The following is a 115343-nucleotide window of genomic DNA, read 5'->3' as shown; positions in this document are numbered from 1 at the left end:
GCGCATTCTGGACGATTTGCGCGGCGCCGAGTTGGAGATGGCCGAGCTCAAGGGGCTGACCCGGGGCGAAGTGAGGATCGGCATCACCCCGATGATCAGCGCCTACTTTTTTCCCGACATCTTCCGCGATTTCAAGCGGAGCTACCCGCAGTTGAGCATCTCCGTGCTCGGGGAGGGCTCGGGGCGGATCCAGAAGATGATAGGGGAGGGTGAGCTGGACATGGGGGTAGTGGCGGGGGGCGGGAGCGCCGCTTTTCCCCCGACCCTGGAGGTGCGGCGTTTCCTGCGCGAGGAGATCGTGGTCTGCGTGCCGCCGGACCACCCCTTTGCCGGGCGCCAGGCGGTGACGCTGACGGAGTTCATCGGGGAGCCGCTGGTGTTCTACAAGGAGGGGTATTACATCAGGGAGTTTTTCCTGGAGGCGCTCAAGGGGACCGGCAGCGCGCCGAGGATCATCTTCGAGACCAACCTCTTCTCCCTGGTCAAGTCGCTGGTGCGCAACGGCACCGGCATTTCTATCTTCCTGAAGATGGTGGTGGCGGAGGACACCGATCTGGCCGCCGTCTCCTTCGATCCCCCGCTGCACCTCGACCTGCTCATCGCCTGGAAGAAGGACACCTACCTGTCCCTGGCCAACCGCGCCTTCGTCGACTTCCTGTTGGAGCATGCACCGGGCGAGCGGGATGGGGACCCGGGCTAGCCGATGGTCACAGCGGGGCCAGCAGTTCCATCAGCTTGCCGGCGATCTTCTGGGGGGGGAGGACGTAATCGATGGCACCGGTCTGGGCGGCGGCCTTGGGCATGCCATAGATGGTGGAGGACTGCTGGTCCTGGGCGATGGTGATGCCGCCGATGTCGTGGATGTGCTTGATCCCGTCGGCGCCGTCGCGTCCCATGCCGGTGAGCACGATGCCGATCAGCTTCCCTTTGAGCGGCTTGCTCAGCGAGAGCATGGTGACGTCCGCGGCCGGCTGTACGTAGTTGACCCGGGGGCCCTCGCACAGCACCACCCGGTTGTTGCCGGTCAGCTGGAGGTGGAGCCCCCCCGGCGCCATGTAGACGCGGCCGCTCTTCAGGTACTCGCCGTCCTCGGCCAGTTTGACCGGCATCGAGGCGGCCGCGTCCAGTCCCTGGGCGATGCGGTAGTCCATCTCGGGCGTGATGTGCAGCACGATGAGGAATGCGGCATCCAGCGGCGGGAGCTCCCGGAACAATGCCTTCAACGTCAGCGGCCCACCCGTGGAAACGCCTATGACCACCAGGTTCCTAGTCATGGTCCGTCGGCGCGTTGAGCAGGGTGAGGTAGTACTCGATGGAATCCAGCAGCTCTTCCGGGCTGAAGGGCTTGGTCATATAGTCGGACACGTACTCCTGGAGCCCGTCCATCTTGGCATCCGGCTCACCCATGCCGGTCAGCATGACGATGACGTTCCCCGGGTAGAGCCCCCGGTCCACCATCTCCCTGATGGTGTCCCAGCCGTCCATCTCAGGCATCATGATGTCCATCAGGATGACCCCGCGGAATCCCCCCTCCAGTTGCTCGATGCATTCGGGGCCGCTGGCCGCACTGGCCAGTTCCAGTTGGGCCGATTCGCAGATGATGTCCACCGATGCCCTGACGTACTCGTTGTCGTCTACGATCATTACCCGTCTGTTCATGGCTGTGGTTCCTTATGTTCCGGCGCGGGCGCGCCTTGTTGTGTTTCGAGCAGCCGGGCCATGGTGCGGTGGTCCAGCGGCGGGGGCTCCCCCTGGGGCGGCTTCACATGGTACAGCATCTCGTTGATCCTGGCCATGAATTGCTCCAGGGTGAAGGGCTTGGCCAGGAAGATCGCCTCCTGGCGCAGGTCGGCATCGTGCGGGATCACAGCGTTGCTGTATCCGGAGATGTAGAGGACCGGCAGCGCGGGGTGGCTTTCCTGCAACTTTTCGTACAGTTCCGGACCGGTCATTTCCGGCATGACCACGTCGGTGGCTAGCAGGTCGATGACCTGCTGCTCCGCGTGCACCAGTTCCAGCGCCCGGGACGGGGTCTCCGCAACCAGGACGCGGTATCCGAAGGAGGTGAGCAGGTCGGCGGCAACCTCCCTGATCATCTGGTTGTCCTCCACCAGCAGGATGGTCCGCTCCGTGCTGTCCTGCTCCGGTGGCGCGGCATCGGCGGAGGCACGCATGAGGGGCTCCGCGGCACTCGCGCTGGCGGGGAGATAGATGGAGAACCTGGTGCCCTGCCCGGGGCGGCTCCTGACGTCGATGCAGCCGCCGTGGTGCTTGATGACACCGTAGACGGTGGCCAGGCCGAGACCGGTGCCCCGGCCGCTCTCCTTGGTGGTGAAGAATGGCTCGTACATGTGCCTGAGCGTCTCTTCGCTCATGCCGCAGCCGTCGTCGCTGAAGGCGAGCAGGATGTAGTGGCCCGGCTTGGCAACCGGGTGCTGCCGGTGGAACTCGTCGTCCAGGATCAGGTGCCCGGTCTCGATGCAGATGGAGCCGCTCCCCTCGATGGCATCCTGGGCGTTCAACACGAGGTTCAAAAGCACCTGCTCCAACTGGCCGCGGTCCGCCTGCACCTTGGCGGCACCCGGGGAGAGCAGGAGGTCGATCTCGATGTTGTCCCTGACCGTGGCGCGCATGATCTCCTTGAAGGAGGTGATCACCTCGTTCAGGTCCAGAAGGTTCATGTGCAACACCTGCTTGCGTCCGAAGGAGAGGAGCTTCTGGGTCAGGTCGCTCGCCTTGTGCGCGGCCGAACTCATGGACTGGATCATGCGCGTCTGCGGGCTCCCCTCGGGAGAGACCCTGAGCAGCATATCGGCGTAGACGATGATCGGCGTCAGCAAGTTGTTGAAATCGTGGGCGACGCCGGCGGCCAACTGCCCCACTGCCTCGATCTTCTGGGTCTGGCGCAGCTGCTCTTCCAGGACGTGGCGCCCCTCGTCGGCACGCACCCGGCTGATGGCGATCCCCGCTAGATGGGCCGCCGACTCCAAAAGGTGGAGATCCTCGCTGCTCGGTGCCCGCGGTTCCCGGTGGTAGACGGCCAGGGTGCCCAGGAGGGTGCCGTTACTGGCGAAGACCGGTTCGGACCAGCAGGCCCTGAGGCCGGCATCGCGCGCCGGTTGAAAGTTATGCCAGTAGGGATGCGGCTCCAGGTCCTCGACCACTACCCGCTGCCGCAAAAAGGCCGCGGTGCCGCACGATCCTTTCCCCTTTCCGATCCTGATCCCGTCCACCGCCTGGTTGTACTCGGCCGGCAAGGACGGCGCACAGCCGTGGCGCAGCCTGGTGCCCGACTCGTCCACGAGCAGTATGGAGCAGAGCGATCCCGGCAGGCAATCCTCGACAAACTGCACCACGTCCTTAAGCAGTTCCTCCAGCTCCGCGTCGGTGGCGATCCGCTCCAGGGCCTTGAGCCGGCTGCGCTCCCGCTGTTCGGCAAGTGCCAGTTCCGTCTGCTGTCCTTGCACGATGCGCTGGGCTGCCTCGAGGTGGTCCAGGTGGGAGAACAGGATGCGGGTCAGGATCACGATCACCACGCAGAGCACGAGGATCAGCAGCGGTTGCTGCAACGGCTGGCCCGCCGAAGTCCCGCTTCCGCCCAGGGCGACGATGCCGATCACGGCGGCCATGGTGACGGCGATGGCGATGCCGATGCGCGTTTTCAGTTCTGTAATGGAGAAGTGCCTCATATCTGGTTGCTCTCCGGGGTGGTCTCCTGAGACACGTCGTCCTCCGCGATGGCCGGCGGCTGGTGTCCCACCTGCTTCAGGGTGAAGAACATGGTGGTGCCGCGCCCGGCCCCGGGGCTTTCCGCCCAGAGCCTCCCCTCGTGGTTGGCCACGATCCTGCGGCAGATGGCGAGGCCCAGCCCCTGCGTATTCAGGTCGTGCCGGGCAGGGTCGACCTTGTAGAACTCGTCGAAGACCCGACTCAGCTGCTCGTGGTCCAGCCCGATGCCGTCGTCCTGGACCGACACTTCGATCTCATTGCCCTTCATCTCGGCGCTGATGATCACCTTGCCGTTCTGGGCGGCGTAACGCGCCGCGTTGCTGAGCAGGTTCTTGAACAGGAGCGTGAGCTGCTCCGCCGATCCCAGTACCTGGAGGTCGGCGCGGATCGCGTTGCAGCAGATCACGCCGCGCTGCGCCAGGACCGGCGCCATCTCGTTCAGGGCGCTCTCGACCGCCGCGCACAGGCTCACCGGGATCAGGCGGGGCTGGCTCGACGAGATGCGCACCAGGTCGAACGCCTTGCCGGCCAACCCCTGGATTTGGTTTACGCACTGCTGGCAGATCTCCAACATCCTTTCCACGCCCGGTTCGCTAACTTTGGCCCGGATCATGGGGATCAGGGCAAAGAGCGGGGTAAGCGGCGTGTTCAGGTCGTGGTTCAACTGGATCATCAGGGACTCGATCATGCGCGAGTGGTGCTTCTGGGCCTCGATCCGGCGGCTCTCCTGCTCTACCGTCTTGCGCTCGGTGATGTCCAGGATGACCCCGACCAGGCCCTGGGCCACGCCCTCGTCGTCGCGGAGTGCGGCCTTGTGGAAGATCACGTCACGCAGGCTGCCGTCGGCGTAGTTCACCTGTGACTCATAGATCTGGATACCCGGTGCGTCTATGATCTCCTGGTCCATCTCGTGGTACTTCCGGGCCAGGTCCGGCTGCCACAGGTCGAACACCGAGCGCCCTATCAACTGGTCGCTGCTGAGCCCGACATAGCTTTGGAACGCCTTGTTGCACAGGTTGTAGCGTCCCTGGGCATCCTTGGAAAAGATGGGGCTCGGTATGGTGTCCATGATCTGCTGCTGGAAGTTCAACTGCCTCTTGATCTCGGCCTCGGCGCGCTTGCGGTTCAGGCCCAGGATGACGGCGCACAGTACGAATATCGCCGCCAGGACGCCGTTGATGACGCCGATCTTCACGTTGATGCGGTCGTAGCGGGCCAGGTACTCGCTCTGCTTCACCCCCACGAACAGGGCCCCGATCACCTTGCCGTTCACGTCCCGCACCGGGTCGTAGGCGGTGAAGTACGGGGCGCCCAGGATGTTCGCCTCGCCGCGGTAGCGGATCCCCTCCCGGAACACGGCGTCGTAGGCGGGGCCGGTCAGCTTGGTCCCGATGGCCCTGGTGCCGTCCTCCTTGAGCACGTTGGTGGCGACCCGGGTGTCCCCCATGAAGATGGTGGCCCTGCTTCCGGTGATGCAGAAGATCTTGTCGGGCAGTTCGTTGGCGTCGTTCAGGACGTAGTAGTCGCCCAGGATCATCCTGCCGTTGTCGATGTGGAAGTTGCGCCCGCGACGGTTCATCAGCTCCCAAAAGGCCATCATGCTGTTTTCCTGCTGCCGGTTGGCCTGGCGCACCGCCTCCTCGTGGATCTGGTCCAGCATGAGGTGGTTTCCTACCATCATCACCACTGCCACGGTGACCGCGCTGATGAGCAGGGGGATCGATATCTTGTCGCGTGCCGCATCGAGGAACTTCACGTTCTTCTCCTGCCGGTGGTCTTTCCCGTCTTCACACCCTGAAGCTGCGCTTGCCGTGCGAGGCGAGCCACCCCAGGAGGCGCCCCGCCATTTCCGAGAGCGGGACCACCTCGTCCACCCCGCCCCGCGCGATCGCCTCGCGCGGCATGCCGAACACGACGCAGCTTTCCTCGTCCTGGGCCAGGGTCCGTGCGCCGGCGTTGTGCATCTCCAGCATCCCGGCGGCGCCGTCGTCCCCCATCCCGGTCAGGATGATGCCGAGGCTGTTGTCGGCGGCGCAGTTGGCGGCCGAGCGGAACAGTACGTCCACCGAGGGGCGGTGGCGTGACACCGGCGGGCCGTCGCCCAGGGCGATGGTGTAGTTGGCGCCGCTGCGGGCCAGCATCATGTGCCGGTTGCCGGGCGCGATGTAGGCATGCCCCGGCAGCACCCGTTCGCCGTGCTCCGCTTCCTTGACCGCCAGGGCGCACAGCCCGTCCAGCCGCGCCGCGAAGGTCCGGGTGAAGGTCTCGGGCATGTGCTGGGTGACCAGTATCGCCGGGCAGTCGGCGGGGAGCGCGCTCAAAAAGACCTTGAGGGCCTCGGTGCCGCCGGTCGAGGAGCCGACCGCGACCACCTTTTCCGTGGTCGCGAAGTGCTGGTGCTTGTTGGGGAGCACCGCGTCCGCGGAGAGCTTCGCCTCCACCTGCAGGGGAGGGGCCTTGCCCCCCTTCCTGTGGAAGGCGGTATGGGCACAGCGGATCTTCTCGGCAAGCTCCTGGGAGTACTCCAAAAGCCCGTTGCGGATGTCGATCTTGGGCTTGGTGACGAAGTCGAAGGCGCCCAGCTCCAGCGCCTTCAGCGTCACGGCGGAACTCTTCTCGGTGAGCGAGGAGACCATCACCACCGGCATGGGGCGCAGCCTCATCAGCTTTTCCAGGAAGGCGAGCCCGTCCATCTTGGGCATCTCCACGTCCAGGGTGAGCACGTCCGGGTTCAGTTCCTTGATGCGTTGCCGGGCCGCCAGCGGGTCCGGCGCGGTCCCCACCACCTGGAGATCGGGGGCTTGGTTGATGATCTCGGTCAAAAGGGACCGGATCAGGGCGGAGTCGTCTATTATCAGCACCTTGATGGGCATTCTAGTTTCTTCCTGCGTGCAGGGCGCGGATCCTTTTCACCAGGGCGCGGCCGGTTTTGGGAAAGAACATCACCTTCCTGGGGCAGCACTCCCCGAGGTCCGAGGCGACGATCGGTATCCCCTGTTTCTTCAAGTAGTCGACGGCGAAAGCCGCGTTGTTGCCGCCGATGTCGGTGCTGCTCGCCATGACGTGCCCGGCCCCGAACAGCTTCGCGGCAAGGCGTTTGCGGCTGGCGCCCAACAGCTCGAGCTGTTCCAGCAGGCGGCGCATGGCGCAGCTGCCGTAGCGGGCGCAGCTTTGCGAGTCGTCGTTGCAGACCCCGGAGCAGGGGGTGGCGCCGCCCCCCTGCTGCAACTCCGGCAGCATGAAGTGGTTCATGCCGCCGATGCCCAGCTCCACGTCGTACAGGCAGACCGAGACGCAGGAGCCGAGCACGGTGGTGATGGCCACGGCCTCGTCGGTGGCGTAGAACTCTCCCGCCACGATCTTGACCGCCATGGTTTTGAATTCCGGATCGAAGTAACTGAGCCGCCCATGCCCCGGGTGTCTCGCCCGTTTCCTCCCCGGTTTCCCCCTGTGCGGCACCGTCAGCTCCTCAAGGCGTAGGTCGTGTTGCCGCAGACCCGGAACAGTTCCTGGGCATGGTGCAGGCTCTCGGAATGCCCGACGAATAGAAGGCCGTCCGGATGCAGTACCCGCGAAATCCGCTCCAGGACGGCGAGCTGCGTCGGCCTGTCGAAATAGATCATCACGTTGCGGCAGAAGATGAAGTCGAATTTCCCGCGCATGGGCCACTGCTCGTCCAAAAGGTTCAGCCTCCTGAAGGTCACCACGCGGCGCAGTTCCTCCTTCACCCTGATGAACCCCTCGTGGTTCCCTTCCCCCCTGAGCAGGAAGCGCTTGCGGTACGGCTCCGGGATCTTGGGCAGCTGGTCCACCGGATAGACCCCTTCGCTGCCCCTGGCGAGCACGTTGGTGTCGATGTCGGTGGCCAGTATGCTGAGGTTCGCGTTCGCCGGCAGCGCGTCCAGCGCGGTCATCGCGATGGAATAGGGTTCCTCGCCGGTCGAGGAGGCGCAGCTCCAGATGTTGACCTGCTTGCGCTCCGGGTGCTGGCGCAGGCGCTCGGCAAGGAGCCGGAAGTGGTGCGGCTCCCGGAAAAAGGAGGTCATGTTGGTGGTGAGGGCATTGATGAAGGCCTCCACCTCCTGGAGGTCACCGCTTTCCACGAGGTCCAGGTACTGCGCGAAGCTTTCCACCCCGGTGGCCCGCAGCCGGCGCGCCAGCCGGCTGTAGACCATGTCCATCTTGCCCGGTGCCAGGGAGATCCCCGCGTTGCGGTAGATGAAGCCGCGCACCCGGGCGAAGTCGTCAGGGGTGAAGCGGTACTGGAAGGAGTTCCAGCCCTGATCCGCGGCGCCGGGAGGCACGGCGCCTCCCCCCCCCGTCAGGCGGCGCGCCGGCTCCGTGCGCGTCTCGGTTCTCAGAACTCCTTCCAATCATCGTCCGGCTCGGCGGCCTCGGCGGACCGGGAGGGACGCTCCTGTGCTTTTGCAGCTGCTGCTACCGCTACGGGTTTCGCCTTCCTTTCGGAGGCCTTCGGGCGTGCCGCGGCGTGGGTGAGCTTGCGCTTCTCTGCCGCGGCCGGCGGTGCACTCTTGTTGCCCTGCTCCAGGGTGAAGCGCGCCACCACCGCCACCAACTGCTGGGCCTGGTCTTCGAGCGATTCGGCGGCGGCCGCCGCCTCTTCCACCAGGGCCGCGTTTTGCTGGGTGACGTCGTCCATCTGGGTGATGGCCGTGTTGACCTGCTCGATGCCGCTGGACTGTTCCAAGGACGCCGCTGAGATCTCGGCCATGATGTCGGTCACCCTCTTGATGCTGGTGACGATGTCCTGGGTGGTGCGTCCCGCCTCTTCGACCAGGCGGCTGCCGTCCTGCACCTTGGAGACCGAGTCCTCGATGAGGGCCTTGATCTCCTTGGCCGCCGCGGCGCTTCTCTGGGCGAGGCTCCTCACCTCGGCCGCGACCACCGCGAAACCTCTTCCCTGCTCGCCGGCGCGCGCCGCCTCCACCGCGGCGTTCAGGGCCAGGATGTTGGTCTGGAAGGCGATGCCGTCGATGACGCCGATGATGTCCGAGATCTTCTTGGAGCTGTCGGTGATGCTCTCCATGGTGCGCACCACCCGGTTGATCACGTCGCCCCCCTTGACCGCCACGCCGCTGGCGTTGATGGCGAGCTGATTGGCAGCCTGGGCGTTGTCCGCGTTCTGCTTCACCGTCGAGGTGAGCTCCTCCATGCTGGAGGCGGTCTCCTCCAGGGCGCTGGCCTGCTCCTCGGTGCGCTGGGAGAGGTCGGCGTTGCCTGCCGCGATCTCCTCGGTTGCCGTGGCGATCGATTCGGCGCCGGTTCTCACGTCGCCCACGATGTGCGCGAGCCCCTCGTTCATCTCCTTGAGCGAGGCGAGCAGCTCCCCGGTCTCATCCTTGCTGTCCACGGCGATTTGGGCAGTGAGATCCCCCGAAGCGATACGCTTGGAGGCGGCGATGGCCTGGTCCAGGGGCTCCTTGATCCTGCGCGCCGTGAACCAGGCGAACAGGAAGATGACCACGGCGAGCAGCGCGGTGCCGCCGATGATCTGGTACTTCATCCTGTTCATCTCGGCCTTCACGCTGTCGACGTAGATGCCGCTACCCACGATCCAGCCCCACTCCTTCATCAGCATCACATAGGAGATCTTGGGGACCGGCACCGTGGAGCCGGGCTTGGCCCACATGTAGTCCACCACCCCTTCGCCCTTCTCCTTGCAGACGTTGACGAACTCGACGTAGAGCCTTTTGCCGTTGGGGTCCTTGTTCTCGTACTGGGTCTTGCCCACCAGCTCCGGCTTGATCGGGTGCATGAGCACCTTGGTGTCCAGGTCGTTGACCCAGAAGTACTCGTTGCCCTGGTATCTCATCTCGGAGATCTGCTTGAGCGCATCGGCCTGGGCCTGCGACAGGGTTTTGGTACCGGCCTTCACCGCGTTCTGGTTCGCGGTCAGCACGTCGTAGGCCACGTCGACCACCGACTTGGTGGCCTGGATCTTTTCGTCCATCAGCTTGTTCTGCATGAAGGGAAGCACGTAGAACATCACGCCCAGCACCATCATGACGATGGTGGCCACCGAGATGCTGAGGATCTTGGTCAGGATCTTCCAGTCTTTGAATCGCGAAATTTTCATAGGTTCACCGCCTCTTTCTGAGTATTGTCCACGGTACTGTCAACGATCTGCAGCTCGTCGCTGCCGATCAGCTTTTCGATGTCCACCAGGATCAGCATCTCGTCGTTCAGGGTCCCCAGTCCGGTGATGTAGCGGGTGTCCAGGGACGCCCCGAGCTCCGGGGCCGGCTTGATGCTCTGCGCCGGGAGCGCCACCACGTCGGAAACGCCGTCCACCACGATCCCCACCACCTTGTTCAGCACGTTGATGATGATCACCACGGTGAACTCGTGGTAGGTCGCCTCACCCACGTTGAACTTGATGCGCAGGTCGACGATGGGGACGATCACCCCGCGCAGGTTGATGACCCCCTTGATGAAGGCGGGGGTGTTGGCGATGCGTGTAACGCAGTCGTACCCCCTGATCTCCTGGACCTTGAGGATATCGATGCCGTAGCTTTCGCTCCCCAGGGTGAAGGTGAGGTATTCCGCCCCCCCGTCCGCTGTCAATTGTTCTACCGCACTGCCCTGTGCCGTCTGCATGGTTTATGGTCTCCTTTCTGCTGCTACAGCTTCTTGTGCATCGTGAACAGCTCGGGTAGATCGAGGATCAGTGCCACGCGCCCGTCTCCCAGGATGGTGGCCCCGGCGCTCCCTTCGACCCGGCGGTAGTTGGTTTCGATGCTCTTCACCACCACCTGCTGCTCGTCCAAAAGGGCGTCCACCAGGATGGCCCCTCGTTCCCCGTCCGCCTCCACCAGTACCAGGATCCCCCGTTGCGGCTCGATCACCTCCGCCTCCAGGTTGAAGATCCGGTGCAGCTTGAGGATGGGGAGGTATTCCCCGCGCACCTGGACCACCTCCCGGCCGTTGACGCTCTTCAACTGCTCGGGCTTGGGCTGCAGCGACTCGATCACCACGTTGAGCGGGATGATGAATTTCTCCTCCCCGACCGCGACCGAGAGCCCCTCCAGGATGGCCAGGGTAAGCGGCAGGCTGATGGTGAAGCGCGCCCCTTTCCCCGCCTCCGAGGCGATCTGGACCCGCCCGCCGATGGCCTGCACGTTTTTGATGACCACGTCCATCCCCACGCCGCGGCCGGAGAGGTCGGTCACCTCGCTCGCCGTTGAGAAACCGGGGGCGAAGATGAGCTGCCACACCTCCTCGTCGCTCATGGCCTCGGAGCAGGGGATGCCGCACTCCAGCGCCTTGGCGAGGATCCTTTCCCGGTTCAGCCCGGCGCCGTCGTCGATCACGTCGATGACGATCCTGCCGCCCACTTGGGAGGCGGAAAGCTGCAGGGTCCCCGTCGGGTTCTTGCCGCAGGCGGCCCGCGTCTCCGGCGTTTCCAGCCCGTGGTCCAGCGCGTTGCGCACCAGGTGCCCCAGGGGATCGGCGATCTTTTCGATGAGGCCGCGGTCCAGTTCGGTGCTGTCGCCGGTAGTCTTCAGCTCCACCTGCTTGCCGAGCTTGGCGGCGATATCGCGCACCAGGCGCGGGAACCGGTTGAAGACGATGCTGATCGGCACCAGGCGGATCGACATGACGCTCCCCTGCAGGTCGCGGGTATTGCGTTCCAGTTGGACCAGGCCGCGCTGCAGCGTCTCGTGCAGGATAGGGTCGAGCCCCACCGCGATCTGGCTCAGCATGGCCTGGGTGATCAGGAGCTCGCCGACTTGGTTCACCAGTTGGTCCACTTTGGTGACGTTGACCCGGAACGACGCTTCCGTCTCGTTGCCGCGCCTGCCGAAGGCGCCGGGAGCGGTTTCGTTGCTGTCGTAGGCGCGTCTGCCGGCGGCAGGAACGATGCCCTGCTCGGGCGCCGGTTCGCCCTCCGGCGTGCGCCGATCCACGGGCTCATCCTCCTCGATCTGGAGCTGCTCCTCGTCAGCCACGAACATGAAGACGTCCAGGATCTGCTCCCGGCTCGCACGGGTGAGCATGGTGAATTCCCAGCGGGTCAGGCAGCGTTCCGGGTCGACTTCGGCCAGTTCGGGTACATCCATGAGCCGGGCGCTGCTGTGGAACTCGCCGGGTTCCGCGAGTTCGGCCAGCTCGGAGATGATGCTCTCCATACGGATGCCCCGGGCGAAGATTTCGGGGTCGGGAGTGAAGGCGAGCCGGCAGCGGCGCGGCAACAGCTCCTCCTGCGGGGGCGGTGCCCCTTCTGCATGGTCCGCGGGGAGTCCGGGAGCAGTGGCGCGGCCGCCGGCATCGATGGCCTGCTGCAGCCTGGCCCGCACACCGTCGATGACCTCCTGGTCCACCGCCTTTCCCTCGCGGTGCCCGGCAAGCTGCATGGCGATGGCGTCGCCCGCTTCCAGGAAGAGGTCGATCATCTCCGGGGCGAAGGGGATCTCCTGGTTTCTGAGCCGGTCCAGCAGGGATTCCATGACGTGGGTCACCACGGTCATGTCGTTGAAGCCGAAGATGCCGGCGCCCCCCTTGATGGAGTGGGCCGCCCGGAAGATCGCGTTCATCTGCTCCGGGTCCGGCTCCCGGTCGCCCAGCGAGATCAGGATCTGCTCCATCTCGGCCAGGTTCTCGGCGCATTCCTCGAAGAAGACCTGGTTGAAGCGGTTCAGGTCCACGCTATTGGTTTCCCCACTGGGAGTCGTCATGCCAGTTCCTTTGTTCTGCGTCGTCGCCCGGGTCACGGTTCGGGTTGCAGCGCCAGGAGTTCGCCAAACCCGAGGGTGACGATCCGCTCCCTCACGGCGGGCGGCACTGCGGTGAGCATCGGGGCGGCGCCCCGGCGTTTCAGGTTCTCCAGGAATAGCGCCAGCAACTGGCAGCCGCAGGCATCGATGTCAACGACCCGGCAGAGGTCGATGGCGCCCCCCCCGGCCTGCTCCGGCATCCCGTCCAAACGCTCCACGAGCAACAGGTGCAGCTCCTTGGCGCGCTCTACCGTGAACGGTCCTTCAAGTGTAATGTTTGCTTTATTAACAAAAACTTTTTTACCCACTTTTTGCCGCCCTTTCAGGGAGTTTGATTTTGCGTCAAATCTCTCGTGGGAGTTTTACAACCAGTGTTATACGCGTACTGCTCGTATCGGCAGGGGGGGGGCGTACTTTAGATGTTTTGTGGCTCGGCAGGGTATTTTCTGGTGTAGCGATATTGACGTGAAACGAGGGGGGAGGGGGGCGGGCGTGCTGCTGTTGGGACCAGATGGTGGCGGATGGGCGGATGGACGGATGAAGCGGTTAACGGGGGACCTGCTTTTTCAGGAAGACCTTGGCCACCTTGTCCCGGTAGACCAGCTGCCATTCACTTCTTTGCTCCAGGAACCTGGCGAAACGTGAGTCGGCTTCGAAGATGACCCACCTGATGCCGTAGCGTTGCAGCACCTGGTCCCATCCCGGCCGGAATTCGATCACCTCGTTGTATTCCCGCAGCCGTTGCGCGCCGTACATGTCCAGCCGGCCGTCGATGAAGACCCGGCAGTCGGGATAGCCGCGGTAGATCAGGTAGTCCCCGAACTCGTCGCTGTTGAACACCTTCCCCTTGATCCCCTGGCGCAGCACGAACTGGTAGGCGTCCACCGGCATCAGGTGCCGGTCGAAGGCGTGGCGCACGAGGCCTCCGGCAGCGGCTGCTGTTACCACCGCTATGGCCACGGCTCCCCATACCGGGGGGCGGGCGTGCTCCTCCAGGGGGGCGAGCCGGGCCGAGATCTCCCGCAGTAGGCGCTGCCATCTGCCGCTGCCTTGCAGCACGGCGTTGAGCCGGATTGCCAGCGCGGGCGCCGTGACCAGGCCGAAGAGCGGAATGTAGCGCACCGAGGTGAGGGCCATGTAGCCAAAACCCAGCACCAGCAGCAGCTCCGTCGGTTCCGCCTTTTTCGGGGTTAGGGCGAAGAGCGCGATCAGGAGCAGCAACAGCCAGGTGAAAGGGCCCCAGCCGTGGATGGCGGGGGGAAGAAACTCGGCCACGTGGTCCATCAGGTAGCGGTCGGAGACCAACTTGAGCGGGAACAGCAGGAGGCGCCATCCGTACGGGTTGACCAGGGTCGCGGCCAGGCATGCGGCAGCCACGCGGGACAGGTGTGCCGTCATCCCCCGCGCCGCGCGGCAGGCCTCGGCTGTGGCGCCGATCATTCCGGCGGCCGTGCCGGCCAGATAGGCGCCCAGCAGCAGGAACCCCGCGGCAAACCCGCCATGCAGGTTGGCCCACAGCAGCATCAGAGGCGGCAACAGCCACAGCTTGCCGCCCCCCTTCCTGCGCCAGTTTTCCAGCAGGTAGTGAAAGAGGACCAGGAACAGGAAGCTGAAGAGGTGCGGCCGAGCCAGCCAGTGCAGTTGGGAGCAGACCAGGGCGGCGATGGTGGCGGCGACAGCAGGTAGGACGCCGGTTTGGTAGCCGATCAGGGCCTTGAACAGCTGCCGGAAGGTCAACGCCAGCAGCAGCGCGTACAGCCCGACGACGCCGTTCATCCCCCATGCCTGGTGCAAAAGGGCCATGATCACCTCGGCGAGCCATTCGTGCGCCGTCCAGGGCAGGGGCGGGGTGTGCTGCGAGAATATGTCGAAGCGGGGAACGGTGCGGGTCCTGAGGATTTCTTCCCCGGCGCGGATGTGGTAGCCGGTGTCACCGTCGAGCAGCAAGTAGGAAGGGTTGGTGAAGAACAGCGCGCAGAGCAGTGTGGCCAGGAGCAGATCGGCCATGGAGGGGACCAGGTATCGTGTCAGGCGGTGCTTGTCGCTCATGCAGGTCGGGTAAAGGCCGGCGCATCCGGCCGAAGGGGTGTCCGGACCGCCTTTGCGGCGACCGGAGCATGGGGGAAGGGTGGAGACCCTTGCCGGCGCCCTGCGGGCCGGCAAGGGGAGGTGCGGCTACTTCTTGGCCTGTCGTGCATAGCTCAGGGCCAGTTGTACGGAGATTACCAGCAGGATGAACGTGTTGAAGTCGACTTTCATGGGATCACCTCCTTGGACGTGAAATTTCCTCCGTGGTGCTGCCCGAATGGGGACTACTTGAATACCCTCGCGATCTGTACCACCGCCGGCCCCAGGACCACCACCAGCAGGGCGGGGAAGATGGCGAACACCAGCGGGAAGATGAGCTTCACGGTGGTCTTGGCGGCGGCCTCCTCGGCGGCCTGCCTCCGTTTGGTCCTCAGGTCGTCGGAGAAGGAGCGCAGGGCCTGGCTCAGGCTGGTGCCGAAGCGTTCGGTCTGGGCGAGCATGGCGGTGAAGGAGCGCATGTCGTCGATCATGGTCCGCTCCGCCATGTCCTTCAGCGCATCCACCCGCGGCTTGCCGGCCCTGGTTTCCATGGTGACCTGGCGGATCTCCTGGGCCAGCGGGTTCTGATCCAACTGGGGGACCTCCGAGGCTCGCAACAACGCGGCATCCATGCTGAGCCCCGCCTCGACGCAGAGAGTCACCAGGTCCAGCACGTCGGGCAGGGTGTGGAAGATCACCAGTTGGCGGTTCTTGACCTTGTTGGAAAGCCAGTAACTCGGCAGGAGATAGCCGACGATGGCCAGCATCAGCAGGATCGCCATGCTGACGCTGTCGAAGTAGGCATGCTTGGGTGCGACGGCAAGGAGCAGGTAGGGGAGCGGCAGCGCGACGGCGAGGAGGAGCTTGCTGCCGAGGAACACGTGCACGCTGTCGCGATGGAAACCCGCCGCCACCAGCGCCTTTTTGTAGCGTGAGTGCTCCTGCTGCGGGAGCTTCATCCGCTCGCCGATGCGGCGCAGCTTGTAGGCCCAGGTGCCAGACTCGACTTCCGGCATCAGGTGCACAGCCTTGTTGGCCGGGAAGAAGGCGGCCAGGCGTTCGGCCACCGGGTTCCTCCTCGACAGCAGCACCCGGGACAGGGCCACCGACAGCAACAGCACGGAGCAAAACACCGTGAAAACGATCAGGTAGAGCATGGCGCACCTCAGATCTGGATCCTGATGATCTTCCTGATGATGAACAGGCCGGCAAGCTGCAGCAGCGCGGCAAAGGCGAGGATGTACAGGCCGAGGGGCTCCTTGAGCAGTTCCGTCTCGTACTCGGGGCTGAGCAGGGTGAAGGCGCCGAAGGCGACCAGCGGCAGCGCGCCCAGCACGTAGCCCGACAGGCGCCCCTGGGCCGTGTAGACCCTTACCTGACGGCGGATTTTCAGCCTTTCCTTGATGGTGAGCGCGAGCTTTTCCAGCAGTTCAGAGAGGTTGCCGCCGATGTCCGAGTTGATGGTGATGACCGTCGTGAAGAACCTGAGGTCCATGCTCTCGATCCTCTGGTTCATGGTGGCGAGGGCGTCCACCAGCCGCAGGCCGAGTTGCTGCTGCTCGTAGGCGATCCTGAACAGCGTCCCGGTCGGATCCGGTATTTCCTCCCCCACCAGCTGGATGGCCGTGGTCAGCGATTGGCCGGCCCTGAGGGAGCGTGCGATCATGCTCAGGGCATCCGGGAACAGCTCGGTGAACCTGGTGATCCTGCGCGCGGTCTTCACCCTGATGACCACCTCGGCCGCCAGCAGCGGCAGGAGGGCGGCGGGGAGGGCGGCAAGCAAGGAGCGGGTCTCAAACGCAGTAAAGGCGGCCAGCAGGACCGCCGCGCCAAGGACGGCACTGATCAGCAGCGCCGGGGGGAGGCCGATACCGGCCTGCTCGAGCCTCTTCCCCATCTCGCGCGTCTGCGGGAGGCGGGTCATCAGCTCTCCCGCCTGGCGCGCCTTCCTGCCCAGCGCCTCGCGCAGTTCGGGCTGGGGCTCCCCGCTCCCCCCGCGTGCCATCTGCTGCAGCCTTCTTCTCAGTTCGGTCCTGGCGGAGGCGCTGCGCTGCAGGATGTAGAGGCAGATGGCGGCGCTGGCGCACAGGGCGGTGAGAAAGACTAGTGCCACGATAGGAACAAGCATGCTCGGCTCCTAATCCCGGAACATCATCTCCGGGAGCTCGTGTCCGAAGAGTCTGAAACGCTCGGCGAAGAGCGGCCGCACGCCGGTGGCGCGGAACTGCCCGATCACCCGCCCCTCCGGGTCGATCCCCCGTTGCTGAAAGACCATGATGTCGTGCATGACGATGGTGCCCCCCTCCATGCCGGTGATCTCGGAGAGCTTCACTACTTTACGGGTGCCGTCGGAGAACCTGACCAGTTGCAGCACGATGTTGAGCGCAGAGGCCAGTTGCTCCTTTACGGCCCGTTCCGGAAGGTCCACCCCCGCCATGAGCACCATGGTTTCCAGGCGGGACAGGGCGTCGCGGGTGGTGTTGGCGTGGACCGTGGAGAGGGAGCCGTCGTGGCCGGTGTTCATGGCCTGCAAAAGGTCCAGCGCCTCGGCGCCGCGCACCTCGCCGATGATGATGCGGTCCGGCCTCATCCTGAGCGCGTTGCGCAGCAGGTCGCGTGAGGTGACCTCGCCCCTTCCTTCCAGGTTGGGGAGCCTGGTTTCCAGGCGCACCACGTGATCCTGCTTTAGGTGCAGCTCCGCCGAGTCCTCGATGGTCACCAGGCGCTCGTCGGAGGGGATGAAGGCGGAGAGGACGTTCAAAAGGGTGGTCTTGCCGGTGCCGGTCCCGCCGGAGATCAGGATGTTCAGCCTGGTTTGCACCGCCCCCTCCAAAAGCTCGGCCATCCGCTCGTCGAGGGTCTCCAACTGGATCAGGTCTCTCATGCTGAGCGGGTCGCGACCGAAGCGCCGGATCGATAGCACCGGGCCGTCCAGGGCAAGCGGCGGGATGATGGCGTTGACACGGGAACCGTCGGGAAGCCGGGCGTCGACGTAGGGGGAGGACTCGTCGATGCGACGCCCGACCTTGGAGACGATGCGCTCGATGATCCGCATCAGGTGCGCGTTGTCGCGGAAGCGGACCTCGGTCTTGACCAGTTTCCCCTGCCGCTCGACATAGACGTTGGCGCAGTTGTTGACCAGGATGTCGGAGACCTGGTCGTCCGCCAGGAGCGGCTCCAGGGGGCCCAGGCCGAAGGTCTCGTGCTGGATTTCCACCACCAGCCGGTCCCGCTCTTTCTGGTTCAGGGGGATCCCCTCGCCCACGATCAGGCTTTCGATCACCCCCCTGATTTCCGAGACCACTTCGCTGCTTCTCATCAGGTCCATCTTGGCCAGGTCGATGGTGTCGATCAGGCGCCGGTGGATACGCGACTTCATGTCCCGCAACTGGTCGTCGTCGGGCGTCGGGACTGCTGGTTTCAATCCGTCCTCAAGCAACATGGCTCCCCCCTCGCGGGCACCCCGTGCGACGCTGCGGCCGGCCGGGGCGCGGCGCTCCGGTTACCGTTTGACACGCTCCGCAAGTCCCAGTATGGCCTTGGTCACCGGGGACTTCGGGAGCAGTTGCACTACCGGCATCCCCTTGTTGACCGACGACACCACGTCCGCGTAGTTGTTCGGGATGGCCTGGTATACCGGAACCTCCAGCACCTTTTCCGCGTCCTTGAGCTGGATGTCGGACTTGGGCAGGTACCTGTTGATGACCAGCTTCACCCGGTCCCGGTCGTGCCCGCGGTTGGCCAGGGCCAGCAGGTAGCGTTTGGTGTTCTTCAGCCCGGGGAGGCTGAGCGTGGTGTTGAATAGGATGAGTTCCGCGCTGTCCAGGATGGTCACGTTGCAACCTGCCAGCAGCCCAGCGCAGTCCACCACCACGTAGGTGAACATCTTCTTGAGCAGTTCGAGCATGCGCTGGATCTGGTCCGGCGTGATGGAGACCGCCTCGTCCACTTCCAGCGGTTCGGTCAGGATATAGGGGCCGGAGGCGTGGCGCGTCATCACGCTCATCAGGAAGTCCGCATCGAGCCGGTCGATGTTGGTGGTCACGCTGCTCAGGGTGTAGGCGGGGTTCAGGTTGAGAAATGTGTTGACGTCTCCCGCCTCGAGGTTCAGGTCCACCAGGGCCACCTTGCCCCCTTCGGCCGCGAGTGCGGCGGCAAGGTTGACGGCGACCGTGGTGGTGCCCATGCCGCCCACCGGGTTGTACACCGCCAGGATCTTGCCGGAAGGCGCCGGTTCTTCGGCGGTTGCGGCGAAGAGCAGCCGGCTCACCTTCTGCAGGGAAAGGTTGAGTTCCTCCGGCCCGATGGGGCGCAGCAGGTATTCCACTGCGCCGGCGCGCATGAGGGCCAGGAACCCCTCGACGTTCTTCTCCGAGGAGCAGGCGATCACCGAGGCCCTGGGGAACTGGGCCGTGATGGTCCGGATATCCTTGATGCCCTGCTCAACCCTGGCGACCCCGAGGAACACCACGTTGGGGGTCCCTTTCTGCAGTGACGAGGGGTGGCTGACGTGTTCGATGGAGCCGGCCAGGGTGATGGAGTCGGCGTACGGCTTCAGGGAGGAGAGCAGAGCGTCCCTGGAGGGCTTGTCCTCGTCTATGATGGCGATGGAAAACTGGGAAGTCATCTCACGAGCCCCTTTTACCGGAGGTTTGCCCGGCGTCACGCTGGACGGCAGCCGCCCCCGTCCGCTCTCATTTGGGAAGCTTGGGAATCCAGTCGAACTGTCTCTCCTCGCGGGGGTCCTTCCGGTCGGTCGGCAGCGGGGTGGCGACTCCCGGCGGTGCGGGTTGCACGATCTTCGGGGTGATGAAGAAGACCAGGTCCCTTTCCCGGATCTCCTTGTCCGTGGCGCGGAACAGCGCGCCCAGGATCGGGATGTCCCCGAGGATCGGGATCTTGGACATGTTCTTGATCTGTTCTTCCTGCAGCAGGCCGGCGAGGATCAGGCTTTCCCCTTCGCGCAACTCGACGCTGGTACTGACGTTGCGGCTGTCTATGATGGGGTAGCCGTTGACCGGAAGGGTGCCCGCTATGCTGCTCACCTCGGCGGGGTCGATCTTCAGGCTGATCATGCCGCTGGGGCGCACCTCGGGGTTGAACTTGAGCTTCACGCCCACCGTCTTGTAGACGATGGTGGTGGTAGCCGCGGCGCCGAGGCTCGTGATCACGCTGTAGGGGATCTCGCTCCCTGCCAGGAAGTTCCCTTCGGCACCGCTTTTCACCAGGAGGTTCGGCTCCGCGAGGATCTTGGCGAGCCCTTTGCTGCTCAGCGCCTGGAGCACCGCACCGATGCCGGCGGGGAAGTAGGAAACCCCGGCGGTGAAGCTGTCCAAGGGGTTGAAACTGCCAAGGCCCGGGATACTGCCGGCGATCCCCGTGGCGTGGGTGGAACTGCTCCTGACACCATCGGAACTCGTGACTGTCGAACTGCCGTTGGGGGCGCCGATCAGGTTGTAGAAACCTTCGCCGCTGCGGCCCGTGACCAGGGCGCTCACGCCCAGTTTCTTGAGCGAGGTCCGGTCCACCTGCGCCACCTTGACCTGCAATAGCACCTGGAGGGGCTGGTCCACGGTGATGTGGTTCAGCACCTTGGGGGCATAGGCCTTGGCGATTTCCTCCGCCCTTTTCCCCGTGCTCTCGCAGCCGACCGTCCCCGAGAGGACGAGGGTGTCGTCGGCGTAGTCGACGCTGATGTCGTCGTCGGGGGCGAAATCCCGCAGTTGCGACTCCACGGCCTCCCGGTCCCCAACCACGCGCACGTCGAAGAAGATCGGGGTGTCGCTGTTCTCCTCCCAGACGATCACGTTGGTGGTCCCGATTTTCCTGCCGTTGATCAAGAGCTGGTTGCGCTTGGGCGGGTCGGGGAGATCGACGATGTTCTTGTCCGTGACGGTCACGTAGCGGGCCGGCCGTTTAAGGCTCAACACCACGCCCTTGTTCACGACCACCGTGGTCGGAACGCCTGCCCAGGCGCAACTGGCCCCGAGCATGGCCAGCAGTGCAACCAGCATGACGCCTCTCTTTAAAGGGAGGAGATTCATAGGCCACCTCGTCCTTACTTAGATGTATTTAGCGGCGATGGTCATTCCGGGTACTGTCTCGAGGATTTCTCGGTTCCCCTGACGATTTCCAGGGTGTGCGAGGGGGCCGCCTTGACCACGGCAACCGGTCTCGGGGCTGGGCGCGGTGTCGGCACACGGCGCTCCACGGTCTTCACCCGGACCGGTTCGAAGCCGCCCAGCACCTTGCCGATGGTTGCCCCCCGGGACTCGACATGGGAGGTGTCCGAGATGTTTCTCAATAAAAGCTGCAGGGAGCCCTTGCTTGCCGACAGCACCAGCTTTTCCGCGTCCTCGGGGACCAGGTCTAGGGTCACCGTCGGAACTACGACCGGCTTGCCTTCCTTCTGGTCTGTGATCTGCCCGGTGGCCAGCACCGGCACGTTCTCCAGTACGATCTTGCTGATACTCTCCTTCTCGTTGCTGGGGAGGGACGTGGTCACGATCACGTCGACGCGGTCGCTTGGGGTGAGAAAACCTGCCACACCCGCCACTTCGTTCACTGCAACCGTCACGGCACGGTGCCCCTGAGGCACCACATAGGTCATGAAGCCGCTGCCGGCCGCCCCAGTTTTCGGTTTTAACTTGGGTTCGGTGACGGCATCACCCTTGGTGATGGGGCGGATGGCCACCCTGCTCACCACCGTCTCCGTATCATTGGCGCTGCCGGGGGGGATGCTGTCCTTGGGCCAGGAGGCGATCTTCAGTTGCGATGGCTTGATGGCTGATCCGATGGGGATATCCGCGGCGGCAACTACGATCCTCTGCGGCTGGACGGCCTTGACGCTGTCCATCTCCCTCTGCAGGTATCCGTAGGTCAGCCAGCCGGCAGCCACGGCGAATAGCAGTGAGAAGACCGAGACTACTGCGACTGCGTTGGGGCGGGTCATAGTCCGTTCCTCCTCTTTCGTTCGACCGGAACCGGACCGCAGGCATACTGCAAGCCTCCGGTGCACTCAACGAAGATTGCTGCGGTGGCAGGTGCTGGGGCTGCCGAAGAGCCCGCCCGCGGAAACACCTGCTCCCTCCTGAACGCCAAAGCCACCTGAGGGGAGTGCTGCATCCTCCCCGCAGGTGGCAAGGTCGCGGTTACTTCGTCAGTTCGGTGTTCACGTTCTGGAAGATGGACCGTGTGGTTGTCCCCAGGGTTCTTACTGCGAGTATTACCACGATCGCGATAAGCACCAGTATCAACGCGTACTCGACCAACCCTTGCCCCCGGTTGCTTGTCAGGGCGTCCTTCATTTTCCTTCCGGTTTTTTTCAATTTCTCAAACATGATGACACCTCCTTTGTTGGGCTGAGTTGTACGACCTTCCTGGTAAGGCTACCATGAGGGTTGAATTGTGTTTACTGTGATAGATATTGGTAAAAGTAAAAAAATGCAGTGTTATAGCCTGCGCAATTGTCGGTAAATTTGGCATTTACTACGGGTATTTCGAGAAATATTACATGCAATCGCTGCAGATAAGAGGTTTTAGTTCAGATAACTGTCAATTTTGTTCACAAAAGTGTTAAAAATTAAAAACATTTAAAAATAGTACGACGTCGGAAAAAAACTGCAAGCGATTTTTTTCGGGAGGGGAGTGGGGGGCAGCGATGAGGGGAGTCGGGCCCCTTTTAAAAATGAAGCGCGGTATGCAACTGCAGGCGCATAGGTGCAGCTGCAGTTGCAGGCTGTTTGTATCTTGAAATTGGACTTTTCTAATTTATACTGGGTGCGTTTTGGGCCGGGGCTCGCAGTTGCGGGCTCAAAAGGGGCCACCAAGGTGTTACCCGGGTGGAATATGGCTATGTCGAACAAAAAGGGTCAGGCGTTAGTAGAGTTCGCCCTGCTGCTCTCTGTGGTGGCCTTGCTTGGATTCGCAGTCTGCGACTTGGCCTGGATGTTCTTTGTCAACCTGACCATGCAGCATGCGGTCCGGGCGGGGACCCGGTACGCGATCACAGGGCGGACCGAGCCCGGCCTGGGGCGGAGGGGGGCCTTGATTGAAAAGATTCGGGAGCAATCTATGGGGCTCTACGACCGAAACCTCCACGTTCCCAAGGAGCCGCGGATCAGCGTGGTCGATCCGGCCCAGGTGAACTTTGCCAACTATACGGGAACCCCCACCCAGAACGACCCGGGGGAAAGGAACCAGATCATTGTCGTCAGCCTGACCTACACCTGTCCTCTCTTGACGCCCGCCCTGAAACCGTTCCTGGCCGGCGGGGCCTACACCTTCACGGTCAGGTCGGCGATGGCAAATGAAAACTTTCCTGAGAAGGGTGGGCCATGAAGCTTCGGAGGCACTCAAATAAAGGCAAGGGTCAAGCCCTGGTTGAGTTCGCCCTGCTCCTGCTCGTGTTTGCCGTGCTCATGCTCGCGCTCTACGATTTCGCGTGCGCCATCAGGGTCAGCAACACCATCTCCAACATGAGCCGGGAAGGTGCCAACTTGGCCTGCCGCCCCTCTCCGGGGCTGCAAAATAACCCTCAGGGTGTCATGGATGTACTGGCCGCAACCGCACAACCATTGGACATGACGGGGCGCGGGATGATGTTCATCACCGTCGTGCAAGGCGACCGGATCCTGGTCCAGGATCGCTGGGACAAGGGCAACCCGCAAACAGACATAAGTAGCAGGATCGGAACCCCGACGCCGGCCGAACCCAATCCTGTCACCAACGGCTTGGCTTCCTTGAACTTGCAACCGGAACAGACGGCGTACGTGGTCGAGGTTTTCTACAACTACCGGAGCCTGTTTTCCAACAGCGCCATAGCAGTGGGAAAGCAGTTCTACTCGAGGACAGTCTTCTAACAGCGCGACGGGGAGGGAAGGTATGAGATGCCGTCCACGTGGAGACAACGGTCAGGTCGTAGTCGGCTTCGCCGCAGCGGCGGTTTTTTTACTGGCCATGATCGGGCTCGCCATAGACCTGGGTATGGCCTACCTGGTTAAGACCAAGCTGAGCGCCGCGGTCGATGCCGCGGCATTGGCAGCGGGAAGGGTGGTGGGCCAGGGGGAGAGCGCCGCTAATGCGGAGGCCGCGAAGTTTTTCGCGGTCAACTACCCCGAGGGGTTGCTGGGAGCGTCGGTTGCCATCCCTTCGACCACGTTCCGCTACGACGACAAGGAAAAATCCTGGGAGGTCACCGTCAGAACCACCGCCACGGCTCCAGCGTACTTTGCCAAGGTCGTGGGCAGGAACACTTTCACCGTGGGGGCGTCGGGGACGGTCACGACCGCCCCGGTCGATTTGGTGTTGGTCTTGGACACCTCCGGCACTATGAAAAACCCGAATGTATCAGTCCTGGAATCCTTGAAGAGTGCAGCCAGAAACTTCCTTACTTATTTCAACCCGAACAACGATCGTATCGGGCTGATCCGCTTCGCGAGCGGTGTCGAAGAAGATTTCAAGATCACAGGGAAAAGAGGGTTCAACAGTGAAAAAATGCAGGAACTTCTCGGGAGCAATCAGGTGCAGGCTTCGGGTTACACAACTGCGGAAGAGGCACTAAGGTGCGCGAAGCAGCAACTGGATTCCATTCCGAGAAGTGACCAATCGAGACAACGAATCATTGTATTTTTTACTGACGGAGCACCCAACGGCGTAGCGGCAACGTTTGCGACCAATGCAGGCCCCAAGGTCGGAGTCGTTTCGTCCCAGGGCGACAAGGACCCCGAAGCCGGCGATAAAGTCCGCCTTGAACATCTTTATAGGGCGGATAGGGTGAACTCGGACCTTAAGCCAAACGGCGGGCAGCTGGACGCAACGTCGCTGGCTACCCTTCCTGCTACAGATTGGACCGGCACGGTCAACCTAGCCAGCTACAACAACGCCAGAGACGTATTGCCATATGTGAATCCAGACGACTTGGAAGCGAAAAAGTGCAACGTAAACAGGGCCGCACGCAACATGACGGAGAATATCGCCAACGCCGCCAGGAGTGAATCGGGCGAGCAGGGCAATCCCATAACCATCTTCACCATTGGCCTGGGGGCGAAGCTGACCGATCTGGAACTCCGCTGCCCCGAGTACGGCAGCAGCGAAAATGGTGAAAACATCATGAAAAGGCTGGCCAACGTTCCGGGGGGGGATACCTACAACTCCAGCCAGCCCAGTGGCATATACGCCTTCGCAAGGGACCAGAGCCAGCTGAATGCCGCGTTCCACAGCGTCGTCATGAGGATCTTGCGGCTTTCCAAGTGACAGGCCCCTCATCGTCACGGCAGGGCCTGTTTTAAAACAAGGGACCCATATGGAAACCTCCAGTCACATGAAACTGCTACGAACGATACCTTTGTTCTCGCATCTAAGCGACGGCGATTTCATCGAGGTGCAGCGCAGGATTGTGGAGAAGAAATTCCAAAAAAACCAGATCGTTCTTCTTGAAGAGGACACGGCAAACTTCATGTACGTGGTCTTCAGCGGGAAAGTCAGGGTAGTGCATCTGGGCGGCGAAGGAACGGAGCGTATCTTGGCGATCCACAAGCGCGGGGATGTCTTTGGAGAGATGGCTCTTCTCGATGCCAAGACCGCTCCGGCTACTGTGATATCCATGGAAGACTCCGAAATAGGTCTGATCTCAAAGGAGACGTTTGACGCTTTTTTCCTCATGAACCAAACCGTCCTGGTTCAACTGGTGGCGATTCTGTGCCAGCGGTTGCGGGAGGCTCAGTTGGTGCTCAAGGCGATTACCTTGCCCGATGCCGAACAACGCTTGCGTTCGATCCTCAACCATCTGAGCCTGCTGCACGGGGTCAAGGATTCACGCGGGACGGTGATCGCGCTCAGGCTAACCCACAAGGAACTAGCAGGATATACCTCGGTATCCCGCGAGACGGTGACCAGGTTGTTGCACCGGCTGGTTCAAGAGGGTGATCTGGAGATGCTGCAAAATAGGACCATTCTGCTGAAGCCGAGGTTCAAACATAAGATGCAGTTCCTGTAAACAGAGAAGGCCATGCAGGGAACATGCTGCGCCTTGACATGGCCGTCCCTCTGCCTATACTTTCTTGGTTGGAAAAATTTAATCTTTGTGGGCGGTCGTAAAGGCATGGCTGAGAAAACTCGAGCGGAGTGAGACGATGGGTGAGGTACGTTGGAACAACAAATCGTGGTGGCGCTGCATCACCCTAAGAAAGCGGGCCACGGCCGGTTGGTTCGCCCATGGGTTCTATCCTGAGGCAACGTTTGAGCAAAAACTGGTACAGGAACGGAGGCGCGCTGAAAGGGCCGGGAAACCGTTATTGGTGATGGTCATTGATGCCGGCAGTGTGGCAGAAGATGCGTATTTTGTCCCTTCCCTTGGGAATCTGCTGCGTGGCTCCCTCAGGGATACTGACATCGCTGGAGCCTTGGGTGTAGATGGGATAGGGGTGATTTTAACCGAAGTCGCCGCTGAGAAATTTAGTGATGCCAAGCATGTTGTTGCGGCGAAAGTAAGGTCGATGCTGGAGGCGAAATACGGTGATGCATTGGCAGGGCGTGTCACTATCGGGTTTAGGACCTATCCGGAAACCGGTGGGGATGATGACGCCTTTGACATGCTCTTCTATCCCGACATCACCTCTGAAAGCATCGGCAAGTCCACGGGAACCGTGGTTAAAAGGGTCATTGATCTTGCCGGTGCCACGATATCATTACTGCTGCTGGCCCCCATATTCATCATTATTCCTTTGGCGATAAAGCTCACTTCAAAGGGGCCGATCTTCTTCGTCCAAGAACGATATGGTTTAAACGGCGCCAAGTTCAGACTGTTCAAGTTCAGAAGCATGTTTGTCAATAATGATGATCTTATACATAGGCAGTTCGTAAAGCAGTTGATCGATGGGGCCATAGTTGAAAGTGAAGACACGGTCTACAAAATCACTAGCGACCCTCGCGTTACCGCAGTAGGGAAACTGCTCAGGGCCTACAGTCTTGATGAGTTGCCGCAGCTGTTTAATGTGCTCAGAGGGGAGATGTCCCTAGTAGGGCCAAGGCCTCCGATTCATTACGAGGTTGAAAACTACAGCGGTTGGCAAAGAAACAGGCTCATCGGTAAAAGGCCCGGTATCACAGGGGCTTGGCAGGTGAGTGGTAGAAGTTCAACTACCTTTGACGAGATGGTGAGGCTCGACCTGCACTACCTCAGGAACTGGAGCGTCATACTGGACGTGAAAATCATCCTCCTCACACCTTTGGTGGTACTGAGGTGCAGGGGGGCCTACTAAGGTTCAGCAAAACTAGGGTGGAGCCTATGATCAACGTCGGAATAGTAGGGTTTGGTTATTGGGGGCCCAACGTTGCCAGGAATTTCAGTATTACCCCCGGAGCTAAAGTAGTTGCCATTGGCGATGCGGACGACAAGTCTTTGCAGAGAGCAGCTGTCAGTTATCCTGGTGCAAGGATGGAAAAAGATTGTGAATTAATATTGACAGCCAAAGACATCGATGTTGTTGCGATAGTTACGCCAGTGTCATCTCACTTTAGTATCGCAAAAAAAGCATTGGAAAACGGGAAGCACATATTCATAGAAAAACCTTTCACGGCGTCAGTGGCAGAAGCTGAAAAGCTAATTGCTATTGCAGAAATAAAAAAGCTTAAAATTATGGTTGACCATACATTTCTTTTTACTGGTGCTGTAAAAAAAATTAAAGAATTAATCGATGATGGGATACTTGGTGATTTGTATTATTTCGACTCAATAAGGGTCAATCTGGGGCTGTTCCAAAAAGATGTGAATGTGGTGTGGGATCTCGCTCCACACGACTTGTCCATCATGGATCATATTCTGCACATGGATCCCGTTGCTGTTACCGCAACCGGGGTGGCGCACTTTAGAAATCAATTGGAGGATGTAGCTTACATAACCATATACTTCCCTGGCAACGTCATAGCTCATCTTAACGTTAACTGGCTTTCACCAGTCAAGATCAGGACCACTCTCATAGGTGGCCAAAAGAAGATGCTGGTTTGGAACGATTTGGTGAGCGACGAGAAGATACGAGTTTATGACAAAGGCGTAGAGGGACTGGACAGTCTGGAGATAGAGTCGAAGGAAAAGGCCTACGGCCTGCGGCTTAGCTATCGTAGCGGAGACATGTGGGCGCCAAGGGTGACCCAAGTTGAGGCCTTGCAGGGAGAGACATCCTACTTCATCGATTGCATCAATAACAACATCCCCCCCAAAAATGACGGACATGCTGGTTTGAGGGTGGTCCGGATGCTGGAAGCGATTAAACAGTCGTTGAGCGGGGGGGGAGCACTGGTCCGCTTAGACTAACTGAGGTGGCTGCAGAGACTGATCTGCAACCACAAAAGGAGAAAACGGATGGCTGAAGACTTTGTAGCAGTTTCACCGGACGTCAAATTAGGCCAGCAAGTGAAGCTTGGAAAATTCATCAATCTCTACGGATGTACTATTGGAGACAACACCAAGATAGGCGCTTTCGTAGAAATTCAAAAGAATGCGAACGTTGGTAAAAACTGCAAGATATCGAGTCACACCTTTATCTGTGAAGGGGTGGACATTGAGGACAACGTCTTCATAGGCCACAATGTTACTTTCATAAATGATCTATACCCCAAAGCGACTAATGCATCGGGGGAGTTGAAGGTTGAAGCCGACTGGACCTGTGTCAGGACGACGATTAAAAAAAACGCGTCTATTGGGTCTAGCGTCACCTTACTGTGTGGGGTCACTGTCGGAGAAAATGCCATCGTAGGTGCCGGCAGTGTCGTCACCAAAGATGTTGCCTCCAACAGCATAGTAGCTGGTAATCCGGCAAGGGTATTACGGGTCATCCAAAAGGAGACAAGCGATGAAGGTGCCATTTCTCAATCTCAAAGTACAATATGATTCAATCGCAGAAGAGGTGCAACGCTCGATAGCGGAGGTGCTGTCACGGTGCGCATTTTCTGGCGGTCCCTACGTTGAAGCATTCGAAGAGGAGTTCGCCGCCTTTTGCGGAAGCAAATTTGCCGCGGGTGTGGGCAGTGGTACCGATGCACTCTGGCTGGCCCTCCTTGGGCTAGGAGTTCAACCTGGCGACGAGGTGATAACCGTCCCTAATAGCTTCATTGCGACTGCGGAGGCGATTTCCCTTTGTGGAGCCAGACCTATTTTCGTGGATGTGAAAGAAGACAGCTTTACAATGGATCCGGAGTTGTTGCCGCAGGCTATCACCAAACGGACGAAGGCTATCATACCCGTCCATCTCTATGGCCAAACTGCGGACATGGACCCAATCCTTTCCATAGCCGAACGTCATGGGATTGCAGTTCTTGAGGATGCATGTCAGGCACACGGGGCTGGGTATAAGGGGCGGCGAGCAGGCTCCCTTGGTCATGCGGCATGCTTTAGTTTTTACCCCGGGAAGAATTTAGGTGCCTATGGCGAAGCGGGTTGTGTCGTCACTAAAGACGAAGACTTGGCCAAGAAAATAAAGATGCTCCGGGACCATGGCCAATCTCGTAAGTACTATCATTCCGTCATCGGTATAAACGGCCGTATGGACGGTATACAAGGCGCCGTTCTTAGCCTGAAACTGAAGTACCTGGATTCGTGGAACAAACAACGTCGCGCTAACGCCTTGCTATACAAGAAAAAACTAGCTGGTGTGGCTACAGTCAAGGTGCCAAACGAGATGGAATATGCCCACCACGTCTATCACGTGTTTGCGGTTCGTTCGCAGCGTCGGGAACTGATGCGAAATTCTCTCCAACTGAGCGGAATCGACTGCGGTGTACACTATCCAGTACCAATTCATTTGCAGGAGGCTTATGCAGATCAGAAAGATCAGGCCGGGAAGTTTCCTGTGGCAGAGTTGTGCGCTCGGGAACTGCTTTCGCTTCCAATGTTTCCGGAACTCACCGAAAAAGAGGTCAATTTCATCTGCCAGGAAGTAGAGCATCACTCAAATGTACGGGACAAAGAGTAATCAATTTGTCGAAATAATAGATCCATGTCACCACTCAGGTTATTCAGACTGGATCGTTAGTTGTCGGGAGAGCACGATATTCCATTCTGCGCAGTGGGCGATGTTGCTAAATGAATCGTACGGGTATTGTCCGAAGTATTTCACCTTGAACCGAGGTGGGCAGATCAAAGGGTGTCTGCCGATCATCGAAGTCGATAGCATCATCACCGGGAAACGGGGGGTATCTGTCAGTTTTTCAGACCAATGTCACTCAGTAGTCAGTGATAAAACTGGTTTTAATCTGCTGTTGCAGAGCGTGCTAGACTACGGTCGGTCAAGACGATGGAGATATGTGGAATTCCGGGGTGAGAGCATGCTTCGTGACGAGACCCCTTACAAGAGGTTCGTACAACACACTCTGCCGCTGTTAAAAGATGAAGCCACCTTGCAAGGGCGATTGCGTAAAAGTGCAGCAAGAAACATTCTAAAAGCGTCTAAGGAAGGCGTGCAGGTTGAGATCAGCGATGAGCTAGATGAGGTCTTATCTTTTTATCGCTTGCACTGTCTGACTAGGAGGCGTCAAGGGCAGCCACCCCAGGCAAAGAAGTATTTTGTGCAACTGCATAAACATTTAATAGCCAAGGGGCTTGGATTTACGGCTCTTGCCCGACATGGCGAAAACATCATAGCGGGCCTTATTTGCCTTCATTATGGTAGCAATGCTATTTACAAGTATGGAGCGTCTGACGAGCAGTATCAGAGCCTTCGGGCTAACAATTTGTTGTTTTGGGAGATGATAAAGAAGTGCGCAAATGGGGGCTTCACAAGATTAAGTTTTGGCCGCACAGATTTAGAAAACAATGGGCTGATGATTTTTAAAGATGGATGGGGTGGGGAAAGGTCTGAACTATATTATTATCGGTACGATTTCCACAGTGAGACTTTCCTGCCACAGACAAAAGGGTTACACGGTTACGAGGAGTTATTCAAGAAACTGCCGATCTCGTTATTAAGACTTGTGGGGACTCTGGGGTATCGACATATGGGATAATTGTAGAGGGCGAGGCACTATATGGAATGGTTAAAGACTTTTATTTTGCTAGTTATCTTTGCTGCGTGGGGCTGTACATCGACTACTACCAGTAATAGGTTGCCTTTGCCGGTGGCCACCGCTGGGGCAGAAGTTAAATCCACGTACAGGATACAGCCAGGTGATCTGTTAGATGTCAAATTTTTTTACAACCCGGAATTAAATGAGCAAGTAGTGGTGCGGTCGGATGGGAAAATATCACTGCAACTTATCAATGAAGTAATAGCGGTGGGACTCACTCCGACAGAACTAACGCAGAGTCTGACAGCTGCATACACCAAGGAGATACTAGAACCTAAAGTGACCGTCATAGTTAGAACACCTGTTGCTGATAAAGTGTATGTGGACGGAGAGGTGAATAGAGCCGGAATGGTGACTATCAACGGAACCATTACGGCTGTACAATCGATTGCACAGGCCGGTGGTATGAAGGAAAGTGCAAACCCTAAGACGGTAATGGTTATAAGAAGAGACTCTCGTAATGAAATAAGCACAATATCTTTGAATATAGAAGAAATTAGACGAAACGGCGAGGGTGACGTGTTGCTGCAACCGAATGACATCGTCTACGTTCCGAGGTCTTCGATCTCTGATATCAACACCTGGATAGACTTGTACATAAGGAAAAACGTACCGTTGCCAATCGGCTTGGGCTATAGCATCAGGTAGATGTCGCCAAACTGTGGAAGGTGATAAGAGGGTGAATAGTCATGGAAATGGATAGCCGTCAGGTGCTGGTCAATACGAAGACCGCGGTTCGCTACGTAGGGCTGGTTTTCAAAAATAAGAGGATACTCGTAACCTCATTTATTGTTGTTTTCATGCTCGCAGTGTTTGTGGCACTGCTGATTCAGCCACTTTACGAGGCAAAGTCTACAGTCCTTATAAAGATGGGACGCGAGTATCTTGCGAGGCCTGAAATTGGAGAGAGAATTGCCGCGCCTACAATGGCAATCAACCAAGACGGGCTGATCAGCTCCGAACTCCAAATTCTTTCTAGTAAAGAGCTTAGGGATAAGGTGGTTAAGGAAATCTCTGCATTTAAGCTTTATCCGGATTTGATAACAATGACAGACGTAAATATTGAAGATCTGGCGGAAACTAGACTCGAAAGAACTCTGAAATTAAATAAGGTAAAAAACTCAAATGTCATCGAAATTGCCTACGAACATGCTGACCCCGAAATAGCTGCAAAGGTCGTTAACTCATTCGTCGATTACTTTAGGGATAAACATCTGCAGGTTTTTCGTGAGCCTCAGTCAACCTTCTTGCAGCAACAGCTCGAAATGTACACGGAGAAGTTAAGGACCTCAGAACAAGACCTAGAGGCATTCAAAAGTGAAAACGATGTGTATTCATTAGGAGAACAAAGGACCCTTTTGCTTCAACAGAAACAAGAACTCGACGCTGCCTTGAAAAGTAATGATAACCAAATACGCGAGTTGCAAAAAAAAGTTGCCGTTCTTAAAAGCCAATTGCATACGGTTTACAAAAGCCGTGATTCATATGTCCCACCCGAAAGAAGCCTGGATATTCAGGATGCTAAAGCGAAACTATTGGGTTTGTTGCTCGAAGATCAGCGCTTGTCCAAAAAATATACACCATCGAGCAAATTAATAATCAATTCCAAAAATGAAATTGAGATTGTGAAAAACTATATTAACGAACTTGAAGCAGACGCTAACAATAAGGCAAAAACTGGTAACCAAGTTTACCTTGATCTGTATAAAGATTTTTTGGCTTCAAGTGCCACCCTTCAAGCATCAGTGGCGAAAGGGACGAGTGTTAGGGCTCAGTTGCAGGAGATAAAGAACAGCTTGGCAAGCATCAATAGGGGCGAACAACGGCTTGAAAGTCTTAAAAGAGAAAAGGCAATGAATGAAAAAAACTATCAGAATTACTTAGATCGTGTAGAAGAGTCCCGGATGCTGGAAGAGATGAACAGGCAGAAACTAGCTAACATTAGCGTCATCCAAACCGCAGCTGTTCCAGTCGTCCCTTCTACATCCAGTAGACTAAAAATAATAGCGCTCGGGTTTGTCTCCGGGATCTTTGTAGCCATCGGCGCGGTTTTGCTGAAGGAGAAATCTGATCAGACCTTCTCAACCCCTGAGAAGGTTGAACTGGTCTCAGGACTGCCAGTATTCGTATCGATACCTTACAACTAGAGGCAACGTATGTACTTGAAATACTTTCAATTTAGTAGGGAGCCCTTCAATATAACTCCCGATCCGGAATTTTTTTTCTTGAGCTCTGCTCATAAAGAAGCGCTCGCCTCAATTATCTATGGAGTAGAGCAAAAAAAGGGATTCGTTTTGGTGGTCGGCGAAATCGGAGTCGGAAAGACCACCGTCGTCCGTTCATATCTAAGCCACATAGATCCGTCTAAACTTACCTCTGTGTACGTGTTAAACCCCATGCTTTCTTTCTCCAATCTGCTGAAGCAAATATGCCGGGAGGTTGGTCTGGCATCGAACACGAGAAGCAGCTTTGAGATGCTTGACGAGCTGCATCGCTACTTAGTGGACGAATTTAAGGGAGGACGCAATATAGTTATAATCATTGATGAAGCCCAAAATATGCCCGTGGACACACTTGAGAACTTGAGGATGCTGTCCAACATAGAGACTTCCAGAGAGAAATTGATACAGATCGTTTTCATTGCACAACCCGAGTTCGAGAAGACCTTGAGCCTTCCAGAACTCAAGCAACTTAAACAAAGGATTTCTGTTAAGGCGGTCATTTCACCATTAGACCCTGCTTCGGGTGTCGCTTATATTCGATCGCGACTTGCTAAAGCTGCTGCTTTGGAGTCGGTGCCATTCACAGCGGCTGCGTTGAAAGACATTGTTCGCCTAGCCCAAGGTATTCCGAGGGTAATAAACATATTGTGTGACAACTGCCTGATCAATGCCTATGGGTGCGGCCAGAAGGTCGTCAATTCGGCCATGGTGAGAAGTGTTGCCAGGGAATTTGGTATCAAAGGCTACCAACTTTACAAGTGCTCCATAGCTGCTGCCGTAGCAGTGCTTTTTGCTGTTTGTGGGCTTTCTTTTTACCCCTTTCCACACATGACGAAATCTTCTCGTTTCCTTGCCGTTCCTGAGACTAAAGTTGTCTTGGCAGAGAAACTGGTTTCGTCGCCGGAGCGGCAGGCTTATGTTGTCAGGGTAGTCCAGCGGGGAGACACCTTGGCGAAACTGGTAACGCAGGCCTATGGGCGAGCAGATAAAGGGACGATGCTGCTGGTTAGGAAAGCGAATCCGACAATAACTGATGAAAACGTTATAGTGGAGGGGGCGCGCCTGAGGTTTCCAATATTGAGTGAACCTTGAAACCTGGGGGCAGCGCCAAGGAGACTCCGATGAGCAACATATTCGATGCTCTTGAGCAAGCACGGCGTGAGCGGCATAAGAATGATGCATCGTCAACGGATGTAGTGGAAGGTGTTTCTAACAACTACTCAAACATCGCCAGCTCCTGCTCGGATAGCACAACAGATGCTGAGGTAGCAGAGATGTTCACGCGGTTCCAGGAACAAGCAGATGGTGTAGGGTTGATATTGCAGTTGATCTCATCTCACGCAGGGGAAGGGGTTTCTTCCGTTGCACGGAGGTTCGCCTCCGTGTCCTCAAGGGTGCTAAACAAAGCGGTATTGCTCGTGAAGCTTATAGAAGGCACCGCTGAAACAGATAAGCAACTTTCTTCCCAACCGAAGTGGCAAGAAGTCCTTGATGGAAACGAAGGTCAAGATCTTAAAGCTAAAAACAGGGAGGGGGTAACGGAGGTTCATGTCATCTTCGATCTTTGCTCCAAACAACTGAAACAAGACTCGAGTGTGCTAAGCAAGGCTAGGAGCATGTATGACATAATCCTGTTTGACATGCCGTCTTTTGCTACTCAGCCTTCCGGTGTGGAGCTGACACGCTATGCCGATGTAGTCATAATAGTATTGGAAAGTGAAAAAACCAAAGCATTTGCATTGCAGTCATTGAAAGAAAAGATAAGTCATAACTCAGAGGCTTTAATTGGTGTAGTTTTGAACAAACGGTGCTTCCATATTCCGAATATGCTGTATGCAAAGCTGCATTGAAATATTGACACAAACTTCTAAGAGTAAGGAACGAGGATGGAAACTTATAAAAAGAAGATCTGGATTGATTTGGATAATTCGCCTCATGTCCCCTTTTTCAAGCCGATCGTAGAAGAACTCGAGAAAAGGGGGTACAGCTTTACCATTACTGCAAGGGACTGCTTCCAAGTATGTGGTCTCGCAGATCTGCTGCGATTGCCCTACAATAGGATTGGAAGGCACTATGGTAAGAATAGGGTCATGAAGATTATCGGCTTGGCCATCAGAGCCCTCCAACTCGCCCCAACGGTGCTCAGTGAGAAACCGGTACTGGCCTTGTCACATGGCTCGCGCTCGCAGTTGATCATTGCTCGTTTGCTTGGTGTCCCCTCCACATTGATTTTCGATTATGAGCATGCGCAGTGGCTTCCATTTGCCTATCCTGACACAGTAATTGTGCCAGAGGTGATACCCAATGATGCTATCAAACAGAGGTTCAGTCGTATCGGCAGGTATCCCGGGATAAAGGAGGACGTGTACGTTCCGCGGTTCAAGCCACTGAGTGGGATCTTGGCGGAGTTAGGAATTACCAGTGAGGAGGTTGTGGTAACTATTCGGCCGCCAGCAACCGAGGCACATTACCACCGACCGCAAAGTGATGAGCTTTTTTCTGCAGTCATGCAGCGACTCACGGCGTTGCCCGACACCCGTCTCATCGTGCTGCCGCGTAACGCTGATCAGGAGGCGACCGTCCGGGTCGCATGGAGTAAGCTGATTTCTAATGGTAAAATTATTATTCCTTCAAAGGTCATTGACGGTCTAAATCTGATCTGGCACTCCGACATTGTCATAAGCGGCGGCGGAACAATGAACAGGGAAGCCGCAGCACTCGGAGTCCCTGTATATAGCATCTTCCGCGGCCAAATGGGTATCGTTGACGAATATCTTGCAAGTTGCGGACGTCTGGTGCTGCTACAAAGCATAGACGACATCGAAAACAAGTTGCAGATCTGCAAATGGAACCGCCCCGCGCACCCTGGCAGCGATAGTCCCGAGGCCTTGGGAACGATAATCGATGAACTGGTCAGCATCATGGAACACCGCTAAGATTGTGCCTGCAGTTGAACTGTCTTTGTCGCCCCGTGTCACATCAAGCCCTTGTAGTGCGGTAATCCATCGGGTTATCCTCGGTTGTATCTTATTCTTCTACCTCAAATACAGCACCCCAGATAGAGGTCAGACATGTGGCAACTACGAGGAAGTCTATCCCGAATTCTGGACAAGTACTTGCCGGCGCAGTCGCTGAAAAAGAGACTGGCCATCGGTATGTCCTGGGTTACTGCAGGATCCCTTTTCAGGCAAATAAGCAACTTCCTGGCTGTCATCATAGTGGCACGGGTCATCGGGATGTCCGACTTCGGCAAATTGGCTGTCATCCAAAGCACGGTGTTGATGATCTCGAGTTTTGGACAGGCAGGGATAGGGCTTTCTACTGCGAAGTACATCGCCAGCAACAGGGTATCCGACCCCCAACGAACAGGGCGTATTATTGGCTTCACCCTTGCCTTTGTGGGGGGGGTCTCACTAGCCATAGGCCTGCTTGTCGTAAGTTGCTCACATCTTCTTGCTGACAAGTTGCTCCCCGGGCGCGACATCGCCGGCGATTTGAGTCTCAGCTCAGTTTGGATGATGTTCGAGATCATAAGCCTGATCCAGTTTCGCATGCTCGCTGGTCTCGAATCTTTCCGGAGTTGCGCTACCATTACCTCCTGCCAGGGAGTCCTGTTGCCGATTGTGTGGGTTACCTCCCATTACGGCGGAGTCACCGGGGCCGTTCTTGGCTATTCTGCTGTCAGCATTATCGGCTGCCTGGTCGGTCAGGTCATGCTCCAGAAGGAATGCCAGCGCCTGGGGGTCCCGATCACGTACCGCAAGGCTTGGGGGGAACGGTCGATCCTCAGAATGTCGACCATGGTCTGGCTCAGCGAGATCGCCATGAACGCCACGAATTGGGCAGTGGGCATTCTCCTTGCCCGCCGCCCGGATGGATTGGCGGAGTATGCCATCTTCAACGCTGCCAGCAGATACCAGAACGTGCTGGCTTTCCTTCCAACGCGTATTTTTCATGTCTCTCTACCTGTTTTGGCCAACCTGCAGGCAGAAGGTAACCGGCACGGCTTCACCAGGGCTTTGGTAGGTTTGGGCGTGATAAGCCTGTTGGTCACTGCCGCGGGGGCATCGCTTCTCATGTTGTTCCCTGACATCTTGATGTCCTGGTACGGCAAAGGGTTTGGAGCCGGAAGCGATGTGCTGGGGGTCGTCGCGGTGCTGTGTGTCGCAACTTCGGTCTGGACGGTTGCCAGTGCAGGGCTATGGGCGGCCGAACAGTCCAGACAAATGCTTGGCCTTGACCTGTTACGAGGGAGCATCCTAGTCCTTCTATGCATGGCAGGGGGCGCTACTACTGCCCGGGGACTGGCTCTGGCTCACCTGGTCAGCTATTCCGCTGGAGGAATCCTGCTTGTCTGGGTGTTGTACCGCTATCTGCGACAGCCCTGGTCGGCGGACCAACCGGCTGTCAGGGCCGACCTTTGAGAGGATGCCATGCTTGTCAGAGCCGTTGAACAACGATGTGAAAGGAGACCCTGTTCGGCCGGCAGCCTTGGGTTGGTGCCGTTGTTAAGCGCCGCCGGCCTGTTAGGAGCGTGGGCGGCTTGGGTGGTGACCGCTCAATCCATCGGAACGACCGCTGGTGAGGGGGTCGTCGGCCCCGGAGAGAAATCTGCGCTGTACTACCTTGCCCACGGCCTGGGACTTCTCTGCGTCCTTGCCGCAGGCACCATTGCTGCCGCCAAGGGGCAGTACCGTAGGCTCGATCCAGCCACGAGGTGTATTTTTTGGATTTTGCAGCTTACAGCCATACTCTGGGCGCTGGCTTCCTACGGTGTTGCCGACTACACCAGCTTCAAGGCCTTTGGTGCCACAGGGCCCTTTGTTTGGTTCTCCACCGTCTTAATATTTGCCGGCATGGACAAGAGGGTCTGGCCCATTGTTGATAAGGTCGTCTTTGGAGCCTCAATGGTCAGCGCCTGTCTGGCAACAGTTTCGATAGCCACCACTCATCGTGACATAACCCAGCGCTGGCTTTCTACACCGGTCTATTACATGGTGTTATTGATGTGGTACGGTGGCTGGACCCTGTTCAGCTTTACCCGCTACCAAAAGGTGAACCACTTCTGGCGTTTCATCCCCTACGTAGTTTTCATCTGCCTGGCAGTCTTTACTAAGACCAGATCCTGGTTTCTGATGTCCTTCTTCCTTCTGATGTCCTTTTTTTGGCTGAACAAGCCGGCCGGAGGCAAAGAGAGGAGCTTCTTGGCCCACCGTCTGAAGTCCCTGCTCGTTCTGCTCGTCGCCCTCTCCATGCTGGGATTCTTCCTCCAGGATTTGCTTGTCGGCGCTTTCATGGATTTTCAGGACAGGGCTCTCCAGGACACCCGGTCGGGGCAGTACGTCGACTTCTTCGCAGACGTGCCGCTCTCGGATCTGGTACTGGGGAGGGGCCCTAACGGAACCTGGGACTGGAACGGCAAAGATTACCAATATTTCGATAATGCTGTGTTGTGGATGGCCTTTATCGGTGGGGTACCGACGGCGCTGTCGTACCTAGCATTGATAATTTTGCCGGGTCTGAGGTGCCTTGGGTCGGAATCGCTCGAGATCAATGCTGCGGCGGTCCTGTTACTCTTGTGGGGACTTGCCTGTATCGGTTTCAGCACCTATTCCAACCCCTCGCTTACCCCTTATTCATACCTGTTGTGCCTTCTGGCCGGCCGTTGCCTGGGCTTTTTGGCGGAGCGGCGCGGCAATCCCCATGCCAACACCTCGTAAGACGCAGCCACCCCTGGTACGGAGGGCCTCGACATGGTCGAGATCGTCATCGGCGGTGATGTCTGTCCCATCAACCGCAACGCTGGTACATTTCATGGCGGCGATGCCTCCGGCCTTTTCAGCGACCTACTCACCGAGTTCCGGCGCGCCGATCTTGCCGTCGTCAATCTTGAGTGTCCGTTGATTGAGGGGGGGCGGTCGGTTGCCAAGGTCGGTCCGACGTTACGGGCTGAGCCGGTAGGAATAGTCTCCCTAAGCAAGGCGCACATAGGTGTCGTCAATCTCGCCAATAACCACATCCTCGACTACGGTGCCGCAGGGTTGCTGAGTACTAGATCAGCCTGTGCCCGCGCAGGGATTGCGGTCGTTGGAGTCGGTGCCGATGAGCGGGAGGCCAGGCGGCCCATCATTCGCGAAGTCGGAGGGGTCAGAGTCGGGCTGCTGGCCTATGCCGAAAGCGAGGCCGTCACTGCCGGCGTGCAAACCGGCGGGGTGAGCGTGTTGAACCTAGCAGAGTACGTAAGGTCGCTGCGTCTTCGCCGCAATTGGTTCGACTCCCTGATCGTGTTGCTTCATGCCGGGGTCCAGCACTACCCCTATCCGAGCCCGATGCTGCAGGAGACCTGTCGCTTCATGGTTGAGGAGGGGGCCGACATCGTGGTCTGCCAGCACTCCCATTGTCCGGGAGCGGTGGAAAAGTACCAGAAGGGTCACATTGTCTACGGTCAGGGCAACCTGCTTTTCGACCGCTACCCTCATCGCAGCGGCAGTTTCTACCACGGGTTTTTGGTCCGGGTGCTGCTTGAGGCAGGGCTTCCCGCGAGGGTGGAACTCGTCCCGTACCACCAGTCAGACCAGTTGCCCGGCGCCAGGAGGATGGGGGCGCCTCAGGCCGAGCGGTTTCTGGCCGAGGTCCGGGAGATAAGTGCCCGGGTTCAGGATGTGGAGTTTGTGCGCGAGCAATGGCACCAGCTGTGCGAAAGAAAAAGGTACGACTTGTACAGCACGCTGAACGGCCATGGCAGGGTCGCCAGGTTTCTCAACCGCAGGTTGCGTTTCAGCGACTGGTGCTTTGACAAGACCAGGTTGTTGAACCTGCATCATCTGATCTCCTGCGATTCCCACAGGGAGGCGCTGGAGACTCTTCTTGCCATCGATCTCGAGGTCAGGAGGTGAAAGATGAACCGGTTCTGCCTCCATGTTATGACTTTTTTGAAACAAAATCGAATGCTCCGGCCCTTGCGCCGTTACATCCAGAAACATTTGGACCTTGTGGAGTTAAGGACCTGCAGCAGGATGCTAGAGGTCCAGGAGGAAGAATGTCCTAAGTGCGATTACGAGCCGGCGTACCCCTATACTCTGGGAATCCTCAAGGAGTTCTGGCACGGCCACAGGCACTACGTAAAGGCCTGCCACGAGCTTAAAGTGCGCTACCAGGTGCTCGATATTACGGGGCCGGACTGGCAGGAAGAAATGCAGCAGTCAGGGTGCGACGTTTACCTGGTGCTGCCTTCGGTTAACTTCAGCAACTGGAAGCAGATGTACGACGAGCGGGTGCGGGTCATTTCCGAGGACCTAGGCATGTCGATCTTCCCGTCTTATTCCGCATTGTGGATGTGGGAAAGCAAGAGGCGCACCTTTTATTGGCTTAAGGCTAATAGTATCAGCCACCCCAGGACCTGGGTTTTCTACGATCGCAGTCAGGCGTTGGAGTTCGCCTCCCGTACCAAGTTACCTGTGGTCTTCAAGAGCAACATGGGCTCGGGAGCCTCCGGGGTCATCATCTTCGAACGGCGCAGCCAGCTCTGCAAGCACATCTCTCGCTGCTTCTGCAAGGGGTACACAAATGAGAGGCGCGGCCCCAACGATCGTGAGGTCGGCAGCGTGCTGTTTCAGGAATACCTCCCGAACCTCAGGGAGTGGCGCGTGGTGCGCATCGGCCCGTCTTATTTTGCTTTCGAAAAAGTCCGGTCGGGCCGTTTTCACAGCGGGTCACACCTGCGCTCATACGGCATGCCGCCGGCAGGGTTGCTGGATTTTGCCCGCGCCGTATTCGATGCCGGTGGGTTCACCAGTCTGAGCCTGGATGTCTTCATCACTGAAGACGGCAGGTTTCTGGTCAATGAACTGCATACCTACTTCGGAATTTTGAACAACCACGAGATGTGCATGGTCGACGGGATTCCCGGGCGGATGCTTCATGAACCACCTGCTGGCTGGAGGTTCGAGGCCGGTGACTTCTGTGGCAACTATCTGTACAACCAGCGTGTTCTGTGCGTCCTGGACTCGCTGCACCAAAGGGATCAGGCGGGTGCGTTATGGCCACAATAAGCCGCAAGCCTCAAGTTCTCATCATGTGTCCGCCGCCGGAGCAAAACGGCGGCGTCGCCAACTACTACTCCCTCGTTAGCAGGCACTTCCGCTCCGATGCGCTACAGCTGTCTTTCTTCTACACCGGGAGCCGGTCCGCCGCCAGTGGGGGAGGGCGGCCCTTGCAGCCGCTGGTCGACCTCGCCGCCCTGCGGCGAACGTTGCCGCAGCATGACCTGGTGGTGCTGAACCCGTCCCTTGATCCGAAGTCCCTGATCCGGGACGGCGTCTATCATCTGGCGGCGAGGCTGACGGGAAGAAAAACCATCGTTTTCTTCCGAGGATGGTCGCCTAAGTGGGAAGAGGTCATCGACCGCTACGCGCGGGGGGTGTTCAGGCGCGTCTTTGCCGCAGACCGCCTGGTGGTTCTCTGCAGCCGTTTCGGGGAGAAGTTGGCTCGATGGGGGGTCCCGCCCCAGGCTATCGTGCAGGAGACCACAACCTACGAGCACCACGAATGCGAGCCCGCGAACGATCCACGTTGCATCGTCTACCTCTCCAGGTTTGCCCGCGGCAAGGGAGGGCTCACCGCGATCCAGGTGGTGGAATACCTGCTCCCCCGTTTTCCCGGATTGAAACTTTACATGGTGGGGGACGGGGAGTTGCGTGAGGACCTGGTCGCCTATGTGCAAAGTCGGGGGCTGACGGCTCAGGTGTCATTCACGGGCTGGCTGGCGGGTGAGGAGAAATACCGGTTGCTGTCCCGGTGCGGTATCATGCTCTTTCCCACTGACTACGGCGAGGGAATGCCTAACGCCCTGGTGGAGGGGATGGGGATGGGGATGCCCATCGTGAGCCGGCCTGTCGCGGGTATTGCCGACATCATAGCCGACGGCGAAAACGGCTTCCTGGTCCCCTCGCTTGATCCGGCTGATTTTGCCAATCGGGTCGCACGTTTGCTTGAAGACCGGGAGCTTTGGTTAGAGATGTCGCAGCGCAACAGAGTGATCGGGCGCGAGCGCTTCTCCATAACCAGCGTGGTCGGGAGGCTGGAATCGCTCTACCTCGACCTGCTGCGCCAGGAAAGGGGGGGGCTATGAAGCGCGAGGATGCTGCCGCCAAAAGCTTCGACCATGCCTTCGATAGGCTCTACGGCTATTGCCGTGCCTGCGGCTACCAGGGATGGGACAATTTTGACGGACTCAACTCAGTGCTGTTCCACAACTCCCTGCTGTACCGGTCGCCGTTGCTGCGGCTGGCTTGGACCCAGCTGTTCAAAAGAAGTCCCGTTAACCTCCGGGGGGTGACGGGGGTCCCGAAAGGCTACAACCCCAAGGGCTTGGCCCTTTTCATAACCGGCCTGGTCGCCAAGGATAGGTTTGAGGAGGCCGGGCAGTTGGTGCGGCTGCTGCTGGGTATGACTTGCTCCGGCTATTCCGGGATCTCTTGGGGGTACAACTTCGACTGGCAGTCGCGCAACTTCCTTACCCCGGTGGGGACGCCCAACGCGGTGACGACAGTTTTCGTGTCCAACGCCATGCTTGATTTTCATGCCGCCACCGGCGAGGAGAGCGCGCTCGAGGCGGCCTTAGGAGGGTGTCGTTTTCTGCTCGACCACCTGGTCCTTTTCGAGGACGGCACCACCATGTGCTTTGGGTACATGCCTGGGAACGCCACGCGGGTGCACAATGTCAACATGCTATCCGCCGCGCTCCTGGCGCGGGTCGCGCGCCTGACCGGGAACCGGGTGTACCTGGAGAAGTCACGCAAGGCGATGCGCTACTCGGTGAAGGCGATGCGCCCCGACTACTCCTGGGCCTACGGAGAAAGTCCCTTCCAGCAGTTCATCGACAGTTTTCACACCGGCTTCAATCTCGTTTCGCTGAAAAGGTGGATGCAGTTTGCCGAGGAACAGACCTGGGAAAAGGAACTGCGCAAGGGGTATCAGTACTACCTGGACCACTTCTGGCTGCATGACGGTTGCCCGAAGTACTATCACGACTCTCTCTATCCCATCGACATCCACTGCTCCGCCCAGGGCATCCTCACCTGCCTGGAACTCTCCGCGCACAGCGAAGAGAGCCTCCCCCTGGCGGAACAGATCGCCCGCTGGGCCGTGGAGCATATGCAGGACGGGACGGGATACTTCTACTACCAGAAGTACCGGGCATTCACTAACAAGATCCCCTACATCCGCTGGTCGCAGGCCTGGATGTTCTGCGCATTGTCGCACCTGACCGCTTAGGCCGGCTGCACGCAATGAAAAGAAGGGAGCAGCGGTATCGGCCGCTGCCCCCTTCTTGCGTCGGTTCCGGCTGGAGCCGTACCCGCTAGTTGGTGAACTGCAGGTTGAGCGGCTGGGCCACGACCTGCTGGTACTCGATGGCGCCGATATCGGGCTTGCTCCCTTTGTAGGGCATGCTGACCGCGTCGCCGGTCTTGAAGGTCACGCTCTGGTTCAACGTGATCTGATGGGTGGAGCGGTTGATCGCCGTGATGGTGGCGGTGTAGTTTCCGACCATGATGGTATCGCCCGCGGTGAGCCCCATGCCGTCCGAGAAGTAGCCGTCGTCGGCGACGGTGATTACCGAGCCGCTGCCGCCGGCGCTGGTCACCTTGGTCAGGAAGTCCCCGGCATCGATGCAGGGAGAGCCGATCTGCGGCTTGTAGGTCGAGTCCAGCATCGGCGCGGTCTGCAGGTTGCTCTTGAAGTGAGTGGGGTCGGCCGCCTGGATGTCGGCTACCGTGCCGTATTTACCCTGAACGTTCATGATGGCGCTGGTGCCGGTTTTGAAGAACAGGTTGTTGGAGAAGAAGTTGTCGTAGATGACGCTGTTCTTCTGGATCCACAGCTGATAGGTGTCCAGGTTGTTATAGACCGCATTGTTCTTGAAGTAGTTGTTGTAGGCGGTCGCCCCGCTGTCGCCGTTGGTAGCGATGACGATGGGGTACTTTGTGATGTTGGTGATCGTGTTGTTGTAGACCCGGTTGCCGATGGCGACGTTGGGCGGGTCGGTGTTGTAGGCGTAGACCTCCATGCCCAGACCGCTGGAAGTGCTGGTCGTGTTGTCCCGCAGGATGTTGTAGCGGATGATGTTGTTCTGCGACACCGCCTTGAAGGTGCGGGGGAGGTTGGCATCGTAGCTCGTGCTCTTGCCGCCGTAGACGGTGTTTTTCTCCACCACGTTGTTGCTCGACCCGGACTGCAGCCCCATTGTGGCACCCTGCGGGTTGTAGATTGTGTTCCCTTGAATGAGGTTATAGTTGCAGCTGTAGGTTGGGTAGGTCGAGTCGAACCCTTCCAGGGAGAGCGAGTAGTGGGTAGCCGCACCGATATTGTTGTTCCTGATGATGTTGTAGTTGGCATTCCTTCTCAGGTTGACTGCATCGGACTGTCTGCTGGTGGTCAGGTGTGCGATATTGCAACCGCTGATCTCGTTGTGGTGCGAGTTCAGCAGCATGTACAGCGCCGCCCAGGTCGAGTTACTGGGGTCAGCGATGATGTCGCAGTTCCTGAGCACGATGTGGTGCGAGGTCAGGATGGTGGCGGGGCTGTCCGTACTGCCGTTTCGAAACGCGATGTTCTGAGCGGTAATGTACGACTTGCTGGAGGCGTAAAAACCTCGGATCAACGGCTTGTTACCGGTGCCGTAGGCCCCGTAGCTTACCGGAGAGCCGCTGGTACCCGATGAAGGCTTCAACAGGGTGTCCCAACTCCCCCCGCACTTGAAGAGGATCTGGTCCCCCGGGTAAAAGGACATGCCGTTTACTTTGGTTACCGTTTTCCACGGAGCGGTGCTGCTGCCGGCGTTGCTATCGGAGCCCGCGACGGAGTCGACGTAGTAGGTCGATGCGGAGGCCACTGTGGCGCTAAAACAAAGAATCACTGCTGCCGCTACTGCTATCTTCTTGCCGAATAACGTTACTTTTGACGTCATATACCTTCCTTTGAGTTTTTCTACCTGGTTTTCACGACGATGCCGTTGATCTTCGGGCTGCTGATCTTGGTCACAAATCCTATGTTCAGCACGCCGTCAGCCACGCTGACAGGTATCGTCACATCGTAAGCAGTATTATTGCCAGCCTTGGCATAGATGTCAAAATTCGAAAGAACAGTGGTTCCTTCCATTTTTACGTCGAATACCCTTTGGCCGGTCCCCACGTTGTCCGCAAATTTCAGCACGACCGAATAGTTGCCGTTGGCAACAGGGATATTGTAGGACATGACGCTCCCGGCAGTGGTGCTGCCGTAGCGGTAGCTCTGGTACAGCACATCATCAGTTGTGCCGGCAATGGTCGCGGTGATGGCCTTGGCGGTGCCGCCGGAATAGTAGCTGTCGGCCTTGTAGGCGGTCCCGTCGCTGCCTGTAAAGGCGGCGCCCCCGGCATTGGTGGCGAAGACCGTTATGCCGCTTGCCACGCTGAAGCTCGCCGCGATGGTGTGGTTGGCGGTGACGTTGCTGAAGCTGTAGCTGGCGATGGCTCCCTTGGAGACACCGTCCACCTTGACGTCCGCGATCTTGTAGCCGCTGGCCGCCGCGATGGTGTAGCTCTTGCTGCCGCTCGAGACCGTGGCGGTCCCCGAGGGGGTGATGCTGCCGCCGGTGCCGGCCGTTGCCGTTATGGTGTAGCTGTTGAGCGCGAAGCTCGCGGCGATGGTGTGGTTGGCGCTGACCAGGTTGAAGGTGTAGCTGCCCACTGCGCCCACCGATGCGCCGTCGACGGTGACCGCGGCGATCTTGTAGCCTGTGGCGGGGGTGATGGTGTAGCTCTGGCTCCCGTTAGCGGCGACGGTGGCGGTCCCGGACGGGGTGATGCTGCCGCCGGTGCCGGCGCTGGCGGTGATGCTGTAGCTGTTGAGGGTGAAGCTGGCCGAGATGGTGTGGTTGGCGGTCACGTTGCTGAAGGTGTAGGAGGTGACGGCACCTTTAGTGACGCCGTCCACGGTGACCCCAGCCACCTTGTAGCCTGTGGCGGGGGTGATGCTGAAGGACTGGCTCGCACCGGAGGTGACGGTCACGCTGGTGATGGTGGAGCTGCCGCTGGTCGCCGTGCTCACCTTGGTGTTGCTCAAGGCGGTGACGGTGCCGCCGGCACCGGCCGTCGCGGTGATGGTGTACGTGGTGGGGAGTGCCGGGAAGCTCCTGCTGATCTCGTTGGAGTAGGCGCTCTCGGCCCCCGCCGCGTTGTAAGCGGTGACGGCGAAGTAGTAGGTGCTCCCGTCGCTTAGGCTGCTGCTCGAGTAGCTCGTGGTGCTGCCGACGTCGATGTGCTGCGAGTAGCTGCCGCTGCTCCCGCCGATGTGGACTTTGTAGCCGGTTACCCCGGTGCTGTCGGTCGGAGCGCTCCAGGCGATGTTGGCCTGAGCTGCCGCCGCCGGTGTTGCTGTCAGCGTCGTTGTCGCCATCGCGGTGAAAACCATGACAGCAATGAAGGCCATCCTGGTAAGGACGGCAAGGCTTTTTCGTGTACTGCTTTTGGACATTAGGCTGCTTCCTCCTGTTCTTTGTGCCGGTCCGGCAGGTGGTTTTCCCTGGGGGGCTTGCTGCCCGCCCGCGAGGTTCCTGACTGGCGCCCTGCTTTGCTTCTGGCCGCCGTGGTTGGGGTGCTCATCTAGCCTCCTTTTCCCCTTTGGTCTTAGCTGCAGAGACTCCGGACGCAAAAAAAGCCGGTGCCTTGGTATCCAGTGGATATTTCGGCAACCCGGCTGTCTGCGTGAGACCCTTAGGCTTTCCGTCACTTCCTCGCGGAAGTTTTAGTATTATCGATATCTGGCTGCAGCTGTTTGTTTGAACGAGACAGTAGCAGTTCCCCGCCGGAACGCTTGTGACGGTTGTCACACTAATGAAAGATCAAGCCCCTCCTTCTTTAACCTTCCCCACACTCCCGCCAAAAAAGGCGCTGCGCGTTGCTTCCAAAACTTACATTGGTATAGTTTAATGGTTTTGCGCCGGCCGGAGGGCAGGCAACGCCCTGCCAGGAGGATCAAAGTGTGCGGTATTGCTGGAATAATTAACATGGCAGACCAGCCGCCCCCCACCTTGGAGCAGATGGTGACCATGATCTCGCCGCTGCGTTACCGTGGGCCAGACCAGTCCGGTGTCTACCTCGACCACCGGGTCGCCCTGGGACATCTGCGCTTGAGCATTATCGGCATCGACGGCGGCATCCAGCCCATCTGCAACGAGACCGGGGAACTGTGGATCGTGTATAACGGTGAGGCCTACAACTACCTCGAGTTGAAACGGGAGTTGCTTGCCCGCGGGCACCGGTTCAGCACTCAGACCGATACCGAGGTGCTGCTGCACCTGTATGAGGAGTACGGGCCCGCCTGCCTGGACAGGATCAACGGACAGTTCGCCTTCGCGATCTGGGACAGCACAAAGGGCGAGCTCTTCCTGGCCAGGGACCGGGTCGGAGTGCGGCCGCTGTACTACACCTGGAGTGGCGGTCAACTGCTGTTCGCTTCCGAGATCAAGGCTATCCTCGCCGTTACCGGTCGCAGGGAACTCGACCCGGAGGCGATCGGGCAGCTGTTCGTTTTTTGGAGCACCCTCCCTGGCAGGACCTTCTTCGCGGGGATCGAGGCGCTGCCTCCGGGGCACTACCTGCAGGTCAAAGGTCAGCCCTCCCGTCCCAAGGCCTATTGGCGCATCCCTGCCCTCCCGCCGGAAGAGCACTTCAGGCTCGGGCTGTCCGAGGCTACCGAGCGCTTTGCCGAGCTCTTGGAAGACGCGGTGCGCCTGCGGCTGCGAGCCGACGTCCCTGTCGGGGCCTACCTGAGCGGGGGGCTCGATTCCTCCATCATCGCAACGCTGATCGCGCGCCACTGCAAAAGCCGCCTGAAGACCTTCTCCCTCGGTTTTGCCGATGCGGCCTTCGACGAAAGCCTGGCGCAGGAGGAAATGGTGCGCCACCTGGGGACCGACCACCGGCGCGTGCTGGTGGAAGACCAGCAGATCAGGCGCCTGCTGCCGGAAACGGTGTGGCACTGTGAGCAGGCGACCCTGCGCAGTTCGCCGGTCCCCATGTTCCTGCTGTCGCAACTGGTGCACTCCGAGGGTTACAAGGTGGTCCTCTCGGGAGAGGGGGCGGACGAAATGCTGGGAGGGTATCACATCTTCAAAGAGGCCAAGGTCAGGGACTATTGGGGGAGACGTCCAGGCTCAGCGCGGCGGCCGAGGCTTTTGGAGCGGCTCTACCCCTACATCTTCAATAATCCCTCGCGCGGGCGGTCATTCCTGCAGGAATTTTTCTCCGCCAAGCCGGAGCAACTGCAAGATCCCTTCTTCTCCCATGCCGTGCGCTGGGGGGGGGGGATCCGCAACCTCACCTTCCTCTCAGCGGAATATCGCAGCTGCCTGTCCGGCTATGACCCCCGGGAGGAGCTGGGGCGCTGGCTGCCGGAGGGATTCGCCGGCCGTGACCTCTTCTGTCGCGCGCAGGTGCTGGAAATCGAGTTGTTCCTGGCCGGTTTTCTCCTCTCTTCACAGGGGGACCGGGTCGCCATGGCCCACTCGGTGGAGATGCGCCACCCCTTCCTGGACTACCGGGTCATCGATTTCGCGTTTCGGCTACCGGCCAAGTGGAAGATGAGGGGGCTGCAGGAGAAGTATTTATTGCGCAGGTCCTGCCGCAATCTTTTGCCGCCGCGGATCGCGGACAGGCCGAAACACCCGTACCGGGCGCCGGTAAGTGCACTGTTCACAGCGACCGCGTCTGCGGACTATGTGGACGAGCTGCTGTCCGGACCAAGCCTGAAGGCGAGCGGGTACTTCGATGCGGCCAAGGTGGCGCGTCTCTACCAAAGGGTGCTCGAAGCCCCGTCAGGGACGGTCGGGGAGTTCGCCAATATGGCTCTCATGGGGGTACTCTCCACTGAGATCCTGCACCGGCAGTTTCTGGCTTCCGCCTCCTACAAGGGGGTGCGCAGGGTGAGCCCGGACCTGGTGCGCTACGGTGCTGAGCGGAGGACGGAGGGGCGGGATTGGACATCGGCGACGTCCCCCACTGACGGGAGAGACCATGGAACTGCAGATGGTGCATAGATTCCTGGAATCGAGCGCGGCGACACGCCCGGACAAGGTTGCCCTGGTCCACGACGGGGAGCGGGTTACCTACCGGCAGCTGAACCGATCGGCGAGTCGGTTAGCTGGCTTTCTGGTGCAGCGGGGAGTGCTCCCGGGGGACAGGATCGCGATCTTGTTGAGCAACGGCGTGAAGTACGTGGCGAGCTACTACGGCGTGCTGAAGGCCGGAGCGGTGGCCGTGCCGCTGAATGTGGAGACCGGGCAGGCAACGCTGGGCCGCCTGCTGGACGAACTGCAACCGGCGGGAATCATCCTGGAGCAGGGAGCCGGCCATTTGTTGCAGCAACTCCACCAGGCGCCCCCCTCGGTCCGCTTCCTGGTTGCCGTCGACGCCTCTTTCACAAGAAGCGAGCCGCGCCTGGTATGGGGGTGGGAAGAGGCACTCATGGCGGAGGAGCTCACGGAAGGGACAGGCCGCCTCTCCCCCGAGGCCCTGGCCAGCATCATCTACACCTCGGGGTCCACCGGGAAGCCCAAGGGAGTGATGCTGTCCCACCGCAACATCGTCAGCAACACCCGCTCGATCACGCAGTATCTGTGCCTCACCGAGAACGACATCCAGATGGTGGTGCTCCCGTTCTTTTACGTCATGGGTAAATCGCTACTCAACACCCACATCTCGGTGGGGGGGACGGTGGTGATCAACAACAACTTCGCCTACACCGCGTCGGTGATCAGGCAGATGGCCGAAGAGGGGGTGACGGGTTTTTCCGGTGTGCCCTCGACCTATGCCTACCTGTTGCACCGCTCACCGCTGGCCTCGTTCCGGGACCGGCTCCCGAGCCTGCGCTACTGCACCCAGGCCGGCGGCCATATGCCGCGCGAAATCAAGGAGCGGCTGCTGCAGGTCCTCCCTCCGCACACCAAGCTTTTTATCATGTACGGCGCCACGGAGGCGGCGGCACGGCTCACCTACGTCGAGCCGGAGCGGCTCCAGGAAAAGCTCGGCTCCATCGGCAGGGCCATCCCCGGCGTGACGGTGCGGGTGCTGGATGCGCAGGGGGAGGAGCTTTCCGACGGTGAATGCGGCGAACTGGTTGCGTCGGGGCCCAACATCATGATCGGCTATTGGAACGACCCCGAAGCGACCGCCCGGGTGCTGGACGGCAACGGCTACCATACCGGCGACCTCGGTTACCGCGACGCCGACGGCTACCTCTACGTGACCGGACGGAAGGATCATCTGCTCAAGGTGGGGGGGCACCGTATCGACCCGCAGGAGATCGAGGAGGTGCTCATGTCCAGCGGATCGCTGCTGGAGGTGGTGGTGCTCGGACTGGATGACCCGCTGTTGGGCAAGAAGCTGGTAGCACTGGCGGTTCCCTTGGGAGGGAACCCCAGCGACCGGACTCTGCTTTCTTTTTGCCATGCCCGGCTACCCAGGCACAAGGTCCCGGGGGAGATCAGGCTGGTCGCGGCGCTCCCGAAGTACCCAAGCGGCAAGATTGACCGTTCCTCTTGCCTGAGCCTGTGCGGTTGACGGCAGGGTGTCGAGGCGCAGCACCGCGACCGTAGTTCAACTCATGCTGCACGACCCGTGGCCCAGGGGCGTGAAAGAAGGTGTCTTATGACAACAACGAAAGGATTTACAGCCGAGGTGCTCCGGCTTGACCCGCAACATGAGACCGACCGGATTTGCGCCCGGATCAGGGAGTTGATGCGCAACCAGGTGAAGAGGGGCGGGGTGGTCGTGGCACTGTCCGGCGGGATCGACAGCAGCGTCACTGCCGCGCTGTCGGTGCGGGCGCTGGGCCGGGAGCGGGTGATCGGCCTGGAGATGCCCGAGCGGCATTCGGCGCGGGAGACCCTGGCTTTGAGCGGCAAGGTAGCCGGCGCGCTCGGCATCCCGACCATCGTCGAGGACATCTCCGGCATTCTGCAGTCGGTGGGGTTCTACGAGAAGTACGACAACGCGGTGAGGATGGTGGTGCCGGAATACGGCGACGGCTGGGCCTCCAAGATCGTCATCTCCGGGGTGGCGAACCAGCCCCGCTTCACCTCCTTTTACCTGGTCACCCAAAACGCCCAGCAGGTACAGTCCACAGTGCGCCTCCCGCTGCAGCCCTATCTGGAGATCGTGGCCGCGACCAACTTCAAGCAGCGCATCAGGAAGATGCTTGAGTACTACCATGCCGACCGGCTCAACTACGCCGTTGCCGGCACACCCAACCGCCTGGAATATGACCAGGGCTTCTTCGTGAAGCTCGGTGACGGCGCCGCCGACATCAAGCCGATCGCCCACCTGTACAAGTCCCAGGTGTACCAACTCGCGGAGTTCCTCGGCATTCCCGCCGAGATCCGCAGCAGAAAGCCGACCACGGACACCTACTCCCTGGCGCAGGGGCAGGATGAGTTCTACTTCTCGCTCCCCTACCAGATGATGGACCTCTGTCTCTACGCCCGAAACCACGACATCCCGGCGGAAAGCACAGCCGCCGCCCTGGGGCTCGAGCCGCAACAGGTGCGGATGGTGTTCCGGGACATCGATACCAAGCGAAAGACGACGCGTTACCTGCACCTCCCGCCGCTGCTGGTGGAAGAGGTGGAGTGGGAATAACCGCACAGCAAAGGAGGCGACAGATGAACCTAAAGGATGAGATCAGGAATTTCGTGGTGGAAAATTTCCTCTTCGGTGATGCCGGAGGGCTCACCGACGACAGCTCCTTCATCAGGGAAGGGATCGTCGATTCGACCGGAATCCTGCAGTTGGTGGCCTATCTCCAGGAGCGTTACCAGGTCGCCGTGGCGGACGAGGAACTGATCCCGGAGAACCTCGACTCGGTGCAGCGGGTGGCGGACTTCGTAGAAGGGAAGCGCAGCGGGGCACCCTGCGCCGGCAGTGAAGGGTAGGCGGCGGTGATGCGGCTGAGGATCCTGCAGAGGGTGCTGGGGAGGGTCGCCATGGTCGCCCCCGGGGGGTACACGTTGCGCCCGTGGCTGCAAAGGATGCGCGGGGTCCGGATCGGCAAGAAAGTCTGGATCAGCCAGATGGTCTACCTCGACGAGCAGCACCCGGAGAAGATCGAGATCCGCGACAACGTCACCATTGGGCTGCGTTGTACCATCTTTGCCCACTTCTATCTGGGCGACCAGGCTCCGGACGACGTCAAGGGGGGGGTGGTCATCGAGAAGGATGCCTTCATCGGCCCCAACTGCACCATCCTGCACGGCGTTACCATCGGCGAGGGGGCCGTGGTGGTGGCGGGGAGCGTGGTCACCCGCAACGTCCCCCCCGGTGTCCTCTACGGCCCCCAGGCGGCGGAACCCCTGGCCCGGATTACCTGCCCACTCACGGAAAATGGCCAGGTCCAGTACCAGAAGTTCCTCTTCGGACTCAAGAAACTCTAGTCGTAGCTCTTCTTCATCAGATGAAACAGGATCGCGAGCAGGACCATGAACCCGACCGCGATTCCCCCCCCAAGGCGCCTTTTCTCGTGCGACCGCTCGATCTCCTTGAGGGTCGCATCCAGTTTCCCCAGCTCCTTGTTGATAGCCGCCGACTCCCCCTTGACACGGGCCACGTCAACGTCGTGGAACAGGGTATGGAAGCGGTTTCTCACAGCGAACAGCGACTTGCCCATCTTTTCGGTGTCCACGCCGCTCACCTGGAAGTCGGCAATCCTGCGCGAGATGTTGTCGATATAGGCCTCGGTCTGCTGCATCGCGTCCCGAATGGCGCGCGCCCTGTCGAAGCTGTGGCAGCGGGTGCAGCTTTTCTCGTTGATGAGTGCCAGCGACGCCTTCACCACCTGGTGATTACTGTGGCAGGTCACGCAGGTGGGACCGCCGGCGCCAAGAGCCCTGCCGTGGGCGCTGGAGAGGTAATCCTTGTAGACGCCGGGGTGGCAGCGCCCGCAGAAGGCAGGAATGTCTTTTTCCTTGGGAGCGCCCAGGAAGCCACGTTGCGGGGTCATGGCATTGGCCGCGTCCTTGGGGTCGCCGCCATGGCAGCCGTTGCAGGAGATGCCGTTCTCGGCGTGAATGCTGCTGCGCCACAGGTTGACCGGGGCCCCGAGCCGGTCCGGCAGCGAGCCGTGGCACTGGATGCAGACCGTCTCAGGTTGCTCCACCGGGGCGGCCTGGGCCGGCCGCAGGAAGGCGAGCGAGGCAAGGAGCAGGATGGCCAGGGTGTGTTTGCGAATCATGACAGGTGCCCCCATACGCTAAGAGCGATCCAGAGCAGGATGCCCGCTATCACCAGGGTCAGGAATATCGGCCGCTTCAGGGGATGCCGCTCCGGGGAACGGTCGATGAAAGGGAGCAGCGCCAGGAAGGTCATCGCCGCGGCCTGCACGGAGAGCCCCAAAAGCTCGCTCGGGAAGATCTTCAGGGTCTGATAGTTGGCCAGGAAGTACCATTCCGGCTTGATGTGCGCCGGCGTCTTGAAGGGATCAGCGGGGACGAAGGCGTCCGGGGTGAAAGGCATCCCGGGCCAGAAGAAGACCACCGCCAGGAACACGGCGAAGTAAATGGAGATCGAGGTCAGGTCCTGCAGCACGTAGTTGGGAAAGAAGGGGATCCCCCCCGGGTGCCCCTGGTAGTGGTACTGTTGTGCCTCGAAGGGGTTGGCGGTTCCCTCCCTGCCGAAAGGGGGCGCGGAGATGCCGGTGCGCTTCAACAGGAACAGGTGCGCGCCGATGAAGGCGGCGATCACCACGGGGAGTACCGCTGCGTGCAGGGCGAAGAAGCGCCCCAGTGTGGGCGGGCCGACCAGCTTGCCGCCGCGCAGAAACTCCACCAGGTACGGCCCCACGACCGGGACGGCGCTGGCGCTGTTGGTGGCGACCGTGGTGGCCCAGAAGGAGAGCTGGCTCCAGGGGGCGAGGTAGCCGGTGAGCGAGACTCCCTGCACCAGGGCGAGCAGCGTGAAACCGGTGACCCAGTTCAGCTCGCGCGGCGCCTTGTAGCTCCCCATGAGCAGGGTAGAGAGCATGTGCAGGATGAGCACAGCCACCATCATGTTGGACCCCACCGCGTGGCACAGGCGGATCAGCCAGCCGAACGGAACCTCGTTCATGATGAAGGTGACGCTCTTGAAGGCCTTGTCGGCGTCGGGGACGTAGTAGATCATGAGCAGCATCCCGGTGACCACCTGCAGGGCGAAGATGATCAGGAGCACGCTCCCCAGTGAATACCATTCGTTAATGTTGCGCGGCAGCAGGTAGCCGGTCAGCTCCTTCTCCACGATCTCGCCGACCCCGATGCGCAGGTCGAGCCAGCGGTACAGCCTCTTTAGCATGGGCGTTTGCCTCCCTGGACGGTTAGCCGATGGTGATATTGCCTTCGGTGACGGTGAGCGGGATCTTGGCGAGCGGACGCGGCGGAGGGCCCCCCAGCACGGTGCCGTCGGTGGAGAACTGGCCGCCGTGGCAGGGACATTGGAACTGCTGCTTCTCCTTGACCCACTGCACGATGCAGCCCAGGTGGGTGCAGACCGCGGAGAGGGCGACCAATTCGCCGCTCTTGGTCTTGATCAGGACCGCCGAGGAACCGGCGAACTCGAAAAACTTGGCGTCTCCTTCCTTGAGTTCTCCCGCCGGTATCACCAGCTTGGCTGCCCCCTCCTGGCCCGCCCTGGGCGCCAGGTAGCGGAAAACCGGGTAACCTGCGGCGACCGCAGCGGCGGCCGTGGCACCGGCCACGCAGACCCCGAGAAACCTCCTCCTCCCCTCGTTCTCCATGCATCCTCCCTGCTGTTGTCTGTCGATTCGGCACAAGTATAATGACAGCTTGCACCATTTCAAGCGACTTTTTCATGAAGCTGAGGCGGCTGCCACCACTCACGTGACGGCTGCCCCCCCGCCACCATCAAGGCACGGGCCATTCCGCCCCCGGCGTCTCTGCTTTAATCTAATGAGAGTGGCGGGCTTTCCCTCTTTACCCCCGACGGTCTTTTCGGTATGCTGGCGCACTGCCCACTCAAATGCCTTCAAAGGAGAACAGGATGGAGACCTACTACGACCCGAGAGACCTGGGGAGCTTCGCCGAGATCGGCAAGGACGCGCCGGAACTGGCCGGCAAATTCTTCGACTACTACAACGAGGTCTTCGCCGAAGGCGAACTCACCGAGCGGGAAAAGGCGCTGATCGCCCTCGCCGTCGCCCACACCGTGCAATGCCCCTACTGCATCGACGCCTACACCAGGGCCTGTCTGGAAAAAGGGTCGCACCTGGGCGAGATGACCGAAGCGCTGCACGTGGTGACCGCGATCCGTGGCGGTGCCTCCCTGGTGCACGGCGTGCAGATGCGCAAGATCGCCGAGAAGCTCTCGCTTTAGGAGGCGGGATGGACGAGGCAATTCAGAGGCGGGGGGAGAGTTTCGGTGAGCGGCTGGCGCGCCATGGACTCGCGCTGACCCGGGAGCGGACCACGGCACTGCAGGTGAACGTTGGATTTGCCTGCGACCTCGCCTGCGGCCACTGCCACCTGGAGGCGGGGCCGGCGCGGGGCGAGATGATGCAGCTGGAGGTAATGGCGGAGGTGATCGCCTGTGCCCGCCGCTTCCGGTTCGCCAGCATCGACCTGACCGGGGGCGCCCCCGAACTGGTCCCGGAACTCCCCTACCTGGTGCGGGGGGTGGCGCCGGAGACCCCGAGGCTCATCGTGCGCACCAACCTGGTCTCGCTGGAGGGGGAGCGCGGCGAGGAGTTGTTGCGGCTGTACCGCGAGTTGCAGGTGGTGCTGGTGGCCTCGCTTCCCGCCGGCAACCAATCCCAGACCGAGGCACAGCGCGGCGTCGGGGTGTGGCAGAGGAGCATCCGGGTGCTTGAGAGGCTGAACGCCCTGGGCTACGGCCTGCCGGGAAGTCCCCTCGAGCTCGACCTGGTCAGCAACCCCTCCGGCGCCTTCCTGCCGCCGCAGCAGCTCCAGGCCCAGGAGAAGTTCCGGCGCGACCTTGCCCGCAAGCACGGCGTCAGTTTCCATAACCTCTACACCTTCGCCAACGTTCCCCTGGGGCGGTTCCGGAGCTTCCTGGAGCGCTCCGGGAACCTGGACGGCTACCTGGAAAAGCTCTGGGCGGGCTTCAACCCCTGCGCCGTGGCCGGGCTCATGTGCCGCAGCCAGCTTTCCGTGGACTGGCGCGGGCGGCTCTACGACTGCGATTTCCACCTGGCCCGGGGGCTCGCCCACGGCGGCGCAGCGCGCTTCATCTCCGACCTTGTCGAACTCCCCCCGGCCGGCACCCCTATTGCCGCCGCTGATCACTGTTATGCCTGCACGGTCGGCTCGGGGTTCACCTGAGGCGGCAGCATCGTGGCCTAGTTAGGCCGCTTTCCCGTCGGCTGCACCGGCTCCAGTCCGGGGCGGAACACCCGTCCCCGGTAGCTCCCCTTTTGCTCCCAAAACAGGCGGAACTCCCGGTTGCGCAGTACGCGCATCTGGGTCAGGGTGCGCCTGCCGAGCTCGGGGGGGAGCTTGCCGGGCGGCACCCGGAGCCAGGGGCCGCGCCAGGACTTGGCTCGATACCAGACTCCACCGCTGACCTTGAAATAGCCCGGAGCGAGGTAAAAGAGATCCTCGTGGCGCCCGGCCGCGACCCAGAAGCCGAGTTCCGCCGGAAACAGAAACAGCGGCGCCCGCTGTGCCGAAGAACCGCTCTGCCGCGGGTGCTCTCCCGCCTCCGGCCCGGCAGCGGGGGGAGCCTCCTCCTGCTGCCGGTAGTAGTCGTCGTAGAACTGGTACGGGTAGTAGGTCTCATCGCCCTGTGCGCTCCCCGCCACCGCCGTGAGCGCCAGCAGCACCATGCACAGCTTTTTCATGGCAGCCTCCCTTGGCGCGCCTGGTCTGCAAGCCCGGTCAGTTCCAGGCTCGCCCGCCAAAGGCGCTCCGCTGCGGCTTGGTCGTACGAGGCGGGTGATGAGTCGGTCTCCTGCTCCTCGAAGTAGTAGCCGCCGCTTTTGTCCGCGACGTCGTCGGCACAGGCCAGGTAAAGCACGGTGCGAGCGGCCCGGCGAGGCCCGACCAGCCTGCCGCTTCTCAACGAGCCCGCTATGTGGGACAGCCAACTCCGCAAGCCGTTGTTCAGGGCAAAGCGGGTCAGCACGTTCCCCGGCGCCGCCGCGTTGGCCGAGATCCCGCTCCCCTCCAGGCGCCGGGCCAGTTCGTAGGTGAAGAGCAGGTTGGCCAGCTTGGACTGGACATAGGCTCTTCTGCCGTCGTAATCCCGTTCCAGGTTCAGGTCATCGAAATTCATTCCCGGGCAGGCACGGTGCGCCGCCGAGGCCACGTTCACCACCCGGGCCCGCCCGGCAACGCGCAGCCGCTCGATGAGCAGCAGGGTCAACAGGAAGTAACCCAGGTGGTTCAGGGCGAAGGTCATCTCCATCCCTTCGGCGGTGGTGACACGACGGTCGAACCTCCCCCCGGCGTTGTTCACCAACAGGTCCAGGCGCGGGTGCACCGCGCTCAACCGGCGCGCGATGGCGCGGACCTCCGCCTGGCTGGAGAGATCCGCCTGCCAGAACTCGACCTGGTAGTTACCGCTTTCCCGCACGATGGTCTCGGCGCTCCGCTCGCAGCGTACCCGGTCCCGCCCCACGCCGATCAGCGTCGCTCCCTTCCGGGCCAGTGCGAGCGCAGTGGCTCTGCCGATCCCGGAGGTGGCTCCGGTCACCAGGCAGATCTTGCCGGTCATGTCTCTCCAGCTGCGCATCTCGTCCCCCTTGTGCACCGTTAAGGCAATCTAACGATTCTCCGGTGGCCGGTGCGATTGTCAAGGTTTCCTTGACCCATTTTTCATTGGGAAGTTGGCAGCCATCTGCGCTATAGTGGCCTGTGGTCCCGGCCCCGGGCCGGGCCGACCTCGGATAGAGAAGGGGGAACCGGTGGCAAGAAGACCATGGGTGGACAAGGAACAATGCATCAGCTGTGGCATCTGCATCGCCAACTGCCCGCAGGTGTTCCGCTTCGACAGTCACGGCAAGTCGGAGTGTTTCGATCCCGCCGGCGCTGCGGAGGACGTAATCCAGACGCAGGCGGTCGAGCTCTGCCCGGTGTCGTGCATCGGCTGGGAGGAGCAGTAGCGTGGCGCCCGCCAGCAGGCCTGCCGGTCTCGTCAAAGGGGGCGCCCTGTTCGCCTGCGTGGTGGCGATCAGCCTGTTGCACTACCTGACGCCGCTCAGGCTGGGGATGCTGCACGACATCTTCCAGCGCCTGTACTACATCCCCATCATCCTGGCCGCCTACTGGTTCGGGTTCCGCGGCGGCATCGGCTGCGCCATCCTGGTGACGGTCGCCTACGCCCCGCACATCCTGTTCCAGTGGGGCGGGCACATCGCCATGGAGATGGAGAAGTACCTGGAGGTGATCCTCTACAACGTGGTGGGGGGGATCACCGGGTTTTTGTCGCAGCAGGAGCGCTGCCGGCGCGAGGAGCTGGAGCGGACGGCCCAAGGGCTGGAAGACTCCTACCGGCAGCTCAAGACCCAGTCGGAACTGATCATCAGGATCGAGGAGCAGTTGCGGCGTGCCGAGCGCCTGTCCGCTTTGGGCGAGCTTTCCGCCATCCTGGCCCACGAGATCAGGAACCCGCTCGCCTCCATCCGCGGCACCGCCGAGATCCTGATGGAGCAGGGGGTCCCGGCCGAGCGGCGCGGAGAGTTCCTGGAGATCCTGGTCAAGGAGTCGGACCGGCTCAACCGGGTGGTGGAGGACTTCCTGCGCATGGCGCGTCCGGAGCCTGCCGACAAAAGGGAATGCGACATCAACGAGGAACTGGCCAACATGGTGACCCTGCTCTCGGCCCAGGCCGGCAGCTGCGGGGTGAGCCTCGACCTCTCCTGCGGCACTCTGCCGCGACTGGTGGCGGACCCGGAGAAGCTGCGCCAGGCCTTCCTGAACATCATGCTGAACGCCATCCAGGCCTCCCCGGAAGGGGGGGCTGTCCAGGTGGCGACTTCCTTTGACCGGGAGGCGGGGCTGGTCGAGATCCGCTTCACCGACCAGGGGGGCGGGATTGCCGCCGACGCCATCGCCCAGATCTTCGAGCCCTTCTTCACCACCAAGGGGAACGGCACCGGGTTGGGGCTTCCCATCACCAAGAAGATCGTGGAGGGACACGGCGGCAGCGTGGCCGCGACGAGCGAGCCGGGCAGGGGGGCGACCTTCAAGGTGCTGCTCCCGGTGAACGGATGAGGTTGTGGAAAATCCTACTGCGCCTGCAGGATATTCCACAGGTTTCGCATCCGCCCCGAGCGGGGCGAGGCAGCCGGCGCAGTGATACCTGGTAGTTAGCTCCCTTGGGTGCCGTGGCACACTCCTTGTACAATGAGGAGCGTGCCGGGCCGGCCGGGCGCATCCCGCGCCTGAGGCGCCCGATCGGGAGCAGCCCATGAAAAACAAGATCCTCAACGCCGCCCTCATCGTCATCGTAGTCGCCGTGCTGGCCGTTTTCGCCTGCTACGTGCGGGTCGGGGCTACCGCCGACCAGGTGGTGGTGCTGCGCACCTCCGGTATGACCTGCGGCAGCTGCGTCAAGAAGATAACCGACGCCCTGCAGTCCCAAAAGGGGGTGGCGGCGGCCGAGGTGGACCTGGAGTCGGGCCTGGTAGTGGCGGGGTACGACTCGAAACAGACCGCGCCGGACCAGCTCGCCCAGGCCGTGCGCAAGAGCGGATTTCAGTCCCAAGTGGCCCAGGTGATCACCCCGCAGCAGTTCAAAAGCGTGGTCGGGCGTGACGTCGGGGGCAAGGCCGCCCCCGGCGGATGCTGCGGCCAGCGCGGCTGCGGTGGCGCCCAATAAGACTTTAGCGTCGCCCCCGTGGCACGATCCAGCAACCGCCTGCCCGTCAGGCCCCAAAAGGAGCAACACATGGTTCAGTCGAGCAAAAAAGGATTCCAGACCCTCCTTCTCATCGCCGTCGCCGTGGCGGCCATGGCCAGCGCCGCCTTCGCCTTCAGCCTTCCGGGAATGGGCAAATACGAGACGGTGAAGCCGGCCGCCGGCAGCATCACCATCCCGGTCGCCAAGGTGAGCGACGGCAAGGCACACTTCTACAAGTTCGCCGACGCCGGCAAGGAGATCAACTTTTTCGTGGTCAAGGGGAGCGACGGCAAGTTGCACGTCGCCTTCGACGCCTGCGACGTCTGCTACCACGAGAAGAAGGGGTATGAACAGCAGGGGGATAAGATGAACTGCCTGAACTGCAACCAGAAGTTCGCCATCAACAAGATTGGCGCGGCCTCGGCGGGCGGCTGCAACCCCTCCTACCTTCCCGCCAAGGTTGACGGGGGCAAGGTGACCATTACGGTCAACGATCTCAAGGCCGGCGCCCGCTTCTTCTAGGCCGGCGCCGTCGGGCACCGCAACCATCATAGCTGCATAGACGCCGGGACGCGCCCAAGATGCGCGCCCGGCGTTTTTTCGTACCCCTTTTCCCGCCTGGAGCAGCAGCCGTCGGGGAAGCCGTCGCCCGGCGCCGGTTTTGCTGGTTGACACCCGTCTTGCCGCCGGTGTATTACAGAAGGGCAGGCAGCATCAGGGGGTAACACGTGAGCAAGGACAAGGACGAGCGCAAGAGGTCACACCTCAAGCTCGTGGTAAATAACGCGGAAATCAGGAGCGCCAGGCCTGCGGCCGCCGAGCAGGAGTTCGTTCCTCTCGAGGAATTGATCGCCAACCGGGACCAGTTCCGCCCCGCCTTCTACCGCGGCATGGGCAGGCTGCAGACCAAGGGATACCAGCAGCTGGAACGCTTCCTGGCCAACCGCGGCGCCCCCTACGGCATCGATCCCGTGCACGGCAAAGTGATGGTGCTCCCGGCGGGTAACGTCTCCCCCGAGGCGCTCGAGTACGGCTCGCCGCAGGACGAACTGCTGTTGAGCATCTCCGAGGACGCCGGCGGCTCCGGGCTTTGCTTCTCGCTCGAGATGATCCTCCCCTACTTCAGCGAGGACGACGCGGTCATGGAGGAGGCGCTCCTCTTCGCGCCCGTCCTGCAGTACGGCGCCCTGTTCCTGGAGGAAAACCCCCACGACGGGATGCTGGACCTGATCTACCGCCTGGCCGTACCGCTGTTCCCGCCGGTGCTCACTACCCGCCTGGCCGAACGCATGTTCTCCATCTTTTCCTTCGAGCTGAAGGAGACCTTCCTCGCCCTCTCCGACTACCCGGAGGGTTAAGGCTTCCGCTTCCCCCCCTGCCTCCCGGCCCGTCCCGAGGGGCTCCCCTGCCTTGCTGCCGGCCTTTTCGCGGCCGGTGCGGGCAGATGTTTAATATTGAAAAGTTTTTCTGATAGTGATATTTATCATGGGCCTAACTCCCAGGCCAGGTAGCTATTTAGTACCCGGCTAGCCGTGCGGTCAGGCTGTCCCGTGTTCTGGAGCACTGACGCTTTTTGCGCTTTCCCGCACAGTTAACCGTTCTCTTCACCCCAACCAACCATCCGGACTTAGGAAGCCTTCCATGAAAGTGTTGTCTTTAGTGTCAACTGCACTGGCCGGTCTCGCCCTGTTCTGCACCTGCCCGGCCTTCGCTGCGTCCTGTACGACAACGGAATGTCACGCCCCCCTCGCTGCGGTCAAGTATCCCCACGCTCCGGTTAAAGACGGCGACTGTTCCCCCTGCCATGTCCAGAAGGGAAAGGAGCACCCGGTCAAGGGGGCCAAGAGCTTCGACCTCACCGCCAAGGGGGCGGACCTTTGCAAGGATTGCCACGAGGGCATCGGGAAGAAGAGGCTGGTTCACGCGCCGGTCAAGGAAGGGGAGTGCACCGGCTGCCACAAACCCCACGGTGCTGCGCAGCGCTTCCTGCTCGACGTGGGGGAGGACCGCTCCGCACTCTGTCTGAACTGCCACGACGCCAAGCCGTTCAAGGAGAAGTTCATGCACGGGCCGGCCGCGGTCGGCTCCTGCGGTACCTGCCACGATCCGCACGATTCCGCCGAGAAGGGGCTCATGAAGGGTAAGGTCCGCGACATCTGCCTTTCCTGCCACGCCGACTTCGCCAAGCTCTTGAAACAGGCCACGGTGGTGCACCCGCCGGTGGGAAAGGACTCCTGTACCGCCTGTCACGATCCGCACGGGTCGCCCAACCGCATGTTCATCAAGAACAAGCTTCCCGACCTGTGCACCGGATGCCACAAGAATATCGGCAAGGTGGTCGCCTCGGCCAAGGTGCTGCACAAGCCGATGCTCCAGGAGGGGGGGTGCTCCAACTGCCACTCCTCGCATTACGGCAAGGCCAAGGGGATGCTCTCGGCGGACCAGATGACCGTCTGCCTGGGATGCCACGGCACCGACACACTCGGCACGCCGCCGCTTAAGAACATCAAGAAGCAGATCGAGGGGAAACCCTTCCTGCACGGTCCGTTGAAGAAGGGGGACTGCCGGGCCTGCCACGACCCGCACGGCTCGGACAACTTCCGGATGCTCAAGGGGAACTACCCGGACGACCTGTACCTCCCCTACAAGGAAGGGGCGTACGACGCCTGTCTCAAGTGTCACGAGCGGAACCTGCTCCGGTTCCCCGAGACCACGATCTACACCAAGTTCAGAAACGGCAACCGCAACCTGCACTACGTGCACGTGGTGGCGCGCAAGGGGCGCACCTGCCGCATCTGCCACGAAGCGCATGCCAGCGACGGTGAGAAGCTGATCAACAAGGAGGGGTCGCAGTTCGGGGCGTGGAAGATCCCGCTGAATTTCTCGATCACCTCGACCGGCGGCAGTTGTGCCCCGGGGTGCCACAGGAAATTCAAGTACGACAGGGTTAAGGCCGAAGTCTACAACTAGCGATGGTATTTTCTACACAAGAAGGAGCACGTAAATGAAAGGACAATTTGGTGGCGCCGTGACTGGATGCACTTCCTGGCGGATCAAAAACCTCATGCTCATGATTGCGCTGGTTGCCCTGCTTACCGGGTGCTTCGCAAAATCAAAGGCTCATGAACCGGTTTTCTTCCCGCCGCCACCTGAGGAACCCCACATTCAGTATCTCACCGGGGCCACCAGTTCCCTGGACTTCGGTTCCAACCAGAGTTCGCTGTCCAAGCTCCTCGTCGGGGGGGCCGAGACGGTCACGCGTCTTGCCAAGCCTTATGGCATCGCCGAGCACAAAGGGAAGATCTACGTCTGCGACACGACTGCCGGCCAGATCGTCGTGGTGGACTTCATCAATAAGACCATGAAGAACCTCATCGACGAGCGCGGTGTCGGCAAGCTGAGAAAGCCGGTCAGCGTCGCGGTAGACGACGAGGGGTACGTGTACGTTGCCGACACCGGCCGCAAGGACGTCGCGGTCTACAACCCGGCAGGCAAGTACGTCAAGTCGTACGGCTCCACCTTCGAGCACGTGAGCATGATCGGCGTGGCCGTCCACGGCGACGACCTCTACATCCTGGACAACCGCCTGGGCAAGGTTTTCGTGCTCAACAGGAAAACCGCGGAAGTGCAGACCGTCATCGGCGACAACCCCGACCGCACCAAGAATCTCTCGCTTCCCAACGGGCTCACCGTCGATAGCAAGGGGATGGTGCGCGTGGTGAATGTCGGCAACGGGACGGTGAAGGAGTACGACCGGGACGGCAACATGCTCTCCGTCTTCGGCAGGCTGGGCGACTCGCCGGGCGAGTTCACCCGCCCCCGCGGCGTCGCAGTCGATGACGACCGGCAGGTCTTTGTCGTCGATGGCGGTTACCAGCTGGTCCAGGTCTTCGACGAGAAGCACCGCATCCTCGGTTATTTCGGCGCCCCCGGCCTTCCTGTCGGCTCGCTGAATCTTCCGGCCGGCATCGTGGTAAGCAGGGATAACCTCGACTTCTACCAGAAGTTCGCCGCACCCGGTTTCAAGTTGCGTGAGGTGATTTTCGTCTCCAACCAGTACTCCTCGCCTTTCAACCATGCGCTGGCCGTCTTCGGCCTGGGCGAGATGGAGGGGTGGGAGCAGCGCGCCGCGCAGCGGGCCAAGGAAGACGCGGAAGTGCTGGAGAAGCGCAAGAAACTGTTGCAGCAGATGCGGCAGCAACCGGAGCAGAAGCAACAGCCGCAACAGGGAAAGTAGTTCCTTTTATTACGCCAACTCTCACCTTGCCATGAGGCGGGAGTTGCCACTTTTATTTACGCCCCGGTCTATCCGCGGCTGTGTTATCTGGAGCAGGCATGTCAAAGGTTGCGCACAATCTGTTAAAGGTCATCCTCTGCTTAAGCCTTTTGTGCAGTTGCAACCCTGTGACAGTGCACAAGATCACAACGACTATCTTTGACGGCGTGCCGAGTCTCCCTCCCACGGAGCAACTCTGCCAGGAATACCATGAAGCGAAGGTGACCGAAGAGGCCGCCAAGGCCAACGCCCCTGCCTCGGCCTTGGCGGCACAGGCTAAAAAGGCGGCCATAAAGGGGCATCCCCCCTACATGGAGAAGCGGTGCAACGACTGTCACGACAAGTCCACCGATTCCGGCCTGATCAAACCGAAGGACCAGATCTGTTTCGTCTGCCACCCCACCATCATCAAGAAGTATTACGTCCACGGCCCGGTTTCCGTCGGCGCCTGTCTAGATTGTCATGACCCGCACTCGTCGGGGCAGCCTGCACTGCTCAAAGTGGAAAAGAAGGACCTGTGCGCCGTCTGTCATAAAGAGAAGCGCATAGCCGAGTCGATGCACAAGAAGGTCACTGAATCGGGCATGGCCTGCACGGACTGCCACGACCCACACGATGGCGACGCCAAGTATTTTCTGAGGTAGCTGAGGTATGCGAAGAAAAATAGCCCTGCTGGGGCTCATCGCTGCTACCTGCAACTGCCAAGAGGTCTTTGCGGAGGCGGTCAACGAAGAGGTCGTGTTCCATCGCAGCCTGTTCAGCTTGGGTGACGTTTACCAGTCGGCATCGGTTTCCTACGGCTACACAGGCCACTCGGCCGGCAAGATATCCACCTCGAGCCAGAATCTCGCGGAAAGGTATGGCATCTCCACGGACCTCGCCATACTCGACCCCGATGTCGTCCTGGTCGATCTGTCGGGCGGACTTTCCTACCAGCAGCGCTTGGGCAACAGCAACGCCTCGCTGCTGGATTACAGCTACAGCGTCATGGGGCGCGGCTTCAGGCAGAGTTTTCACCCAATGCAACTCTCCTCGGTCCGTAGCAGTTCCACCATCTCATCAGGCTATCTGCCGAGCTACAGCGTCGACCGCACCTTCAACAAGTTCAGCGCGTCACTGTTGCACCGAAGTTTTCCGGTGTACATGTACCTGACCAACGCCACGGTCACGACCCACGGACTCTCCAGCGACACCACCACCGATACCAACAGTGGTGGACTCAGTGTGCACCATAACGGCGGCTGGTACTTTTCCGACGCATCGGCCAGTTTTTCCACCAGCAGCGCAGTCGGCACCGAGAGCCGGGTTTACACCGTTAATCAAAACAACACCTTCGACCTGGACGCCGCCAAGAAATATCGCCTCAGTACCAAGGCCTCTCTTTCCGATATGGCGTTCCAGTCCACGGCTGAGACCGTGCTGCAGCGGATCGGACTCCTGTCGGGCTCGCTCTCTGGGCAGCTCGGCAAGGCCCTGGCGTCGTCGATCAGCGCCGATTACAACTACAGCTCCACACAGGATTTTCAAGGCAAGAAGCAGACCATTCAAAGCACCAACTTCTCCGCCGGCCTGGCTCACAGCCTGTACCAGAGTCTCAACACGAGTGTCGGCGCCTCCTATGGCAAGACCTACGCCCTCGGGGGAGGGCAGGACGTGATCAACGGGACAGCCACTCTTGCCTATCGCAAACAGCTGCCGGCACAAGGCCAGTTGTCGCTGCGCGGCAGCGTAGCCAAGTCGGTCACCCGCCAGGACTTTGCCGATACCGAGCTTCCTAAAGTGCTGGACGAGTCGCATACCGTGCGGCAGGGGGATACCTTTGGTCCCAACCAGGACGGGAAACTGGTGGCGGGCAGCGTCTCAATTAAAAGCGTCGACGACCTTGGCGTCACCACCGTGTGGCAGAACGAGACAGAGTATCATGTCGACTACGCCGCCAACACCATACAGATTCTTCGCCCCATGGCGCCCGACGCCACCATCACGATCTTGGTAAGCTACAAGGTGGCGGTGAACAAAAACGTCGACTACACCACCGACACGCAAAACTACCAGGCCCTGCTGGCATTTTTAGGCGGGCGCTACTCCTTCGCCGCCAACTACGCCACCAGCAGCGAGCAGAGAATTTCCGGTGTCGCTGCCAATGATGCTCTCAACAGCACCACGTCGGTCCTGCTCACTGGTATCGCGCGCTACGAAACCAGCACCTTTTCCGTCGAGTACGGCAAAGTATCCACCACCAGCGAGGACGTTTCCCACATAGGGGCTGCCTGGACCTATGACTCCTTTATCGGTGGACGCGACCACATCCGTGTCTCCGCCCGGGATACCTACAGCATGCACGGCGCGACCGGCGCGCAAAGCGCGTATGATCAAAACATCTTCTCCGCCAGCGCCACCTATAGTCAGAACCTGTTCCAGCAATTGCGCGCTGCGCTGATGTGCAACGCCAGCGACACTCGTACCGCAAACGCTACAACCGATGTCCTCGGAGTGCGGACCTCTCTCGATGGCAGTTTCAACAGCCTGTCGTTCTCGCTCACCGCCGGGACCAGGTACTATTTCTCGTCCGGTCCCACCACCAGGGATACCGACGTCAATCTCCAGATAACGAGGAACTTCTGATGCGGGTGCTACGCGTGGTGCTGGTTTTGGGCGTCCTGTGCCTTGTTGCCGGGTGCTCGTCTTCCTCGCAGTTTTTACAGACCCAGAAGACGGTAAGCCTGCAATGGCCGGAAAAGCCGTTGTCGCCCCGGGTGGAATGGGTGAAGAGCGTCGTTTCTCCCGAGGACGCCGGCATAGCCAAGGGGTTCTGGAAGCGCACACTGGAGCTGCTGACTGGGGCCAGCACCCAGCGTATCGTCAAGCCCTACGGCGTGCTCTACGATGATGGCCGTCTTTTCATAGCCGATCCCGGCGCCGGGGTCGTGCACGTGATGGACACCAAGCGGTCGTTGTACAGCATGATCCGCAGCCAGGGCGATGCGGTTCTGCGCTCGCCGATCGGCCTGGCGCGCGACAGCGGCAACGGTCTTTACATCACCGATTCGGTGTCCGATGCGGTTTACCGCTACGATGTCGCCAGCGAGACCCTGTCCACCTTCGTGCGTGCCATCGACCGCCCCACCGGTATCGCCTATAACAAGACCAACAACCTGCTTTACATCACCGAGACCGGCGCCAACGATGTGGTGGGGGTCGATATGAAGGGGCTGCAGAAGGTCCGCTTCAGCAACGTGAACCCCGGACGTCAACTGCTGAACCATCCCACCGACCTTGCCGTCGACCCGAAAGGGCAGGTCTTCGTCACTGACCCGCTCAACTACAAGGTCAGGGCCTTTACCCCTGAGGGGGTGCAAGTATACGAAATTGGTGAAATGGGGGACGCCAACTCCGAACTGAGCAAGCCTAAGGGGGTCGCTGTCGACGCGTTGGGGAGAATTTTCCTGTGCGACGCCATGAGCGACATCGTCAAGGTCTTCGATGCTCAAGGCAACTACTTGTTCGGCATAGGTGGCACCGGCACCGCCAATGGCCAGTTCTGGATGCCTTCCGGCATCGCCATCTCGGGCGACTTCCTGTTCGTGGCGGACACCTACAACCGCCGCGTCCAGATGCTGCGGTTGCTTCCCATAGAGGAAGAGGATGAAGACTACGATGATGAACACAGGCTGGGACAGCCGGACGAACTCGGAGGCAAATAGATGAAGTCCATGCTGGTCGGGAAAACCTTTCTCTTCACTCTATTGCTCCTGGTATTGAGCGTGCCGGTGCACGCCAAGCTGAGCGTGTTCGACTCGCCGCACAACCTCTCCATCTACGGGGGGCGCGGCAGGGCCTCCGGCCAGCCGGGAGTAACCGTTGCCGGTGAGCAGAGGGTTTGCGTCTTCTGTCACGTGCCTCACAACGCAACCGCAGGCACCCCTCTGTGGAGCCGTTCCCTCTCGCCCGAAGGAACGCAGTACATCCCCTATCGCTCCTCCACCATGGCGGCAGAGCCCAAGCCGGATCGCCCCACCGGGGCCTCCAAGCTCTGTCTCAGCTGTCACGACGGCACCATCGCGCTGAACCGGTACGCGGGCAGCAAGAACCTCGGCAGCGCGACCATACCGACGGAACAAGGGTTCAACAACCCCAATCTCAGTACAGATCTGTCCGACGATCATCCCATCTCCTTCGGCTACACGCAGGCCCTGGCCATCAAGAGCCACCTGGTTTCGCCCCAGGCGTTGCCTGCCGAGATGAGGCTCGAGGGGGGCGTCAACGTCGAGTGCAACACCTGCCATGACCCGCACGACAACCAGTACGGCAACTTCCTGGTGATGAACAACGGGGATCCCAACCGCCCCAATTTCGTGGCGGGGTCGCCGCTGTGCACCGCCTGCCATCGGCCGGTCAACTGGGACAGCTCAAGTCATAACAGTACCCTCGTCGAGAGCCTTGATACCGGATGTCTCAGTTGCCATGCCGCACACAACGCTCCCTGGGCTGTGCGCCTTCTGCGCGGCACCAGGCAGTCCGACACCTGTCTGGCCAGTTGCCACAACGGCAACGATACCTCTTCACAGAACATGAAGGCCGTCGTGACGGGGAGCCCGTACCGCCATCCGGTGGATGACCTGGTGAGTGATCCGGTGCACGATGAAAACGAGGTGCTTCCCGCCGAAACGTATCACGTTCAATGCGTGGACTGCCACAACCCGCACCAGGTCAGCTCGGCAAATGCGCCCCTCGCGTCACCGCCGCAGATCGACGGCAGGCTCAGGGGGGTAAGGATAGACAGCGTCGGCAACGTGGCCACCGCCGAGTACCAGGTCTGCTTCCGCTGCCACGCCGGCGACAAGGCCTCTCGTTTTGCGGGCATCACCGAGACCATGCCCAACCGCGTCATCGCCGAGCCGAACCAGGAGAACCGGTTCGATCTGCAGAACCCGTCCTTCCACCCGGTTACCGCCGACCGTCGCAGCAACGGCGCGAGCCTGCTGGCCACCTACCAGGCCACCATGACCCGGATCTACTGTAACGACTGCCATGGTTCCAACCAGAGCCGCAAAGCCGGGGGGGCGGGGCCGGACGGGCCGCATGGGTCCCAGTACGAACATATCCTGCTGGCGCAGTATTACATGCCGCGTGTTACCGATCCCAAGATCGCGTACAACGCCAGTCAGTACTCCCTTTGTTTCCGCTGCCACTACGAGCCCTACGTGATGGACACCGGGAGCGCTTTCAGCAATGGCGGTGTCAATGAGCACAGCAAGCATGTGCGCGACCGGGAGATACCCTGCTTTGTCTGCCATGACCCGCACGGGGTTTCCTGGAAGATGCAGGCTACGCCCGCCAACAACGCACACCTCATCAATTTCGACAGAAACTACGCGGCCGGGGCCGTGGTCTCCACTCCGGTTTATGTTTCCGGTGGCACAGGCCAGGGAAGCTGCACCGTGAACTGCCACACCGTGGCCGGCAACCTGCACAACTACTCCCCCAGCGGGAGTGTCGTCCCGAAGCTGCTCCGCCCCAAGCTGCTCACCCGTTAGTCTCCCCGCCGCATCTGAAACGGCCGGACCCAGGTCCGGCCGTTTGCCGTTTGTTCCCCAGCCACTTCGCGTTTTCCTCCGTCATTTAACCGGTCATCACCTCCGCAATACGGCCCGGCGGCCAAAAACCCTTAAGAAATAACAAGATATCGTGGGCTGCACTCACTCCCCCAGCCGTCGCAGCGGCAGATGCACGGTACCTCGGGGGACAGGGGGGCGTGCGCAGTGGGGACAACTAACCGCAATCGGGGAGGGAGTTGCGCAACTGCCAGCCGGGTTCCGGAGCGGTTAAATGGCAAAGAGCACGTCCGTGATATCGCCGGAACACGGAGCGCTGCGACGCGATCCCGAAGGGACGGTGCTGTTTCGGCCGACCGGGGCGGGCGGCTAAAAGCGATGTGATTTCGATCACTTTTTGTTGCCTGTCGAGTCGACTAGGAAAAAAAATCGCAATATTGGCAAAGCGGGTACGCATGTTGCTCTATGAAGATCATCGCTGTCCTAAATTTCTATTGGTAGTAAAACCACAAAAGGAGAGAAGAAATGAAAAAAGTAATCGCTAGTGTAGTTGCTGTTGGGTGTCTGGCTGCTGCAGGTGCAGCATTCGCAGGCTACCAGGCCGGTACCGGTGTCAACGGCTCCCTGCACGACATGAACGGGATCGCCTCTGCTAACCAGGACAAAGCAGGCCGCGTGTGCGTATTCTGCCATGCTCCTCACCACGCTATCAAAGACGACCTGGGCGCAACCAACTACCCGCTGTGGAACCACACCCTCGTTGACCCGACCAAGTACACCGGCTACACCTGGGCTACCCCGGCTAACGCCACCTTCGGCGTTGCTGACATCAACGTAGCTACTGTCATCACCGATCCGCTCATCGGACCTTCCCGTCTGTGCATGAGCTGCCACGACGGCGCTATCGCCATCGACCAGCACGGCGGCCTCGACGGCACCATGGCACAGGCTGGCGGCACCACCGTCGCTAACCGCGCTAAGCTGACCAACGACCTGAGCAACACCCACCCGATCGGCTTCGACTACAACGCTGCTGCTACCGCGCGTAACGCCAAGGCTGGCAACGGCTCCGCTACCGCTGGCAACTCCGCTGAGATCGTTCCGTCCGAGTACGGCTTCGCAACCGGTATCAACGTGGTGTCCACCGTTGCCAACCAGCCGGTCAACGGCCAGGGCGTTTACAATGAAGTGTTCCGCGGCCAGCCGACCGACACCGGCTTCAAGCCGATCAAAGACACCCTGTACCAGGGCCAGTACATGACCTGCGCTACCTGCCACGAGGTACACAACAAAGAGAACGCTGTTCAGGACGCTTACACCGATGACGCTACCAAGGCTCCGAACTACTTCCTCTATGCGAAAGAGAGCAAGTCTCTGATCTGCCTCTCCTGCCACGTTAAGTAATGTTGAATAGGGGGGGAGGAGCGTGCGCTCCTTCCCCCTATTTAATCTCTTTACGGAAACAGTGAGTCTTTTAATCTAAAAAAGGGGATCCCCATGTTCAAGAAGACAATGGCTGCTGCAGGCTGTCTGGCAGTAGTCGCCGCAGGCTGGGCCTACGCGGCGACCAACTGGCAGCTGCAGGCTAAGCTGAACACTGCGGGTGGTAAGCTCACAGTACGCGACAAGGCGACCCAGACCGTCGCCGGTACCGTCGGCTACTACAACTTCACCACCTCTGCACTTATCCCGGTACATATTACCGCCAACACCGGCTACGAAATTAGCTCGGTCAAAAAGGGCACCCTCGCCCAGACTATCACCGATACGCAGGTCTTCGACACCACCGTCGACAAGACCGGTGGCCTGCTGCAGAGCGTAACGGCGAGCTTCACCATCAAGCAGAACGTCGTAACCGGCGCTGTTTCCGGTTCCGGCAGCATCACCCCGGCTTCCGCTAAAGTGCCCTACAACGGCACCATCATCTTCTCGTCCAACCCGTCCACCTCGACCTCGGTGCTGAACAGCGTTACCGCCGGTGCCGTCGTGACCGACGCCGCCACTGGCACCCCGGTAACCCTGCCGTATGCCAAGCCGGTCAAGATCACCCTGGCCAACGTCGTGGCTCCGCAGACCGTGACCGCTACCTACGGCAGCGTAGCTGTTTCCGCTGGCGCCGACAAGGTTGTCGGGCTGGGCGCAGCAAGCACCATCTACGGCAGCATCTCTGCCGGCGACACCATCTCCTGGACCATGGTAAGCGGTCCGGTAGCCGTGGACACCAGCTCCTGGACCACCGCTAAGCCGGTCTTCACCCCGACCGTTGCCGGTACCTACGTGTTCAAGGCTACTGAAGGTCTGGTTGGCCTGAGCGACACCGTCGAGATCACCGCTACCGCCGATACCGTTGCCTACATGAAGAACGCTTGCGACGGCTGCCACAACGCCACCACCGGCGTCATGCCGAGTGCTGCATTCGGCAAGTGGACCTCCTCCAAGCACGCTGATAACGGCGTCACCTGCATCTCCTGCCACACCGACGGCGCTATGCCGACCCCGGTGAACACCACTACCGTCCAGGCTGACACCTTCAAGGTGCTCAACTCCTCCGCCGGTACCGTTGGTGCCAACTACTGCGCGAAGTGCCACTCCACCGTGACCCACATCACCGCAGTAGCACCGAACAACACCTGCACCCGTTGCCACACCGGCGGCCAGCACAACCCGGCCACCTTCTTCAGCTACTTCGATCCGAGCATCGCCACTGCACACGTATTCGGTAAAGCAACCCCGTCTGCCGGCGCTACCGCTGACGGCCAGGGCCAGTCCCAGTACGTAACCCAGGGCGCTACCTGCGACGATTGCCACGCTACCCACGGCGAGACCCCGCAGAACGTCTCCTTCGCTGAGTCCGGCCACGGCAAGACCTCCAACGCTCAGCTGAACGCATTCGTTCACTACGACTGGTCCGGCCGCACCAACAACGGCACCCGTCAGAACGGTAACTGCGACCGTTGCCACACCGCTGGCGGCTTCGTGAAGTTCACCGGCGATGATGCTACTCTTGCTGCCCGTCTGGCTCCGGTTTCCGGCCAGGCTAACAACGTGCTCGTCTGCGTGGCTTGCCACAACGACCTCGCTACCGGTGGCCTGCGTATCAACGCAACCCCGGCTGGCAACGGCCAGACCCTTGCACAGGGCTACTTCGCACTGTTCAGCTCCGCTGGCACCACCACCGGCGCACAGGGCCAGGTTGCCGCAGATAAGACCAAGATTCAGGTTGCCTTCCCGGGCATGAAGAACTCCTCGATCTGCATCCCCTGCCACTCCGGCCGCAGCACCGACGACGTCTTCGTTGCCGTCATCGACCAGGCTAAGGCTCTGAACAAGAACTACACCACCATCGGCACCAGCTACTACCAGCACGCTGCCAACATGGGCCAGACCTTCATCGGCACCGGCGCATACAGCTTCAGCGGCACTGAGTACGTAGGCTACAACGGCCACTCCAACGTGAAGAACGGCGCTAGCGACACCCAGGGCCCCTGCGTTGGCTGCCACTACAGCAAAGACGGCGCTGACCACTCCCTCGAGCCGGTTGGTTACTCCACCGTTTGCCAGTCCTGCCACGCTGCCGGGTTTGATTCTGTTGCCGTCGAAGAGAAGAAAGCTGAATTCGACGCAGGCGTGAAGGTTCTCGACGCCCTTATCCGCGACAAGATGGCTTCCATCCAGACCAAGGTCGGTGGCGATCTCGCTGAAGAGCGTGCCAACGTCCGCTTCGGTCGCTTCGGCAAAAATCCTGGTGTTGCTGCTGACGCTACCACCGCAAAGAACGCATACGGCGCATGGTACAACTGGCAGATCCTTGCCACCTACGACAAGGCTGCTTTCGCTCACAACCCGAACTTCGCTCGCAAGATCCTGATGGATACCATCGACTATGTCGACAATGCTAAACTTGACGGTACCGCCGAGGCAACCATTGCCGCTGCCGCTTACGCCACCCTTACTGCTGATGACAAGACCAAAGCAGAAGAGTACGTAACCAGCACCGCTTGTGCAGCGTGCCACGCTTCCAAGTCGACCCTGGTCCAGACCGGCAAGCACGCAATGGAAGTTTCCACCCACTCCGGTTCCTGCGGTCGCTGCCACACCATCGAAGGCTACCAGGCCTTCCTGGCGTCCAACCAGAACCCGGCCGGTGTGTACAGCGCATCCTACAACGGTTCCCAGAACGTCTCCTGCGTTGCCTGCCACGATCAGCACGGCCAGGTACGCGACGTTGCTTGGACTCCGCAGCCGGCAGGCACCACCGCTGCCGCTTCCAAAGAGTACAAACTCTGCACCTCCTGCCACAACCTGACCGACGCTTCCGGCAACATCATGGCTTCCGGCCTCACCGTCAACGGCCAGGCTACCGTGGCAATGCAGCAGCACAACAAAGATTGGTACCGTAACATCGCTTCCACCCACTACGACCTCCCGACTACCGGTGCTGGCCTGACCAACACCACCATCGAGGGTTACGTAGTTCGCTACAACAAAGACAGCGCCTGCACCGACTGCCACGGCCACAACTTCTACACCAACACCAACAAGGCCCTGGAAACTCCGGACGGCGTAGACGCAGAAAAAGGCGCAATGACCATCCAGACCGAGTGGGCTACCTCCGGCCACGCTGGTAAGATCCTGACCGCCAAGTTCCAGGCATTCACCACCGCCAACCCGACCCGCTCCAGGTCCACCACCAACCACGCTGCCGTTATGGCTGTTGGTGTAACCGGTACCTCCGGCCCGGCTTGGGAGCACTACGATTGGGATAAGTCTGCTAGCTACTCGGCTTGCCAGAAGTGCCACACCGCTACCGGTTCCGCCAACTTCCTGACCGATCCGACTACGTACAATGCAGCGAACAACGACTTCTCGCACCTGTCCGGCTGGACCAGCACCAACAAGACCTCCAACCAGAACGAAGTCCTCTACTGCTGGGGCTGCCACACCTCCGCTGAGACCGGCGCACTGCGTATCCCGACCGCTGGTATCCCGGCTGACTTCAAGTTCAAGGGCGCAAGCTTCAACTACCCGAACGTCGGTGCATCCACCGTCTGCTTCGGCTGCCATGGTGGCCGCGTCGGCGGCGAGAACATCACCGCTCTGACCACCGCAACTCCGGCCACCAACTGGGCTAACGTTGGCTTCAAGAACTCCCACTACATGGCTGCTGCCAGCATCATGTACGTGAAAGGTGGCTACACCAACTTCATCGACCCGGCTACCGTGATCGGCACCAGCACCTACGGTGCATCGCTCACCTCCACCGACGATGGCGGCGCAATCGGCTCCACCCACCGTAAACTGGGTACCGCTGGTATCATCGGCGACCATGGCGTAACTGCAGCAATGGGCATCGACACCAACGGTCCGTGCGCAACCTGCCACTACGCAAACGGCAACCACGAGCTCGAGCTCGGCAAAGACGCCTTCCAGAAAGTGTGCGTGAACTGCCACACCAAAGAAGGCGTTACCACCCTCACCGCAGACAACTACAAGTCCGTCTTCGTTGAGGAGCAGGCTGCACCCTTCCAGGATGCACTGGCCCTGGCCATTGCAACTCTGAAGGCGAAATACAACATCACCTACGATCCGACAGTCAATCCGTACTTCTTTGACGACACTGCATTCCCGGGCCAGCCGCACGCGGATGCAACCCAGGTCAAAGACTGGACCCGTGGCGGCGCACTCTCCGCTCTCGAAGCTGAGAAACTGATGGGTGCATGCTTCAACATCAACCTGCTCAACCGCGAGCCGGCAGCTTATGTCCACGCTCGTACCTACACCCGCAGGCTGATCTACGACACCATCGACTTCCTCGATGACAAGACCATCAACCTGTCCACCGTTGCTACCGCGGTTGCCTGGAACCCGACCAAGTACGTAGTTGGTACTGGTCCGAAAGATGCGGCTACCACGGCTGACGTCCTGTACCTCAAGGCTGCACCCTACGGGTCCAGCACCTGGAGCGCTATCGAGCGTCCGTAGTAACAGCTAGCACTTCGATTAAATGAAGTATCTTGCCCCGCCTCGAAAGAGGCGGGGTTTTTTTTTATTGTTGTACAAGGATGTGCGGTGCAGACCGTCGGTCTGGGTGAAGCTCTCGAGTAATCCCAGCTAACTCTCGTGGTGCTGATGCGTTAATGGGAGAGGGTGCCCGAAGAGCGGGTGAGGGCGTTGACGCTGAAGGCGTGCCACGACAGCCTCCTCACCCCAACCCTCTCCCTGAGGGAGAGGGGGCTGGGCGGTCAGGTTAAACTGGGACCAAGTATGAGAAGGGAAATAAAGAAGAAGAAAAAAGAAAAGCCCCCGCCCGTGCTAGGGAGGGGGCTTTGAGTTGGAAGAACTACTTGCCCTGCTTGTCGACGCCGCTGGAGAAGATTACCTTGTCGAAGTTGCGGTTCAGCGCCGCGCTGCCGAAGTTTTTGACCAGGGAACCAGGCAGGAACTTCACCACCTGTCCCTGCTCGACCTTGTCGCTGGCCGGGACGGCGACCCAGATATCGGTCTCGCCTTGGTCCACACGCGCATAGCTGTAATCCCCACCATTGATGACCTCGAGGATCTTGCCTGACACGCTCACGCTGCCTGTCGTCTTACCAGTGGGGGTGAGCGGGGAATGCCACGCCGGAAGCTTTTTGGTCGGAGACGCCGGCTTGACGACTTCCTTGATGGTCAGTTCATCGCTGAAGTAAATGGTGTCGAAGGTGCGATTGAGGCTTTTAGCCAGGTAGTTAGTTACCAGCATGCCCGGTTTTACTTCGACCTGCTGCCCTACTTTCACGTCGGCGGTCGGGATGGCAAACCAAGTCTGAGCGCTGCCGCTGTCGACGTTGACATAGCTGTATCTGCCTGCCTGGATAACCTCCTTGATGGTTCCGTTATTGATGTTGACGGAAGGGGAGGTCGGGGCTTCCTTGGCCGCGGGAGCCGTTTCGGCGGGTGTTGCCGGGGCGGCTTCTGGTGCCTTGCCGGTCGTGTGGGCGCATCCTGCGGCGAGAGTGAGGGTTGCTGCACAAAGTGCCAACGGTTTCAGATGATGCCACATAGTCTTTGCTCCTTTTCAGGTGATGCTGCTTTTCGGGGAACAAGGTTCCCGTCTAAAGGTAAAATCGAAAATCGTTTAACAGGGATAAAGGGAATGCAGGGGATAACGGCAAAAATCTGTTAGATCGTCAAAAAGCCTTGTGCTTTGTTATTGATCCCTTTTATCCCTTTTATCCCTGTCAATACGGTTGTGTTTTTCTACTTAACCATGCTGCCGGCTTGGGCCCGCATCAGGTCCAAGCGGTATTGCGGAGTCGACGGGTCGAGGCTTGCCGCGCATTGGAAGAACACGGCGGCCTTGGGGAGATTCTGTTGCAGTGCGAACGTGATCCCGATCTTGTGGTAGATGCTGGCGTCGGTGGGCCTCTGCTTCATGGCGGCCTGGTACTGTTCCATCGCTTGCGGCAGCATCCTTTTCAGGCGATAGGCATCTCCCAGGTTCACCTGCGCCTCGGCAAGGGTGGGGTCGAGCTTTACGGCCTGTGACAGCGCGGCGATCGCTTGGTCGTAGTCCCCTTTCTTCCCGAAAATGGTGCCGATCAGGTTGTACGGATTGGCCTCCTTCGGAGAGAGCCGGGTGGCTATGAGTGCCTGCTGCAGGGATTCATCCAGGCGACCTGATTTCTCCAGGGCCAGTGCCACGTTATAGTGGGGCCGCGCCTTCTGCGGTGATTTCTGTGCCGTGTCCCCCCACAGGCTCAGCTCAGTTCCCCATACCTGGTTACGTGCAAAAGTTGTGGCCGTAAGTGCGACCACCACGGCGCAAGCGGTCGCCACTATGCTACGCGACACTGTCCTTTTGAAACAAAGAGAGACGAGCGCTGCCACTGCGATGAATGCGCCCACAGAGGGTAGGTAGACCCTGTGCTCGAAGATGACGTCTGCGATGGGGATGAGGCTCGATTCAACCGAGATGGTAATGAAAAACCAGAGTATGCCGAAGCTGATCAGCCGCAGTTCCGGTGCCGCCTGCGGATCGCGGGAGCGCTGCCAGAGGAAGAGGGCGGTGCCAAAGAGCACCAGCAAAAGGAGCAACGAGAACAGGACCGGCAGGCTGGCCAACGAGTGGTACACCGGGAAGTCATAGTCCAGGTTCTGTCGTACCGGCAAAACGAGCAGGCGCAGGTAGGTAGCGATGACCGGGAACTGGGTGAAAAGGTAATCGAGACGTGAGAGTTCGCTGTCGACGCGGGTCACTGCAGTCACGTCTGAAATCAACTGGCCGATCGGCTTGTTGGTGCCGAGCAGACTTAGCGGCACGATCAGCACCGTGAGGCACACCGGCAACAGGAAAAGGACCTTCTTGGCGGCGGTCATGCGGAAGAACAAGAATTCGTAAAGGACCACCACGAAGGGGAGGGTGAAGGCGATCTCCTTGCACTTCATGGCGCATCCTGCTGCTGCCACAGCCAGCACGTAGAAGCAGACCGGCTTGACGGCGAAAGGCCTGCCGCTTTCTTCCTGGAGCAGGCGGGCCTTTGCATAACTGGCAATGGAGGCGACGAAGAACAGGGTCGCCAGCGATGCCAGGCGTTGGATCACGTAGGTCACCGCCTGGGTTTGCACCGGGTGCGCCACGAAGAGCAGTGCTGCAAAGAGCGGAATGAACCATGATGCAGCGGTGACGTCGTCTTCCCGGCGTAGTGTCGGTGTCGCGAGGGTGAGCCGCGCCAGGAGGTAGGTCAACATTGCCGTGCCGATGTGAATGGCGAGATTGACCACGTGATACCCGGTTACGTCAAGGGCGCCGAAGCGGTAGTTCAGAGCCACAGTGAGGTAGCCCAGGAAGCGGCGGGGGTTATAAATATAGCCGTCGTCATACAAGAAACGGTGCAGATTCTTGATGACATTGTTGGTGACGATGGAACCCTCATCATCGAAGATGAAGGGTACGTGGAAGGAATTGCTATAGGCGATCAGTCCGACGGCTGCGACAAGAAACAGGTGCAGGGGGAGGCGGGACCAGAGAGATTTGTTCGACATCGGTTTACCTTTCCTGGACGGCAGAATGGCCCGTAATTTATCACAAAAAAGCAAAACCTAGAACGATAAAAAGGCGGCGCAGGCTCTGTGGCCGCGCCGCCCGGTATACGGGGGCCGGATTAGTAATTGCCGCCGACCAGCACGGCCCGGATCGTTTCCATCTTCGGGATGTTGCTTCTCACAGTTTCCGGGGTGAACTGCTGCAGGTAGGCGGGGATCCCCTCCCGGAACAGGTCGTTGATCCTCTTTTCGATGATGACCGGGACCTTTCTGGCGTCGTCGGTGAGCCAGATGGTCAAGGGGCCGCGTGCGTAGAAAAGGCCTTCGCTTTCGATGTCCATGTTGGGTGAAATGACGATGGTCCTGAAAGTGCCGGCGGGGGTCTGCACGGTTTCGCGCCGCAGCACGCTGACCTTGACCCGGTTCAGTTTTCCCTTGTCGAGGACGTTCACTTCGACGTTTTTGCCCACAGTGAGCGGCACCTGGCGCAGGTAGAAGAGGGAGGATACCGGGTCCCAGGCCGGTTCCACCAGGCTTGCCGAGGATTTCTCAAACGACTTCAGGTTGACGAAGTCGAACTTTCTGCTTTTTCTGTTCACGCTGGCGGCGCGGTACCAGTCGTTGCGTCCCTCCCGAAGCTTCATCTTGTAGCTGTGCAGCGAAAAGCCTTTCCCCCCTCTCTCCAGTTTGCTCGTCTCCAGGTCGTCTACCTTGTAGAAGGGGGCCGACCATGGCTCCGATTTGACCTTCGAAGTGATTTCAAGGGTGTTGCCTACGCTCGTCGTTGCAAGAGTAGAGGTGCCTATTTTTACTCCGGCCCAGGTTAACTGGTAATTCAGGGTTTCCTGGATAGACGAGGCAAGAGCGTCCGTGCCGGCGGTAAACAGAATCAAGAGGAGCAATAACAGTGTATAGGCTGGCTTTTTCATAGCGGCTAATCTAGCACAAAAAGAGGAGAGATTTAAAGAGTCAAAAGCATTTAGAAGCGGTTACGCAAAGTACGGAAAGTAGGCGCGAAGGGCGCCAAGAAATCTCCTGCTAGAGGTTTTACCTCAAAATCTTACTTCCCGTCCTTCGCGGATACTCGGCGTTATTTGCGCAACTGCTTCCGATGTTTTCTCACGTCGCTCTTTCACAGGTACGATTTTGGCAAAGTACATCTCACAGATGATGATGTGACTAAAATCCCATGGTTTTGTAGGAGGTTTGCCTAGGGGCTTACGCGAAATTGCGAATTTGCCGTCTTTTGACTCAGTGATTTCGCGAGGCGTTTGGTATCGAAATGGCATCAACTCTGTGAGAATGAACGACCGTCTGTTGGTAAAAACATTTTTATTGCAATAAAATTATGTGCCCGTGCTTATCACGGGCGAAGGTGACCCGATGCGCAAAAAACAATGTCTTGCCACGGCTGTGGCCGTAACACTCCTGCTGGCTGCCGTCCCTGCGTTCGCTCGTCCGCCGCGTGTCATCGACGACAACGACAGGGTCTCCCTGCGGGGCAACGTTCACCCCAACGCCCGTGCCGAATTCGACGACGGGCCGGCAGATCCGAACCTCCCCATGGAGCGGATGGTCTTCACCCTGAAGCTCTCCCCGGAGAAGCACCAGGATCTGAACAAGCTGCTGGCGGAACAGCAGGATCCCAACTCCCCCAACTACCAGCGCTGGCTGACCCCCGAGGAGTTCGCCGACCGTTTCGCGCCTCCCCCGGAAGACATCGCCGCCATCAAGGGGTGGCTCACCTCGCAGGGCTTCACCGTGGACGAGGTTTCCCGTGGCCGCACCGCCATCAACTTCTCCGGCAACGTCGACAAGGTTGAGAAGGCCTTCCGCACCAAGATCCGGAAGTACAAGGTTGACGGCAAGGTGCGCCACGCCAACTCGCGCGACCCCGAGATCCCGCGCGGCCTGGCCGACGTCGTCGCCGGCGTCGTCACCATGCACGACTTCGGCCACACGCCTATGAACAGCGGCGCGCAGCTGCTGGGCGACATCGATCCCCTCTACACCTACAGCTCCAGCATCCACTGGATGTCCCCCGGCGACTTCGCCGCCATCTACAACGTCAACCCCCTTTACAGTGCAGGCTACGACGGCACCGGGCAGAGCATCGCCGTCGTCGGGCGCACCCATCCCACCGGGAGCAACTGGAGCGATTTCCGCAGCATCATGGGACTTCCGACCAAACCGGTGACGGTCATCGTGAACGGGACCGACCCGGGTTCGGTCAGCACGGCCGAGGACAACGAGGCGGACCTGGACGTGGAATGGGCCGGCGCGGCTGCCAAGAATGCAACCGTCCAGTTCGTCATCTCCAAGACGACCACCACCACCGACGGCGTCGATCTCTCCGCGCAGTACATCGTCAACAACAACCTCGCCCCGATCATGACCACCAGCTTCGGCCTTTGCGAAGCCTCCATGGGGACGGCGCAGAACGATTTCTACAACAACCTGTGGCAGCAGGCCGCCGCCCAGGGTATCACCTCCTTCGTTGCCGCAGGTGACTCCGGCGCCGCAGGCTGCAGTGCCGCGACGGCAACGAGCGGCACCGTGCAGGCGGTCAACGGTATCGCCTCCACCCCCTACAACGTCGCAGTCGGCGGGACCACCTTGAACGACGCGGGGGGCGGGTACTGGAGACCCACCAACAACTCGTACTACACCTCGGCCAACGGCTACATCCCCGAGAGTGCCTGGAACGAGAGTGGGACCGTGTCGGGTGGAAAGCAGATGTGGGCTACCGGCAGCGGTGTTTCCAGCGTCTATGCGAAACCCGACTGGCAGGTAGCCCCGGGCGTAACGAGCAACATGCGCGGCATCCCCGACATCTCGCTCAACGCTGCAGGGCACGTCCCCTACCTGGTCCGGAGCAAGAACGCACTCTACACCATGTACGGCACCTCCGCTTCCTCTCCGGCCATGGCCAGCATCATGGCGCTCGTCCTCCAGAAGACCGGGCAGCGGCAGGGTAACGCCAACGTGCGTTTCTACCAGATGGGCAACGCGCAATACACCTCCGCCGGGCCGACCATTTTCCACGACTCGACCAGCGGCAACAGCTCGGTCCCCGGTGTCACCGGCTATTCCTGCACCACCGCCTACGACCTGGTTACCGGTCTGGGCTCCGTTGATGCCTACGCGCTGGTGATGAACTGGCCGGTGGTCGCCAGCCCGCTGGACATCTCCAGCACCAACTCCCTTGCCAACGGCACCCAGGGCGTAGCCTACAGCGCCACGCTCGCCGCGACCGGCGGCAGCTCGCCGTACACCTGGTCCGTCGTCGGCGGCAGCCTCCCCGCCGGCGTCACCCTTTCCAGCGGCGGCGTCTTGAGCGGCACCCCTTCGTCTACCGGCGTTTTCAGCTTCACGGCCCAAGTGAAAGACGGCTACAACGCCACCGTCACCAAGGCGTTCTCGGTGGCGATCAGCGCCACGGCCTGCGGCAACCAGCCGGTGCGCATCGACGGCACCACGCCGGTGCTCTTCCCCGATTTCAGCAGCGCGTACCTGACCGCCGCCAACGGCGCAGACCTGCAACTGCAGGCCCTGGACTTCACCGCCGACTTCCTCTTCGATCGCGACATCACGCTGTCGCTCTCCGGCGGTAACAACTGTGCCTACACCGACAACTCGACCAGTACCGGCGTGCTCGGAAAGATCCGGGTCAGCAGGGGGACGGTCTCCGTGGATAAATTGAAATTCAAGTAACCGTGTAATTACATGCCCTAAAAGGAGTAAGTCATGAAGAGCAGGAAGATGATGATGGTGGCGCTGTGCGCCGTACCCCTGAGCGTGCTCCCGGTTGTGGCTGGAGCCGAAACCGACCGGATCACTGTAGAAGATCCCGCAACCGGGACCGTGAAGTTCAAGGTAACCTCCGACGGCAACGTGACCGCCGGCCAGTACACCGGTGACGGCGCGCTGCTCGCCAACGTCGCCCACTTCAAGGGCGCCTGGAACTCCGCGCTGAGCTACGCCAAAGACGACTGCGTCTCCTACGGCGGCAGCACCTATATCGCCCTGCAGGCCAGCAGCAACGCCCAGCCCGACCTGGCGCCCACCTCCTGGACCGTGATGGCTCAGAAAGGGGCCGCAGGCGCTGCTGGCACCACTGGCGCTACCGGTCCGCAGGGACCGCAGGGCCCCGCCGGCTCGCCCGATACCCAGACCGACATTCTCAACAAAATTAAAACCCAGGCTGACGGCGCCGTCCTCGCCATGAAGCAAAGTGCCAACGATGCAGCAAGCACCGTTAAACTTGCTGTTAAAGACACGAGCGACGTCAACCTGTTCCAGGTTGCGGCAGGCGGCAACGTGGCCATCGGCGCAACCACGCCGACCTCCTCCCTGACCATCAAGAACAAGGCAGAGATCGCAGGGACAGGCGTATTGAACGCCAGCAACAACGGCAATACCATTACCGGTGTCGGCACCGCATTCAAGTCTCAGCTGCACATCGGTGACACGATAACTGCAGCCGGCCAGACCCGAGTGGTCATGACCATCCCCAGCGACACCTCCATCACCGTCAACGCCGTACTCAGCCCCGCGCTTTCTTCGGCAAGCTTCACCTACTCGCCGCAGTCGCTTGTGAAGCTCTCCGATGACGTCAACAACGACAAGTTCGTGGTGACCGCCGGCGGCAACGTGGGCATCGGCACTTCCACACCGGCCAACGCACTGAACGTCGTCAGCGTTGCCGGCCCGGTGGCACAGTTCATCAACACCGTGGGTGGGTCGAGCGGCGCAGGCTTTGTCGCCGGTAGCGATCCGGGCAGGGCTGTTCTGAGCGGGGAGCGCCTGGGGTATATTCTCCTCGGCGGGTCCAAAGATGCTGCCCACACCATGGGTAACTCGACCGGTATTGCGGGTTTTGCTTCTGAGAACTGGTCTTCCACGACTGCAGGTGCCTATCTGCAGTTTCTTACCACTGCAAACGGCGGTACCACTCGTACCGAGAAAATGCGTGTTGACCACAACGGTAACGTCGGGGTCGGCACAACTTCTCCCCAGCAGAAGTTCGAAGTCGCCGGTGGTATGAGAATTTACGCTGCAACCCCGCCGACCAAGCCTGACTGCTCGGATGCCAACATCGATGTCGCCACCAAGGTCCGCGGCACTTTCTGGCTTACTCAAGGCGGCGCCGGCGTGAAGGACAGCGTAGAGGTTTGCGCGAAGGATGCAGCTGGTTCATACGCTTGGAGAACCTTGTACTAAGAAGCCGTAGTCAAAAAAAAACGCCCGCAACTGCGGGCGTTTTTTTTTGTTCGGTGCCGGGTTCAATCGTGATTTCCAAGGACCCGGTACGCTTCTTCCATTTTCCGGGTGGCGCTCTCCCAGGTGTAACCATTGATGACCATCTGGTGAGCTTTCTGTGCCAGGGTTTGTGCCACATCGGGCGACCGAATCACTTCCACCATTGCTTTTGCCAGTGCCATGGGGGTGTCCGCTACCAGCAATTCCTGGCCGTTCCTTGCACTGATGCCTTCGCAGCCTTTAGTTGTAGAAACGACGGGGAGTCCTGCGGCCATGGCCTCGAGAACCTTGATTCTCGTCCCCGCACCCTGCCTCAGCGATACCGCGAGCAGGTCCGCCTCGTAAAACCAAGGTAGAACTTCGGGTACGCTTTCGTGGCACTGTACGCCGGGCAGTTCTGCAAGAGGACCGAGTCTGGACAACTCTCTTCCGACCAGCATAACGCTGACTTCAGAGTCTTCAGCGCGGATGAGAGGCAAGACCTCTGCAAGGAAGTAGCGGGCCGCATCCAGGTTTGGCGCATAGTCCATCCCGCCGAGGAAAAGTATTCTCTTGCCGCTCTTTAGTCTTTTCCTGAATTTGAAACGCTCCGGATCGACACCATTGGGCGCAGTTATCACCTTATCACCACGGCCGACACTGGCAGCTATTTTTTCCCGTTCCTGGTCGGATACGGCAAAACAGAGTTGACACTCCCGCCATGCCTGCTCTTCCACTGCTTGCAGCCTTCTTCTCTCTATTTCATACAGGATTTTCCAGGGTAAGGTTTTGGCGGATTGACCGATCTGCCTAACGTTGTCGTGCTCTATGTTGTGTGCATCCAGAACGACCGGAGTGTCGGGAAATAGGTCGGCATACGGCCACATCATGGCGAACTCTATCTGAACGACATCGAACCTCTTGTTCTGGTGTAGCTGCCTCAGGGCGTTCCGCATTTCGGCGCAGCGGTAACGGATCACGTTGTACGGGGCGGTACTCGTGAAAAAACGGGCACGGTCGGGCCACAACTGCGCCGGGCGTTCAAACAGAAGGACCTCGGAGCACATGTGCTGCAACGGACCGAGTTCTACGGCTCGCCTGTCGTCTACTGTTACCGCAAGGGTCACGCTGTGCCGCGCTATCAGGTTTTTTATGATGTTGAAGACGCGGATTTTCCCCCCCTGGTCGAGAGGGTAGGGGAGAAATGGTGCGATGATTAATATCTTCATGGCGGGCCTAAGATCTCATCCCGGCATACCTCCAGATATGCGTTGCCGTAAAGCTCGTCGGGTTCCAGGAAATTCCCCTCTGCCCATTCGTTCCATGACTTTATGAAGATGAGCCTTTTATCCTTTTCCCTGTGTGCTACCTGGTTCAGCGCTTTGGACAACTGACGTCTGAACAACTGCGGGGTCGCATCGACCAACACCTTGGCATTGGTTCCGGAACGTGGGGAGTTGTCCCAGTTGGGCAAAACGCTCGGGAAAAAGTCGTAATTCACCTCCGCCGGCTCCTCGACGAAACAGTTCTCCACGAATTCCTCATAGTCAAAGACATAAGGGCGTGGGAACAGCTTTCGACGAATAAGTGAAAGCAGGCGCCGGGGTGTTCTTTTCTTCGCCAGCCTGAGAAAGGCAACTCCAGGCGTGTTTGGTACCACGGCATCGAAGCCACTGGTGGTCGGGTTCCAGGGGGACTCATCGATGTAAACATCTTCTCCGATGAAATAGATTCCCTGGAGGCCTGCCTTTATCGCAAGCGTTTGCCAGTGTTCCACAAAACGACACGGATCCGGAATCTGCTGCGGTTTATAGACGTAGAATACCGGTTTCCCATCTACGGTAAGGTAACGCTCGTCGAAAAAGGCTTCAGCAACGGTGTGAAAATGACGTTCCTCGTCCGCGCTCCCCGGATAGGTTTGCTCCATGAGGAGCCGGTTGGGTGCACCGTGCCAGATCCCGGTCCATGACTCGTTGGCCCAGCCAAGGCAGAAAGGGAGTGCCGGCTGCCCGGAGTGCAGGACCTCTTCAAACGGCCTTTCCAAAAGCCTCTTCCCGGCAAACCAGTAGTGCCAGTAGCAAAAACCTTCGACGCCGTGTAGTGCTGCGAGTTCGGCCTGGGCCTGCCTGGTGGCAGGGGAAAGCAGGCTGTAGTAACCCAGGGAGCCTGGCACGCGGGGTTGCAGGTGACCCCGAAAAAGCGGGTTTGCTTTCCGAACGTTAGTCCACTCGGTGAAACCTTCCCCCCACCACCGATCGTTCTCCGGGATAGGGTGGTACTGTGGAAGGTAAAAGGCGATAGCCCGGGCTTTCATGTTTGCAGGTGTCATGGATGACGTCGGTCTTCTAGAGAGTGATTGGAAGCTACTTGGACTTTGACATTTTTCTCAGCACGGACATCACGCCGGGGAAAAAGCTCCCCACTGCGCGCAGAGGTGCTGTTACCCGCCAGCTCATCGAGTTCAGGATCTCTGCCAGCTTACGCTCCGCCGCGGAGACTTCGTATGGCGTGGGTGTGATTGCAGCGACACCGCGGTATTGATCGAACTCCAGCAGCTGAAGCAGCGCCTTGCTCAGTCTTTCATCCTGTTGCCCTGCGGTTTTTTCCAGGCTCCAATACAAGGCCTTGAAGCTCGCCAGGTAGGTCTCCGGCGTGAATTGGGAGGAATATTTCTCCAGACCTGCCATACCAAACGCTTTGCGAAGGGATGGGGAATGGTACAGCTTCGTTATTGCAGATACCATTTGGTCAACGTCGTCTACCTCCACGAGTAGACCGGTCGCGTTGTGGTCTACAATCTCTTCTGGTCCTCCGCATCTCGTCGATATCACGGGGTTCCCGAAGGACATGGCTTCGACAAGAGAGAGCCCGAAGGTCTCCGTTAGGGACGCGCATACGTAAATGTCCGTGTCGGCGAGGATTTTGGGGACATCATTTCTGAAGCCAAGGTAGAGGATTCTGTCCGTTAAACAGTGGTCGTTGACCTTTTGCAGCAACTTCTCGTGGAGGGCTGTATCTGCCTGTGGGCCTACCATCAGGAAAACAGTGTCAGGAAGGGAATTGCAAATTCGAATCGCTGCTTCGAGGAGCGCCTCGCTACCCTTTTCTTTGCTACTCGTGCCGACATTGGTTATCACAAACGACTTCTCGGGCAGGCCAAGCTCGGCACGTACGTCGCCCGTTTGGCGGGTATGAAAGACGCCATTGGGAATCGTTTGCACCTTCTCCGGCTGCACGTATCGTTTGACTGACTGTTCCAGCGCTTGAGAAACCACCACCACCCTGTCGGAAAGCGTCTCAATGACCTTGTAGGTGAAGTAAACCGGGAACGGCAGCGTAAGGCTCGGGTGATTGTCCAGAAACTCGTGCAGATGCCAGACGTGCGGGATTCTTGCTTCTCTAGCAGCGAGTGCGCCTTCAAGGATGATGCTTGTATTGGTATGGACGATGTCTATGTTCGCGTCTTTTATCAGCTGTACCAGTTCTTCTACAACTTCTCTCCGGTACGGGGCCTCCTTTTTATGCAAGTTGGTGCCGTACTCGATCCAGCGGCTGAGTCCGATGACCTTGGTCTCGATGCCAAGAAGCTCCAGTTCTTCGTTCAGGTCTCCCCGTTGCGGGGTGACCACGAGAAACTCGATCTCCTTACTGAGGCCCGTGCATAAGGTAAGCAAGGCCCGCTCCGCCCCGTGCAGCCCCGAGTAGTGGGAGATCAACAGGATTTTCTTCATGCCGGCACTCCTTCGGTCTTTATCGACTCGGTGACGTAGAGGGTGTGGCGCCTTGCAGAGGTAGCGCCTGCAAGAGCGAGGCATACGTCTGCTGCGTGCTGAACTTCTCCCTTGCGTATGCGATGGCGGTGTTCTCCAGTGCTCTGCGTTTTTCCCCGGATTGCAGCAAGCTTACCGTGGCGTCGGCAAAACTGTCCCAAGAACTGCAGCAGATGTACGGGGTGTCGCAACCAGGCTCGGCGGAGATCCCCTCTACGCCGTTGGCTGTCGAGACCAAAGCCTTTCCTAAACACAGCGCCTCCACCGATTTGATCTTCAGGCCGGTCCCCGATGGAATGGGATTGATTACTACCGTGGCGCGGTGATATTCCGCCTCCAGTGATTCGACCCACCCTAACTTCACTACGCTTTGATCCGATACCTCAAGATGGTTGCCTACCTTGCCGATGATCTTCAACGTGGCTCCGTTGCACGCCTTGCGGATTCTCGGCCATGCCTGTTGGTAAAACTCCTTCAAGCCGTGCACGTTGAGCGGGCTTTCGGAGCCGACCACGAGGACGGTGGCGGGGTCGGTCACGGCATCGGAGGGGGGGGCACTAACCTCGAAATCTATGCCGACGGTAACCACCTTCCGTTCGGGCACCAGACGGCGGAACATGTCGGCTTCGTTGTCCTGGATGGCGATGATGAGATCGCTCTTAAGCAGTAGCCCGCGCTCCTCTTTTTCTGTGCAAAGAAGAGGATCCTTGATCCCGAAGTCGAGGACCTGTTCCTTCTTCCTCGAGAACATGTCATGGGTGTCGATGATCTTGTAGGTGGATGCCGGGAAGATGTCGAGGCACCGGGCGGTAAAAATATACTCGGCAAGAACGACGTCCGGGCGCAAGCTCTCATTGAGGTGCGAGGCGGCGACCAGCAGCTCCTGCGGACACAGCCAGCGCCGGGTTCCCGCCGCCTTGGCCTTGTACTCGAGATGTTCAAGCAATCCCGTCCGCCCCAGCAAACTTTTCAGGAGAGGCTTTCTGGTGGCCAGCCCGAGAAGCAGCTCGCTGCGCGATAACTGAAGCGGTGCCTGTTCGGTGACCTTGTAGTCGCCGGCGATATGCACTTCATCGGCAATTGTGCGCAGACCGGCGATAACGTCTTCTGCAGGACGATGGTTCAGCAGGAGCACTATGTGAAGCCCCAGGGAACGCAACCACGCCATCATCTTGAGGATACGGATCTCGTTCCCCGCCGACGGCGGGTAAGGTATGACGTGCGTTATGATCAGTATTACCGGTTTATTCATTGCCTGGCACTAGTTCCTGTTTGCACGCATTCAGCCATCCCCGGCCAAACTCCTGGTCCGGTTCGACATAGTTTCCCTCTGCCCATTCGTTCCACGACTTGAGGAATATGATCCTCTTGTCCGGGTCCCTCTCTGCGACCTGCGCTATCGCGTCGCGCAAGTGACGTCGGAAAAGCTCAGGCGTCGATCCCGTCAGCACGTAGCCCCGTACACCGCATCTCGGGGTATTGTCCCAATTGGGGACCACGCACGGGAACTGGTTGTCGCGCTGCAATGGCGCCAGCGCTATCTTGATGTACTCTTCGTAATCCATCCTGTTGGGGGTGGGGAACCAGCCCCGCCAGAGCTCCTTCAGGTTCTTACCGGTGAGCTTCATGGAGAAGTCATCGAGCTTGGTGGGCGGTTTGTTGAACACCCAGTGTGTCGTGAACCCCGGGTTGTGCGGCACCACAGCATCGAAGCCATGCTCCTCGGGGACCCAGCGCATGGTGTTGGCATTGCCGACGAAGTAGATACCCTTCAAGCCGGCCTTCACTGCCAGTTCTCTCCAGTGGTCGGTGAAGCGCCTTTGATCCGGCAGGTTGGGCGGGTTGTAGACGAAAAAGAGAGGCTTTCCTTCGACGGTGATGTAGCGCTCATCCGTGAAGGCAGGAAGCATCGCCTCGAAATGGGCCTTTTCGTCTTCAGGTCCCGGAAAGGTCTGCTCTATCAACATCCGGCCGGGACATCCATGCCAGACCCCGGTCCAACTATCATTGGCCCAACCCAGGCAGAAAGGTAGCCCCGGTCTGCCCAGCGCCAGAACTTCATTGAAAGGCCGCTCAAGGAGTCGCTTTCCTGCAAACCAATAATGCCAGTAGCAAAAACCTTCTATGCCGTACTCTTGTGCCAGTTCCGCCTGGGCCTCTCTTGTCTCTGACACCCTCAGATCGTAGAATCCCAGGTCTGCGGGCAGGTGCGGCTGGACGTGGCCGCCGAAAAGGGGCTTTGCCTTTGCCGTGTTGGTCCATTCCGTGAAACCGGGGCCCCACCAGGCATTGTTCTCCGGAATCGGGTGGAACTGTGGCAGGTAGAAGCCGATGACTCTGGCTTTTCGTTGTTGCGGAGTCTTTTCCATTGTTTAAGTACCGATCTTAGTGTTTGAGATGGGATAAAAGGTCGTATGCGCTGCGCAACGGCGCGGTAATGGTCCAACTGAGCGAGCTCAGGAGTTTCTGCACCTTGCTGTCCAACTCCGCGATCGTTGCTTCTTGTACAGCGATCTGCTGCTCCTGTTCGTCTATACGTTGCAGTAACGCGGCTATCTCGTTTTGCTGGCTGGCGCTTTCAGCCGCCAGTCTTGCTTTTTCGGGGTCATGGGTCTGCTGCAGGTCCGCACCGAGTTTGAGCAGTCGCAAGACGCAGGCCTTCAGGGCGCGCAGCTTCCTGAAATCGTTGTGCCCGTTGCTCTCTCCGGGGCTTATCAGCTGGTACAGGTAACCGGTCAGCATCCGGTCTATGCAGCGCGCTTCAAACGGCGTGGCAGTTTGCCACACTCGTTCCATGAACACCCGCGTTGAAAAATCGCGGAGTCGGAAGTATTTCGTGGAGGAATTGTCGCGGTCGAAAATCGCGTCGGAGACTCCTTGATAATAGCTGCGGTGCCAGAACCATTGCTTGGTCAGCCGTTCCGGCGCAATCTTGTGATGGATTACGGCTGCTGGTGCAAATTTGATGGTGAAGCCTGCCTGTTCGATGCTCCTGCAAATGTTGAGCTCTTCGTTGGAAAGCAGTTTCTTGCCGATCCTGCCAAGGTTCTGCGGAAACAGCCCGACGTGGTCGAAAACACTGCGCCTGAAGGCGATGTTGGCCCCCCAGGGGTAACTCGGCCCCCTGAAGAACCCGCTCTCGGCAGCCGCTTCAAACTCGTTGATGGTGAGGTATCCTTCCCAGTCCCTGGTGAGCCATTGCGGCCGCTCGCCGGGCCACACGGGGCGAATGGGGCCGCCCGCGCAAGCTACCGTTTTGTCATCAAAGGCTTCGCATATCGCGCGTAGCCATCCCTGTTCTGCGTCGATGTCATCATCGACAAATGCCACGATCTCTCCTTTTGCATTGCGAATGCCGGTGTTACGGGCAAAGGAGAGGCCCTGGCGAGCCTCGAAGATGTAGCGGATCGGAACCGGAGAGGTTGCCTGCAGGGTCTCCGTTGTTTGGCGCGTATCGTCAGTCGAGTTGTTGTCGACCACGAGCACCTCGTACTCTGACCTGGGGAAGTCCTGGTTGCAGACCGCGGCGATCGAATCACGAAGGAGCTCGGCCCTGTTATGGGTACAGATCACGACGGAGACCTTGGGGGAGGGGCACTGTACCGGGGAGACTTCTGGTCCTTCGGGCGCCTCGATGGCTTTGCTCATTTCGGCCCGTGCTTTACAGGTTGCGGTCGCCATGGTCAGCCTGAGGAAAGGGGCGAAAAGATCTACCAGATCGATCTTTTCACCGACGTAGTTCTCCACGTCTCGTGCGATGTTGTCCTCTATTTGCTTGACCCAGAAACGCAGCTCCTCCCGCCTGTCCGCCAATGACGGTTCCTGGTAGTCCGGGTAGTACTTCTTCCACGAGCGCTTACCAAACTCGTACTTGGCGAACTGGCCGTACAGATTGTCGAGGCTGGTCCGGTGCTTGTGGTATACCAGCGCTTCCGGAACGAAAAGTATCCTCAGCCCCATCTGCTTTTGCATCCGCCACGCGATATCCGCATCGCCGCCGGACGTCATCTCCGGAGCAAACAGCCCGATGGCGTCGAAGACGGATTTTCTGTATGCAGAGTTGGCCGTCTGGGTATAGGGGAGATAAGGGCACGCCAGGGTGCCGCCCTGGCGCAGGATCCCGGCGCGGTCGGAGAACTTCTCTATGACGGTTTCGGGTGCGTAGGCCTCGATCTCTCCTGCGAAACAACCGACACCCTGATCCTCCCAATGTCTCACCAGCTCTTTAAGCCAGGCGGGCGTGACAATGCAGTCGGCATCAGTGAACGCGATGAGGTCGCCTTTCGCAGCGCGGATGCCCTTGTTGCGCGCTGCGTAGGAACCTCTTATGGTCGTTTCTTCCAGGATGACGATGTCGTATGCCGACGCTATTTCAACACTTGCGTCACTCGATCCATTGTCCACCAGGATAATCTCCAACAACTCTTTCGGGTAGTCGAGGCGGACGAGAGAGTCAAGGCACAGTCGCAACGTTTCAGCCGCATTGAAAACAGGGACCACCACGGAAACGCTTGGCAGTGCAGTGCTCATCGCGCCGACAACGATGTCGTGAAAAGCCGCGTCGAGTTTGCTTGCCTCTATGGCTTCGTTGAAAGACTCTGCCACCTTCTGCGCGCCGGCTTTGCCGAGCTGTACCCTCAAGACAGGTGAGAGGCACAGTTTGAGCATCAGCTGCGCAAATCCGGCTATGTCACGCTCTCCGGCGACGAGGCCGGTGACACCGTCTTCAACCAGTTCGGAGACACCGGAGTGTGCAGTGGCAATGACGGGCAGCCCTGTCGCAGACGCTTCCATCAGCGAGACGGGAATCCCTTCCATGTCGCCATTGGCAGCCGTGACTGAGTGCAAGACAAAAACATCAGCGTCTTTCATCTGCTGGGTTACGATGTCCGTTGAACAGATGCCGAGAAACTCCACCCTGTCCTTTATCCCTAGCGTTTGGCAGAGTTTCATCATGTCCGTTTTCAGCGGACCGTCTCCGACCAGGACCAAGGTCGCCTTCGGGTGAGACTGCAAAAGATCGTGGAATGCCTTGATAAGAAATTGATGCCCTTTTTTCTCCACGAAGCGGGCTACGCAAAGAAACCTGGTCGTGTCATTGCCGCCGCGGTGCACATAAGAGAACCTCTCGGGGACGATGCCGCAATGGATGACGCTTATCTTCGCTGAATAGTCTTCAGATGTCAGATCTACGATTCGTTTCTTGTTGAAGTCAGAGATGGTGAAAACGCGTGCGGCGCTTTGCACCAGCAGCTTGAGCCGCCGTCCCAGCGTTTCCCCGGGGGCACCCTCGTTGGAGATGAAGATGTCATAGGCATGTGCTGTGAAAGAAAAAGGCACCCCTGTGATCTCGCTGGCGAGCATCGCCGTCAACGCGGATTCTGTCGCAAAATGAGCATGCAGCATCTGCACGTTCTCTTTTTTCACGTAGTCCGCCAGGCAAGCCGCGAATTCCGCGTACCAGTGTGACAGCTCATACTTTTGTGCCAGTGTCCGTGCCTGGTCCAGGAAAGGGCTCTTTGCCGCGGCCGCCTGCCGGTCAATGGCAGAGATATCGAAGACCTCCTGGCGGACTCGGGACATCAGCGTTTCATGACACGGTATCGGTTCAAACAGGGAGACAGGATGGACCACCGCTCCCAGTTCCTGCAGCGCGAGTATTTCGTTGATGACGAACGTTTCAGATGGAAGCGGAAAGTGTCTCAACACATAGCAGATTTTCAGGGCCATAGCTTCGCCTTGTTCACCCCAATTTGGGTCAGTCTTTGAGGAAGTGCTCGTAAACCTCGAGCATCTTCCGAGCTACTACAGGCCATGCGAACGAGTCCTCGGCACATTTTCTAGCCGCTGCTCCCATCTCAGTCCGCCTGTGGCTGTCACTCAGCATGGCGATAATCGCGTGAGCCATTTCTTCTGCATTGCCGCGAGCGCAAAACACCCCGAAGCTTTCTTGCACGTAGTCGCGGATTCCGCCTATATCGCTGACCACGATCGGCAGACCGCAGGCCATGGCTTCCAGTGCAGAGTTGTTTGCCGTGCAGTCCTGCAGAGGGAGCAGTGCCACCGAGGCTTTTCTGTATTTTTCCCTTAAGTCGGTGTCGCTTATGCCGGAGAAGATTTCCACCGCAGCTCCCTCCAGAAGAGGGCGGTTCTTTTCAGGGGTCACGACCTGTATTTTGACGTCAGGGGCGGCGCTTTTCAGTATGAGGCTGCACTGTTTCAGAGTCTCGAAGTCCCTGAGCCAGTTTCCAACGAAAAGGCAGAGAGTCGGGTCTCGTTCTTCGGGTGCGCCTGGACAGAAAAAGTCGACATCGATGCCATGATGTACGCAGAAGACATTGGGGTTGAAATTGCGGAAAAAATCCCGTTGGTCGTTTGATACTGCAATGACACCGTCAAGTTTTTTCAGGTTTCCGGTGAAATACTCATACCGTTCCATGCCAGAGGAAGAGAACCAAGCTTCAGGCTGGTGGTATGTTGCCAACAGGACCTTCTTGTTCCTGTTGAAATCGGAACAGTAGCAAAAGGTGTTTTCGCCATACAGGAAGTGCAAAATGTGTTTTCTGAAGAGGTAAGGGGTATAGAGTATGTCCAGTTCCCTGTTTATTTCTTCCAGGCCATAATGGTCCCAGCGCGCAGGACATTGCGCGATCATCTCGTCTTTCTTCGCTTTCCCGACCAAGCGGGCGATGGGCAGATTCCGCAACGGAGAGTTGGGCAGAAACTCGAGAAGCCGGTCGTACCCCGAAAACCTCGAATGGTGGGCGAAATTCTTTGTAATGAGATGTATTCGGGTATTGTTGTTGTGCACTATGGCCTCGATGACGTGACAGCGGCAAGTGTTGCTTCCAGGTAGCCATGCCCCCATCTTTGGTCGGGTTCCAGGTAGTTGGTCTCCGCCCACTCATTCCAGGATTTTACAAAGATCAGGCGGTGTTCCGGCGCTCTGGAGGCTACGATGCCGATAGCTTCCTGGAGATGCCTGGCGTAGAGCTCGGGGGTGGAGTCTTGCAGCACGAAGCCGTTCGACCCCGATCTGGGGGTGTTGTCCCAGTTGGGCACCACGCAAGGGAAAAAGTTGTCGCCGCGAACCTTCTGGGGAAAGGCGTTTTGCACGAAACTTTCGTAGCTGTAGATTTGCGGCAGCTTGGTTTTTTCCTTCGTGAAAAAGCGCATCCTGAGCGTTGCCGCGGCGAATTCTTCCTGCAGTGAAGGCACGTCCTGGTTGGTCAGCATCGACACGGGAGGGTTTGTGGTAAATGCATCATAGCCGTCATCGGGGACGTCCCAAGGGAAGTCGAGCATCCCGATGAAGTAAAACCCCTCCAGTCCCTCCTTCACGGCCAGCTTCCTCCACGTATCCATGAAAAGTTGTGGTTGCTGCAGGTCACGTGGCTTGTAGATGCAAAAGATGTTCTTGCCGTCGACCTTGAGGTACCTGGGATCCTTGAAGGCGGCAAGCAGGGCGTAGAAATGGGCGGTGATATCTTCCTGCCCCGGGTAGGTCTGCTGGATAAGGACCTTGTCGGGGCAGCCGTGCCATATTCCCGACCACGTGTGGTTCGCCCAAGCCAGGCAGAAGGGGAAATCCGGTGAACCTGAGGCCACCACCTCGTTGAAGGGGCGCTCGAGAAGCCGTTTGCCACCGCCGAACCAGTAGTGCCAATAACAAAACGCTTCGATGCCGTGCGCCCGGGCCAGTTCTGCCTGGGCTTCACGGCTCTCGGGGACGCGCAGGTCGTAAAAGCCGAGGTCGCTGGGCAGGCACGGCTGTTGATGGCCCAGATAGAGCGGCCTTGCCTTAGCTACATTGGTCCATTCCGTAAAGCCTTTTCCCCACCACTGGTCGTTTTCTGGAATCGGGTGAAACTGCGGCAAGTACAAAGCTATTAGACGGGGGCTGAACATTGACGGCTCCATGAGGCTTGCATGCGGGGTGGCCGCAGAAGGACCACCCCTCTTAGCTACGGCAGATGTTACAGCGCTTCAAACTTTACATCGTCAATGTAGATGGTGCCTTCAACCGGCTTGTCGGTCCCCTTCTCGACTGCGATGAACCCCTGTGTCGCATCGCTAGGAGCATCGAATGTGACGCTGAGCTCTTGCCACCCGCCCTTTTTCAGGTCATAGGTTTTGGTGAAGGCGTTGGAAAGGAATTTATTGTCCTGATAGATACCGCACTTAAGCAGAGGGGGGAAGGACGCCGGTTTAGTCCCTTCTACCATCATGTAAGCGGTCAGCTTGTACTTCTTGCCTGCCTGCAGGGGGAACTTGGGCGAGAAGGCGAAGTTCCATTTCCCCTCCCCAGAGGTCCCGCTGACTTTGAGGCTGGCATTGCCTGACTTCTTGGCTGCCGTGGACTGCTCTACTTTCACCGTAGCCCCGTTCGGAGACCACTTGCCGTTGTCAGTCTCGTAACCGTATTCGACCAAGGCCTGTGCTGCAGCGGGGGCCGTCTGAGGAGCCGGAGTCTGTGCCGCTTCCTTGGCAGGCTCCTGTTTGCATCCCGTTGAGGCAAGGGCTGCTGCAATGGTCGCAGTTGCGAGTATGAGGGGCAATTTGTTGCGCATGATATTCCTCCTTAGAGTCGAAGTGACTAAGACTTTATAGGGTAAAAATAAAAAAATGACAAGACTGCAGAGTCCCGATGTAAGTGTGACAGCTCCGCGTGTCTTTATTGTTTCCGCAATAGACCGTAAATCTTTCTAAGAGGGGCGGTTGCTCTCCAGCTTGCTGAGGCGAGCAGGTCCTCTATGCGTTGGCGCTGGTCCCGAGCTTCTGAGCCCAGAACGTTGATCAATTCATTTCTCTGGCGAATTGTGTCGTCTCTGAGTTCTATGTCTGCACGCAGTGTGGCGATTGTCTCTTCGGCGTCATGCCTGTATTTTTCTACTGCGGCGATTTCTTGTGCCAATATCTCATCCGCCTGCATCATGGTCGCCTGGTGGTGGGATAAGGCTGCTTGTAGATGTGCTCTCTCCTGCCGGGTCGCTTTTAGCTCACGTTGCAATTCGCTGAGCGACTCTTCGCTTGCACTCAACGCCTCCTGCAACTGTTCGACTTCATGCTTGCGGGATTCCGCCGTGTGTTGCGATTGCGCCAGCGCCTCCTGCAACTGTTCGACTTCATGCTCTCGCACCCCGGCTGCGTGCTCCAACTGTGCGAGCGCCTTTTGCAACTGTTCGACTTCATGCTCTCGCACCCCGGCTGCGTGCTCCAACTGTGCGAGCGTCTTTTGCAGCTGTTCGACCTGATGATTTTGGTGCGCAACAGCCTCTTCCAGATGTGCAATCTGGTGCTTCTGGTCTTGGGCCGTGTTCTCCAGGTGTCCCAGTTGCAGATGGCAGGCCGCTGCCGTTTCTTTCAGCGTTTCAATGGTTCGGTCTTTGGCGTTTGCCTCAAGCCTAAGAGCTGCTGTGGTTTCGCCGGCCCTGACGAGCGACTCCATCAAGCGGGTGGCGTGCACTTCAGATTGTCCGAGTGATGCTTCCAGTTCGGTTATGCGCCTGTTGCCTTGCTCCACCGAAATCTGTAACGATCTCAAATGGTTCTCTTGCTCGCTGCACGTGTCGATGATGTGGGCCAAGGCCTTGTGCCCTGTGCAAAGGTACTTGAGGTGTATGACCACTTCTTCGATTTCAAGGCCTGGGCATGCAATCTCTAAGATCGAGTCCAGGGTGTTGAAATGGTAGATTGCCTCCCTGCGCAGGACCGCGTTGGTGGACTGCACGGCTAAGGGAATCGGTCCACCTGGTGTCACGGCGTACATTTCCAGCAACTCGAGGCTCACGTAGTCATTGAGCGGGTCGAATCGCAAGGAGCGTACTGGCTCTGACGGCGCGGGTTTGAACTTAAGGGATGTAAGGCGGTTGTCGCTGCCAATTGACAGCTTCAGAGATAGCGCCTCGCTAAAACCCGTCCCCGTATCAAAATACAACTGGGCGTACGGAATGGTGGTGGTGCGTGCCAGTTGCGGGAGAGCCGGCACCTGCTTCTCCATGTGCTGTATCAGCCGGCTGTAGATACTTTCGGGGGGGGTGATGACGTCGTAAAAATCTTCCGTGATGCCGCCATTGTCACGGAAACGCTGCAACGAGCGAACCAGGAACGAGGACAACCAGTCAGGGGACAGCATGTCCTGCTTTTGTATGGCATATCTTGTCACGATCCAGTTGAGGATCCCGTCATTATCGGAAGGGGGGCTCGCGAGGTATGAGGGAAGGTCGGCCAAGGACGTACATCCGGCGAGAAAGCTGAACGCGTTGCCAAAGGTGCAAAGTTTTTTGTCGAAGAAGGCCGTCTGCAATCCCACAGTGCTGGAAACGGTAATTACCGCGTCTGTCTCCGCGACCAGAAACTGTGAAACGGAATTGTACTGGCAAAATTCCGGATGGAATATGCAGTTTTCATACTTGTTTCTCAGGTACTCAAAAGCAGATGGTTTTATAGCCTGGTAGTCGGGGTGCATGGTTACAACTACACCGATGTCTGCCGGAACATGTTCCAGGACATGAACCAGAAAGTCGTACTGGGACCTGAAGTCCACTATTCCGTCAAAGGAATAATAAGAAGAATCCTGCAAAGGAAGCAGCACCAGGTGTTGGAACCGCTTCCTTTCTTTTGCCATGATCGCCTTGAAAGGCGAAGTCTTATCCATCACCTCGATGCATGTGCGCTTGAATGCCTTCAGCAATGCGCTTTGGTCTTTGTCCAAGGTCGTATCGCATGGCAGCTTGAACCGGTTGGGGAATGAGGTTTCCGACATCCCACAAGGGTCCAAAAACCAGGACTCAGGGTAAGGCGATCTCGAGAAAATGGAATATTCGTGGTGCAGCAGGAGGGCGGATGGATAGGCAGTCTTGAGAAAAGGTGCCGGCGAAAAAGTGATTATGATGTCAGGTACGAAGGCCCCGATCTTGTGGTGCATGAGGTCTACGTAATAAGACATCTGCGCGGCGCTATACGACTCTTTGTACCAGCATATGGTCGCCTCCAGGTATCCCTGTGTGAATGGAGCCAGCAGTTCTTGCTGTGTGAAAACGATCTTGGGGGATGCGAAATCAAGTTGAACGGACGCCAACGGTTCGTTCAAGGCCAGCAGGAACGAGAAGTCAGCGCCGGAGGCGTTCAACGTTTTGATGATGTTTCCACAACAATACTTGAGCCACCCGGCCTTCCAAATGGGGTCGTTTTTTTCTATTAAGGGCTCGATGTAAAAAAGTACATTCACTTTACGCTCTCAGGAATATGTTCTTGATGAATCGTGCGAAAGAGGAGCCTGAGTGGGTGGGGACTCCGCGAAAAGTAGTAAGAGGCCTTTGTTGTTGCAAAAAATCCGAAAAATCGTCATAGAGGGAGCGGTTGCTCACTGCATCTTCACAGGCCTTAACCAGGCCCCGATAGTCTGTAAGTACATTAATCCTCTCGCCAAACAGCGAAAGGGTTCCTTCTATCTTCCATGTGTTGGACGGGAGTGCGACAAAGGGGCGCTTAGCCAATGCTGACAGGTATACTCCATGGTGTCTTCCTGTGACGATAAGTCTTGCCGTCCTCAGGTTTGCAACAAAGTGTTGCCAGTCATCAAACCTCAGCTTGTCTTCGAGGGGGTAATATACGGCCTCGTCCTGTAACTCATCCTGCAGTTTCTTAAGGGCCGCACCCACGTCAATCATCGAGTGGTGGAAATCGGTGATTACGATTTTGTTCTTAAAATCGACGGTAGGCTCTGCTTTGAAATCGGCTTCGAGGATTGAGTCCAACACGACCCTGCCTGGAACCCCTGCATCGGCAAGGTACGAGAGGGAGTGCGCGTCGCGAACGGTCAGATCGTCCAAGTCGCGCATGACGTCGTGATAGAAGATGCAATCCTGGATGACGCAGTTCACCAGGAACGTACGTTTTTTTAGCAGTTGGGCATGCTTGAGGAGCGCCAGCAGGTGAAGGCCTGCTCCATGGTGTATGGTCCCTTCGCCGTTCACAATGACGGCATCCACCTCTTCCATCTCCCTGCTGACTGCAGATGTTCGCACGGCATCGGCACTGGCCTCGACACTGCCGCGCCACAGGTCCTTGAGTTCGGTGACAAAGTGGCGGTGGGTTATTTCTGCGCCCGCTTTTCTAAGCATCTTGTCGTGAGCTTGGGAGACGGCCAGGCAGCCAACGTGCGGGAAATTGCCGGTGTCGTTGAAAAGCGCTACTTTGGTCATGGTCACTGTCCTACCCGACAATCCAACTGAAGGTCACAGATCCCGCCGAAAACGTACTCGCGAGGCTTATGGAGCACCTTGAAGAACGCGGCCTCGTCTTTCCAGTGCAGCACGTGCTGTGCCGTGTAATACTTGTCTGCTTCTTCGGTTACGGTTGCCTGGATTTCATAAAGATTGGGCCCCAAGGTGCACTTTCCGGAAAAAGAAACGGTAACGGTGTCCCCCTCACTAAACGAGGTTTCCCAGAAGCCACCGGTGATTCCATCATTCCACTTCTTTATGTCGTCATTCAGAGTTCCCCAAGAGGTTATTTTGATTCCCTCCTTGTTCCTTATCCTGAAGGCGACGTTTAGATGTGTCAGATTCATGTTGAGCCTGCAGCATATCTTAATGGTGAAAAAATCGCCCGGGTAGAGCGCTGTGCAGGCATTGCCGCGTTCGTCGGTAACTGATACCGACACAATCTCTGCCTGATGGTTGCCGAACGATCCTCCTGAGGGGGCTTCGGGCATGACTTCGGCATTTTCGACGGCCTGCGCCTTAGGGTTACAGGAGTAGTGCCTGCCTGCTTGAGTCGCCAGATAGGCAGATTCATCAGCGTGCAGAAGCTTCCTGTATTCAATGATAGTTTCAGCAGGGGCCCCGATAGTTTGAATTCGGCCATGGTGCAGCAGGACCGCTCGCGAAGTGAGAGTTCGGATCATCTCTTCGCTATGAGAGACGAAAAGTAGTGTTACCCCTTTTTCTATAAGCTCTCCAATCTTGTTGTAGCACTTTTTCTGGAAGAAGAGGTCGCCGACAGACAATGCTTCGTCGACAATGAGAATATCGGGGTTGATATTCGACTGGAGTGCGAAGGCAAGGCGCACGAACATGCCGCTGGAGTACGTTTTCACCGGCTGGTAAACAAAATCCCCTATGTCTGCAAAACTAAGAATGTCATCCAACAAAGAATCCATCTGGTCGCGGCTATAGCCCATCAGGGTTCCGTTGAAATAAAGGTTTTCGATCCCGGTCAGTTGCGGATTGAACCCGGCACCTAACTCAAGCAAGGCAGAGATTTTTCCGTTTACCCCAATTTTCCCGCTGCTCGGCGTCAGCACTCCAGTAATGAGCTTTAAGAGGGTCGACTTCCCCGAGCCGTTCTTGCCGATTATTGCTACGGTCTCTCCTTTTTTTATCTCAAAGCTGACGTTGTTGAGTGCATAAAAATCTTTATGATAGCTCTTGCCGAATGGATTGACCGCCTCCTTTATACGGTCAAATGGGTCCTGGTATAGCTTGTATATCTTGGAGACGTTGTCTACGCTAATAGCAGTATCGTTATTCATGTGAGTTCCGATCATATGACGTCAGCAAAATGCGGTCTCAATCTTCTGAAGATAAGACCACCGATTACGAAAAAGAATCCGGTAACGCACCAAAAGTATAGGGTCAGCATGTAGTGGCTTTGCCAAAACCACGTCTTGTAGATGAAGCTTTCCCGGTATCCCTCGACGATGTAGTAAATGGGGTTGAGCTTGATCAGGTTGAGCGTATGGTTCGAAAGGTTTTTGGTGGACCAGAAAATCGGCGTCATCCAAAAAGCCAGCTGCAGTATCATGGTCACGATTTGTGGAGTATCTTTCAAGAAAAGAGTCAATGATGACGTCAGCCAGGTTAGGCCGAGCAGGAGTGCAATGGTGCAGAAGAGATAATAAAAAACTTGCAAGTTGTACAAGCTCGGAGGGAAACCGTACAGCATGAACATTATAAATATGACCAGCACAAAGAATGCATGGATTATAAGTGCAGACAGTATTTTGATTATTGGCAGCATTCCCATGCTGAAAACCATCTTTTTCAACAGGAAGCCGTTTTCAATGATACTGGTAGTGGCGCTTTGCAGGCAATCGCTGAAGAAGAACCAGGGCATTATTGCTGTCAACATCCACAGCACAAACGGAAAATTTGCAAGCGGCTGCGATCTGAACCCTACTTCGAATACGAACCAGACCACTACGATGTACACGGCCGGGTGGACAAAGGCCCAGAGGATGCCAAGGTATGACCCGAGGTACTTTTTCTTGAAGTCGGCTTTGGTCAGTTCCAGGATTATATGGCTACTGCCAAGCAACTCTTTTAAAAAGGCGAAGAACATCTTTATGCTGGACATGGTAAACCTCTGTAATTTCAGCCTATAGCTGGCGCAATATACGCCCCTTGCATGCTCTCTGTCAACTCAGATTCAGAGCGCCTGTACCTGATGCTCCGGCAGCCATGGCTAGGTGGAGCCGCTATCAGACGGAGGAGTCCTTCACGTTCGCTTCGTTAGTCCCTGTTGATATCGGATTTGCAATCTGCTAATACGGTGGGGCGCTGTCAGCGTGGGCAACAAATTTACCGCACAGGCAAGGAGACACCGAAACATGATCGTTGATGGGCAGCACAATATAGGTCACATCTGCACCCGCCACCAATGCGATCTCGGCAGGAGCGAGAAGGTCGCCATGCGCTGGATCTCGCAGCACATGGAACAGACCGATTACACCTTTGCCCAACTCGATGAGCAGAGCAACAGGTTCGCCAACGTCCTTGCCGCCCTGGGGTTCCACCCCGGAGACATCTTCTTCACCTTCCTGCCCAAGATGCCTGAGCAGTTCTTCGCCTTCCTCGGCACGCTGAAGTTGCAGGCCGTCGCCGGGACGCTCTTTTCCAACTTCGGCGAGGAGGCCCTGCTGGACCGGCTCGGGGACTCGAAGGCCAGGGGGGTGATTACCAAGAAGAGCTTCCTCAAGAAGATCGGGCGCATCCGGGACCAGCTGCCGCATCTGCGCTACGTGATCGTGGCGGACATGGATGAGCACCAGTCCGAGGACATCCTGAGCTACCGCAGGTTGATGGAGCAGGCGTCGGAGCGTTTTATCGCGCCGATTACCGCGCACGACATCCCTTCGGTGCTGCACTACACCTCTGGGTCGACGGGAAAACCCAAGGGGGTGCAGCATGTGCACGGCAGCATCCTGTCCCAGCACCTGACGGCGCGAGAGGTGCTGCAACTCAGCGAGGACGACATCTACTGGTGCACCGCCGACCAGGGGTGGGTCACCGGGACCTCCTACGGCATCATCGGTCCCTGGAGCATCGGGGTGACACAGGTGCACTTCGGCGGCGGCTACAACGCCGAGCACTGGTTCAACATCCTGGAACGGGAAAAGATAACGGTGTGGTACTCGGCGCCGACCGCGCTGCGCATGCTCCTGAAGGAAGAGCCCGAACTTTTTGCCCGGTGCGACCTCTCCACCCTCAGGCATATCTTCAGCGTCGGTGAGCCGCTCAATCCCGAGGTGATCCACTGGGCGCGCCGCACCCTGGACCGGGACATCTACGACACCTGGTTCCAGACCGAGACCGGCGCCATCATGATCGCCAACCGCCCCGGCATCGAGGTGCGCCCCGGCTCCATGGGAAAACCCTCCCCAGGCATCGAGGCGGCCATCATCGCCGACGACGGCCAGCCGGTGCCGGACGGCGAACAGGGGAACCTCTGCGTCAAGCCCGGATGGCCGTCGATGTTCGTCACCTACCTGAACAACGACGAGGTGTACCGTCAGAAGTTCCGCGGCGGCTACTACTATTCGGGTGACACCGCCTACCGCGATGCCGACGGCTATTTCTGGTTCATGGGGCGCAGCGACGACGTGATCAATACGGCGGGGCACCTGGTGAGCCCCTTCGAGGTGGAAAGCGCCCTGCTGGAAATCCCGGAAATCGCGGAGTCGGGTGTCATCGGGGCGCCGGACGATCTGCTGTTCGAGAAGGTGGTGGCCTACGTCGCGTTGCACGACAACTGCGTCTACTCCCCTCAACTGGAACTGAAGATAAGGCTGCACGTTTCCAACAAGGCGTCCACCATAGCGACACCCCAGGAGATCTTCGTCGTCGACAGGATTCCCAAGAACAAAAGCGGCAAGATCATGCGCCGGGTTCTCAAGGCACGCTACCTCGGCACCGATGCCGGCGACCTCTCCACGATGGAGGAGGAATGACGGCAGCAAAGGCCGGTGGCTGAGAAGCGAGGGAGGGGGATTCAGTCGTCCTGCACGTCGAGCAGTTCGTGGAAGGTGAGGTGGTGGCGCCTGAGCAGCTGCAGCGTTTGCCGGGTGGAAAGCTTTTTGTGCCGCATAACCTCGGTGCGTTTCCTGGCGAGGGTGGGGAGGGCAAGCAGGGCGTCCCGTATCCCCCGCATCAGGGCGACAACGCACTCGTTCCTGCTGCCGCTGGTCATGAACTCCCCTCCGGTCCCTTTGCCGTGCAGCACCACCCTGGCCTGTACCAGGTAGCGCAGCAGGGTGCACAGGGGGAGTGCGAGGAGCAGCATCAGGGGGAAGTTCTTCAGCACCGCGTAGAAATGGTTGCGCTCGACAAGGTAGAGCTTCAAAGGGGAGAGCGAGCCTGCGGTCATGGAGTATTTGTGGTACACCACGGCGTCGCGGGCCAGGACGGCCTGCCACCCGGCCAGCCGTCCCCGCAGCCCCAGGTCGCTGTCCTCGCAGTAGGCGAAGAAGTCGCCGTCGAAGAAACCGATCTCGTCGACCATGGCGCGCCGGTACAGCGCGACGCAGGCGGAAGGGAACAGGATGGCGGCTTCGTCCTCGACGGCAAGCTCGGCAAAGCATCTCCCCCGGAAGTTGCCGCGGGACATGCCGTCGCTGCAGATCGCCATTCCCATCGAGTCCACCCGCTCCGGTTCCTGATAGCTCAGGATCCGGCATCCCACCATCCCCGCCTCCGGGTGCCGGTCGGCGACCGCCACCAGCTTTTCCAGCCAGTCGGGTTCCGCCTTGGTGTCGTTGTTCAGGGTGACCAGGTACTCCCCCTGCGCGAAGGGGAGGGCGGCGTTGTTGCCGGCGGCAAACCCCACGTTTTCCTGGAGCGGGACCAGCCTGAGCTCCGGACGCTGCTTCAGGTAGGGGACGGAGCCGTCGCTGGAGCCGTTGTCCACGACGATGATCTCGAAATCCCTGAAGGTCTGCTCTTGCAGGCTGTCCAGGCATTCCGGCAAATGACCAAGGCCGTTCCAGTTGACGATGATGACGGATACGCGCACGACTGCTCCGTTAGACTCAATGTATCAAGCGGCGGGAAAAAGAGAACGGCATAGCGTCGAGGTTCTACAGCATAACGCCCTGCCGGAGGCTCTCCGTTCTCTCTCTGTATTTTTTTTAATTGCTACCGGCCCGATATTTATATTAGTATCGGGTCGCTTGGCAAGCGTTATCTCCAGTGTTGTGCCTATAAAGTTGGTGCGGATCTTGTATTCACTCAGAAACGATCCGTTTTCGGCTTTTTTTCACGCCATATGGCGTTGGCACAGGTGGGGATATGAGGATTCTTGCAATAATACCGGCCTACAACGAGGCCCGTAATATCACGGCAGTCATCGAGGATCTCAAGTCTTTTCGCGGTGACATCCTAGTGGTGAACGACGGCTCGACCGACGATACCGCCGCTATTGCCAAGAGCCTCGGCGCCGAAGTGGTCAGCCATCCCTTCAACCTCGGCATCGGCGGCACCGTACAGACGGGGCTCAGGTATGCCTACGAGCATGGCTATGACATGGCCATCCAGTTCGACGGCGACGGCCAGCACCGAGGCGACCAGGTCTTCAAGATCCTCGAACTGGTGCAAAAGGGGGAGGCGGACCTGGTCATCGGTTCGCGCACTCTGCCCGGCGGCTACAAGATGGGCATCACCCGCTTCATCGGTTCGCGCATCTTTCACTGCCTGATCCGCTGCCTGGCAGGGAAGGCGATTCACGATCCGACGTCAGGGTTTCGCTGCTACGGGAAGACGACCATCCGCCTTTTCTCGCGTTTTTACACCGACGACTACCCCGAGGTCGAGTCGATCATCACCGCCGCACGCAACGGGCTGCGCGTGGTGGAGGTCCCGGTGCTGATGCGGGGCAGGCTTTCCGGGCATTCTTCCATCACCAGGAGAAAGTCCGCCTACTACATGCTGAAGGTCACGCTGGCGATGGTGGTGGACGCCATGCGCGGCAGGGACCTCGTCGGGGAATCATAACCTGTGGATTTAACCAAAATTGCGTCGCTGGGGCTCAGCGTCGGCATCTTCTGCTTCGTGGTCTGGCTGGTCAGGGAGCGTCGCCTGCGTGAGAAGTACGCCCTGCTCTGGCTGTGCACCTCCGTCTTCGTCATCCTCCTCACCGTGTCGCGCCGCATCCTCGAGGTCGCGGCCCTTGCCATCGGTATCTATTACCCTCCCTCCCTGTTGTTCCTGGTCGGCGTTTTGTTCCTGCTGCTGGTGGCCATCGGGCACTCCGTCACCCTTTCCAGGCTCTCCGAGAGCAACCACAACCTCGCCCAGGAAGTGGCGCTTTTGAGAAAGCAGGTTGATGACCTGAAGGAAGAGAACAAGAAAGGCTAAAAAGAGATCTTAAAAGCGGTTACGCAAAGAGCGCCAAGTATCCGCGAAGAGCGCAAAGGAAACCCGAAAGGCTTTCCTGGCGTACTTCGCGCCTGCTTCGGGTGCTTTGCGTGACTGCTTTTTTTCGCAAAAAGAAGGCTTCGGGGGAATTCCTCGAAGCCTTCTTTGCGTTTTTTACCCCTTTCTCTTTTTTGTTACCGGTTCCGGCCCCGGCTAGCGCCGCGGGGTGACGTAGGCGAAGAACCCCTGCCCAGCAGCCGTAATGACCACGGTGTCGTTTAGTAGTCCGTCGTCCAGGTAGTCGATGGTGTCGTAGAGGAGCCGCTTGGCGTAGACGCCGTTGTGGACCCAGCCACTCCCAGAGTCCAGCAGCCTCAGGTTGAACGCCGCCCCCATCAGATGGGCGCCCCGGTACGTGGCGGACTTGTTCCAGTTCGTGACGCGGGTTGACTGTGACTGTTCGGCGATTATGCCGGTGGTGAAGAAGTAGGGATATTTGTCCCGGTTGTAATGGATCCCCTGTGCCGAGAGCTGGGTGGCGATGAAGGCGATAGCTGCCTGGTACCCCTCCTTTTTCTCCTGCAGCAGGGTCGGGGTGATCGCCAGGGCGGTAATCCCGTGGCAGGTGGCGCAGGCCTCGCTCCTGATGGCCCCGATCACGCCGTTGCTTGCCGTGGACAAGGCGGTGAAGGCGTGCCTGGCGGAAGGCGAGCTCATGTGGCATCCGACGCAGGGACCTTTGGCGGCAGTCATGCCGACGTTGCCATGGGCGGTGGTGGATGCCGATGCGCGGAACTCGTAACCCGGGCGCAGGTTGTCGGGATAGATCATGTTGGCGGCGACTCCGCCGTGGGGATCGATGAAGTCGACGCTCCCCCAGAAATCGTTGATCAGCCCGCTCGCGAGGTTGTTGTTACCGATGCGGCAGACGATGGAGGGGACCGACGAGCAACTGACCACGCCGGTCGTGGTGTTGGTGGTGGTCTGCTTGATCAAGTCGCCGGCCACCCTGCCGGCGTGGCAGGTGATGCAGATGTTGGAGTCGCCTATCTCGTAGGCGTTGACGTCGAGGAAGAGTTTCGAGCGGATGATCTTCCCCGTGGCCGCCGAGGAATAGTTGTACCAGGATCTGACGTCCCGCGTGCCGGTGCTGTCGTCCACGATGCCGACACTCAGCCTGCCGTACTTGGGGGTGAACGGGGTCGGGGCGTGGCAGGCAGGACAGCCGATCATTTCGCGGGTGCGGTCGCCGTCGGGTGCGTCGCCGGGGACACCAAACGGAGCGATGTCGGTGAATCCGGAGTTGACATACTTGTTGAAGCCGGTCGTGGTATGGCAGCGGACACAATCCTTTTGCACGGTCGTGGCGGGGGAGGCCCCGGTGGTTCCCATGGTCTTGAAGTCGAAGCTGGTGAGCGCCGCGGCACGGTAGTCACCCTTGGCGCTCCTGGCCCAGTCGCGGTGCTCCTGCAGCAGCACGAAGCTGTCAACGCCCGGGCTGACGGCGACGTAATGGCACTTGTCGCACCTCACCTCGGCTGTGACGAACTGGGCCGTGGAGAAGTTGGCCAGGTGCGGCGCCGGCAGCACCGCCTTCAGGCGATGGCCGTTATGGCAGTTGGTGCAGATCCCTTCGCTGGGCCAGGGGTGCACGGGGTGGCAGTTGAGGCACTTCGGGTTGATCTCTGCGGTTGCCTTCTGCATCGGCTCCCCGTTGGGATGGGCATTGGTGGCGGTCGGCGCATGGCAGGAGACGCAGGCGGCGCCTGCGGCGTTCTTGGCGTGCTTGCTTGCGCCGTAGTCGGCAATGATGTTGCCGCCGGTTAATGGATCGGTGGCCGCCTGGTGGCAGACCTGGCAGGCGGAAGCGCCGCTTCCGGCCTGGGAGAGGAAAGCTGAGGCCCTTTCCCTATCGCCGCTCGCATTGAGCAGGCTCTCGATGGTGGCACTCAGGTCGCGACCGCGGTCCACGCTGCCAAAAGTCAGGAAGTCGATGGAATCCCGTACCAGGCGCTTCGCGTAGGCGGGGTTGTGGGCGAAGGCACCCGGGTCGTGTACCAGCAGGTTGTAGTTGAAGGCGGCTCCCATGTTGCCCGGCCCGTCGCCGTGTCCGCCCCAGTTGGTCGTGCCGAAGTAGGGGTACTGCGGGTTGCCGCCGGCGTCGGTGAGCGGAGTGAAGCCCTTGGCAGCCAGGGCCGCGGCCAACGCCTTCAGCGCCGCTGCGAACTCGTCGCCGCGCTGGGCCAGGAAAGAGGCGCTCACCGTGCCTGCGTCGATGTGGCAGCTGTTGCAGAGCGTGAAGTTCGCTGCGGCGACCGAGAGGGTGTGCGAGCTTCCGGGAAGGTGGCAGGCGACACAGGGGCCGGCACCGGTGCCGCCGATGGCCACGTGGTTCACGCCGGCATTGCCGTAGGAAAGGCCGGGATAGTGGTAACCGGTGGCGCCGTACAGTTGCCCGCCGGCGGAGAGGTAGTGGGCGTCGACGAAGGGGAGGTTGCGCCAGAAGGCGCCCGAGTAGCTCTTTTGTGCCGTTGCCTGGGCAAGCGCCTGGACGGTAGCACCTGACTGGCGGCCGACGTGGCATCCCAGGCAGATGTTGGACCTCCCGGCATCGGGATAGGCTGTGGTGACCTCGACCCTTCCCGTGGCAGCGCCGGAGTAGCTGTAGTAGCCGCTGCGTGCGGAGACGGCACGCGGGGCGGCGAAGTCGCCGCTTTGGTGGCAGGCGTTGCAGGTCAGCGGCTCGCTGTAGCGATCGGCTGTGGATGCGATCGGCGCGATGCTCGTGTAGAGGGTGAATCTGAGATAGCCGGAGGCGCTGTGGCAGCGTTGGCAGTCGGTCGCCACGCCGGCGCTCTCTTTGGCCGAGGCCCCGGCGGTGCCGGCGCTCTTCCAGTTGAAGTGGGCCGAGTTCTTCCAGGGGGCAGCGTTGCCGTTGCCGTGGCCGGAAGCCGCCCACTCGGTACGGAACTGCACCAGTGTCTTGTCCGCACTCCCCTTGGGATTGCCCCCTGCATGGCAGTCGGCGCAGGCGGTGACCGGGGTCACGTAGGCCGCGGCATAGGATGGATTGGCGTAGGAGGTGTAGCCGTTGAAATGCGCCGGGGTCACCGTCACATCGGGGACCGGGTTGTGCCCGGCCGGGGGATGGCAGGTCAGGCAGTCACCTGCGGCAAGGCTGCTTTTCACCTGGTAATGGGTGGAGTTGGGCGCGCCGTGACAGGAGAAGCACGCATTCAGTGCCGCGGCAAAGGTAGTCGCGGGGTTGTGGTTCCGGTAGCTGCCGTGGCACCCGGAGCAGGGCATGCCGATGCTACGGTGTGTGGTGCCTGGCTGGTGGCAGCTGCCGTTGAGGCAGAAGCTGCCCGCGCCGGAGCGGTAGGCAAAGGTGTTGGCATCGACCGTGGATGAGTTGACCGGTGTCGGCATGGCGCCATCGGTGTGGCAGGTGACGCAGGAGACCCCGGCGGAGTCGTGACGCGACGAGGACCACCCCGGGAAGACATACGGGGTGGGGAAAACCCCGGTGCCGCCGTGGCACCCCATGCAACGAAGGCGCATGTCGTTCACCAGGGAATCGACCACGGTGACCTGGGTGGTGGCCGAGGCAACGGCGACGCCGGAGACGAACTGGGTGAGCCGGAACTGGTAGGTCCCCGCCGCCGGCGGTACAAAGCTCGGGGTAAGCGTCCCCGCACCGGTCAGCGACACGGTGGGGCCTGAGACCTGGCTCCAGGATGGGGTGCCGCCGCCGACCAGGGTTCCGGAAAGCTGCACGGTGAAGTTCTTCTGGGCCAGCTGGTCAACGCCCGCGTTGACGCTGTAGGAGGCGTAGTTGGCGGTCACGGTACGAGGTGCGATGACGTTACTGGCCGTAATCTTGACCGAGCGGGAGTAGGGGAGGGGGACCGGGGCACCGCTGAGGTCGGTAACACTCCCGCCGGTGACCGAGGTGAGATAGCAGCCGGCGGCGTTGGGGCTGCTCGTGAAGATTGCGCTCCCGCCGTAGCTCACCCTGGCGCTGGCAGGGGTGATGCTTCCCGGCCCGGACACCAGGGCGGTCACGGTCACTTGCTGCGCGGTGAATCCAGCCACCAGCGCCTGGGTGGTGCCACTTTTTTGGAAGGTGGTGACGTAGTGCGAGGTGTAGTTGCCGACCGGGACGGCGGTCCCGTTCCTGGTGAGCGAGGAGATTTTGTAGCCGGTGTTGGCGGTGACGGTCACCGGTACCGGAGCCGACGTCGTGAAGTTGTTGTACGCGGTGATGCCGGCGGTGGTTTGCGGGACCTTGTCCCTCACCTGGAGCGAGCCGCCGGCGCTGGCGAGCTTGGTTTGCAACTGCCAGGTGGTGGCGCTCCAACAAACGACTGCTACGGTGACAGGCAGCAAAGCGGAAAGCAACAGCAGCAACTTCTTAGCCATACGAACCCTCCGTTCCCGAGATTGCCCGTAACACCCCCTTCATTACAATTCAGTCTGAATTCATACGGGTAATTAATAAAGGGGCGACACAGGTTGTCAAGAAGGCTGGTTTGCTAAAAACATTATATTTTTCAAAGAGATAGACTGGGCGGGCTGGTGATTTCGCGGCTGGTGGGATAAGCGGTCAGCGGGGGACGGTCCCCTGCGACGCTGCCGCGGGCGCGGCGCGACGGACCGGGGCACATGAAAATAGGGGCGGAGATAATCTCCGCCCCCTGACAGCTTTGTGACTATAAATCGGTTATTTAGCGGCAGGGCCGCTGGAGAAGATGATTTTATCGAAGGTGCGATTCAAGGTCTTGCTGGAGAAGTTGGTCATCACGTTGCCGGGGTTGAGGGCTACCTCTTCGCCGACTTTCACCTCCATGGGCGGGACGGCGACCCAGGTCTTCACGGCATCTTTTTCGACGCAGATGTAGGTGTAACCGCCGGCATTGGCGGTCTCGATCACCTTGCCGGTGATGGGAGCCGCTGCTGCTGCCGCGGCTGCCGCAGCAGCCTTTTCCACGGCTTTGTCCATCTCGGCTGCATCGATCTTGGGATGCCCGGAAGGGAGCGGCGAGCTGTTGGCGTCAGCGGCCGTGGCCGCGGTGGCGGCAGGCGCAGCTGCGGCCGGTTTCGCCTGCGGCGCCGCCGGCGCTTTTGCGCTCTTCTTGGTCACCTCGACTCCTCCGGCAAAGTAGATGGAGTTGAAGGTGCGGTTCAGGGTCTTGCTGCTGAATTCACCCATGGGCGTTCCCGGGGCAAGTTCGACTTCGTCGCCGACTGCGATGTCGGTCCTCGGCACTGCCGCCCAGGACGCTTTCCCGTCTTTCTCGATGCGCAGGTAGATGTAGTTGCTGGCGGTGATGGTTTCGATTACCGTGCCGGCCAGAATGGCTTCTTCAGCCTCAGCGGGGCCGTTGTCGGCAGCGGCCGCAGCGGTTGCTGCTGCACCGGCAGCCGGTTTAGCCGGCGGGTTCAGTTGCGAGGGAAGCCCCCCCGAGAAGACGATGTTGTCAAAGGTGCGGCCAAGGGACTTGCTGGTGAAGTTGGGCATCACCGCGCCGGGGAGCAGTTCCAGCTCCTGCCCCACAACGACTTGCATCACAGGTGCGGCAACCCAGGTGTTTTTACCGTCCTTCAGCAGGTTGACGTAGGTGTATCCCCCCCCGTCGAAGGTCTCGACGACCTTTCCGGAGAGAAGTGTCATCCCCTGGGTCGGGGATGGGACGGGCTTGGCAGCCTGGCCGGGTAGAAGGGAGCAACCCGCGCAGGCAGCCAGTATGGTCAGTGCAGTTGCGGCGGTAAGCGACTTCATCGTTTCCATTTACAACTCCTCGTGAAAGTGGTCCGGCTTCAGCCGGAAAAGGTGACATGCCGCCATGGGCGGTAGTCGTGGTGCGTGTTACTGGGTGATGACAAGGGTCAGCGTGACCACTGCGCGACGGTTTTTCTGCCGCCCCTCGTTGGTCTTGTTGCTCGCCCGGGGCTTGCTGAAGCCATATCCCTTGATGCTGACCTTGGCAGGGTCAACGCCATACTTGAGCAGCTCGTTCTTCACGTTCTGCGCCCTTTGCTGCGACAGTTCCACGTTGGACCGGCTGTCGCCCACGTTGTCCGTGTGCCCTTCGATGAGAGCCGTCGACTCGGTATTGGCCTTCATGAGAGCGGCGAAGGCCGCCAGCTGGGCCTGGTAGACCGGACGAATCGCCGGGCTGCTGAACAGGAACTCGATGGTCAGGGTCCGGATCGAACGTTGCGGCTGGCGCGCGGCTTCCTGCTGCGGCGGCGCCGGCTGGGGCGCTGCCGGTGCCGGAACCGGTTGCACGGTTGCAGGCGGCTGTACCGGTGCCGGGGCAGGAGCCGGTGCCGGGGCAGGAGCCGGTGCAACCTCGGGCACTTTGGGCTTAGGCGGTGCAGGTGCAGGCGCAGCCTTCGGCATCTCCTTGAGCGTGGACCTGCGTGCCTTGGCCGGAACCTTCGGCTGGACCTGGGACGCCGTACCGGGCTGGAACTGGGGCGGCAAGGTGTTGAGGCCGAGGGCCGCTGCCCCCGTTGCCCCCAGAAGCTGAAGGATGTCCGGTGGCGGTGCTGCGACAACGGGTGCGTGCGTTACCGTGGGCACGGGTGCCGGTTCTTCATCGGAGATGGTCGGTATCGCGGCCTGCGGTTTGGGCGGTGCCGGGGGAGGCCCCTTCTTCTTGCGCTCCTTGCCGAAGTAGTAGGTCAGGCCGGTGGTCAACTCGAAGTCGTTGCTGGTGTTGACGTTTTTGTAGACCATGAGCTGGCGCAGGTCGGCCCGGATGGCAAGGTAATCGTCGAAGTAGTACTTGATCCCGATGCCGAAGTCGAGGAACGGACTGTTGTCCTTGACCCCCTCACGGTCGACGAAGATTCCACCGGCACCAAGTGCCAGGAAAGGAACCCATTTGCTCCTGGGATCAAAGGCGTAGATGGCATCGGTACGGAACAGGTAGGCGCTTGCCTTCTTGTCCTGGTTTTTCGCGGTGGTGCTGAGGTAGTTGAAGGTGGCCTCGACGCCGATGCTGTCGACAACCCCCCTGCCGATATGATCGTAGCTCAGTCTCAAGCCGTAGGTCGGAGCGGGATCCAGTGACTGGTTGGAAGAAAAGTAATAGCCGCCCACAACAGGAGAAAGGCCGATCGAAGTAATCGGCTTCACTGTCTTCGGTAGTGTGGTCACTGCATGTCCAGGGGATGAAAATAACAGGGACAGGCTGAGAACGGTTATCAAGCGGCAAAAGAATCGGGGCAACTTACCACTCCCATACAAGACGTGTGATTGTCGCATCTTATACCAAGTAAACGCTTACTTCAACCACTAATCCTGCAGTCGCCACAGCAATTCAAACTGTTTACGCCACTTGTTTCTTTCCTGGTGTCTATCGCTGCTTGTTCGCTGCCAGCGGTAGGCTGCCCCTGTTCAATCCTTGACCTTCGCCTGTCCCCCGTTCCGCGGGCCTTTCCTGATCAGTCTCAAATAGCACCTGTTCAGATGTTCAACACTTGCACAGCTTGTTTTTGAAAAAGATGATCAACTTCTCTGGAGTGTTTAAAAATAAGCTCAATGATTATACTATCTTATAACATTTTTTCGGTTTTGTTCACAAATGGTACCCCGCTTGTAATTGGTTTGGTAACGAACCGGGAGGTGGGCCATGAGAACCGAACAAAGCAAAAAAAGCGCGATGCAGAGGATGACCGGGTTGGTATGTGCGGCAGCGATGATCCTGGGCCTGGCCCAGGGTGCCGGTGCCTTCGGGACCATGGGGTCCAGTGCCAACAGCGAGACCTGCGCCTACACGCTGCTGCTGCAGAACTCGGTGCAGGCCCGCAGGGATTACCTGGTCAAGGTCGACGAGGTCCGCGGCTCGACCTACGCTGCCGGCGGCGCGGTGGACGACATGTATGGCAACGTCGTTCCCGCTAATTACTCCGACGACCAGCCTACCGGCGGCCTCACCGTTATCTTCAAAGCGCTGACGAAACAGAGCACCACTAGGGCAACGGGTACTCTCGACTCGCTGTCGGCGAGCTGCCTGAGCTGCCATGACGGTATCGGTGCTTCCCAGATCAACGTCGAACTGAGGGATCGTCCGCTGGACCGGAGGTCGATGGTAAATTCCTTCACCAGTGATCACCCGGTTGGGATGACCTACGATGCCTACGTCGCCGCCGGTCGCGGTTACAAGGACGTCGGCTCCAACACCAAGATGCTCTTCGTCAACGGCAAGGTCGGCTGCCTTTCCTGCCACGATCCGCTGAACACAGAAAAAGGTCACCTGGTGATGAGCGACAACGGCAGTGCGCTCTGCAAAACCTGCCACGACAAGTAAGCAGCCAACGCTGTGGCCATCCTCCCTTAGATCCCGAATCGGTCCGCCCGGTTCGGGATTCGTTTTTCCGCCACGTGCAGGCTGTACGAATGCATGGATTTTTAAGATGGACAGGAGAAAGGGCAAAAGCGGTGACGGGGAGGGGGGCGGCAGGGTCAGACGTACTTCTCTACCAGTTCCTCTATGATCTCGCCGATGGTGATTCTGCGGTAGGCGGAGGCGATCTTCAGCTTGAGGTGCAAGTCCTGCCTGATGTTGGCGGTCAGCCGCACGTCCCCTTCCGGCACCAGGCCCGAGACCGCCTTGACCGCACCCTTGGGAAGGCGTCCCCGCTTGCTGCCTCGCGCGGGAGCGTCAGCCTTCGGTGCGGGGGAAACGGTGACCGCTTGACGGCTCTGCGTGGGACGGGCCTTGGGCTCAGGTTTGGGTGCAGGTGCCGGCGCTGGTACAGCTGCAGGCGGAGCTTGCGGTGTAGGCGTTTCCACTATCCCCGCCAGTTCGAACAGCCCCATCTGGTTTTCCAAGTCCGACATGCCTCACCCCCGCTGAAAAATGCCAGCGCACTATAGCAACGACGCCTTCTGCGAGGCAACCCCTTTTTCTAACGGCCGTTCAACGGTCGACGTTCAACGTCCTTGGTTGCAGGGGCAGGGGGCAGGTGCTGGGCCCGATGCCTTCAGGTGCGAGGGGCGGCTTGGAGGGGGGCTTTTGCCGGGTCGGCGGCGAGCTCGCGGTAGGCGGTCTCAAGCCGCTGCAGGACGGCGCTGATACTGAAGCTGCGGGCTACGAAGGCAGCGCCGCTGGCGGCCAACCGCTCTGCCTGCTCC

96 protein-coding genes, 1 pseudogene and 1 riboswitch (2 of these 98 running past the window's edge) are annotated in these 115343 nt (G+C 59.4%); of the genes and pseudogenes, 47 read left to right on the top strand and 50 right to left on the bottom strand.

Going from position 1 to position 115343, the window contains the following annotated elements:
- On the top strand, positions 1 to 700 hold the 3' portion of the coding sequence (locus tag JFN91_RS15675; protein WP_199390125.1) for a LysR family transcriptional regulator. The gene continues 206 nt to the left of window position 1, outside the view; the window shows 700 of its 906 coding nt (coding positions 207–906); its start codon lies beyond the left edge, outside the window; the stop codon is at positions 698 to 700.
- A 7-nt stretch (positions 701 to 707) separates the two neighbouring features.
- On the opposite strand, the gene JFN91_RS15670 is transcribed toward JFN91_RS15675, so the two are convergent.
- From JFN91_RS15670 to JFN91_RS15580, 19 genes are all read right to left on the bottom strand, one after another.
- A complete protein-coding gene (locus tag JFN91_RS15670; RefSeq protein WP_199390124.1) occupies positions 708 to 1274 on the bottom strand; it encodes a CheB methylesterase domain-containing protein in 567 nt (188 codons plus the stop codon).
- The gene (locus JFN91_RS15665) at positions 1267 to 1659 is read right to left on the bottom strand and encodes a response regulator (RefSeq protein ID WP_199390123.1); all 393 of its coding nucleotides are present in this window, start codon (positions 1657 to 1659) and stop codon (positions 1267 to 1269) included. The genes JFN91_RS15670 and JFN91_RS15665 overlap by 8 nt, the downstream gene beginning before the upstream one ends.
- Positions 1656 to 3689 (bottom strand): hybrid sensor histidine kinase/response regulator, encoded by a 2034-nt coding sequence (locus JFN91_RS15660; RefSeq protein ID WP_199390122.1) that lies wholly within the window; start codon positions 3687 to 3689, stop codon positions 1656 to 1658. The genes JFN91_RS15665 and JFN91_RS15660 overlap by 4 nt, the downstream gene beginning before the upstream one ends.
- A complete protein-coding gene (locus JFN91_RS15655; RefSeq protein ID WP_328747229.1) occupies positions 3686 to 5485 on the bottom strand; it encodes a cache domain-containing protein in 1800 nt (599 codons plus the stop codon). Before JFN91_RS15655 ends, JFN91_RS15660 begins: the two co-directional genes overlap by 4 nt.
- Positions 5486 to 5516: 31 nt before the next feature.
- The gene (locus JFN91_RS15650) at positions 5517 to 6602 is read right to left on the bottom strand and encodes a protein-glutamate methylesterase/protein-glutamine glutaminase (protein ID WP_199390121.1); all 1086 of its coding nucleotides are present in this window, start codon (positions 6600 to 6602) and stop codon (positions 5517 to 5519) included.
- 1 nt (position 6603) lies between these two features.
- The gene (locus JFN91_RS15645) at positions 6604 to 7101 is read right to left on the bottom strand and encodes a histidine kinase (protein WP_199390148.1); all 498 of its coding nucleotides are present in this window, start codon (positions 7099 to 7101) and stop codon (positions 6604 to 6606) included.
- A gap of 89 nt (positions 7102 to 7190) precedes the next feature.
- Positions 7191 to 8102, bottom strand: coding sequence for a CheR family methyltransferase (locus JFN91_RS15640; protein WP_199390120.1), 912 nt, complete (start codon positions 8100 to 8102; stop codon positions 7191 to 7193).
- Positions 8087 to 9826, bottom strand: coding sequence for a methyl-accepting chemotaxis protein (locus tag JFN91_RS15635; RefSeq protein ID WP_199390119.1), 1740 nt, complete (start codon positions 9824 to 9826; stop codon positions 8087 to 8089). The genes JFN91_RS15640 and JFN91_RS15635 overlap by 16 nt, the downstream gene beginning before the upstream one ends.
- Entirely contained in the window at positions 9823 to 10347 is a 525-nt protein-coding gene (locus JFN91_RS15630) for a chemotaxis protein CheW (RefSeq protein ID WP_183348410.1), read from the bottom strand. Before JFN91_RS15630 ends, JFN91_RS15635 begins: the two co-directional genes overlap by 4 nt.
- A 23-nt stretch (positions 10348 to 10370) precedes the next feature.
- Positions 10371 to 12425 carry a chemotaxis protein CheW gene (locus JFN91_RS15625; protein WP_199390118.1) on the bottom strand — a complete coding sequence of 685 codons (2055 nt, stop codon included), beginning with the start codon at positions 12423 to 12425 and terminating at the stop codon, positions 10371 to 10373.
- A gap of 32 nt (positions 12426 to 12457) precedes the next feature.
- A complete protein-coding gene (locus JFN91_RS15620) occupies positions 12458 to 12772 on the bottom strand; it encodes an STAS domain-containing protein (RefSeq protein ID WP_328747223.1) in 315 nt (104 codons plus the stop codon).
- Positions 12773 to 13010: 238 nt separating this feature from the next.
- Entirely contained in the window at positions 13011 to 14513 is a 1503-nt protein-coding gene (locus JFN91_RS15615) for a hypothetical protein (RefSeq protein ID WP_199390116.1), read from the bottom strand.
- A 263-nt stretch (positions 14514 to 14776) separates the two neighbouring features.
- Positions 14777 to 15688, bottom strand: a complete 912-nt coding sequence (locus JFN91_RS15610; protein ID WP_199390115.1) for a type II secretion system F family protein — start codon at positions 15686 to 15688, stop codon at positions 14777 to 14779.
- A gap of 8 nt (positions 15689 to 15696) precedes the next feature.
- Positions 15697 to 16659 (bottom strand): type II secretion system F family protein, encoded by a 963-nt coding sequence (locus JFN91_RS15605; protein WP_199390114.1) that lies wholly within the window; start codon positions 16657 to 16659, stop codon positions 15697 to 15699.
- Between the two features lie 9 nt (positions 16660 to 16668).
- Positions 16669 to 17973 (bottom strand): CpaF family protein, encoded by a 1305-nt coding sequence (locus JFN91_RS15600; protein ID WP_236015204.1) that lies wholly within the window; start codon positions 17971 to 17973, stop codon positions 16669 to 16671.
- Positions 17974 to 18033: 60 nt separating this feature from the next.
- Positions 18034 to 19158: an AAA family ATPase gene (locus JFN91_RS15595; protein ID WP_199390113.1), complete on the bottom strand. Its 1125-nt coding sequence runs from the start codon at positions 19156 to 19158 to the stop codon at positions 18034 to 18036.
- Between the two features lie 67 nt (positions 19159 to 19225).
- Positions 19226 to 20545 (bottom strand): type II and III secretion system protein family protein, encoded by a 1320-nt coding sequence (locus tag JFN91_RS15590; RefSeq protein ID WP_236015202.1) that lies wholly within the window; start codon positions 20543 to 20545, stop codon positions 19226 to 19228.
- Positions 20546 to 20616: 71 nt separating this feature from the next.
- Positions 20617 to 21483, bottom strand: a complete 867-nt coding sequence (cpaB, locus tag JFN91_RS15585; protein WP_199390111.1) for a Flp pilus assembly protein CpaB — start codon at positions 21481 to 21483, stop codon at positions 20617 to 20619.
- A gap of 199 nt (positions 21484 to 21682) precedes the next feature.
- The gene (locus JFN91_RS15580) at positions 21683 to 21871 is read right to left on the bottom strand and encodes a Flp family type IVb pilin (protein ID WP_199390110.1); all 189 of its coding nucleotides are present in this window, start codon (positions 21869 to 21871) and stop codon (positions 21683 to 21685) included.
- 514 nt (positions 21872 to 22385) lie between these two features.
- Between JFN91_RS15580 and JFN91_RS15575 the strand changes: the two genes are divergently transcribed.
- The 20 genes from JFN91_RS15575 to JFN91_RS15480 all read left to right on the top strand — a co-directional run bounded on the left by JFN91_RS15575 (position 22386) and on the right by JFN91_RS15480 (position 43087).
- The gene (locus tag JFN91_RS15575) at positions 22386 to 22871 is read left to right on the top strand and encodes a TadE/TadG family type IV pilus assembly protein (RefSeq protein WP_199390109.1); all 486 of its coding nucleotides are present in this window, start codon (positions 22386 to 22388) and stop codon (positions 22869 to 22871) included.
- On the top strand, positions 22868 to 23392 hold the full coding sequence (locus JFN91_RS15570) for a TadE/TadG family type IV pilus assembly protein (RefSeq protein WP_199390108.1): 525 nt from the start codon (positions 22868 to 22870) through the stop codon (positions 23390 to 23392). The genes JFN91_RS15575 and JFN91_RS15570 overlap by 4 nt, the downstream gene beginning before the upstream one ends.
- 22 nt (positions 23393 to 23414) lie before the next feature.
- Complete coding sequence (locus JFN91_RS15565; RefSeq protein WP_199390107.1) at positions 23415 to 24785, top strand: vWA domain-containing protein; 1371 nt, start codon at positions 23415 to 23417, stop codon at positions 24783 to 24785.
- A 67-nt stretch (positions 24786 to 24852) separates the two neighbouring features.
- On the top strand, positions 24853 to 25527 hold the full coding sequence (locus JFN91_RS15560; protein WP_236015199.1) for a Crp/Fnr family transcriptional regulator: 675 nt from the start codon (positions 24853 to 24855) through the stop codon (positions 25525 to 25527).
- A 136-nt stretch (positions 25528 to 25663) separates the two neighbouring features.
- The gene (locus tag JFN91_RS15555) at positions 25664 to 26791 is read left to right on the top strand and encodes a sugar transferase (RefSeq protein ID WP_199390105.1); all 1128 of its coding nucleotides are present in this window, start codon (positions 25664 to 25666) and stop codon (positions 26789 to 26791) included.
- A 26-nt stretch (positions 26792 to 26817) separates the two neighbouring features.
- Positions 26818 to 27843 carry a Gfo/Idh/MocA family protein gene (locus tag JFN91_RS15550; RefSeq protein ID WP_199390104.1) on the top strand — a complete coding sequence of 342 codons (1026 nt, stop codon included), beginning with the start codon at positions 26818 to 26820 and terminating at the stop codon, positions 27841 to 27843.
- A 48-nt stretch (positions 27844 to 27891) separates the two neighbouring features.
- Positions 27892 to 28419 (top strand): acyltransferase, encoded by a 528-nt coding sequence (locus JFN91_RS15545; protein WP_199390103.1) that lies wholly within the window; start codon positions 27892 to 27894, stop codon positions 28417 to 28419.
- On the top strand, positions 28382 to 29500 hold the full coding sequence (locus JFN91_RS15540; RefSeq protein ID WP_199390102.1) for a DegT/DnrJ/EryC1/StrS family aminotransferase: 1119 nt from the start codon (positions 28382 to 28384) through the stop codon (positions 29498 to 29500). The genes JFN91_RS15545 and JFN91_RS15540 overlap by 38 nt, the downstream gene beginning before the upstream one ends.
- A gap of 352 nt (positions 29501 to 29852) precedes the next feature.
- Positions 29853 to 30530: a lipid II:glycine glycyltransferase FemX gene (locus JFN91_RS22075; RefSeq protein WP_236015197.1), complete on the top strand. Its 678-nt coding sequence runs from the start codon at positions 29853 to 29855 to the stop codon at positions 30528 to 30530.
- Positions 30531 to 30551: 21 nt separating this feature from the next.
- Positions 30552 to 31238 carry a polysaccharide biosynthesis/export family protein gene (locus tag JFN91_RS15530; protein ID WP_199390100.1) on the top strand — a complete coding sequence of 229 codons (687 nt, stop codon included), beginning with the start codon at positions 30552 to 30554 and terminating at the stop codon, positions 31236 to 31238.
- A gap of 41 nt (positions 31239 to 31279) precedes the next feature.
- Positions 31280 to 32737, top strand: a complete 1458-nt coding sequence (locus JFN91_RS15525; protein WP_199390099.1) for a GumC family protein — start codon at positions 31280 to 31282, stop codon at positions 32735 to 32737.
- Between the two features lie 9 nt (positions 32738 to 32746).
- Positions 32747 to 33904 carry an AAA family ATPase gene (locus tag JFN91_RS15520; RefSeq protein ID WP_199390098.1) on the top strand — a complete coding sequence of 386 codons (1158 nt, stop codon included), beginning with the start codon at positions 32747 to 32749 and terminating at the stop codon, positions 33902 to 33904.
- 29 nt (positions 33905 to 33933) lie between these two features.
- Positions 33934 to 34662, top strand: a complete 729-nt coding sequence (locus JFN91_RS15515) for a P-loop NTPase family protein (protein WP_199390097.1) — start codon at positions 33934 to 33936, stop codon at positions 34660 to 34662.
- A 36-nt stretch (positions 34663 to 34698) separates the two neighbouring features.
- Entirely contained in the window at positions 34699 to 35748 is a 1050-nt protein-coding gene (locus JFN91_RS15510) for a DUF354 domain-containing protein (protein ID WP_199390096.1), read from the top strand.
- Between the two features lie 135 nt (positions 35749 to 35883).
- Positions 35884 to 37236 carry an oligosaccharide flippase family protein gene (locus JFN91_RS15505; RefSeq protein ID WP_199390095.1) on the top strand — a complete coding sequence of 451 codons (1353 nt, stop codon included), beginning with the start codon at positions 35884 to 35886 and terminating at the stop codon, positions 37234 to 37236.
- Positions 37237 to 37245: 9 nt separating this feature from the next.
- The gene (locus JFN91_RS15500) at positions 37246 to 38532 is read left to right on the top strand and encodes a hypothetical protein (RefSeq protein ID WP_199390094.1); all 1287 of its coding nucleotides are present in this window, start codon (positions 37246 to 37248) and stop codon (positions 38530 to 38532) included.
- A gap of 33 nt (positions 38533 to 38565) precedes the next feature.
- Positions 38566 to 39708, top strand: coding sequence for a CapA family protein (locus JFN91_RS15495; RefSeq protein ID WP_199390093.1), 1143 nt, complete (start codon positions 38566 to 38568; stop codon positions 39706 to 39708).
- Between the two features lie 3 nt (positions 39709 to 39711).
- Entirely contained in the window at positions 39712 to 40863 is a 1152-nt protein-coding gene (locus tag JFN91_RS15490) for an ATP-grasp domain-containing protein (protein WP_199390092.1), read from the top strand.
- On the top strand, positions 40851 to 41942 hold the full coding sequence (locus tag JFN91_RS15485; RefSeq protein ID WP_199390091.1) for a glycosyltransferase family 4 protein: 1092 nt from the start codon (positions 40851 to 40853) through the stop codon (positions 41940 to 41942). The genes JFN91_RS15490 and JFN91_RS15485 overlap by 13 nt, the downstream gene beginning before the upstream one ends.
- Entirely contained in the window at positions 41939 to 43087 is a 1149-nt protein-coding gene (locus JFN91_RS15480; protein ID WP_199390090.1) for a GNAT family protein, read from the top strand. The genes JFN91_RS15485 and JFN91_RS15480 overlap by 4 nt, the downstream gene beginning before the upstream one ends.
- Positions 43088 to 43172: 85 nt before the next feature.
- Here the strand turns inward: JFN91_RS15480 and JFN91_RS15475 are convergent, their stop codons facing one another.
- From JFN91_RS15475 to JFN91_RS22305, 3 genes are read right to left on the bottom strand one after another with little or no spacing between them, the layout of a single operon-like run.
- Positions 43173 to 44780 carry a polysaccharide lyase domain-containing protein gene (locus JFN91_RS15475; RefSeq protein WP_199390089.1) on the bottom strand — a complete coding sequence of 536 codons (1608 nt, stop codon included), beginning with the start codon at positions 44778 to 44780 and terminating at the stop codon, positions 43173 to 43175.
- A gap of 20 nt (positions 44781 to 44800) precedes the next feature.
- On the bottom strand, positions 44801 to 46327 hold the full coding sequence (locus JFN91_RS15470) for a malectin (protein ID WP_199390088.1): 1527 nt from the start codon (positions 46325 to 46327) through the stop codon (positions 44801 to 44803).
- Positions 46327 to 46455, bottom strand: a complete 129-nt coding sequence (locus tag JFN91_RS22305) for a hypothetical protein (RefSeq protein ID WP_268898712.1) — start codon at positions 46453 to 46455, stop codon at positions 46327 to 46329. Before JFN91_RS22305 ends, JFN91_RS15470 begins: the two co-directional genes overlap by 1 nt.
- A gap of 81 nt (positions 46456 to 46536) precedes the next feature.
- A riboswitch (cyclic di-GMP riboswitch) is annotated at positions 46537 to 46612 on the bottom strand.
- A 169-nt stretch (positions 46613 to 46781) separates the two neighbouring features.
- Between JFN91_RS22305 and asnB the strand changes: the two genes are divergently transcribed.
- From asnB to JFN91_RS15445, 5 genes are all read left to right on the top strand, one after another.
- A complete protein-coding gene (asnB, locus tag JFN91_RS15465) occupies positions 46782 to 48890 on the top strand; it encodes an asparagine synthase (glutamine-hydrolyzing) (protein WP_215907416.1) in 2109 nt (702 codons plus the stop codon).
- The gene (locus tag JFN91_RS15460) at positions 48868 to 50412 is read left to right on the top strand and encodes a class I adenylate-forming enzyme family protein (RefSeq protein WP_199390086.1); all 1545 of its coding nucleotides are present in this window, start codon (positions 48868 to 48870) and stop codon (positions 50410 to 50412) included. The genes asnB and JFN91_RS15460 overlap by 23 nt, the downstream gene beginning before the upstream one ends.
- Before the next feature lie 87 nt (positions 50413 to 50499).
- Positions 50500 to 51489, top strand: coding sequence for an NAD(+) synthase (nadE, locus tag JFN91_RS15455; RefSeq protein ID WP_199390085.1), 990 nt, complete (start codon positions 50500 to 50502; stop codon positions 51487 to 51489).
- Positions 51490 to 51512: 23 nt separating this feature from the next.
- The gene (locus JFN91_RS15450; RefSeq protein WP_199390084.1) at positions 51513 to 51782 is read left to right on the top strand and encodes an acyl carrier protein; all 270 of its coding nucleotides are present in this window, start codon (positions 51513 to 51515) and stop codon (positions 51780 to 51782) included.
- 9 nt (positions 51783 to 51791) lie between these two features.
- Positions 51792 to 52280, top strand: coding sequence for an acyltransferase (locus tag JFN91_RS15445; RefSeq protein ID WP_199390083.1), 489 nt, complete (start codon positions 51792 to 51794; stop codon positions 52278 to 52280).
- Here JFN91_RS15445 and JFN91_RS15440 read toward each other — a convergent pair.
- Genes JFN91_RS15440 through JFN91_RS15430 form a run of 3 tightly spaced genes read right to left on the bottom strand, consistent with a single transcriptional unit; the run spans position 52277 to position 54613 of the window.
- On the bottom strand, positions 52277 to 53077 hold the full coding sequence (locus JFN91_RS15440) for a cytochrome c3 family protein (protein WP_199390082.1): 801 nt from the start codon (positions 53075 to 53077) through the stop codon (positions 52277 to 52279). The two genes, JFN91_RS15445 and JFN91_RS15440, sit on opposite strands and share 4 nt — an antisense overlap.
- Positions 53074 to 54171 carry a cytochrome b gene (locus tag JFN91_RS15435; protein WP_199390081.1) on the bottom strand — a complete coding sequence of 366 codons (1098 nt, stop codon included), beginning with the start codon at positions 54169 to 54171 and terminating at the stop codon, positions 53074 to 53076. The genes JFN91_RS15440 and JFN91_RS15435 overlap by 4 nt, the downstream gene beginning before the upstream one ends.
- 22 nt (positions 54172 to 54193) lie before the next feature.
- Positions 54194 to 54613, bottom strand: coding sequence for a QcrA and Rieske domain-containing protein (locus JFN91_RS15430; protein ID WP_199390080.1), 420 nt, complete (start codon positions 54611 to 54613; stop codon positions 54194 to 54196).
- Positions 54614 to 54876: 263 nt separating this feature from the next.
- Here JFN91_RS15430 and JFN91_RS15425 point away from each other — a divergent pair, with 263 nt between their 5' ends.
- A complete protein-coding gene (locus tag JFN91_RS15425) occupies positions 54877 to 55209 on the top strand; it encodes an arsenosugar biosynthesis-associated peroxidase-like protein (protein ID WP_199390079.1) in 333 nt (110 codons plus the stop codon).
- Positions 55210 to 55217: 8 nt separating this feature from the next.
- A complete protein-coding gene (gene arsS, locus JFN91_RS15420; protein ID WP_199390078.1) occupies positions 55218 to 56174 on the top strand; it encodes an arsenosugar biosynthesis radical SAM (seleno)protein ArsS in 957 nt (318 codons plus the stop codon).
- Positions 56175 to 56191: 17 nt separating this feature from the next.
- Here the strand turns inward: arsS and JFN91_RS15415 are convergent, their stop codons facing one another.
- Both JFN91_RS15415 and JFN91_RS15410 read right to left on the bottom strand, forming a co-directional pair.
- A complete protein-coding gene (locus JFN91_RS15415) occupies positions 56192 to 56692 on the bottom strand; it encodes a hypothetical protein (protein ID WP_199390077.1) in 501 nt (166 codons plus the stop codon).
- Positions 56689 to 57585 (bottom strand): SDR family oxidoreductase, encoded by an 897-nt coding sequence (locus JFN91_RS15410; protein WP_199390076.1) that lies wholly within the window; start codon positions 57583 to 57585, stop codon positions 56689 to 56691. The genes JFN91_RS15415 and JFN91_RS15410 overlap by 4 nt, the downstream gene beginning before the upstream one ends.
- A 172-nt stretch (positions 57586 to 57757) precedes the next feature.
- Here JFN91_RS15410 and JFN91_RS15405 point away from each other — a divergent pair, with 172 nt between their 5' ends.
- The 13 genes from JFN91_RS15405 (at position 57758) to JFN91_RS15345 (ending at position 75507) form a co-directional block, all read left to right on the top strand.
- Entirely contained in the window at positions 57758 to 57955 is a 198-nt protein-coding gene (locus tag JFN91_RS15405; protein ID WP_199390075.1) for a ferredoxin, read from the top strand.
- A gap of 1 nt (position 57956) precedes the next feature.
- Positions 57957 to 59066, top strand: coding sequence for a two-component system sensor histidine kinase NtrB (locus JFN91_RS15400; protein WP_328747197.1), 1110 nt, complete (start codon positions 57957 to 57959; stop codon positions 59064 to 59066).
- A 196-nt stretch (positions 59067 to 59262) separates the two neighbouring features.
- Positions 59263 to 59673 (top strand): heavy-metal-associated domain-containing protein, encoded by a 411-nt coding sequence (locus JFN91_RS15395; protein WP_199390074.1) that lies wholly within the window; start codon positions 59263 to 59265, stop codon positions 59671 to 59673.
- Between the two features lie 69 nt (positions 59674 to 59742).
- Complete coding sequence (locus tag JFN91_RS15390) at positions 59743 to 60216, top strand: DUF2318 domain-containing protein (RefSeq protein ID WP_199390073.1); 474 nt, start codon at positions 59743 to 59745, stop codon at positions 60214 to 60216.
- 206 nt (positions 60217 to 60422) lie between these two features.
- Positions 60423 to 61052: a hypothetical protein gene (locus tag JFN91_RS15385; protein ID WP_199390072.1), complete on the top strand. Its 630-nt coding sequence runs from the start codon at positions 60423 to 60425 to the stop codon at positions 61050 to 61052.
- Positions 61053 to 61335: 283 nt separating this feature from the next.
- Complete coding sequence (locus JFN91_RS15380) at positions 61336 to 62664, top strand: cytochrome c3 family protein (RefSeq protein WP_199390071.1); 1329 nt, start codon at positions 61336 to 61338, stop codon at positions 62662 to 62664.
- Positions 62665 to 62698: 34 nt separating this feature from the next.
- The gene (locus tag JFN91_RS15375; RefSeq protein ID WP_199390070.1) at positions 62699 to 63931 is read left to right on the top strand and encodes an SMP-30/gluconolactonase/LRE family protein; all 1233 of its coding nucleotides are present in this window, start codon (positions 62699 to 62701) and stop codon (positions 63929 to 63931) included.
- A 98-nt stretch (positions 63932 to 64029) separates the two neighbouring features.
- Positions 64030 to 64614, top strand: coding sequence for a cytochrome c3 family protein (locus JFN91_RS15370; protein WP_199390069.1), 585 nt, complete (start codon positions 64030 to 64032; stop codon positions 64612 to 64614).
- A gap of 7 nt (positions 64615 to 64621) precedes the next feature.
- Positions 64622 to 66595 carry a hypothetical protein gene (locus tag JFN91_RS15365; RefSeq protein ID WP_199390068.1) on the top strand — a complete coding sequence of 658 codons (1974 nt, stop codon included), beginning with the start codon at positions 64622 to 64624 and terminating at the stop codon, positions 66593 to 66595.
- Positions 66595 to 67674: an SMP-30/gluconolactonase/LRE family protein gene (locus JFN91_RS15360; RefSeq protein ID WP_199390067.1), complete on the top strand. Its 1080-nt coding sequence runs from the start codon at positions 66595 to 66597 to the stop codon at positions 67672 to 67674. The genes JFN91_RS15365 and JFN91_RS15360 overlap by 1 nt, the downstream gene beginning before the upstream one ends.
- Complete coding sequence (locus tag JFN91_RS15355; protein ID WP_199390066.1) at positions 67675 to 69507, top strand: cytochrome c3 family protein; 1833 nt, start codon at positions 67675 to 67677, stop codon at positions 69505 to 69507. It abuts the gene before it with no gap.
- 543 nt (positions 69508 to 70050) lie between these two features.
- Entirely contained in the window at positions 70051 to 70929 is an 879-nt protein-coding gene (locus tag JFN91_RS15350) for a cytochrome C (protein WP_199390065.1), read from the top strand.
- Positions 70930 to 71022: 93 nt separating this feature from the next.
- The gene (locus JFN91_RS15345) at positions 71023 to 75507 is read left to right on the top strand and encodes a cytochrome c3 family protein (protein ID WP_199390064.1); all 4485 of its coding nucleotides are present in this window, start codon (positions 71023 to 71025) and stop codon (positions 75505 to 75507) included.
- Positions 75508 to 75865: 358 nt separating this feature from the next.
- Here JFN91_RS15345 and JFN91_RS15340 read toward each other — a convergent pair whose 3' ends face one another.
- The 3 genes from JFN91_RS15340 to JFN91_RS15330 form a co-directional block, all read right to left on the bottom strand.
- Positions 75866 to 76567, bottom strand: a complete 702-nt coding sequence (locus JFN91_RS15340) for a hypothetical protein (protein ID WP_199390063.1) — start codon at positions 76565 to 76567, stop codon at positions 75866 to 75868.
- A 197-nt stretch (positions 76568 to 76764) separates the two neighbouring features.
- Entirely contained in the window at positions 76765 to 78549 is a 1785-nt protein-coding gene (locus JFN91_RS15335) for a tetratricopeptide repeat protein (RefSeq protein WP_199390062.1), read from the bottom strand.
- A gap of 119 nt (positions 78550 to 78668) precedes the next feature.
- Positions 78669 to 79478: a DUF3108 domain-containing protein gene (locus JFN91_RS15330; protein WP_199390061.1), complete on the bottom strand. Its 810-nt coding sequence runs from the start codon at positions 79476 to 79478 to the stop codon at positions 78669 to 78671.
- A 454-nt stretch (positions 79479 to 79932) separates the two neighbouring features.
- Between JFN91_RS15330 and JFN91_RS15325 the strand changes: the two genes are divergently transcribed.
- Positions 79933 to 82263, top strand: coding sequence for a protease pro-enzyme activation domain-containing protein (locus JFN91_RS15325; RefSeq protein WP_199390060.1), 2331 nt, complete (start codon positions 79933 to 79935; stop codon positions 82261 to 82263).
- Between the two features lie 33 nt (positions 82264 to 82296).
- Positions 82297 to 83772 (top strand): hypothetical protein, encoded by a 1476-nt coding sequence (locus JFN91_RS15320; RefSeq protein WP_199390059.1) that lies wholly within the window; start codon positions 82297 to 82299, stop codon positions 83770 to 83772.
- 62 nt (positions 83773 to 83834) lie between these two features.
- On the opposite strand, the gene JFN91_RS15315 is transcribed toward JFN91_RS15320, so the two are convergent.
- The 14 genes and pseudogenes from JFN91_RS15315 to JFN91_RS15255 all read right to left on the bottom strand — a co-directional run bounded on the left by JFN91_RS15315 (position 83835) and on the right by JFN91_RS15255 (position 101921).
- The gene (locus JFN91_RS15315) at positions 83835 to 85019 is read right to left on the bottom strand and encodes a glycosyltransferase family 4 protein (protein WP_199390058.1); all 1185 of its coding nucleotides are present in this window, start codon (positions 85017 to 85019) and stop codon (positions 83835 to 83837) included.
- Positions 85016 to 86119 carry a glycosyltransferase WbsX family protein gene (locus JFN91_RS15310; protein ID WP_236015195.1) on the bottom strand — a complete coding sequence of 368 codons (1104 nt, stop codon included), beginning with the start codon at positions 86117 to 86119 and terminating at the stop codon, positions 85016 to 85018. Before JFN91_RS15310 ends, JFN91_RS15315 begins: the two co-directional genes overlap by 4 nt.
- Positions 86120 to 86153: 34 nt before the next feature.
- Positions 86154 to 87521 (bottom strand): glycosyltransferase family 4 protein, encoded by a 1368-nt coding sequence (locus JFN91_RS15305; protein WP_199390057.1) that lies wholly within the window; start codon positions 87519 to 87521, stop codon positions 86154 to 86156.
- 19 nt (positions 87522 to 87540) lie between these two features.
- On the bottom strand, positions 87541 to 88812 hold the full coding sequence (locus JFN91_RS15300; RefSeq protein WP_199390056.1) for a glycosyltransferase family 4 protein: 1272 nt from the start codon (positions 88810 to 88812) through the stop codon (positions 87541 to 87543).
- Positions 88805 to 89929 (bottom strand): glycosyltransferase WbsX family protein, encoded by a 1125-nt coding sequence (locus JFN91_RS15295; protein ID WP_199390055.1) that lies wholly within the window; start codon positions 89927 to 89929, stop codon positions 88805 to 88807. Before JFN91_RS15295 ends, JFN91_RS15300 begins: the two co-directional genes overlap by 8 nt.
- A 16-nt stretch (positions 89930 to 89945) precedes the next feature.
- Positions 89946 to 93290, bottom strand: coding sequence for a glycosyltransferase (locus JFN91_RS15290; protein WP_199390054.1), 3345 nt, complete (start codon positions 93288 to 93290; stop codon positions 89946 to 89948).
- A gap of 28 nt (positions 93291 to 93318) precedes the next feature.
- Complete coding sequence (locus JFN91_RS22400; protein ID WP_199390053.1) at positions 93319 to 94371, bottom strand: glycosyltransferase family 4 protein; 1053 nt, start codon at positions 94369 to 94371, stop codon at positions 93319 to 93321.
- On the bottom strand, positions 94371 to 95468 hold the full coding sequence (locus JFN91_RS15280; protein WP_199390052.1) for a glycosyltransferase WbsX family protein: 1098 nt from the start codon (positions 95466 to 95468) through the stop codon (positions 94371 to 94373). The genes JFN91_RS22400 and JFN91_RS15280 overlap by 1 nt, the downstream gene beginning before the upstream one ends.
- A gap of 68 nt (positions 95469 to 95536) precedes the next feature.
- The gene (locus JFN91_RS15275; RefSeq protein ID WP_199390051.1) at positions 95537 to 96130 is read right to left on the bottom strand and encodes a carbohydrate binding domain-containing protein; all 594 of its coding nucleotides are present in this window, start codon (positions 96128 to 96130) and stop codon (positions 95537 to 95539) included.
- 104 nt (positions 96131 to 96234) lie between these two features.
- Positions 96235 to 98790 (bottom strand): capsular polysaccharide export protein, LipB/KpsS family, encoded by a 2556-nt coding sequence (locus JFN91_RS15270; RefSeq protein WP_199390050.1) that lies wholly within the window; start codon positions 98788 to 98790, stop codon positions 96235 to 96237.
- 1 nt (position 98791) lies between these two features.
- Positions 98792 to 99766: a polysaccharide pyruvyl transferase family protein gene (locus JFN91_RS15265; RefSeq protein WP_199390049.1), complete on the bottom strand. Its 975-nt coding sequence runs from the start codon at positions 99764 to 99766 to the stop codon at positions 98792 to 98794.
- 2 nt (positions 99767 to 99768) lie between these two features.
- On the bottom strand, positions 99769 to 100587 hold the full coding sequence (locus tag JFN91_RS22505) for a Wzt carbohydrate-binding domain-containing protein (protein WP_407932182.1): 819 nt from the start codon (positions 100585 to 100587) through the stop codon (positions 99769 to 99771).
- Positions 100582 to 100962: pseudogene (locus JFN91_RS22500) on the bottom strand (ABC transporter ATP-binding protein); the annotation flags it as partial. The gene JFN91_RS22505 and the pseudogene JFN91_RS22500, both read right to left, overlap by 6 nt.
- A gap of 146 nt (positions 100963 to 101108) precedes the next feature.
- The gene (locus JFN91_RS15255) at positions 101109 to 101921 is read right to left on the bottom strand and encodes an ABC transporter permease (protein ID WP_199390047.1); all 813 of its coding nucleotides are present in this window, start codon (positions 101919 to 101921) and stop codon (positions 101109 to 101111) included.
- Between the two features lie 253 nt (positions 101922 to 102174).
- Between JFN91_RS15255 and JFN91_RS15250 the strand changes: the two genes are divergently transcribed.
- On the top strand, positions 102175 to 103794 hold the full coding sequence (locus tag JFN91_RS15250) for an AMP-binding protein (RefSeq protein WP_199390046.1): 1620 nt from the start codon (positions 102175 to 102177) through the stop codon (positions 103792 to 103794).
- Positions 103795 to 103835: 41 nt separating this feature from the next.
- Here the strand turns inward: JFN91_RS15250 and JFN91_RS15245 are convergent, their stop codons facing one another.
- The gene (locus JFN91_RS15245; protein WP_199390045.1) at positions 103836 to 104855 is read right to left on the bottom strand and encodes a glycosyltransferase family 2 protein; all 1020 of its coding nucleotides are present in this window, start codon (positions 104853 to 104855) and stop codon (positions 103836 to 103838) included.
- Positions 104856 to 105130: 275 nt separating this feature from the next.
- On the opposite strand from JFN91_RS15245, the gene JFN91_RS15240 reads away from it, so the two are divergent.
- Positions 105131 to 105832 carry a glycosyltransferase family 2 protein gene (locus JFN91_RS15240; RefSeq protein WP_199390044.1) on the top strand — a complete coding sequence of 234 codons (702 nt, stop codon included), beginning with the start codon at positions 105131 to 105133 and terminating at the stop codon, positions 105830 to 105832.
- Between the two features lie 3 nt (positions 105833 to 105835).
- Positions 105836 to 106195, top strand: a complete 360-nt coding sequence (locus JFN91_RS15235; protein WP_199390043.1) for a DUF2304 domain-containing protein — start codon at positions 105836 to 105838, stop codon at positions 106193 to 106195.
- A 213-nt stretch (positions 106196 to 106408) separates the two neighbouring features.
- Here the strand turns inward: JFN91_RS15235 and JFN91_RS15230 are convergent, their stop codons facing one another.
- The 3 genes from JFN91_RS15230 to JFN91_RS15220 all read right to left on the bottom strand — a co-directional run bounded on the left by JFN91_RS15230 (position 106409) and on the right by JFN91_RS15220 (position 113363).
- A complete protein-coding gene (locus JFN91_RS15230) occupies positions 106409 to 110617 on the bottom strand; it encodes a PKD domain-containing protein (protein ID WP_199390042.1) in 4209 nt (1402 codons plus the stop codon).
- Between the two features lie 301 nt (positions 110618 to 110918).
- Entirely contained in the window at positions 110919 to 111986 is a 1068-nt protein-coding gene (locus JFN91_RS15225; protein ID WP_199390041.1) for a hypothetical protein, read from the bottom strand.
- 78 nt (positions 111987 to 112064) lie between these two features.
- Positions 112065 to 113363 carry an OmpA family protein gene (locus tag JFN91_RS15220; protein ID WP_199390040.1) on the bottom strand — a complete coding sequence of 433 codons (1299 nt, stop codon included), beginning with the start codon at positions 113361 to 113363 and terminating at the stop codon, positions 112065 to 112067.
- Positions 113364 to 113838: 475 nt separating this feature from the next.
- On the opposite strand from JFN91_RS15220, the gene JFN91_RS15215 reads away from it, so the two are divergent.
- On the top strand, positions 113839 to 114516 hold the full coding sequence (locus tag JFN91_RS15215) for a cytochrome c3 family protein (protein WP_199390039.1): 678 nt from the start codon (positions 113839 to 113841) through the stop codon (positions 114514 to 114516).
- Between the two features lie 155 nt (positions 114517 to 114671).
- Here the strand turns inward: JFN91_RS15215 and JFN91_RS15210 are convergent, their stop codons facing one another.
- Positions 114672 to 115049, bottom strand: coding sequence for a hypothetical protein (locus JFN91_RS15210; protein WP_199390038.1), 378 nt, complete (start codon positions 115047 to 115049; stop codon positions 114672 to 114674).
- Positions 115050 to 115192: 143 nt separating this feature from the next.
- Positions 115193 to 115343: the end of a glycosyltransferase family 4 protein gene (locus JFN91_RS15205; RefSeq protein WP_199390037.1), read on the bottom strand. 1046 nt of this gene lie beyond the right edge of the window; only the last 151 of its 1197 coding nucleotides appear in the window; its start codon lies beyond the right edge, outside the window; it ends in the stop codon at positions 115193 to 115195.

This window comes from Geomonas anaerohicana (genome assembly GCF_016458305.1).
GTDB lineage: Bacteria > Desulfobacterota > Desulfuromonadia > Geobacterales > Geobacteraceae > Geomonas > Geomonas anaerohicana.
This window is presented reverse-complemented; position numbering and strand designations above follow the sequence as displayed.

Coding starts and splice junctions, on each gene's coding strand:
- JFN91_RS15615 (WP_199390116.1), bottom strand. CDS start 14,513: ATGAGCGACAAGCACCGCCTGACACGATACCTGGTCCCCTCCATGGCC.
- JFN91_RS15395 (WP_199390074.1), top strand. CDS start 59,263: ATGAAAAACAAGATCCTCAACGCCGCCCTCATCGTCATCGTAGTCGCC.
- JFN91_RS15265 (WP_199390049.1), bottom strand. CDS start 99,766: ATGACCAAAGTAGCGCTTTTCAACGACACCGGCAATTTCCCGCACGTT.
- nadE (WP_199390085.1), top strand. CDS start 50,500: ATGACAACAACGAAAGGATTTACAGCCGAGGTGCTCCGGCTTGACCCG.
- JFN91_RS15505 (WP_199390095.1), top strand. CDS start 35,884: ATGTGGCAACTACGAGGAAGTCTATCCCGAATTCTGGACAAGTACTTG.
- JFN91_RS15485 (WP_199390091.1), top strand. CDS start 40,851: ATGGCCACAATAAGCCGCAAGCCTCAAGTTCTCATCATGTGTCCGCCG.
- JFN91_RS15320 (WP_199390059.1), top strand. CDS start 82,297: ATGAAGAGCAGGAAGATGATGATGGTGGCGCTGTGCGCCGTACCCCTG.
- JFN91_RS15380 (WP_199390071.1), top strand. CDS start 61,336: ATGAAAGTGTTGTCTTTAGTGTCAACTGCACTGGCCGGTCTCGCCCTG.
- JFN91_RS15515 (WP_199390097.1), top strand. CDS start 33,934: ATGAGCAACATATTCGATGCTCTTGAGCAAGCACGGCGTGAGCGGCAT.
- JFN91_RS15275 (WP_199390051.1), bottom strand. CDS start 96,130: ATGCGCAACAAATTGCCCCTCATACTCGCAACTGCGACCATTGCAGCA.
- JFN91_RS15225 (WP_199390041.1), bottom strand. CDS start 111,986: ATGGAAACGATGAAGTCGCTTACCGCCGCAACTGCACTGACCATACTG.
- JFN91_RS15375 (WP_199390070.1), top strand. CDS start 62,699: ATGAAAGGACAATTTGGTGGCGCCGTGACTGGATGCACTTCCTGGCGG.
- JFN91_RS15525 (WP_199390099.1), top strand. CDS start 31,280: ATGGAAATGGATAGCCGTCAGGTGCTGGTCAATACGAAGACCGCGGTT.
- JFN91_RS15255 (WP_199390047.1), bottom strand. CDS start 101,921: ATGTCCAGCATAAAGATGTTCTTCGCCTTTTTAAAAGAGTTGCTTGGC.
- JFN91_RS15600 (WP_236015204.1), bottom strand. CDS start 17,973: ATGTTGCTTGAGGACGGATTGAAACCAGCAGTCCCGACGCCCGACGAC.
- JFN91_RS15560 (WP_236015199.1), top strand. CDS start 24,853: ATGAAACTGCTACGAACGATACCTTTGTTCTCGCATCTAAGCGACGGC.
- JFN91_RS15340 (WP_199390063.1), bottom strand. CDS start 76,567: ATGTGGCATCATCTGAAACCGTTGGCACTTTGTGCAGCAACCCTCACT.
- JFN91_RS15530 (WP_199390100.1), top strand. CDS start 30,552: ATGGAATGGTTAAAGACTTTTATTTTGCTAGTTATCTTTGCTGCGTGG.
- JFN91_RS15425 (WP_199390079.1), top strand. CDS start 54,877: ATGGAGACCTACTACGACCCGAGAGACCTGGGGAGCTTCGCCGAGATC.
- JFN91_RS15590 (WP_236015202.1), bottom strand. CDS start 20,545: ATGCTGGTTGCACTGCTGGCCATGCTCGGGGCCAGTTGCGCCTGGGCA.
- JFN91_RS15480 (WP_199390090.1), top strand. CDS start 41,939: ATGAAGCGCGAGGATGCTGCCGCCAAAAGCTTCGACCATGCCTTCGAT.
- JFN91_RS15450 (WP_199390084.1), top strand. CDS start 51,513: ATGAACCTAAAGGATGAGATCAGGAATTTCGTGGTGGAAAATTTCCTC.
- JFN91_RS15330 (WP_199390061.1), bottom strand. CDS start 79,478: ATGAAAAAGCCAGCCTATACACTGTTATTGCTCCTCTTGATTCTGTTT.
- JFN91_RS15215 (WP_199390039.1), top strand. CDS start 113,839: ATGAGAACCGAACAAAGCAAAAAAAGCGCGATGCAGAGGATGACCGGG.
- JFN91_RS15500 (WP_199390094.1), top strand. CDS start 37,246: ATGCTTGTCAGAGCCGTTGAACAACGATGTGAAAGGAGACCCTGTTCG.
- JFN91_RS15315 (WP_199390058.1), bottom strand. CDS start 85,019: ATGAAGATATTAATCATCGCACCATTTCTCCCCTACCCTCTCGACCAG.
- JFN91_RS15645 (WP_199390148.1), bottom strand. CDS start 7,101: ATGGCGGTCAAGATCGTGGCGGGAGAGTTCTACGCCACCGACGAGGCC.
- JFN91_RS15580 (WP_199390110.1), bottom strand. CDS start 21,871: ATGTTTGAGAAATTGAAAAAAACCGGAAGGAAAATGAAGGACGCCCTG.
- JFN91_RS15545 (WP_199390103.1), top strand. CDS start 27,892: ATGGCTGAAGACTTTGTAGCAGTTTCACCGGACGTCAAATTAGGCCAG.
- JFN91_RS15295 (WP_199390055.1), bottom strand. CDS start 89,929: ATGGAAAAGACTCCGCAACAACGAAAAGCCAGAGTCATCGGCTTCTAC.
- JFN91_RS15610 (WP_199390115.1), bottom strand. CDS start 15,688: ATGCTCTACCTGATCGTTTTCACGGTGTTTTGCTCCGTGCTGTTGCTG.
- JFN91_RS15240 (WP_199390044.1), top strand. CDS start 105,131: ATGAGGATTCTTGCAATAATACCGGCCTACAACGAGGCCCGTAATATC.
- JFN91_RS15625 (WP_199390118.1), bottom strand. CDS start 12,425: ATGACGACTCCCAGTGGGGAAACCAATAGCGTGGACCTGAACCGCTTC.
- JFN91_RS15565 (WP_199390107.1), top strand. CDS start 23,415: ATGAGATGCCGTCCACGTGGAGACAACGGTCAGGTCGTAGTCGGCTTC.
- JFN91_RS15495 (WP_199390093.1), top strand. CDS start 38,566: ATGGTCGAGATCGTCATCGGCGGTGATGTCTGTCCCATCAACCGCAAC.
- JFN91_RS15460 (WP_199390086.1), top strand. CDS start 48,868: ATGGAACTGCAGATGGTGCATAGATTCCTGGAATCGAGCGCGGCGACA.
- JFN91_RS15360 (WP_199390067.1), top strand. CDS start 66,595: ATGCGGGTGCTACGCGTGGTGCTGGTTTTGGGCGTCCTGTGCCTTGTT.
- JFN91_RS15230 (WP_199390042.1), bottom strand. CDS start 110,617: ATGGCTAAGAAGTTGCTGCTGTTGCTTTCCGCTTTGCTGCCTGTCACC.
- JFN91_RS15355 (WP_199390066.1), top strand. CDS start 67,675: ATGAAGTCCATGCTGGTCGGGAAAACCTTTCTCTTCACTCTATTGCTC.
- JFN91_RS15370 (WP_199390069.1), top strand. CDS start 64,030: ATGTCAAAGGTTGCGCACAATCTGTTAAAGGTCATCCTCTGCTTAAGC.
- JFN91_RS15300 (WP_199390056.1), bottom strand. CDS start 88,812: ATGAATAAACCGGTAATACTGATCATAACGCACGTCATACCTTACCCG.
- JFN91_RS15325 (WP_199390060.1), top strand. CDS start 79,933: ATGCGCAAAAAACAATGTCTTGCCACGGCTGTGGCCGTAACACTCCTG.
- arsS (WP_199390078.1), top strand. CDS start 55,218: ATGGACGAGGCAATTCAGAGGCGGGGGGAGAGTTTCGGTGAGCGGCTG.
- JFN91_RS15210 (WP_199390038.1), bottom strand. CDS start 115,049: ATGTCGGACTTGGAAAACCAGATGGGGCTGTTCGAACTGGCGGGGATA.
- JFN91_RS15550 (WP_199390104.1), top strand. CDS start 26,818: ATGATCAACGTCGGAATAGTAGGGTTTGGTTATTGGGGGCCCAACGTT.
- JFN91_RS15555 (WP_199390105.1), top strand. CDS start 25,664: ATGGGTGAGGTACGTTGGAACAACAAATCGTGGTGGCGCTGCATCACC.
- cpaB (WP_199390111.1), bottom strand. CDS start 21,483: ATGACCCGCCCCAACGCAGTCGCAGTAGTCTCGGTCTTCTCACTGCTA.
- JFN91_RS15575 (WP_199390109.1), top strand. CDS start 22,386: ATGTCGAACAAAAAGGGTCAGGCGTTAGTAGAGTTCGCCCTGCTGCTC.
- JFN91_RS15345 (WP_199390064.1), top strand. CDS start 71,023: ATGTTCAAGAAGACAATGGCTGCTGCAGGCTGTCTGGCAGTAGTCGCC.
- JFN91_RS15365 (WP_199390068.1), top strand. CDS start 64,622: ATGCGAAGAAAAATAGCCCTGCTGGGGCTCATCGCTGCTACCTGCAAC.
- JFN91_RS15630 (WP_183348410.1), bottom strand. CDS start 10,347: ATGCAGACGGCACAGGGCAGTGCGGTAGAACAATTGACAGCGGACGGG.
- JFN91_RS15670 (WP_199390124.1), bottom strand. CDS start 1,274: ATGACTAGGAACCTGGTGGTCATAGGCGTTTCCACGGGTGGGCCGCTG.
- JFN91_RS15595 (WP_199390113.1), bottom strand. CDS start 19,158: ATGACTTCCCAGTTTTCCATCGCCATCATAGACGAGGACAAGCCCTCC.
- JFN91_RS22075 (WP_236015197.1), top strand. CDS start 29,853: ATGCTTCGTGACGAGACCCCTTACAAGAGGTTCGTACAACACACTCTG.
- JFN91_RS15490 (WP_199390092.1), top strand. CDS start 39,712: ATGAACCGGTTCTGCCTCCATGTTATGACTTTTTTGAAACAAAATCGA.
- JFN91_RS15470 (WP_199390088.1), bottom strand. CDS start 46,327: ATGTCCAAAAGCAGTACACGAAAAAGCCTTGCCGTCCTTACCAGGATG.
- JFN91_RS15350 (WP_199390065.1), top strand. CDS start 70,051: ATGAAAAAAGTAATCGCTAGTGTAGTTGCTGTTGGGTGTCTGGCTGCT.
- JFN91_RS15660 (WP_199390122.1), bottom strand. CDS start 3,689: ATGAGGCACTTCTCCATTACAGAACTGAAAACGCGCATCGGCATCGCC.
- JFN91_RS15435 (WP_199390081.1), bottom strand. CDS start 54,171: ATGCTAAAGAGGCTGTACCGCTGGCTCGACCTGCGCATCGGGGTCGGC.
- JFN91_RS15665 (WP_199390123.1), bottom strand. CDS start 1,659: ATGAACAGACGGGTAATGATCGTAGACGACAACGAGTACGTCAGGGCA.
- asnB (WP_215907416.1), top strand. CDS start 46,782: ATGGTTTTGCGCCGGCCGGAGGGCAGGCAACGCCCTGCCAGGAGGATC.
- JFN91_RS22305 (WP_268898712.1), bottom strand. CDS start 46,455: ATGAGCACCCCAACCACGGCGGCCAGAAGCAAAGCAGGGCGCCAGTCA.
- JFN91_RS15520 (WP_199390098.1), top strand. CDS start 32,747: ATGTACTTGAAATACTTTCAATTTAGTAGGGAGCCCTTCAATATAACT.
- JFN91_RS15510 (WP_199390096.1), top strand. CDS start 34,699: ATGGAAACTTATAAAAAGAAGATCTGGATTGATTTGGATAATTCGCCT.
- JFN91_RS15280 (WP_199390052.1), bottom strand. CDS start 95,468: ATGTTCAGCCCCCGTCTAATAGCTTTGTACTTGCCGCAGTTTCACCCG.
- JFN91_RS15475 (WP_199390089.1), bottom strand. CDS start 44,780: ATGACGTCAAAAGTAACGTTATTCGGCAAGAAGATAGCAGTAGCGGCA.
- JFN91_RS15605 (WP_199390114.1), bottom strand. CDS start 16,659: ATGCTTGTTCCTATCGTGGCACTAGTCTTTCTCACCGCCCTGTGCGCC.
- JFN91_RS15540 (WP_199390102.1), top strand. CDS start 28,382: ATGAAGGTGCCATTTCTCAATCTCAAAGTACAATATGATTCAATCGCA.
- JFN91_RS15570 (WP_199390108.1), top strand. CDS start 22,868: ATGAAGCTTCGGAGGCACTCAAATAAAGGCAAGGGTCAAGCCCTGGTT.
- JFN91_RS15440 (WP_199390082.1), bottom strand. CDS start 53,077: ATGATTCGCAAACACACCCTGGCCATCCTGCTCCTTGCCTCGCTCGCC.
- JFN91_RS15390 (WP_199390073.1), top strand. CDS start 59,743: ATGGTTCAGTCGAGCAAAAAAGGATTCCAGACCCTCCTTCTCATCGCC.
- JFN91_RS15305 (WP_199390057.1), bottom strand. CDS start 87,521: ATGAAGAAAATCCTGTTGATCTCCCACTACTCGGGGCTGCACGGGGCG.
- JFN91_RS15410 (WP_199390076.1), bottom strand. CDS start 57,585: ATGCGCAGCTGGAGAGACATGACCGGCAAGATCTGCCTGGTGACCGGA.
- JFN91_RS15650 (WP_199390121.1), bottom strand. CDS start 6,602: ATGCCCATCAAGGTGCTGATAATAGACGACTCCGCCCTGATCCGGTCC.
- JFN91_RS15310 (WP_236015195.1), bottom strand. CDS start 86,119: ATGACACCTGCAAACATGAAAGCCCGGGCTATCGCCTTTTACCTTCCA.
- JFN91_RS15430 (WP_199390080.1), bottom strand. CDS start 54,613: ATGGAGAACGAGGGGAGGAGGAGGTTTCTCGGGGTCTGCGTGGCCGGT.
- JFN91_RS15445 (WP_199390083.1), top strand. CDS start 51,792: ATGCGGCTGAGGATCCTGCAGAGGGTGCTGGGGAGGGTCGCCATGGTC.
- JFN91_RS15250 (WP_199390046.1), top strand. CDS start 102,175: ATGATCGTTGATGGGCAGCACAATATAGGTCACATCTGCACCCGCCAC.
- JFN91_RS15335 (WP_199390062.1), bottom strand. CDS start 78,549: ATGTCGAACAAATCTCTCTGGTCCCGCCTCCCCCTGCACCTGTTTCTT.
- JFN91_RS15415 (WP_199390077.1), bottom strand. CDS start 56,692: ATGAAAAAGCTGTGCATGGTGCTGCTGGCGCTCACGGCGGTGGCGGGG.
- JFN91_RS15290 (WP_199390054.1), bottom strand. CDS start 93,290: ATGGCCCTGAAAATCTGCTATGTGTTGAGACACTTTCCGCTTCCATCT.
- JFN91_RS15635 (WP_199390119.1), bottom strand. CDS start 9,826: ATGAAAATTTCGCGATTCAAAGACTGGAAGATCCTGACCAAGATCCTC.